Origin of the sequence: Prevotella sp. P5-64, assembly GCF_002251285.1 — a bacterium.
GTDB lineage: Bacteria > Bacteroidota > Bacteroidia > Bacteroidales > Bacteroidaceae > Prevotella.
In genome coordinates this window covers 1-111,811 of record NZ_NPJK01000004.1, presented here as the reverse complement: position 1 = coordinate 111,811, position 111,811 = coordinate 1, and the positions used below count along the sequence as shown (strand labels likewise).

Annotated in this window: 104 protein-coding genes, 1 tRNA gene and 1 pseudogene; 59 read left to right on the top strand and 47 right to left on the bottom strand. The window is 52.4% G+C overall.

Features of this window, described 5'->3' with window-relative positions; translation table 11 throughout:
- Positions 1–245: 245 nt before the first annotated feature.
- Positions 246–316, bottom strand: a tRNA-Gln gene (locus CIK87_RS00975).
- A gap of 179 nt (positions 317–495) precedes the next feature.
- On the opposite strand from CIK87_RS00975, the gene rsfS reads away from it, so the two are divergent.
- From rsfS to rsmA, 4 genes are read left to right on the top strand one after another with little or no spacing between them, the layout of a single operon-like run.
- Positions 496–855 (top strand): ribosome silencing factor, encoded by a 360-nt coding sequence (gene rsfS / locus CIK87_RS00970; RefSeq protein WP_094384699.1) that lies wholly within the window; start codon positions 496–498, stop codon positions 853–855.
- 37 nt (positions 856–892) lie between these two features.
- Entirely contained in the window at positions 893–2,962 is a 2,070-nt protein-coding gene (gene ftsH, locus CIK87_RS00965; RefSeq protein ID WP_094384697.1) for an ATP-dependent zinc metalloprotease FtsH, read from the top strand.
- A gap of 4 nt (positions 2,963–2,966) precedes the next feature.
- Entirely contained in the window at positions 2,967–3,830 is an 864-nt protein-coding gene (locus tag CIK87_RS00960; protein ID WP_094384695.1) for a phosphatidate cytidylyltransferase, read from the top strand.
- 3 nt (positions 3,831–3,833) lie between these two features.
- A complete protein-coding gene (gene rsmA, locus CIK87_RS00955; RefSeq protein ID WP_094384692.1) occupies positions 3,834–4,625 on the top strand; it encodes a 16S rRNA (adenine(1518)-N(6)/adenine(1519)-N(6))-dimethyltransferase RsmA in 792 nt (263 codons plus the stop codon).
- On the opposite strand, the gene CIK87_RS00950 is transcribed toward rsmA, so the two are convergent.
- Positions 4,626–5,033, bottom strand: coding sequence for a hypothetical protein (locus CIK87_RS00950; RefSeq protein ID WP_094384690.1), 408 nt, complete (start codon positions 5,031–5,033; stop codon positions 4,626–4,628).
- Between the two features lie 276 nt (positions 5,034–5,309).
- Between CIK87_RS00950 and CIK87_RS13850 the strand changes: the two genes are divergently transcribed.
- The 11 genes from CIK87_RS13850 (at position 5,310) to CIK87_RS14705 (ending at position 15,238) form a co-directional block, all read left to right on the top strand.
- The gene (locus CIK87_RS13850) at positions 5,310–5,702 is read left to right on the top strand and encodes a hypothetical protein (RefSeq protein WP_144008059.1); all 393 of its coding nucleotides are present in this window, start codon (positions 5,310–5,312) and stop codon (positions 5,700–5,702) included.
- A gap of 218 nt (positions 5,703–5,920) precedes the next feature.
- A complete protein-coding gene (gene glpA / locus CIK87_RS00940) occupies positions 5,921–7,459 on the top strand; it encodes an anaerobic glycerol-3-phosphate dehydrogenase subunit A (protein ID WP_371327092.1) in 1,539 nt (512 codons plus the stop codon).
- 23 nt (positions 7,460–7,482) lie between these two features.
- The gene (locus tag CIK87_RS00935; RefSeq protein ID WP_094384684.1) at positions 7,483–8,385 is read left to right on the top strand and encodes an anaerobic glycerol-3-phosphate dehydrogenase subunit B; all 903 of its coding nucleotides are present in this window, start codon (positions 7,483–7,485) and stop codon (positions 8,383–8,385) included.
- Positions 8,386–8,391: 6 nt separating this feature from the next.
- Positions 8,392–9,621: an anaerobic glycerol-3-phosphate dehydrogenase subunit GlpC gene (glpC, locus tag CIK87_RS00930; protein ID WP_094384682.1), complete on the top strand. Its 1,230-nt coding sequence runs from the start codon at positions 8,392–8,394 to the stop codon at positions 9,619–9,621.
- Between the two features lie 12 nt (positions 9,622–9,633).
- On the top strand, positions 9,634–10,983 hold the full coding sequence (locus CIK87_RS00925; protein WP_094384680.1) for a sn-glycerol-1-phosphate dehydrogenase: 1,350 nt from the start codon (positions 9,634–9,636) through the stop codon (positions 10,981–10,983).
- 35 nt (positions 10,984–11,018) lie between these two features.
- Complete coding sequence (locus CIK87_RS14460) at positions 11,019–12,350, top strand: MFS transporter (RefSeq protein WP_173823469.1); 1,332 nt, start codon at positions 11,019–11,021, stop codon at positions 12,348–12,350.
- A 3-nt stretch (positions 12,351–12,353) separates the two neighbouring features.
- Positions 12,354–13,169, top strand: a complete 816-nt coding sequence (locus CIK87_RS14455; RefSeq protein WP_173823468.1) for an HAD-IIA family hydrolase — start codon at positions 12,354–12,356, stop codon at positions 13,167–13,169.
- On the top strand, positions 13,166–14,290 hold the full coding sequence (locus CIK87_RS00915) for a hypothetical protein (protein ID WP_094384678.1): 1,125 nt from the start codon (positions 13,166–13,168) through the stop codon (positions 14,288–14,290). The genes CIK87_RS14455 and CIK87_RS00915 overlap by 4 nt, the downstream gene beginning before the upstream one ends.
- A gap of 82 nt (positions 14,291–14,372) precedes the next feature.
- Positions 14,373–14,567 (top strand): hypothetical protein, encoded by a 195-nt coding sequence (locus CIK87_RS00910; RefSeq protein WP_144008058.1) that lies wholly within the window; start codon positions 14,373–14,375, stop codon positions 14,565–14,567.
- Between the two features lie 203 nt (positions 14,568–14,770).
- Positions 14,771–14,935 (top strand): hypothetical protein, encoded by a 165-nt coding sequence (locus tag CIK87_RS14185; RefSeq protein WP_158215072.1) that lies wholly within the window; start codon positions 14,771–14,773, stop codon positions 14,933–14,935.
- A gap of 66 nt (positions 14,936–15,001) precedes the next feature.
- Entirely contained in the window at positions 15,002–15,238 is a 237-nt protein-coding gene (locus CIK87_RS14705) for a helix-turn-helix transcriptional regulator (RefSeq protein ID WP_256387337.1), read from the top strand.
- Positions 15,239–15,271: 33 nt separating this feature from the next.
- Here the strand turns inward: CIK87_RS14705 and CIK87_RS00900 are convergent, their stop codons facing one another.
- The 12 genes from CIK87_RS00900 to CIK87_RS00850 all read right to left on the bottom strand — a co-directional run bounded on the left by CIK87_RS00900 (position 15,272) and on the right by CIK87_RS00850 (position 30,864).
- A complete protein-coding gene (locus tag CIK87_RS00900) occupies positions 15,272–16,030 on the bottom strand; it encodes an arginase family protein (protein WP_094384672.1) in 759 nt (252 codons plus the stop codon).
- 241 nt (positions 16,031–16,271) lie between these two features.
- Positions 16,272–18,611, bottom strand: coding sequence for a glycoside hydrolase family 3 protein (locus tag CIK87_RS00895; RefSeq protein ID WP_094384670.1), 2,340 nt, complete (start codon positions 18,609–18,611; stop codon positions 16,272–16,274).
- A gap of 636 nt (positions 18,612–19,247) precedes the next feature.
- Entirely contained in the window at positions 19,248–19,685 is a 438-nt protein-coding gene (locus CIK87_RS00890; RefSeq protein ID WP_094384667.1) for an Hsp20/alpha crystallin family protein, read from the bottom strand.
- Between the two features lie 36 nt (positions 19,686–19,721).
- Complete coding sequence (locus CIK87_RS13845; RefSeq protein WP_144008057.1) at positions 19,722–20,012, bottom strand: hypothetical protein; 291 nt, start codon at positions 20,010–20,012, stop codon at positions 19,722–19,724.
- Between the two features lie 56 nt (positions 20,013–20,068).
- Positions 20,069–21,085, bottom strand: coding sequence for a BT_3987 domain-containing protein (locus CIK87_RS00880; protein ID WP_094384662.1), 1,017 nt, complete (start codon positions 21,083–21,085; stop codon positions 20,069–20,071).
- A gap of 25 nt (positions 21,086–21,110) precedes the next feature.
- The gene (locus CIK87_RS00875) at positions 21,111–22,262 is read right to left on the bottom strand and encodes a BT_3987 domain-containing protein (RefSeq protein WP_094384660.1); all 1,152 of its coding nucleotides are present in this window, start codon (positions 22,260–22,262) and stop codon (positions 21,111–21,113) included.
- A 26-nt stretch (positions 22,263–22,288) separates the two neighbouring features.
- Positions 22,289–23,314 carry a glycoside hydrolase family 18 gene (locus CIK87_RS00870; protein ID WP_094384658.1) on the bottom strand — a complete coding sequence of 342 codons (1,026 nt, stop codon included), beginning with the start codon at positions 23,312–23,314 and terminating at the stop codon, positions 22,289–22,291.
- Positions 23,315–23,349: 35 nt separating this feature from the next.
- On the bottom strand, positions 23,350–24,897 hold the full coding sequence (locus CIK87_RS00865) for a SusD/RagB family nutrient-binding outer membrane lipoprotein (RefSeq protein ID WP_022309684.1): 1,548 nt from the start codon (positions 24,895–24,897) through the stop codon (positions 23,350–23,352).
- A 21-nt stretch (positions 24,898–24,918) separates the two neighbouring features.
- A complete protein-coding gene (locus CIK87_RS00860; RefSeq protein WP_254046483.1) occupies positions 24,919–27,864 on the bottom strand; it encodes a SusC/RagA family TonB-linked outer membrane protein in 2,946 nt (981 codons plus the stop codon).
- 388 nt (positions 27,865–28,252) lie between these two features.
- Positions 28,253–28,513, bottom strand: a complete 261-nt coding sequence (locus CIK87_RS00855) for a hypothetical protein (protein ID WP_094384654.1) — start codon at positions 28,511–28,513, stop codon at positions 28,253–28,255.
- A gap of 79 nt (positions 28,514–28,592) precedes the next feature.
- Complete coding sequence (locus tag CIK87_RS13840) at positions 28,593–28,934, bottom strand: hypothetical protein (protein ID WP_144008056.1); 342 nt, start codon at positions 28,932–28,934, stop codon at positions 28,593–28,595.
- 148 nt (positions 28,935–29,082) lie between these two features.
- Positions 29,083–30,864: a DNA polymerase III subunit gamma/tau gene (locus CIK87_RS00850; protein ID WP_094384652.1), complete on the bottom strand. Its 1,782-nt coding sequence runs from the start codon at positions 30,862–30,864 to the stop codon at positions 29,083–29,085.
- Positions 30,865–31,010: 146 nt separating this feature from the next.
- Between CIK87_RS00850 and CIK87_RS00845 the strand changes: the two genes are divergently transcribed.
- From CIK87_RS00845 to CIK87_RS00815, 7 genes are all read left to right on the top strand, one after another.
- Positions 31,011–31,346: a septum formation initiator family protein gene (locus tag CIK87_RS00845; RefSeq protein WP_094384649.1), complete on the top strand. Its 336-nt coding sequence runs from the start codon at positions 31,011–31,013 to the stop codon at positions 31,344–31,346.
- Positions 31,327–31,758, top strand: coding sequence for a hypothetical protein (locus CIK87_RS00840; RefSeq protein WP_371327091.1), 432 nt, complete (start codon positions 31,327–31,329; stop codon positions 31,756–31,758). Before CIK87_RS00845 ends, CIK87_RS00840 begins: the two co-directional genes overlap by 20 nt.
- A 150-nt stretch (positions 31,759–31,908) precedes the next feature.
- Entirely contained in the window at positions 31,909–32,694 is a 786-nt protein-coding gene (locus CIK87_RS00835) for a DUF4369 domain-containing protein (protein WP_022309690.1), read from the top strand.
- Between the two features lie 14 nt (positions 32,695–32,708).
- Entirely contained in the window at positions 32,709–34,040 is a 1,332-nt protein-coding gene (locus CIK87_RS00830; RefSeq protein WP_094384645.1) for a dihydroorotase, read from the top strand.
- Positions 34,037–34,858, top strand: a complete 822-nt coding sequence (locus tag CIK87_RS00825; RefSeq protein WP_022309692.1) for a vitamin B12 dependent-methionine synthase activation domain-containing protein — start codon at positions 34,037–34,039, stop codon at positions 34,856–34,858. Before CIK87_RS00830 ends, CIK87_RS00825 begins: the two co-directional genes overlap by 4 nt.
- Positions 34,855–36,024, top strand: coding sequence for a metallophosphoesterase (locus tag CIK87_RS00820; RefSeq protein WP_094384642.1), 1,170 nt, complete (start codon positions 34,855–34,857; stop codon positions 36,022–36,024). Before CIK87_RS00825 ends, CIK87_RS00820 begins: the two co-directional genes overlap by 4 nt.
- Before the next feature lie 5 nt (positions 36,025–36,029).
- Positions 36,030–36,788 (top strand): 1-acyl-sn-glycerol-3-phosphate acyltransferase, encoded by a 759-nt coding sequence (locus CIK87_RS00815; protein ID WP_094384640.1) that lies wholly within the window; start codon positions 36,030–36,032, stop codon positions 36,786–36,788.
- Between the two features lie 570 nt (positions 36,789–37,358).
- On the opposite strand, the gene CIK87_RS13835 is transcribed toward CIK87_RS00815, so the two are convergent.
- Both CIK87_RS13835 and CIK87_RS00810 read right to left on the bottom strand, forming a co-directional pair.
- Positions 37,359–37,574: a hypothetical protein gene (locus tag CIK87_RS13835; protein ID WP_144008055.1), complete on the bottom strand. Its 216-nt coding sequence runs from the start codon at positions 37,572–37,574 to the stop codon at positions 37,359–37,361.
- A 369-nt stretch (positions 37,575–37,943) separates the two neighbouring features.
- Complete coding sequence (locus tag CIK87_RS00810; protein ID WP_094384638.1) at positions 37,944–38,693, bottom strand: peptidylprolyl isomerase; 750 nt, start codon at positions 38,691–38,693, stop codon at positions 37,944–37,946.
- 494 nt (positions 38,694–39,187) lie between these two features.
- Between CIK87_RS00810 and CIK87_RS00800 the strand changes: the two genes are divergently transcribed.
- The 10 genes from CIK87_RS00800 to CIK87_RS00760 all read left to right on the top strand — a co-directional run bounded on the left by CIK87_RS00800 (position 39,188) and on the right by CIK87_RS00760 (position 46,159).
- Complete coding sequence (locus CIK87_RS00800; protein WP_094384634.1) at positions 39,188–39,853, top strand: hypothetical protein; 666 nt, start codon at positions 39,188–39,190, stop codon at positions 39,851–39,853.
- 230 nt (positions 39,854–40,083) lie between these two features.
- Positions 40,084–40,587, top strand: a complete 504-nt coding sequence (locus CIK87_RS00795) for an RHS repeat domain-containing protein (protein ID WP_254046482.1) — start codon at positions 40,084–40,086, stop codon at positions 40,585–40,587.
- A gap of 37 nt (positions 40,588–40,624) precedes the next feature.
- The gene (locus tag CIK87_RS00790; RefSeq protein WP_158216167.1) at positions 40,625–41,482 is read left to right on the top strand and encodes a YbbC/YhhH family protein; all 858 of its coding nucleotides are present in this window, start codon (positions 40,625–40,627) and stop codon (positions 41,480–41,482) included.
- On the top strand, positions 41,472–41,603 hold the full coding sequence (locus CIK87_RS14700) for a hypothetical protein (RefSeq protein ID WP_256388286.1): 132 nt from the start codon (positions 41,472–41,474) through the stop codon (positions 41,601–41,603). Before CIK87_RS00790 ends, CIK87_RS14700 begins: the two co-directional genes overlap by 11 nt.
- Before the next feature lie 6 nt (positions 41,604–41,609).
- Entirely contained in the window at positions 41,610–42,377 is a 768-nt protein-coding gene (locus tag CIK87_RS00785) for a type III secretion system effector protein (RefSeq protein ID WP_256388287.1), read from the top strand.
- Positions 42,378–42,591: 214 nt separating this feature from the next.
- The gene (locus tag CIK87_RS13830) at positions 42,592–42,921 is read left to right on the top strand and encodes a hypothetical protein (protein ID WP_144008054.1); all 330 of its coding nucleotides are present in this window, start codon (positions 42,592–42,594) and stop codon (positions 42,919–42,921) included.
- 546 nt (positions 42,922–43,467) lie between these two features.
- A complete protein-coding gene (locus tag CIK87_RS13825) occupies positions 43,468–44,091 on the top strand; it encodes a hypothetical protein (protein ID WP_144008053.1) in 624 nt (207 codons plus the stop codon).
- A gap of 36 nt (positions 44,092–44,127) precedes the next feature.
- Positions 44,128–45,399, top strand: a complete 1,272-nt coding sequence (locus tag CIK87_RS00765; protein WP_094384620.1) for a hypothetical protein — start codon at positions 44,128–44,130, stop codon at positions 45,397–45,399.
- Between the two features lie 134 nt (positions 45,400–45,533).
- A complete protein-coding gene (locus CIK87_RS14180) occupies positions 45,534–45,707 on the top strand; it encodes a hypothetical protein (RefSeq protein WP_022310901.1) in 174 nt (57 codons plus the stop codon).
- A 44-nt stretch (positions 45,708–45,751) separates the two neighbouring features.
- Positions 45,752–46,159, top strand: a complete 408-nt coding sequence (locus CIK87_RS00760) for a DUF5675 family protein (RefSeq protein WP_094384618.1) — start codon at positions 45,752–45,754, stop codon at positions 46,157–46,159.
- A gap of 232 nt (positions 46,160–46,391) precedes the next feature.
- Here the strand turns inward: CIK87_RS00760 and lpxB are convergent, their stop codons facing one another.
- Positions 46,392–47,552, bottom strand: coding sequence for a lipid-A-disaccharide synthase (lpxB, locus tag CIK87_RS00755; protein ID WP_094384616.1), 1,161 nt, complete (start codon positions 47,550–47,552; stop codon positions 46,392–46,394).
- A complete protein-coding gene (gene surE, locus CIK87_RS00750; protein ID WP_173823467.1) occupies positions 47,549–48,319 on the bottom strand; it encodes a 5'/3'-nucleotidase SurE in 771 nt (256 codons plus the stop codon). The genes lpxB and surE overlap by 4 nt, the downstream gene beginning before the upstream one ends.
- 113 nt (positions 48,320–48,432) lie before the next feature.
- On the opposite strand from surE, the gene CIK87_RS00745 reads away from it, so the two are divergent.
- The 6 genes from CIK87_RS00745 (at position 48,433) to CIK87_RS00720 (ending at position 55,298) form a co-directional block, all read left to right on the top strand.
- Positions 48,433–49,200, top strand: a complete 768-nt coding sequence (locus tag CIK87_RS00745; protein WP_022310897.1) for a ParA family protein — start codon at positions 48,433–48,435, stop codon at positions 49,198–49,200.
- A 4-nt stretch (positions 49,201–49,204) separates the two neighbouring features.
- The gene (locus CIK87_RS00740) at positions 49,205–50,110 is read left to right on the top strand and encodes a ParB/RepB/Spo0J family partition protein (protein WP_022310896.1); all 906 of its coding nucleotides are present in this window, start codon (positions 49,205–49,207) and stop codon (positions 50,108–50,110) included.
- A gap of 62 nt (positions 50,111–50,172) precedes the next feature.
- On the top strand, positions 50,173–50,946 hold the full coding sequence (locus CIK87_RS00735) for a DUF5683 domain-containing protein (RefSeq protein ID WP_254046481.1): 774 nt from the start codon (positions 50,173–50,175) through the stop codon (positions 50,944–50,946).
- Between the two features lie 51 nt (positions 50,947–50,997).
- Positions 50,998–52,299: a lytic transglycosylase domain-containing protein gene (locus CIK87_RS00730; protein WP_094384611.1), complete on the top strand. Its 1,302-nt coding sequence runs from the start codon at positions 50,998–51,000 to the stop codon at positions 52,297–52,299.
- Positions 52,300–52,332: 33 nt separating this feature from the next.
- Positions 52,333–54,618 carry a bifunctional (p)ppGpp synthetase/guanosine-3',5'-bis(diphosphate) 3'-pyrophosphohydrolase gene (locus tag CIK87_RS00725; protein ID WP_094384609.1) on the top strand — a complete coding sequence of 762 codons (2,286 nt, stop codon included), beginning with the start codon at positions 52,333–52,335 and terminating at the stop codon, positions 54,616–54,618.
- 308 nt (positions 54,619–54,926) lie between these two features.
- On the top strand, positions 54,927–55,298 hold the full coding sequence (locus CIK87_RS00720; protein WP_254046480.1) for an ACT domain-containing protein: 372 nt from the start codon (positions 54,927–54,929) through the stop codon (positions 55,296–55,298).
- A 184-nt stretch (positions 55,299–55,482) separates the two neighbouring features.
- Here CIK87_RS00720 and CIK87_RS00715 read toward each other — a convergent pair whose 3' ends face one another.
- The 3 genes from CIK87_RS00715 to CIK87_RS00705 form a co-directional block, all read right to left on the bottom strand.
- Entirely contained in the window at positions 55,483–56,721 is a 1,239-nt protein-coding gene (locus CIK87_RS00715; protein WP_094384605.1) for a serpin family protein, read from the bottom strand.
- A 961-nt stretch (positions 56,722–57,682) separates the two neighbouring features.
- Positions 57,683–57,925, bottom strand: coding sequence for a hypothetical protein (locus CIK87_RS00710; protein ID WP_094384603.1), 243 nt, complete (start codon positions 57,923–57,925; stop codon positions 57,683–57,685).
- Positions 57,926–58,163: 238 nt separating this feature from the next.
- Positions 58,164–58,511 (bottom strand): MerR family transcriptional regulator, encoded by a 348-nt coding sequence (locus CIK87_RS00705; protein WP_022310239.1) that lies wholly within the window; start codon positions 58,509–58,511, stop codon positions 58,164–58,166.
- A 112-nt stretch (positions 58,512–58,623) separates the two neighbouring features.
- On the opposite strand from CIK87_RS00705, the gene alaS reads away from it, so the two are divergent.
- The 5 genes and pseudogenes from alaS (at position 58,624) to CIK87_RS00680 (ending at position 64,342) form a co-directional block, all read left to right on the top strand.
- Positions 58,624–61,245, top strand: a complete 2,622-nt coding sequence (gene alaS / locus CIK87_RS00700; protein ID WP_094384601.1) for an alanine--tRNA ligase — start codon at positions 58,624–58,626, stop codon at positions 61,243–61,245.
- A gap of 540 nt (positions 61,246–61,785) precedes the next feature.
- Entirely contained in the window at positions 61,786–62,391 is a 606-nt protein-coding gene (locus CIK87_RS00695) for a hypothetical protein (RefSeq protein WP_094384599.1), read from the top strand.
- A gap of 8 nt (positions 62,392–62,399) precedes the next feature.
- A complete protein-coding gene (locus tag CIK87_RS00690) occupies positions 62,400–63,161 on the top strand; it encodes a hypothetical protein (RefSeq protein ID WP_144008051.1) in 762 nt (253 codons plus the stop codon).
- A 163-nt stretch (positions 63,162–63,324) separates the two neighbouring features.
- A pseudogene (locus CIK87_RS14790) lies at positions 63,325–63,564 on the top strand (RHS repeat-associated core domain-containing protein); the annotation flags it as partial.
- A 169-nt stretch (positions 63,565–63,733) separates the two neighbouring features.
- Positions 63,734–64,342, top strand: a complete 609-nt coding sequence (locus CIK87_RS00680; protein ID WP_144008050.1) for a hypothetical protein — start codon at positions 63,734–63,736, stop codon at positions 64,340–64,342.
- A gap of 335 nt (positions 64,343–64,677) precedes the next feature.
- Here the strand turns inward: CIK87_RS00680 and CIK87_RS14175 are convergent, their stop codons facing one another.
- The 3 genes from CIK87_RS14175 to CIK87_RS14600 all read right to left on the bottom strand — a co-directional run bounded on the left by CIK87_RS14175 (position 64,678) and on the right by CIK87_RS14600 (position 67,935).
- Entirely contained in the window at positions 64,678–64,833 is a 156-nt protein-coding gene (locus tag CIK87_RS14175) for a hypothetical protein (protein ID WP_158216166.1), read from the bottom strand.
- Between the two features lie 395 nt (positions 64,834–65,228).
- A complete protein-coding gene (locus CIK87_RS00675; RefSeq protein WP_094384591.1) occupies positions 65,229–66,296 on the bottom strand; it encodes a Fic family protein in 1,068 nt (355 codons plus the stop codon).
- 463 nt (positions 66,297–66,759) lie between these two features.
- The gene (locus CIK87_RS14600) at positions 66,760–67,935 is read right to left on the bottom strand and encodes a helix-turn-helix domain-containing protein (protein ID WP_254046478.1); all 1,176 of its coding nucleotides are present in this window, start codon (positions 67,933–67,935) and stop codon (positions 66,760–66,762) included.
- 308 nt (positions 67,936–68,243) lie between these two features.
- Between CIK87_RS14600 and CIK87_RS00660 the strand changes: the two genes are divergently transcribed.
- Complete coding sequence (locus tag CIK87_RS00660) at positions 68,244–69,227, top strand: hypothetical protein (protein WP_144008049.1); 984 nt, start codon at positions 68,244–68,246, stop codon at positions 69,225–69,227.
- 234 nt (positions 69,228–69,461) lie between these two features.
- Here the strand turns inward: CIK87_RS00660 and CIK87_RS00655 are convergent, their stop codons facing one another.
- Complete coding sequence (locus CIK87_RS00655; RefSeq protein WP_094384587.1) at positions 69,462–71,000, bottom strand: bifunctional GNAT family N-acetyltransferase/carbon-nitrogen hydrolase family protein; 1,539 nt, start codon at positions 70,998–71,000, stop codon at positions 69,462–69,464.
- A gap of 175 nt (positions 71,001–71,175) precedes the next feature.
- Here CIK87_RS00655 and CIK87_RS00650 point away from each other — a divergent pair, with 175 nt between their 5' ends.
- Positions 71,176–72,933 carry an alpha-L-rhamnosidase C-terminal domain-containing protein gene (locus CIK87_RS00650; RefSeq protein WP_094384585.1) on the top strand — a complete coding sequence of 586 codons (1,758 nt, stop codon included), beginning with the start codon at positions 71,176–71,178 and terminating at the stop codon, positions 72,931–72,933.
- On the opposite strand, the gene CIK87_RS14785 is transcribed toward CIK87_RS00650, so the two are convergent.
- On the bottom strand, positions 72,831–73,124 hold the full coding sequence (locus tag CIK87_RS14785; protein ID WP_371327093.1) for a hypothetical protein: 294 nt from the start codon (positions 73,122–73,124) through the stop codon (positions 72,831–72,833). The two genes, CIK87_RS00650 and CIK87_RS14785, sit on opposite strands and share 103 nt — an antisense overlap.
- Before the next feature lie 22 nt (positions 73,125–73,146).
- Between CIK87_RS14785 and CIK87_RS00645 the strand changes: the two genes are divergently transcribed.
- The 6 genes from CIK87_RS00645 (at position 73,147) to mobV (ending at position 80,615) form a co-directional block, all read left to right on the top strand.
- Positions 73,147–73,443 (top strand): hypothetical protein, encoded by a 297-nt coding sequence (locus CIK87_RS00645; protein ID WP_371327090.1) that lies wholly within the window; start codon positions 73,147–73,149, stop codon positions 73,441–73,443.
- A gap of 310 nt (positions 73,444–73,753) precedes the next feature.
- Positions 73,754–75,259, top strand: a complete 1,506-nt coding sequence (locus CIK87_RS00640; RefSeq protein ID WP_094384581.1) for a 2-isopropylmalate synthase — start codon at positions 73,754–73,756, stop codon at positions 75,257–75,259.
- 38 nt (positions 75,260–75,297) lie between these two features.
- Positions 75,298–76,698, top strand: a complete 1,401-nt coding sequence (gene leuC / locus CIK87_RS00635) for a 3-isopropylmalate dehydratase large subunit (protein ID WP_094384579.1) — start codon at positions 75,298–75,300, stop codon at positions 76,696–76,698.
- Between the two features lie 276 nt (positions 76,699–76,974).
- The gene (locus CIK87_RS00630; RefSeq protein ID WP_044065638.1) at positions 76,975–78,207 is read left to right on the top strand and encodes a site-specific integrase; all 1,233 of its coding nucleotides are present in this window, start codon (positions 76,975–76,977) and stop codon (positions 78,205–78,207) included.
- Positions 78,208–78,228: 21 nt separating this feature from the next.
- Positions 78,229–78,621 (top strand): hypothetical protein, encoded by a 393-nt coding sequence (locus tag CIK87_RS00625; RefSeq protein WP_044065639.1) that lies wholly within the window; start codon positions 78,229–78,231, stop codon positions 78,619–78,621.
- Positions 78,622–79,250: 629 nt separating this feature from the next.
- On the top strand, positions 79,251–80,615 hold the full coding sequence (gene mobV / locus CIK87_RS00615) for a MobV family relaxase (protein ID WP_173823466.1): 1,365 nt from the start codon (positions 79,251–79,253) through the stop codon (positions 80,613–80,615).
- A gap of 274 nt (positions 80,616–80,889) precedes the next feature.
- On the opposite strand, the gene CIK87_RS00610 is transcribed toward mobV, so the two are convergent.
- Both CIK87_RS00610 and CIK87_RS00605 read right to left on the bottom strand, forming a co-directional pair.
- On the bottom strand, positions 80,890–82,188 hold the full coding sequence (locus tag CIK87_RS00610) for an IS1380-like element IS942 family transposase (protein WP_144007827.1): 1,299 nt from the start codon (positions 82,186–82,188) through the stop codon (positions 80,890–80,892).
- Positions 82,189–82,419: 231 nt separating this feature from the next.
- The gene (locus CIK87_RS00605) at positions 82,420–83,574 is read right to left on the bottom strand and encodes an IS110 family transposase (RefSeq protein ID WP_094384706.1); all 1,155 of its coding nucleotides are present in this window, start codon (positions 83,572–83,574) and stop codon (positions 82,420–82,422) included.
- Between the two features lie 298 nt (positions 83,575–83,872).
- Here CIK87_RS00605 and CIK87_RS00600 point away from each other — a divergent pair, with 298 nt between their 5' ends.
- From CIK87_RS00600 to CIK87_RS00565, 7 genes are all read left to right on the top strand, one after another.
- On the top strand, positions 83,873–84,700 hold the full coding sequence (locus tag CIK87_RS00600; protein ID WP_254046470.1) for a nucleoside phosphorylase: 828 nt from the start codon (positions 83,873–83,875) through the stop codon (positions 84,698–84,700).
- A gap of 27 nt (positions 84,701–84,727) precedes the next feature.
- On the top strand, positions 84,728–85,510 hold the full coding sequence (gene ant(9) / locus CIK87_RS00595; RefSeq protein WP_197065809.1) for an aminoglycoside nucleotidyltransferase ANT(9): 783 nt from the start codon (positions 84,728–84,730) through the stop codon (positions 85,508–85,510).
- Between the two features lie 77 nt (positions 85,511–85,587).
- Positions 85,588–86,127 (top strand): dihydrofolate reductase family protein, encoded by a 540-nt coding sequence (locus CIK87_RS00590; RefSeq protein WP_042519993.1) that lies wholly within the window; start codon positions 85,588–85,590, stop codon positions 86,125–86,127.
- A gap of 373 nt (positions 86,128–86,500) precedes the next feature.
- Positions 86,501–87,109, top strand: coding sequence for a 3-isopropylmalate dehydratase small subunit (gene leuD, locus CIK87_RS00580; protein ID WP_094384703.1), 609 nt, complete (start codon positions 86,501–86,503; stop codon positions 87,107–87,109).
- 13 nt (positions 87,110–87,122) lie between these two features.
- On the top strand, positions 87,123–88,184 hold the full coding sequence (leuB, locus tag CIK87_RS00575) for a 3-isopropylmalate dehydrogenase (RefSeq protein WP_094384575.1): 1,062 nt from the start codon (positions 87,123–87,125) through the stop codon (positions 88,182–88,184).
- An 88-nt stretch (positions 88,185–88,272) separates the two neighbouring features.
- Entirely contained in the window at positions 88,273–88,827 is a 555-nt protein-coding gene (locus CIK87_RS00570) for a helix-turn-helix domain-containing protein (RefSeq protein ID WP_094384573.1), read from the top strand.
- A gap of 33 nt (positions 88,828–88,860) precedes the next feature.
- Complete coding sequence (locus tag CIK87_RS00565; RefSeq protein ID WP_094384571.1) at positions 88,861–90,534, top strand: AMP-binding protein; 1,674 nt, start codon at positions 88,861–88,863, stop codon at positions 90,532–90,534.
- A 193-nt stretch (positions 90,535–90,727) separates the two neighbouring features.
- Here CIK87_RS00565 and tatC read toward each other — a convergent pair whose 3' ends face one another.
- The 13 genes from tatC to CIK87_RS00495 form a co-directional block, all read right to left on the bottom strand.
- Positions 90,728–91,534, bottom strand: coding sequence for a twin-arginine translocase subunit TatC (gene tatC / locus CIK87_RS00560; RefSeq protein ID WP_094384569.1), 807 nt, complete (start codon positions 91,532–91,534; stop codon positions 90,728–90,730).
- Positions 91,524–91,787, bottom strand: coding sequence for a twin-arginine translocase TatA/TatE family subunit (locus CIK87_RS00555; protein WP_094384567.1), 264 nt, complete (start codon positions 91,785–91,787; stop codon positions 91,524–91,526). The genes tatC and CIK87_RS00555 overlap by 11 nt, the downstream gene beginning before the upstream one ends.
- On the bottom strand, positions 91,780–92,064 hold the full coding sequence (locus tag CIK87_RS00550; RefSeq protein ID WP_094384565.1) for a CXXX repeat peptide modification system protein: 285 nt from the start codon (positions 92,062–92,064) through the stop codon (positions 91,780–91,782). The genes CIK87_RS00555 and CIK87_RS00550 overlap by 8 nt, the downstream gene beginning before the upstream one ends.
- Before the next feature lie 35 nt (positions 92,065–92,099).
- Positions 92,100–93,050, bottom strand: a complete 951-nt coding sequence (locus tag CIK87_RS00545; protein WP_094384563.1) for a CXXX repeat peptide maturase — start codon at positions 93,048–93,050, stop codon at positions 92,100–92,102.
- The gene (locus CIK87_RS00540) at positions 93,047–94,249 is read right to left on the bottom strand and encodes a radical SAM peptide maturase, CXXX-repeat target family (protein ID WP_094384561.1); all 1,203 of its coding nucleotides are present in this window, start codon (positions 94,247–94,249) and stop codon (positions 93,047–93,049) included. Before CIK87_RS00540 ends, CIK87_RS00545 begins: the two co-directional genes overlap by 4 nt.
- 4 nt (positions 94,250–94,253) lie before the next feature.
- Positions 94,254–94,487 (bottom strand): hypothetical protein, encoded by a 234-nt coding sequence (locus CIK87_RS00535; RefSeq protein WP_144008048.1) that lies wholly within the window; start codon positions 94,485–94,487, stop codon positions 94,254–94,256.
- Between the two features lie 303 nt (positions 94,488–94,790).
- Entirely contained in the window at positions 94,791–95,372 is a 582-nt protein-coding gene (locus tag CIK87_RS00530; protein ID WP_094384557.1) for a hypothetical protein, read from the bottom strand.
- 18 nt (positions 95,373–95,390) lie between these two features.
- On the bottom strand, positions 95,391–95,801 hold the full coding sequence (locus CIK87_RS00525; RefSeq protein ID WP_144008047.1) for a hypothetical protein: 411 nt from the start codon (positions 95,799–95,801) through the stop codon (positions 95,391–95,393).
- A 576-nt stretch (positions 95,802–96,377) separates the two neighbouring features.
- The gene (locus CIK87_RS00515) at positions 96,378–97,817 is read right to left on the bottom strand and encodes an ATP-dependent RecD-like DNA helicase (protein WP_094384553.1); all 1,440 of its coding nucleotides are present in this window, start codon (positions 97,815–97,817) and stop codon (positions 96,378–96,380) included.
- A gap of 361 nt (positions 97,818–98,178) precedes the next feature.
- Positions 98,179–98,709, bottom strand: a complete 531-nt coding sequence (gene rsmD, locus CIK87_RS00510) for a 16S rRNA (guanine(966)-N(2))-methyltransferase RsmD (RefSeq protein WP_094384551.1) — start codon at positions 98,707–98,709, stop codon at positions 98,179–98,181.
- The gene (locus tag CIK87_RS00505; RefSeq protein WP_158216165.1) at positions 98,706–99,497 is read right to left on the bottom strand and encodes a DUF3822 family protein; all 792 of its coding nucleotides are present in this window, start codon (positions 99,495–99,497) and stop codon (positions 98,706–98,708) included. The genes rsmD and CIK87_RS00505 overlap by 4 nt, the downstream gene beginning before the upstream one ends.
- A 4-nt stretch (positions 99,498–99,501) precedes the next feature.
- On the bottom strand, positions 99,502–99,984 hold the full coding sequence (locus CIK87_RS00500) for a hypothetical protein (protein ID WP_022311257.1): 483 nt from the start codon (positions 99,982–99,984) through the stop codon (positions 99,502–99,504).
- Between the two features lie 77 nt (positions 99,985–100,061).
- Positions 100,062–100,442 (bottom strand): desulfoferrodoxin, encoded by a 381-nt coding sequence (locus CIK87_RS00495; protein WP_094384547.1) that lies wholly within the window; start codon positions 100,440–100,442, stop codon positions 100,062–100,064.
- Positions 100,443–100,918: 476 nt separating this feature from the next.
- Between CIK87_RS00495 and CIK87_RS00490 the strand changes: the two genes are divergently transcribed.
- Positions 100,919–102,235 carry an ATP-binding protein gene (locus CIK87_RS00490; protein WP_094384545.1) on the top strand — a complete coding sequence of 439 codons (1,317 nt, stop codon included), beginning with the start codon at positions 100,919–100,921 and terminating at the stop codon, positions 102,233–102,235.
- 18 nt (positions 102,236–102,253) lie between these two features.
- Here CIK87_RS00490 and cls read toward each other — a convergent pair whose 3' ends face one another.
- The 6 genes from cls to CIK87_RS00460 all read right to left on the bottom strand — a co-directional run bounded on the left by cls (position 102,254) and on the right by CIK87_RS00460 (position 111,799).
- The gene (gene cls, locus CIK87_RS00485) at positions 102,254–103,678 is read right to left on the bottom strand and encodes a cardiolipin synthase (protein WP_094384543.1); all 1,425 of its coding nucleotides are present in this window, start codon (positions 103,676–103,678) and stop codon (positions 102,254–102,256) included.
- The gene (locus CIK87_RS00480) at positions 103,675–105,387 is read right to left on the bottom strand and encodes a hypothetical protein (RefSeq protein ID WP_144008046.1); all 1,713 of its coding nucleotides are present in this window, start codon (positions 105,385–105,387) and stop codon (positions 103,675–103,677) included. The genes cls and CIK87_RS00480 overlap by 4 nt, the downstream gene beginning before the upstream one ends.
- Before the next feature lie 6 nt (positions 105,388–105,393).
- Positions 105,394–107,373, bottom strand: coding sequence for a DNA primase (dnaG, locus tag CIK87_RS00475; protein WP_094384701.1), 1,980 nt, complete (start codon positions 107,371–107,373; stop codon positions 105,394–105,396).
- Between the two features lie 321 nt (positions 107,374–107,694).
- On the bottom strand, positions 107,695–108,195 hold the full coding sequence (locus tag CIK87_RS14595; protein ID WP_254046484.1) for a family 20 glycosylhydrolase: 501 nt from the start codon (positions 108,193–108,195) through the stop codon (positions 107,695–107,697).
- 16 nt (positions 108,196–108,211) lie between these two features.
- Positions 108,212–109,885: a family 20 glycosylhydrolase gene (locus tag CIK87_RS00470; protein ID WP_254046477.1), complete on the bottom strand. Its 1,674-nt coding sequence runs from the start codon at positions 109,883–109,885 to the stop codon at positions 108,212–108,214.
- Between the two features lie 189 nt (positions 109,886–110,074).
- Entirely contained in the window at positions 110,075–111,799 is a 1,725-nt protein-coding gene (locus CIK87_RS00460) for an acyl-CoA dehydrogenase family protein (RefSeq protein ID WP_094384539.1), read from the bottom strand.
- Positions 111,800–111,811 lie beyond the last annotated feature (12 nt).

Genomic DNA, 111,811 nt, shown 5'->3' with positions numbered 1-111,811 from the left:
CAACATCGAAGTTGTCTATAAGCACATCCGGAAGAATGGCGCGTAGTAGCTTGGTCTGTTCCATATGGCAAAGGTACGACTTTATTCCTAACATACGGTGTTACCAACCGGAAAAATCCGCAGACCCCCTATCCCGCTTCTGAACTTCAGGCTCGCCAGACCACGCCACCGATGCACTCACGCTGACCAAAAATAAGGAAATGGAGATAAAAGAAAAAGTCAAGTCTTCCGACTTGACTTCTCTGTTGGGATACCCGGACTCGAACCAGGAAAGGCAGGACCAGAATCTGCAGTGTTACCATTACACCATATCCCAATTTGTTTCGAGCAATTGCCTCTTGCTCATTTGCGATTGCAAAGGTAGTGCTTTTTTTTCATACCCCAAAACTTTTTGCGCTTTTTTTCATAAAAAATTTCATTTTAGCGGTACTTTATACCATTATTCGGAGAATTAGGGTTAACTTTGCAGTATAAATCAAATTAGAAGACAACTGAATGACAACAACAAACAAATTGGTTGAGACCATTACTGAAGGTATACAGGAAAAGAAAGGTAAAAACATCGTGATAGCCGACCTCAGCGGCATCGACGGCGCCATCGCTCAATACTTCATCATCTGTCAGGGCAATTCACCCGCACAGGTAGAGGCTATAGCCGAGTCGGTGGGCGACATGGTGCGCGAGCGCATGGGCGAGAAGCCCGTAGGCGTGGTGGGTCTTGAGACCGACCAGTGGGTGGCTATCGACTTTGTCGATGCCTTGGTACATATCTTCCTGCCCGAGGTACGCGAGTTCTACGACCTTGAGCACCTCTGGGAAGATGCACATCTTACCCGCATCCCCGACCTTGACTGATATATACACCTTATTATATATATAATATATAGCTATCATGAACAATTTCAATCCCAAAGATAAGCGACCCAACGACCAGCAACCCAAGATGCCCAAGTTCAACATGAACTGGCTCTACATATCGGTGCTTATCTTTATCGCCGTCATCGCCTTTAGCGGCGGAGGCAACCTGTTGGGCGTACAGGGCGTAAGCCAGGAGGCTACATACACCAAGTTCAAAGAATACGTAAGCAAGGGTTACGCCAGCAGGATTATCATCAACAACCAGGAGCACGAACTCAAGATGTATGTCAAGCCCCAAGCCCTCAAAGCCGTCTTCAACCAGCCGGCAGAGAAACTGGGCAAAGACCCATACGTCAAAGTCAACTATGGTTCGGTAGACAAGATAGAAGACTTCCTCTTGACAGCCCAGAAGAGCGGCAAGCTCAAGGACTATGACTACGAGAGACCCAATGAGAACACCCTGCTCAACCTGCTCTACAACTTCGGTCCCTTCCTGCTGCTCATCTTCGTATGGTTCTTCTTCATGAACCGCATGAACAGTGGCGGAGCCGGCGGCGGCGTATTCAATGTCGGCAAGAGCAAAGCCAAACTCTACGAGAAAGCCGGCGAGATGGGCGTCACATTCAAGGATGTGGCTGGTCAGGAAGGCGCCAAGCAAGAGGTGGAAGAAATCGTGGAGTTCCTGAAAAACCCAGAGAAGTTTACCGAGCTCGGAGGTAAAATCCCCAAGGGAGCGCTGCTTATCGGCCCTCCCGGAACCGGTAAGACGCTGCTGGCCAAAGCCGTGGCAGGCGAGGCCGACGTGCCCTTCTTCTCGATGAGCGGTTCCGACTTTGTCGAGATGTTTGTCGGCGTGGGAGCCAGCCGCGTGCGCGACGTATTCCGTCAGGCCAAGGAGAAGGCACCCTGCATCATCTTCATCGACGAGATCGACGCCGTAGGACGAGCCCGCAGCAAGAGCCCCGCCACCGGCGGCAACGACGAGCGAGAGAACACCCTCAACGCCCTGCTCACCGAGATGGACGGCTTCGGCACCAACTCGGGTGTCATCGTGCTTGCTGCCACCAACCGAGTAGACATGCTCGACAAGGCACTGCTCCGTGCAGGCCGTTTCGACCGTCAGATACACGTAGACCTGCCCGACCTGGCTGAGCGAAAGGCCATTTTCAATGTCCACCTGCGCCCGCTGAAGAAGGACGATACCGTAGACGTAGACTTCCTTGCCCGCCATACCCCCGGATTTTCCGGAGCCGACATCGCCAATGTCTGCAACGAGGCTGCCCTCATCGCCGCCCGGCACAACAGCACCCATGTGGGCAAGCAGGACTTCCTCAACGCCGTAGACCGCATCATCGGCGGTCTGGAGAAGAAGACCAAGGTGATGACCGCCGACGAGAAGCGCGCCATAGCCATCCACGAGGCCGGCCACGCCACCATCTCGTGGTTCTGCCAGTACGCCGACCCTCTGCTCAAGGTCACCATCGTACCCCGCGGTCAGGCCTTGGGCGCCGCATGGTATCTGCCCGAAGAGCGCGTCATCACCACCAAGGAGGAGATGCTCGACGAGATGTGCGCCCTGCTCGGAGGCCGCGCCGCAGAAGAGCTCTTCCGCGGTTCCATCTCCACTGGCGCCATGAACGACCTGGAGCGCGCCACCAAGAGTGCCTATGGCATGGTGGCTTATGCCGGTATGAGCGAAGCATTGCCCAATATCTGTTATTACAACAACCAGGAGTACCAGTTCCAGCGCCCCTACTCTGAGACCACAGCCAAGCTGATGGACGAGGAAGTGCTCAAGATGATAAACACCCAGTACGAGCGCGCCAAAAAACTGCTCAACGAGCACGCCGAGGGTCACCGCCAGCTGGCAGAGCTGCTCTTCCAGAAGGAGGTAATCTTCGCCGAAGATGTAGAGAAAATCTTCGGCAAGCGCCCATGGGTGAGCCGCTCTGAGGAAATCATCGAGGCCAACGAGGCCAATGCCCCCAAGCTCGAAGACATGCCCGAGGCTGTGAAGCAGGCCCAGGCCGAGCACGAGCGTGCCAAGGCTGAAGCCGAAGCCAAGCACAACAACAAAGAAAATCAAGATAAAGAGGAGGAGTAAGAGTATGAGTCCAAAAATGAAGAATTTTATCGTCCGCGCCATCACTGGCGCCCTGTTTGTTGCCATCATGGTCGCCGGACTTCTTGACCCCACCGCCATGATAGGGCTCTTCGCCCTCATCACAGGCCTTGCTCTGTGGGAATATACAGGTTTGGTCAACAACATTGAGAATGTCTGCATCAACCGGTTCATCTCTACCGTGGCAGGCGTCTATCTCTTTGTCGCCATCGCCGGCATCAACAGCGGCATCATCCAGACCAATGCCGTCTTTGTGCCCTATCTGCTCACGGTGGTCTATCTCTTTATCAGCGAGCTCTACACGCGCAACGCCAATGCCGTCAACGACTGGGCCTATACCATGCTCGGCCAGATGTATATCGCCCTGCCCTTGGCGTGCATCAATGTGCTGGCCTTCCGCCAGCAGCCCGACGGCACCATCTCCTTCTACTTCCTGCTGCCCCTGTCGGTCTACATCTTCCTGTGGGTCAACGACACCGGCGCCTACCTCAGCGGCTCACTCTTGGGACGCCACAAGCTCTTCCCCCGCATCAGCCCTGGCAAGTCGTGGGAAGGCTCCATCGGCGGCGGACTCTTGGTGCTCGCCGTAGCAGCCCTGCTCGGATGGTGGGAGAACAGCCACGAGTGCCTCTCCGGCCTCTCTGTCATCGAGTGGATGGGCCTCGGACTGGTAGTGGTATTCTTCGGCACCTGGGGCGACCTCGTCGAGAGTCTCTTCAAGCGCACCCTGGGCATCAAGGACAGCGGCAGCATCCTGCCGGGCCATGGTGGCATGCTCGACCGTTTTGACTCGTCGCTTATGGCCATCCCCGCATCTGTCATCTATATCTATTCACTCACCTTACTCTAAAAGATGAAGCAAGTAAAACCCAAGAAGAACTTAGGCCAGCACTTCCTGATAGACCTGGGCATAGCTCGGCGTATAGCCGACACGGTAGATGCCTGCCCCGACCTGCCCGTGCTCGAGATAGGCCCTGGCATGGGCGTGCTCACCCAGTATCTGGTAGAGAAGCCACGCCCCGTCAAGGCCATCGAGATTGACCGCGAGTCGGTGGTTTACCTCCACGACCGTTTCCCCAAGCTCCAGGACAACATTATCGGCGACGACTTCCTGCGCATGGACCTCACCACCATCTTCGACGGCCAGCCCTTTGTGCTCACGGGCAACTACCCCTACGACATATCCTCACAGATATTCTTCAAGATGCTCGACAACAAGGAGCTCATTCCCTGCTGCACCGGCATGATACAGCGCGAGGTGGCGCTGCGCATGGCGGCACAGCCCGGCAACAAGACCTACGGCATATTGTCGGTACTCATACAGGCATGGTACAATGTGGAATATCTCTTCACTGTAGATGAAGACGTGTTCAACCCACCGCCAAAGGTGAAGAGTGCGGTGATAAGAATGACGCGCAACGACGTGACCTCACTGGGCTGCGACGAGCGTCTCTTCAAGCGTCTGGTCAAGACGGTGTTCAACCAGCGCCGCAAGATGCTTCGCGTGAGCATCAAACAGATGTTCGGGGCGCAGAAGCCAGCAGACGAGTTCTTCACCCAGCCTATCATGACCCGACGCCCCGAACAGCTTGCTATCTCCGAGTTTGTCGACTTGACCAACCAGATAGCCCCCTACATGGGATAATCAATCAGTTTTTACAATTTTATACGAGACATTGCCTTTGCGGATGATATACACTCCCTTGGGCAATGTCTTTATCGTTTGCAGCGAGCCCAACCGCTTGCCGTCGATGGCATACACGGCAGTAGAGGCGGCATCGTCGGTGCCCAACTCGGGCATGGTGATGCCGTTGGCCGTATTGCCAAAGGAGAACGAGCTCACCAGCGACTCGGCATAGCTTTTCACAACTTTTTCGCCTTTCTGCAGCACCACGGTGTTGCCCTTGAAGACGATGCGGTTTATGTCTGTGCCTATCTTGTAACTCACCTCACTGTTCACACCGTCGTTGAGGCGGAAAGTGAGCATCGAGTCTTCGGCCCACATGGTACAGCTGCAGCAGAGGGCCAGCAGAGATAAAACTGTCTTTTTCATCTTGATGTTTGTTTAGGCTGCAAATATAGGCAAAATTAGCGAATAAAAGCGACTTGCCCATGATTATTTCAGATTTTGTAAAGATTTCTGGCGATTTTCTTGTTGTTTCAGAACAAAAGCAGTATCTTTGAGGCGACTAAGAGGACGGAAACCGGCAGGACGAGCGAGTTTGTCAGGTCCGTCCAGACCAAAGTTTAAAGTGTATAACATAGTTAACAACGGTCCAAGTCTGTATTACGTGTCAGCGATGAGATGTCTGCAGATGCTAATTGGACTATGATATTTGCAAGCCTCCGAGATGTGATATCTCTGAGGCTTTTTTGTTTGCCTGCAGTGCTCCGCCACCACGCCGTCGCCATCGCCCATACCGCGGAGTGCATCAACAAATTGGTTTCAGGGTTTGATTTATCGGTTGCAAGCCTTGCCATAACTATTGCAGAGCCTGCAACCGTCATTTCACGCCACAAACTGCATTTTCCGAGCATCTCTGGCTGGATGGTGGTCATTCCCTGCGAGGCGAGGGACATCACCTGCGAGATGGTGGTCATTCCCTGCGAGGCGAGGGGCATCACCTGCGAGGCGAGGATCATTCCCTGCGAGACGAGGGGCATCACCTGCGAGGCGAGGGGCATCACCGCTCCCGGCGCCCTACCCTATGGCCCGCTATAGGCTGACTGCGGGGCTGACTATCAACCCTAAATGCTGGTAAATCACATAGAATAATGACACAAAAACAAGAAAAGGCGGGTTTTTCACGCAAAGGAAGGAAATAATTATTACATTTGCGATTGACTAATGTCAATCCCGTCAAGTTACCCGCGACGCCCGCCCTCACGCCGTTCTCCCAGGCTGCGACCGGGGGCATATAACTTACCACAATGAAAGATATGAAACTTAAAGACCATTACGATGTGATTATCATTGGTGGAGGCATCACAGGCGCAGGCACTGCCCGCGACTGTAGCATGCGTGGCCTGCGCGTACTGCTCGTCGAGCGCCACGACTTCACCCACGGCGCCACCGGCCGCAACCACGGTCTGCTGCACAGTGGTGCCCGCTATGCCGTCACCGACCAGGAGAGCGCTACCGAGTGTATCGTGGAGAACAAGATACTGCGACGCATTGCGCCCCACTGCGTGGAAGAGCACGACGGACTCTTCATCACGCTGCCCGAAGACGACCTGGCTTACCAGCAGCTCTTCGTCGACAGCTGTCTGCGTGCCGGCATCCGCGCCGAGATTATCGACCCCAAGCTGGCGCTCAAGCGCGAGCCCTCTGTCAACCCCGACCTGATAGGCGCTGTGGTGGTGCCCGACGGCAGCATCGACCCCTTCCTGCTCACGATGAGCAATGTGCTCGACGCCCGTCGTCATGGTGCCGACATGCTTACCTATCACGAAGCCTCAAGCCTCATCATACGCAACGGAAGGGTCGAAGGAGTAAACCTGCGCAACACCATAACCGGTGAGCGCATGGAGGCCCACGCCACCATCACCATCAATGCCGCCGGCATCTGGGGCATGGAGATAGCGCGCATGGCTGGGGTGACGGTCAACATGTTTCCCGCCAAGGGCTCGCTGCTGGTCTTCGGCCACCGCGTCAACAATATGGTCATCAACCGCTGCCGCAAGCCTGCCAACGCCGACATACTCGTGCCGGGCGACGTCATCACCGTGATAGGCACCACCTCCGAGCGCGTGCCTATGGAGGAAGTCGAGAACATGAGGGTAACCCCCGAAGAGGTCGACGTGCTGCTCAAGGAGGGATGCAAACTGGCGCCCTCGCTGGCGTCAACGCGAATTTTGCGAGCCTATGCCGGAGTGAGGCCACTCGTGGCAAGCGACCACGACGCCACGGGTCGCAGCATAAGCCGAGGCATCGTGTGTCTGGACCACGAGGTGCGAGACGGACTGGCGGGCTTCATCACCATCACCGGCGGCAAGCTCATGACCTACCGACTCATGGCCGAGATGGCTACCGACAAGGTGTGCGAGAAGCTCAACATACAGCGTGAGTGCGAGACTGCCATCACGCCGCTGCCCAACCCCGAAATGCGCAGCGACAAGGCGTTCCGCCACCATGGAACCATGACTCCAGAGCCGCTGGTGTGCGAGTGTGAGGGCGTATCGCGCCGCGATGTAAAGCAGCTCATAGACGACCATCAGGTCACCAGCCTCTCCCAGCTGCGCCGACGCACCCGCCTGGGCATGGGCACCTGTCAGGGACAGCTCTGCGCCTATCGTGCCGAGCGCATGCTCGAAGAACTCTGCCACAAGACCAAGGCCCAGAGCCGTCAGGACGTGATGCGTTTTCTCAACGAGCGCTGGAAGGGTATGGCAGCCGTAGCCTGGGGCCCCACACTGAGCGAATGTCAGCTCATGGGCTACATCTACCAGTCTATCTTGGGTATTAGGAAAGAGAAATAACAACGACAAGCAATCAGAATAACGTGAAATTTGATACTATTATAATAGGTGGAGGTCTCAGCGGACTCACTTGCGGCATCAGCCTTGCCGAGGGTGGGCAGCATGTGGCCATCATCAGTCGCGGACAGAGCAGCATGTTCTTCAGCGACGGTTCGTTCGGTCTCCTGGGCTACGACAACGAGGGCAACGAAGTGGCGCACCCCGCCGAGGCTATGGGCCAGTTGGCCGCCACGCATCCCTACACCAAGATGGGTGCCGAGCGCACCCTCTCTCTTGCCCGTCGGGCGCAGTCACTGCTCCAGGCTGCCGGCGTAGAGATGGACGGCAGCTACGACGCCAACCACACGCGCGTCACCCAGTTTGGCACCGCCATGCCGGCATGGCTCACCATCGTGGGCCACGACAAAGACGGTGAAGCCACCTTCCCCTTCATCTACGGCAGAAGCATCCAGACCACACTGCAAAAGCGGTTTGAACTCCTCGGCGGAACCTATCTGCTGGGCGACGAGATAGTGGCTGCCAAGGCGTGGAGCGCCGATGGCACAAGGCTCATAAGCGTAACATCGAAGCACCTGAACGCCGAGCCGCTCGAAGCCGACCACTTCGTGCTGGCGGCAGGCTCGTTCTACAGCGGTGGCATCATGGCCGACTACGAGCACGTGTTCGAGCCCGTGTTCGACCTCCGTGTCGACGCACTCGCCGACCGCAGCCAGTGGGCACTCGACGATGCCTTCGACGAGCAGCCCTTCATGGAGTTTGGCGTGGTTACCGACGCCACATTCAGGGTCACCAAAGACGACAAGACCATCGACAATCTCTTTGCCATCGGCAGCATACTGAGCGGACACAACTCCATCAGCCTCGCCGACAAGGAAGGCGTGTCGATGATCACTGCCCTGCACGTGGCAGAGACCATAAAACAATAAAGAGCTATGAGTAAAGATATACAGTTATACCAGGTCAGCGAGAACGACCTGGAGAAGTGTCTGAAATGTTCCATCTGCAACGCGTACTGCCCGGTGAGCGGCGTCACGCTCAAGTTTCCCGGCCCCAAGTGGGCGGGGCCTGACGGCGAGCGCCACCGTCTGAAAGACGAGACCTGCTTTGACGAGAAGACCATGAAGATGTGCCTCAACTGCAAGCGTTGCGAGATTGTCTGTCCGCAAGGCGTCAAGGTGGGCGACATCATCCAGAGCGCCCGCATCAAGTACAGCCTGCAGGGCATAGGCATCAGAGAGTTTATGCTCGCCAATACCGACCTCGTGGGTACGCTCGCCACCCACTCCTTCGGACTCGCCAACCACGTGGTCAACATGGGACTTACCAAGTGGATGCTCCACAAGATGGTGGGCATACACCAGGGCCGCACCTTCCCTGCCTACGCCTCGCACACGTTTGAGGCGTGGTACCGCCGTGAAGCCGCCAAAGGCCAGCAGAGCTTCGACCGCAAGGTGGCTTACTTCCATGGTTGCTACGTCAACTACAACTTCCCCGAACTGGGCAAGCACCTCGTGCGGGTGCTCAACGCCATGGGCTATGGCGTATCACTCATCAAGGGAGAGCAGTGCTGCGGTCTGCCAGCCATAGCCAACGGCATGAGCGAGAAGGCACGCGCCAACGGCCGCCACAACATAGCCGCCATGGAGCGGGCACTACGCGACGCCGAGTGCATCGTCACCACCTCGTCATCGTGCACCTTCACCATGCGCAGCGAGTATGAGAGTCTGCTCAGACTCGACAACAGCAGCGTGGCAGAGAGCATCACCCTCGCCACCAAGTTTATCTACCAGCAACTCAAATCGGGCGCCGCCCAACTGCGTTTCAAGCCCGACTTCAAGCTGCGCGTGGCTTACCACTCAGCATGCCACATGGAGCGGTTGGGATGGACCATCTACAGCATCGAACTGCTCAAGATGATACCCGGCCTCGAGCTGGTCAAACTCGAAAGCCGCTGCTGTGGCATCGGTGGTACCTACGGCTTCAAGAAGGAGAATTACGATGTGTCGCAGTCTATCGGTGCCCCGCTCTTCAAGCAGATTGGCGAGGTAGACCCCGACGTAGTGGTCACCGACTGCGAGACCTGCAAGTGGCAGATAGAGATGAGCACACCCTACCGGGTAATGAACCCCATCTCAATCATCAACGACGCAATATTAGACTAAAACAAGACATATATGGAAAACAGAGTAACAATGGCATTGGACAATGCTACCACCACCAAGGCCCTGCAACTGGGATGTGGCGTGATAAGCACCGTGGGTGATGTCTTCGCCCAGCAGTTTGCCGGCCACAAGGCCATCATCGTCGCCGACAAGACCACATGGCACGTGGCTGGAGCCAAGGTAGCCGAAATCCTCGCCCGCGATGGCATCGCCACCTGCGAACCTTATATCTTCGACGAGCCCGAGATGCACGCCGAATGGAAATACATAGACCGCCTGGATGCCGTGCTGGCTCAGACCGACGCCGTGGCAATAGCCGTGGGCTCGGGCACCATCAACGACACCACCAAGCTCTGCTCGGCCCATCAGCAGCGACCCTACATGGTAGTGGCGACAGCCGCCTCGATGGACGGATATGTGGCGTCGGGCGCATCGATAACCAAGGACGGCAAGAAGCAGACCTTCGCCTGCCCCGCTCCCCAGGCTGTGGTGGCCGATGTCGACATCATAGCCGGCGCACCCGAAGCCATGACCGCCTCGGGCTACGGCGACCTCTTCGCCAAGGTTCCGGCTGGAGCCGACTGGATAGTGGCCGACGTGATAGGCAACGAGAAGATAGACCCGCTGTCGTGGAGCATCGTGCAGGACGGACTGCACAGCGCGCTCGCCGACCCCGAGGGCGCACGGCGTGGCGACAAGCACGCCATAGAGCAGCTCATAGAGGGCCTGTTGCTCGGCGGATTTGCCATGCAGGCCTACCCCAAGACCTCGAGGCCCGCCTCGGGTGCCGAACACCAAGTGAGCCACATGCTCAATATGGCCAATTTCACCATGGCCAACGGCAATATGCCTTCGCATGGTTTCCAGGTGAGCATGGGTGTGCTGGTGTCGCTCTCGCTCTATGAGTATCTGCTCGAGATGGACATCGAGCATCTTGACATCGAAGCCTGTGTCTCGGCATGGCCCTCGCTCGAAGAGCAGGAGGCCCACACGCGCGACACCTTTGCTGGCTCGGGTCTGGAGGACTTCTGCGTGGGAGAGATATGCGCCAAATATGTAAGCCGCGACCAACTGCGCCAAGAGCTGACCGACATCCGCGACAACTGGAGCACACTGCGCGAGCGGCTGCAGCAGCAGCTGGTATCGGTGGCAGAGGCCAAGCGCCGTCTGCAGATGGTGGGCGCGCCCACCGAGCCCGAAGATATCGACATCAGCCGCAGCTATCTCAAGGAAATCATCTACAAGTCGCAGTTTATACGCCGCCGCTACACCATCATGGATGTCGCCGTAAGGCTCAACCGCTATGAAGAGTGGCTCGACCGCCTCTTCTCAGAGCGCGGACTGTGGCCCATAGAACGCTAAGACCCAGACTATAACCCTATTAACTACTGACAGATATGACCAAGACATTCAAATACTGGCAATGGCGCACCATCTTCGCCACCATGATAGGCTATGCCATCTTCTACTTCGTGAGAAAGAACTTCTCGTTTGCCATCCCCGGACTCACCGCCGAATATGGCATCTCCAAGACCAGCTTCGGTATCATCATGACCCTGGTGACGGTGGTCTATGGCGCGTCGAGATTTCTCAACGGCTATCTCGCCGACCGCTTCAACGCCCGCTACCACATGGCGATAGGACTGCTGCTCTGTGCCGCAGCCAACTACGCCTTCGGCTTTGGCGCCGACCTGAGTTACCTCATCACCGGCGAGAGCTCGGGACCGCAGTTTGTCAACACCATGGTATTCATCTTCGGCCTGTTCCTGCTGCTGAACAACCTCTTCCAAGGCTCGGGCTTCCCCCCGTGCAACCGCCTGCTCACCCACTGGATTCCCGCCAATGAGCTGGCTACCAAGATGTCTATCTGGAACACCTCCCACTCGATAGGAGCCTCTATCGTGGCCATCCTCTGCGGCTACATCATGGCAACGATGGGCCAGGGCGCGTGGAAGTGGTGCTTCTGGATACCCGCCACCATTGCCCTCGTGGGCGCGATAGGCATCTATGTCTTCCTGCGCGACACGCCGTCGTCGGTAGGACTGCCCGAGCTCCACACCATCAACAAGAAGGGCAAGGAGGGAGGCACCGAGTACAAGGCGTTCCTGCGCAAGATGGTATTCCGCAACAAGTGGATATGGATATTGGCCATCGCCAACTTCATGGTCTACATCGTGCGCTTCGCTGTGCTCGATTGGGGTCCCACCTTCCTCAAGGAGGCTCGCGGCATGAGCCTTGCCAACGCCGGATGGACAGTAGCCATCTTCGAGATATTCGGCATCATCGGCATGATAGTCTCGGGCTGGCTCACCGACCACGTGTTCAAGGGCAAGGCCCATCGCACCTGCTTCTGGTTCATGGTGGGCGTGGCTGTGTTTATGACCATCTTCGTATCGCTGCCCGCCGGCACATCGATGCCCGTGATGGTGGTAGTGCTCGCCATGGCAGGTTTCTTCATCTACGGCCCGCAGGCGCTGATAGGCATCGCCGCCTCTAACCAGGCCACCAACCGCGCCGCAGCCACCGCCAACGGACTCATCGGAATGTTTGGCTATGCCAGCGGAATCGTGAGCGGCATCGGCGTGGGTATGCTCGTCGACGCATGGGGTAACTGGGACTATGTATTCTATGGTATGATAGGTATCGCCGTGCTCTGCGTGGCTGTCTTCACGCTCATGTGGAACGCCAAGGCCGACGGCTATGCCGAAGAAGAAACCGCTAAACTGTAAACTATGCAACTGGAAAAAATCAAGCATGTGGCGCTCGACATGGATGGCACCATCTATCTCGGCGACACGCTCTTTCCCTACACCCTCGACTTCCTCGACAAGCTCAAGAGGATGGGTATAAGCTACTCGTTTCTGACCAACAACCCGTCGAAGTCGATAGAGGACTATCTGAAGAAGCTCGCACGCATGGGAATACATGCTACCGAGGAAGAGATATACAACACCACCGTGGCGACCATCGACTATATCAAGGCCCACTACCCCGAGGCGCGGCGCCTCTTCCTCTTGGGCACGCCCAGCATGATTTCCCAATTTGAGGCAGCCGGCTTCACATCCTGCGAGGACACCGCCGAAGACGTGCCGGATATCGTAGTAGCTGCCTTTGACATGACCCTCACCTACAAGAGGCTGTGCAGGGCGGCATGGTGGATAAGCAGGGGGCTACCCTACATCGCCACCAACCCCGACCGGGTGTGCCCCACCAACGAGGAGACCGTGCTGGTAGACTGCGGCTCTATCTGCCGCTGCCTGGAGAGCGCCACCGGACGCAAGCCCGACATCACGCTGGGCAAGCCCGACCCCAATATGCTCATCGGAATACAGCAACAGCGCGGGCTCAAGCCCGAAGAGATACTCATGGTGGGCGACCGCATCTATACCGACATTGCTATGGCGTTCAATGCGGGCGCCATGGGCTGTCTGGTGCTCTCGGGCGAGACCACGATGGAGGTGGCGCAGGCAGCCGAACGCCAGCCCGACCTCATCGTAGACAGCATCGAGGTGCTCGGCAACATGTTACAACAAATCCACGACCGATGATGCGCAGACCTATATTGACTCTACTGCTCCTGGTGCTCTGCCTGGGCTGCGTGGCACAGGACTTCCCCAAGCGTATCTTCTCGGGGTATCAGGGCGACTTCCACGTTCAGGGCGCTGCCTATGACCGTCAGCGCCAGTGTGTGTACATGTCGTTTACCACCAAACTGATGAAATACGATCTCCAGGGCCGTCTCATCGCCAGCGTCAACGGACTCACGGGCCATCTGGGCTGCATCGGCATTAACCCCGATGACGGCAGACTCTACGGGTCGCTCGAGTACAAGCACGACGTGATAGGCACGGGCATCACGGGCAACCTGGGCGTGAAAAACGACGCCCGCACGGGCTTCTATGTGGCCATCTTCGACCTCGACAAGATAGACCGCATCGACATGAGCCCCGACGAGGTGATGACCACGGTGTATATCCCCGAAGTGGTGGCCGACTGCGAAGCCACCGTCGTCAACAACGGTCGCCAGGTGGCGCATCGCTACGGCGCATCGGGCATCGACGGCCTCACCTTTGCTCCGCAGTGGGGCAAGAGGTCTGGTCGCAACTATCTCTACCTGGGCTACGGTGTCTATGGTGACACCACGCGCACAGACAATGACTATCAGGTGTTGCTCTGCTATGATGTGCGCCAGTGGAGCAGGTATGCACGCAAGATAGACCCCACCCACATCCACGAGTCGGGTCCCGCGAAGCCGCGCGCCAAGTACTTTGTCTATACGGGCAACTCAGATTATGGCATCCAGAACCTGGAATACGACGCCTCGACGGGCTACATGTTCGCCGCGGTCTATCACGGCTACAAGAGCCAGTGGCCCCGCTATGAGATGTATGCCATCGACACGCGCGTCAAGCCTCACAAGGGTTGGCTGCGGGGTGTGGAGCCGAGAGAGAAGGCCCCTCTGCTCACCCTGGTGCATAGTGGCAAACCCTCAGCAGGCGGCGAGGTATGGGGATGGGAGCGTACGCGTGGCGCCACAGGCATGATAGCCCTCGGCAACGGCCTCTTCTATCTCTCCGAGAATGGTCTGGTGAAGACCAAGGGCAAAGGCAACTACACCAATCTGCGCCTCTATCGCTGGAGCGATGACAAAGGTTTTGTAAGACAATAGCGCGCTGCCAAGGCAGACAGCGACCACAACCAACGGCCCGACGGACAGCTCCGTCGGGCCGTTGTTGTCTATGCTGGTGGCTATGTGTAGCGATGGCGTGACCACCGGTAGCTATGACGAGGGTAGCAAGAAGCAGCAGGGAGGACGGCAAGAGAGTAAGGGTAGCAACCTCAAGCAGCCTTGCATCACGCATCACGAGTTCCACAAGGCACCTCAAGTCATTGCAAACCATACGGATAGCAAGGCTACCCATGGTCATTGCCGGCTCGTATCGTAAGGCACATGTCCACGTATCAAAAGTCACGAAAGCTCGTATCATACGACACGTGCACACGTAACATACGTCACGTGCCAGCCGAGTGGACTGCGGTGGAAGTCGAGGTGAAACCGGCAGCGGCGCAAGGGCACACTACTGCGCGAAAAGGTAACGTATAGCATGTAGCCGTAGACATTACACACAGCAGGAGAATGGAATGAATTATGAAGAGGAATACTATCAAGTCGAGAATAACTCCTTCGGCTAAGCGCAACACCTACAGCGTTGCTATCCTTTTCTGTATCAATACCCAGGGTTGGGAAATCGCAACTCCTACAGAGTTGCCGGGGGTGCGTACCATCCCACGACGGGCACCCCTTAATGCTTAGTGTCGCTGTCCGCTAATACTCTTTTGAGCATAAAGAATCAGGGCGGGAATCCTCGCATGGAATTCAGTGCTATCAGTTGCCTTGCTTCTTGAAATTCAATTCCAATATCTTTTCGACTATCGTATGCGCTTAGCTGTACTTTATCTACTCGATTCTGATATGACCATCAACGACATCGCCATAAAACTGGGCTACGACTACCAAAGCTACTTCTACACAGCCTTTAAGCGAAAATATGGCGTAAGTCCTATTGAATATAGAGCCATGCAGCATGCTCAAGATGCAAAACATGAGGATGTTTAGCGCGGACGTAAAGGAAAGGAATGTTATTCTGTTTCAGCCTTCGGTTAATATCATCTGCATCAGTTCCTCGTTGGCTCTGTTGTTTACCGACGCATCCTTTACCTCAGAAAGATAGTCGAGTGTGGCAGAACATTCGCCTGTTATGTCTACGCCGATTACCTTCTCGTGGGCATATATGATGCGCAGGACGGCTTGGAGTTGCATGAGAGTCATGTCTCCATTACTCCAATCGGTAATGGCATCTTGCTTTCTAAGCACGTCCTTGTCTATGGAAATGTAGACAGGCTCATGTATCAACTTGCCTGCCTTTGAGGGCCATGCTTGATGATGGTCGATTTCTGCTTGGCTGTAGAACATCACTTTCTTCCTTAGAGGGGCTGGCACCTGGGATATCAATTCGTCAGAAGCACCAACGATAATGATATTCCTTACAAAAGAATTCTTCTCCAATACATCCGTAACCCAACCGCCACATGAAACAACACCCTTCCATTGTGGCTGCTGCATGTCAGGATGGTGGTCAAGCACAATCAGAGAGAACGGCTCTTGTAGTCTGGAAACCCAATATTCAGTAAGATAATGATAGTCGCCCGAATCAATAAAGTGAAGCGCCTTTGCAGGATACGGAGCAAGCAGCTGGCGCAGCTCTTTCATTCCATCCTCATCACAATAGCAGTCTACGCCATTAAGTTCACGACAGTCAACATGGACAATCTCCTGACTTGAGGCAAACGACTCGTAATCGTATACATCAGAGAAATTGAGGAGTATAATAGGCAGTTTCTTTTTCATAAACGCAAGAATTTTGGCAACAGTATTGCTATTAACACAAATGACCTATAAACAGCAGTCGGTAATGGCCGCATTGTTCGTATGTCATCAAGCAAATGGAGCACAAGTCTAAACCTGTGCTCCTTATCTAATTTTTCGTAATATCCAACATGCCTGTCATTACCAGTATGACAGCACGATTCATATTCATTATAATACCATTGGCATCTGCGCCTTCGGTATTTCTCCCTTTCCCGTGAGTTTATATCTTCGTGGGTGCGGACTTGATGATGGGCTTCTTGATGGTGATGGTTGCGCTGGTGCGGATATCCTCTACCGACGCACCTATCTCCAGGGTGTATTTGCCGGCATCGGTTACCCATGCCATGCGCTTCTCGTTGAACGAGGCGAGGTCAGCCAGGGGGATTGACATTTCCACGACCTCTGTCTCTCCGGCTTTGAGCAGTCGGGTCTTGGCAAAGGCTTTCAGCTCGCGGCTGGGTTTTTCCATCGCGCCCTTGGGAGCGTTGACGTAGAGCTGCACCACCTCTTTGCCATCTACGCTACCCACATTGGTCACGGGCACGCTGACGATATAGCGGCCCTTGACAAGGCGCACCTGTGGCTTGTCATATTTGAAAGAGGTGTATGACAGACCGTAGCCGAAGGGATAAGCCACGGCCTTCTTCTGCGTATTGAAATAGCGGTAGCCCAAATAGATATCTTCCTCGTAGTTGGTGTAGCCCAGGTCTTTCTTGGCGAGCACCACCGAGTCGGGGCGCAGCAGTTCGTCCCAGTTGAACTTGTAGTGCAGGGGGAAATTCTTGGCAGATGGGTAGTCGAAGTAGTCGAGCGCAAAGGTCATCGGCAGTCTGCCCGAAGGACATACCTTGCCCGTGAGCACATCGGCCACAGCATTGCCGCCCTCTTCGCCGGGCTGCCAAGCCATGACGATGGCATCGACCTTGTCGCGCCATGACGCCACATCGATGACGCCACCCACGTTGAGCACTACTATCACAGGCTTCTTCTGCGCGTGGAAAGCCTTGCTAACCTGGTCTATCAGCGTCAGCTCAGCCTTGGTGAGCAGATAGTCGCCCTCCTTGTAGTCGCGGTCTTCGGCCTCGCCCGAGTTGCGGGCGATGGTGATGATGGCCTTGGTGCAGTCCTTGGCACGATAGCCGATGAAGGCGCTGTTGATGGCAGGCTCCTCGGGCTCACGCATACCGAAGAACCAGTTGCGGAAGGTGGGCGTATTCTGCTCGTCGAGCAGCAGATACTGGTTGTCCATATAGTGGGTGTAATAGGTATCGAGTGTAGAGTGGAGGTTTACCTTGCTGTTGTGCAGTCCCTCGACGAGGGTCACGGTGTAGGGCTTGTAGACATCAGCGGCGCCGCGTCCGTTGGCATAAAACTTATACGCGCCAAGTCCGAAGAGCGCCACCTGGTCGTCTTCCACGAGGGGCAGAGGGCGCGCCTTGGTCACCGCCTGCTTGGCAGCATCACCAGTGATGAGGGCAGGCTCGCTGTTCTTGAGCAGCACCACGCCCTCGGTGGCAGCCTCGCGTGCCAGCACGGCGTGGGCCTTGAGGTCGGGAGCGAAGGTGGCTTCGACGCCACGGTAGTGGGGTGTGCGCATGATGTATCGCAGCACACGCCGCACATTGTTGTTGATTTCAGCCATCGTCAGCGTACCTTTCTTCACGCAGTCCAGGATATCCTGCACCTGCTGCGGAGTACCGCCCATGAGCAGGTCGTTGCCGGCATGTACCTGTGCGCGGGTGTCGCGTGCCTCCACCCAGTCGGTCATCACGATGCCGTTGAAGCGCCATTCCTTGCGCAGCAGGTCGGTGAGCAACTTGTGACTGTACTGGGTGTGCAGGCCATTGATACGGTTGTATGACGACATCACAGCCCAAGGCTTAGCCTCGCGGATGGCTATCTCGAATCCGCGAAGGTAGATTTCGCGGAGGGCGCGCTGCGACACACGGGCGTCGTTGAACATGCGCATCGTCTGCTGCGAGTTGGCGGCAAAGTGCTTGATGGTGGCGCCCACGCCCACAGACTGCAGACCCTTGGTGGCTGCCGCTGCCATATAGCCAGACAGCAACGGGTCTTCAGAATAGTACTCGAAGTTGCGGCCATTGAGCGGGTTGCGATGTACATTGAGACTCGGAGCCAACAGGATGTCGCCACCGTAGGCAAGCAGTTCGTCGCCCATTGTGGCACCCACGCGCTTTACCAGGTCGGTGTTCCATGTGGCAGCCAGCAGCGTAGCCACTGGGAAGCCGGTAGAATAGTAGGCTTTGCCGTCGCCTCTCACCAGCGTGTCCATGCGCACACCCGTGGCGCCATCCATCATGATGGTGTGGGTTATGCCCAGGCGGGGTATGGCGTAGGTGGTGCCGGCTCCGTTGGCGATGATATCCATGCCTTCAGCCGACTTGACTCCCACCAGCAGATGGGCTTTCTCTTCAAGGGTCATCGCTTTGACAATCTGGTCGATGGGCGCTTTGCCCAACTGGGGCAAGGGTTTTTGGGCGGTCATCGTCAGGCTGCACGACGCCACGGCAAATAGTAGGAATATTCTTGATAATTTCATGATAATAATGATTTTCTGCAAAATTAATATAATTTCATTAGACCTCCACGCTTTTAGGGCAAAAAGTTTGAAGGTGGGCGTAAAAAAATGGATTGAGGGGCTGGTTATCGTTGGATGAATGAAAACACAAAAAGCCGTGGCGGTGGCTGTCGTGGTGTGAGTTATCTGCTGTGGTTACACTGGCATTTAGTTGGTGCGGGTAACGCCTTCGGCTAAGCGCAACACTTACAGCGTTGCTATCCTCTTTTTCAAATTTTCCCAGGGTTGAGGCGCAACGCACCTCAACCCTGGGCTGGAAAATCGCAACTCCTACAGAGTTGCTATTGCTTGCACAAACCATCTGCGAGTTACGCCTACGGCTAAGCGCAACTCCTACAGCGTTGTCGAGGTGCACGCCATCCACTATGGGCTAACCAAACATGGCCTTAATGCGAAGCCCCATCTCAGTCTTCACCAAGGGAAAGAAGCTCGAGCCAACCGCATCAAGCACAGCAGGAATAAGCTCCAGTCCCTTGAGAAGGGCTGGGGAGGGGCGGCGGCTTTAGGGAGGGGCTTTTAGATAGATACAAAAAAAAGGGCAGACTGTTTCTCATTACCGAGAGCAGCCTGCCCTATACTTTACTATTCACCTAATGCTTATTTGACTTCTATGTGCTTAACGTCTTCCTTTTCCTCTTTCTTCTCGACCTTTGGCAGAACTACCTTGAGCACACCGTCGGCAACGTTGGCCTCAATCTTGTCGGCATCTACATTGTCTGGCAGAGCGTAACTCTGACGATAGCTGGTGTAAGAGAACTCGCGGCGCAGATAGTGTTCCTTCTTGTTCTCGTCCTTCTGCTCATTCTTGTTCTCGATAGAGAGGGTAAGATAGCCGTCTTTGTCGATACTCATGTTGACTTGCTCCTTCTTCAGGCCTGGAACAGCGACTTCCATAACATACTGCTTGTTGTCTTCCTTAACGTTGACAGCCGGAGCTGTGGTTGTGGTCTGTGCCATTACGGGTGTATTGAAGAAATTGTCATCAAACCAATTGTTCAACCAATCAAAATCATTGTTTCTACGAACTAACAACATAATTATTACCTCCTAATTGTATTTTATATTCTTCTTTTATCTTGCCGGTGTGGGTCTCGTCAACCTTGCGGTTGCCTTCGGCCTTCCGGCTTTCACTGATAGTTTTGCAAGTTGCATACCAACGGCGAAGAAGTGACAATTTGTCAGTGCGACGGGGCGATTGTGGCAGCAATGTTGAAAATAATTGGCTTTTACTGCCATAATCATGACAACAGGAAGGCAATATGGCATCATGGCAAGGATGGCGGTGACGGCGGTAAAGACAATGAGAGCGACAGGCATCGCTATGGACAGGACAAAAAAAATGAAGGCCGCAACTATTCCCATAGTCGCGGCCCCCGGATTGTTGTTTTTAAACCAACGCTATATTATGAAACAACAAATTATTTGAACATATAGAGTTCTCCTACACATGTCTGGTTGTACTCTTCGCCAAAGAAGTAACCATAGTAGCAAGTGTAAGGAATGAACTTTACATACTTACATGTAATTGCTGAGTAGAAGTTGATGCAAACAACACCATCTGTATAACCAGTTTCCAAAGCTCCACCAGTCTGAGATGTCCAGTTCTGACCATCGTTACTGGTAAAGATTTCAAGGGTATAAGGACCGTAAGGTGCGTCATAACCATACTGGTAAGCAACACCAATCAGAGGCTGGGGAGTTTTGAACTCACAGTAAATTGGCTCTGGACCAGCATACATATCTGCCCATGTGCTGGTGTATGTATCCATGAGCTTTTCAGTATAGTCTTCTTCCTGGAAGGTGTAGGTCAGATCAGCTGCAGTAAGCTTGGTCTTGGTCAACAGATCGTCGCTGAAGCCCTTGAAGTTGGTTACCTTCTTGTCCAACAATGTATAATAAGCATTGTGGTCCTTACCCACAGCAACCTTAGAAGCAGACTTGACGTCAGTAATCTTGATGGCTGCAATAGCTTTGCCAGAAACGTTTCTGATGGCTTCGCTGTCAGTTACTTTGAACTTGACAGGCTCAGCAGATACATTCTTGCCAGCAGGGATGGTAACAGTATTGTTCTCAATAGCCATACAGCCAGGAGCAAGAGCACTGTTCTTGTCAGCACCATAAGCAGCGGCGCCAGCAGCGGCAGCCTCTGTATCCTCAGCCACAGTAACGACTACGTCATTCTCTACAGGAGTAGTAATACGTACATAGAACTCGTATGTATCCTCGGGTACAACAAATCCTGCAGGAGTCTGAACTACAGTTGCCTGTGTTGCATTGGCAGGTGCAGATACCTCATTGATATATACCTTGGGATCATTGCTTGTCTGCTCCTCGGGGTGAAGGAGCGAGCCCACCTCGGGCTCACCCTGACATGCCGTAAAGAGGGGCAATGCGGCTATCAGCGCAACGGCTGATTTAATTATCATTGATTTCATAATCTTCTTACGTTTTTACAGTTTATTATTTACCATCAATACGTACATCCTGAATCCAAGTGGGAACCAAATTGTCCTTAGTTGTGGCATCGTTGCCATTGCCAGACCAATCCTTGAACTTGAAGCCCTGACCCTCATTGAACTTGTAGTAGAAGATGAAGCCGGGAGTGGTGGGATCGCAAGAGTACATATTGTTCTGAATCTCCTTCTGTGAGCGTGCCTTCTTCCACAGACGAACCTCGCTGTAGTAAGAGTTACCCTTGTTATAGGTAGAGTTAGAGCTGATAGATACAGAAGAAACGCGGGTCTCCTTGCCAGGCAGGTCCATAGAGTTGTCGAGCTGACCGTTGACATAGAGATACAACTTGGCACCGGTGCATACGTAGGCGATGTGATACCATGTGTTGGCGTTGAAGAGCATCTGGCTGTTCATCTGTGTACCCTGGGTCTTGATCTGCAGACGGTTACCCTCGATAGGAGCATCACCGAAGCGTACATAAACCTCATCGGGACCAGTACTGTAGATAGCCTGGTTGTTCATTTCACCCACACGTGTACCGAGCTTATCCTTGTTGATATTCATCTCCATAGTCCACTCTGTAGTAGTATAAGTCTCGTTGAGATCCTGGCCGATATAATGTCTTACGTTGAACTGTACAACAGGCTGGATAACCACCTGGTCAAGAACGAATACCATTACGCTACCAGACTTGAGGACATTGGCGTTGCCGCTAACCTTCTCGAGACGGAAGGCGAGTGCATACTTCTTACCGCTATTCTTGAGCTCATCGTTGTAAGGATTGACGGTGAGTGTAGCGGGGTTAGATACAGAAGTACCGGGTTCAATGGTCACCTCATTGGCAGAGAGCGAGAATGTTCCCTCAGGCAGAGCTGTATAAGAAGTCTCGTTCTTGGAGTTGAACTGCTCGAGAGCCTGAGCATCGTACACCAGCTTGAAGCTGCTTGCCTCGGTAGCCTTTTCAGACAGACGTACGTTGATGTCTGTAGAGACACACTCGTTGCCGACAGTAAGTTTCTGCGAAGAATTGGCATTAGTCGCTGTCTGCAGGATGTATGCCTGATTGGTGAGCTGGTCGTATTCGGCATTCTCACAACCTGTGAGGGCTACGGCGCCGAGAAGGATGCCACCATATATGAATTTTGAAATCTTTTTCATTATTGCAGTTATTATGAAATTAAATACTACTTAATCGCGGGATTCATAATCTGGATACCCTTACGCAGAGCGGGATAAGAAGGCTGCTTGCCTGCCATATACTCATACTCCATGTGATAGGTACCGATACCACCCTTCTGGACTTTCTTGCCATTGATGATGGGCTGCCAACGTGCCATACCCTCAAGACTCATCATCTCATTGCCATTGCGGTCAGTAAATGATACGCCACCAGCAAGAGCAAAGTTCTCGAAGTTCTCGGTAACGATGTACTTCTTGGCAACCTCTTCGGGCTCGAGTACGCCATTAAAGTTCATGATAGTACCCTGGAGACGACCATCGAGGTTAGCGTCACCGGTACATTGGTAAGCCTGAACGATGAAGTAGTTGAAGCAAGGACCGAGCTCTGAGTTGATAGTCTGAGGCTCACCGTCGATGACGAGCATCTTGTCTGTACCCGACTTTGGACCAAGACGGCGGCTGAGAGCCTCTACGAATACCTTCTCGGCAGCGGGAACACCAGAGATGTTACCTCTGTGACCGTAGTTAGGCTCATAGTCATAGTCGAAACCATCGTAGCCATACTTGTCGATGGTATCACAGATGGCATTGGCATACTTCACGATAGCCTCGTCGCCTTCACCCCAGAATGTAGTGGCATCCTCGCCCTCGGGAGTGAGCTGGTCGCCTACGTTCTGTACGATGAAACATACGAGAGCACGTGTACCCTTTACAGTCTGTACATATTGGAGGTCGGCCTTGCGCTCGGGTGTGAGGTTACGCCAGTTACCCCATATTGAAACGAAGTCTACGCTGTCGGGGAGACCGCGGAGCGAGTTTTCGAGAGAAGCACCGGCACCTACCCAGTTACCAAACCATCCGAAGGCTACGGGGTGGTCGCTCTTCTTATATGCTCTCAGAGCCTCATAGTACTCTGGAGTGCGCGCAGGGTCGGTGAGATTGACGGGATTCTTTGTCTCGACATCTGTGTCACAGGCAGCAAACATAAAGGCAACTACCGACACGAGCAGCATTTTGAATATATTTTTCATTGCTTTTGTCAATTTATTAGTTGATAATATAGTGATTACTTCTGCCACCACATCTTGGTAGCATAGTCATCGGCACCACCGAGGAGCTGTACAGCCTTCTGATAGTTTACAGGGTTGTTGGTAGGCTCAGTGTAGTCGAAAGGAATACGGTTGGGCACCTCAATGCTGTAAGAAGTAGTCTGGGCTACGGGGAATACCTTAGGATAGCCTGTACGACGAATCTCGCACCATCCCTCCTGACCGTCGGGGAAGAGGGCAATCCACTTCTGGACGATAAGGCGCTCAAGTTTCTCTGCTGCAGAAGCGCTGTTGTCCCACTTGATAGTGATGGTAGACATCTTGCCATGTGAACCACCGTAACCATCGGTAGCATCCTTATAGTCGGCAGGAGTACTTGCATCGTCTTCGAGGTAAGCATCTACGTTCTTGGCACCCCACTGCTCGAAAGAGAGCTTGATGGCCTGCTTGTAGAGAGACTCTACGTCGCCACCCATACCAGACCAGTTGGCCAGCGCACCTTCGGCACGGCAGAATGTCATTTCAGCTGCTGTGAGCCATACGCCACGAGAGTCCTTCTCGATGTTGGCTGCAGAGTAGAGACCACCGGCAACAGACTTATTACCAATGTTGGCACCGGCACGACAACCGATGATGGCGCGGTCGCCCTCGGTAGTTGTAGCACTGAAGTACTTGCTGATACGTGGGTCACCATAACCGTTCATATAGCTCTCGATGTCGGCACATGCGCGGCTGTCGCCCCACTCTACAGAGGTCTTCCACTGACCGTTGGGGTTGTAGTTGATGGCGCAGTTGTCGTCGTTAGAGGTGATGACACCAGCGGCAACAGCTTCCTCACCTACCTTCTTGGCATAGTCGGGAGCCACGAAGCGCATACGGATAGCCATACGCAGTTTGAGAGAGTTGGCAAATTTCACCCACTTGGTGAAGTCGCCACCATAGACCTGGTCGGCGTCCTTGAACTGTACGAGGCTACCACCGTTGGCGGCGATCATACCGTTGATTACACCGAGGGCGTGGTCGAGGTCAGCCACGAGAGTCTTGTAGATGGTCTCCTGTGAAGAGTAGGCATTGGGATCTTCCTCAGCGCCGATTGGCAGAGGACCATACATATCGGTAAGACGCAGGAATGACTGTGCGCGCAGGATCAGAGCCCATGCGTAAGGCAGACTCTCCTTGGTAGAGAGACGGGCAATCTCATTGAAAGCCGAAACGGTCTTCTTCATACTGTCGGCGAATGGATAACGTACCCATCCTACAGGAGCATTCATCTTGGCGAAGTTGCTACCAGCGAAACCGTTGTTGGCATAAGTCATGAAGCGGCCGAGGTAGTTACCGATAAGGTCTTGGTTCATCTGATAGGTATTCTCCTGCTCGGGGAAAGCCTCAGTCTCCATCTGAACCATGAAAGAACCGGTGCTATAGTTATCGCGGTTGATTTCTTCATTGTTGAGGGCACCACCGGGACGGTTGGCGTCTTCGAAGCCATCAGTACATGAAGCTGCGAGGCCCATTACTGCCACTGATGCAACAGCGAAGGTTATTGTCTTTATAATAGTTTTCATTTTGAAAGTCATTTAATGTAATTAGAACTTCAGTTTAACATTGAAACCTAACGAACGGAGACTTGGCTGCATGAAGTAGTCGAGAGCCTGGTAGAAGGTACCGGTAGAAGCTGTTGACTCGGGATCGAAAGGAGCCTTGCAGTAAATCATCCAGAGGTTGTTGGCTGTAAGACCGAGAGAGAGGTCGAGGCCAGCAAGCCACTTCTTGGGAACATCGTAACTGATGTGGGCTTCCTGCAGACGTACGTTAGTAGCACTGTAGGTATATTCAGACCAGATGGGGTTGTCACCACCTACTACAGCATAGTACTTTTCAGCAGGTACGAGACCTGTATTGACTGGGATACCTCCATTCTCGCGGGCTGCGGCAGAAGTCTTTGACACACCGTAGTAGTCCATGATGGCCTGGGTCTGGCTCATTACGATACCACCGAGACGGGCAGTAAGGAGGAAGCCGAGGTTGATACCCTTCCAAGAGAATTCGTTAGAGAAACCGATGTTGCCCTTGGGCAATACGCTACCCAGATACTTGGGGTTAGAGAGAGTCTTGCGGATTACGTTGCCGCTGGCGTCGAGAGCGATATTGCCTTCTCTGTCACGAGCAAAGTCGGTATAGCTGTACACGTCACCCATGGTACCACCCTTCTTCAGGATTACACCCACGCCGTTAAGACCGGTTGTGCTGATGGTCACCTCTGGATCGGCGAGCAGGTCGACAATCTTGTTGCGGTTCATACTGTAGGTAAGAGAGCTGCTCCAAGAGAGCTTGCCAAACTGGTGGTTGTAACCGATAGAAAGCTCAAGACCGCGGTTGCGTACGTTACCGGTCTGTACATACTCGTGATCATAACCCTCAGATACTGTGATAGGACGGAGGAAGGTCTGCTTGCGGGTATTAGACTGATAGAATGTCATATCCAGAGTCAGAGCGTTGTTGAAGAAGCGTGCGGTAAGACCGGCTTCCCATGAGTTGGTACGCTCAGGATAGAATGTCTTGGGGAACTTATAAGTTACAGTCTCATAGGTCTGAGTGTTGGGCTTGAAGTTGTAACGCCACTGAGAAGTGATGTTGGGGCTGATAGCCGAACCTACAGATGCCCAAGAGCCACGTACCTTCAGGTAGTCGATAAACTCGGGGAGCTTCACCATCTGAGAGATGATGGCAGAAGTACCTACTGAAGGATAGAAGAACGACTCGTTCTTGGTGCCTGCAAGGGCAGAATCCCAGTCGTTACGGCCTGTCAGAGTCAGGTAAACCATGCTGCGCCATCCCAGTTCGACGTTGGCGAATACCGAGTTGATGTTATGCTTGTTGAAAGCGTAGATAGGACGGTTGTCGTTGGTCGCATTGGCATAGTCAATGGCGTTGGGGCTGAAGATATTGGAAGGAGCACGCAGACCACCCTGGAAACCATTGTTGTCATACTGTGTGCGAGAGAACGAACCACCGACGTTGGCGCCGATAGAGAACTTGTCAAAACTCTTGTTTACGTTGAACATCACGTCACCATAAACGCTCTGGTCTACAGCGTTAGAATAGGCGTAGAAACCATAGTCAGAGTGAGCGAAGAGGTTGATGGTAGAAGCATAGCGCTTGTCCTCAGACTTGCTGGTGGCACGGTCGAAGCGGATACGGCCCACTACGTCCAACCAGTCGAAAATCTGGTACTTCAAGCTGCTGTTAATCATATAGCGATGCTTCTTGGTAGTACGGTTCATGCGATTGGCAATCCAGTAGGGGTTCTGCATAGACAGAGCGTCACCGAAGTTCCAGTTCTGAACATAGATACCACGAGACTGGTCAAAGACTTCAAAGGTACGGATAGCGTCAAAGCTCTCGCCACGTGGGAAGAGGTAGAGCGCTACCAGCGGGTTGAAGTACTGACCCTGAGCCATGAGGTTCATGTCGCTCTGCTTCACATAGTTGAGGTTGAAGTCGAGAGTCAACTTGTCGTTCAGGAAGCTGGTAGAGTTGCGGAATGTGAAGTTGTAACGGTCATAGCTGTTGTTTGGCATGATACCGTTGGCATTGGTAGTACCTACCGATGCGTAAGTCTGGTTCTTGCCGTTACCTACTGTCAGAGACACGTTGTTCTGAACGTTGGTACCGGTGTTGAAGAAGTTTTCAGGGTCGAAACCTGTAAACTCAGAACCACCCTTCTCACCCCAAGAGCGTACCTCACCGGGACGGTTGGCATACTCGTTCTGGAACTCGGGCATCTTGAATACGTCTGAGAACTGGGTACTGTTGCTTACTACAACAGACACGCGGCCTTCCTTACCCTTCTTGGTAGTGATCATGATCACACCCTGAGCGGCAGCCGAACCGTAAAGAGCGGCAGCAGCAGGACCACTGAGCACGCTGATGCTCTCGATGTCCTCGGGGTTGATATCGGCGATACCTTCACCTCCAGGCTGGCTGGCATAGATACTCTCGGCCACACCGTTGTTGCGGTTGTTGATTGGCACACCGTCTACTACGTAGAGAGCAGAGTTGCTCTGGTTGATAGACTTGGGACCACGCATTACGACACGTGTGGCACCACCCATACCGGCAGAAGAGGCGTTGATGTTGACACCAGCCACCTTACCGGCGAGAGAGTTCATGAAGTTGGTGCTCTTTACAGTGGTCAGGTCTTCGTTGCCCAACTGCTGTACATTGTAGCTAAGCGCCTTCTCCGAGCGCTTGATACCCAGAGCGGTAACGACTACTTCATCGAGAGTCTTCTCGTCCTGAGCCATGTTGATGGTCATACCTGTACCTGTGGCAGCCACTTCCTTGTCGGCATAGCCCAGATAGGTTACTACCAAGGTACTTCCGGCGGGAACTTTGAAAGAGAACTTACCGTCGATGTCAGTGACTACTGCGGTTTTTGTTCCTTTTACCGTTACGGTTGCACCAATGACAGGTTCGCCATTTTCATCGAGTACCTGTCCTCCGACTGTCTTCTCATTAGCCTGCTCCACCTTGTTGAAGGGAGCTTTCTCACTGGGCGCTCCTACTACAAATGCAGAAACGCTACCAAGGCACAATGCCGATGAGAAAAAATCTTAGCAAATTAGATTGCATTCTGTCCATAGGTTTTTTGTAAGTTATAAAATTAAACAATATGAGAATTTTCACTCAATATCTATGTTAGTTGTTTCCCTGTTGGGTCGCAATTGGTTTAATACCGCCCTGAGAGTGTCCCCTCTGGCTTGGGCGCGTCGCGGACGACGCACCTGCACCATAGTATGCTTTGTTCAGTTCACAAACTCATGCTTGAGGGTCTGTTATCATCAGGTTATGTTGTTTAGGTTGTATGTATCGTCTTTATTTCGATGCAAAGATAAACCTTTTTTAGCAATTGCGCAATTATTTCTGCCATTTTTTATATGCCGGTGCCAAAAAATCAAGGTTGGCGACTATCTCGGCTGTCATTTTGCTTATTTTCCAAGGAATTAGCGTTAAAAAAAATTTCATTGCGACGCCCTCTGTCATGGGTGAAACTATCGCACGCGTGCGCGCGTATATATTATAAAAGGTATAAGCACCGGGCGTAGGCATGACGAACCCGACGGACAGAACGGGCGATGTCGCCACGGTCGCCGCGACGGTCATATTCTGCCGCGCCATCGCGGTTTTTTACGTTTCAAGGTGCGAAATGAGTATTGCATGGGCTGATTTGTACATTGCAAACCTTGAAATTCTGATATCATGCCGCGTCGTTCGCTTTTCTTGCATGGGCAGAGAGTTGTTTTGCCGTGCCGTTCGCTTTTCTTGCATGGGTAGAGGGATGTCTTGCCCAAGCAGAGGGATGTCTTGCCACGCCAACAGAGAGCAGATGATGGTGGGCGCCCTCACTCGTTGCTCGTGGATGGCGGGCGAATGGCCGGACGATGCGAAGGGAGTGATGGCAGATGGCGAAGGGAGTGATGGCGGGTGGCGAAGGAAGTGATGGTGGGTGGCGAAGGAGGTTGGGGCTTTCGGCGAGGGAGTGATGACAGGCTACGAGGGGTTGGCGACTTGCGGAGAAGGTGGCAACGGTGGGTGTCAAAGGGAGGGGCTTGGGCGCTGCAGACACGAAGAAAGGGACAAAAGCAACTGCTGGTGTTTGCTTTTGTCCCTTTGCGGCGACTGTGCTTGTCGGCTGTAGGCTGAGGGTATGGGCTACTGCGCTCCCCTTCCCTAATGCGCCGACACAGTTATGTGAGAAGGAGCTGCAGATTGTCGATGAGTTTGCCTACAGCGTGATGGTTGGCGCGCAGATGGTCGAGCATCTCGCGGCGGGTAGGCATACGCTTTACCTCCTTCGCCTCTGCCACGCGCACGCTGAGCTTGAGGTCGGGGCAACCCAACGCAATTTGCAGCGTCTTCTCTATACGCGGCTTGATTTCGATGATTTCGTTGGCCAGGAAGGTATTGTCTGCCACCGCTTCGACAAGGGGATAGTCGGTGATGACGGGGTCGATGTTCTTCATACGCTGCGCCAGCGCGACATACTTCTTGGGCATACGGTTGCACATGCCACGCCACTCCAGTCCGAGCTGTGCGTCGTCGAAGGGCTTCCCCTCGGGCTGTGCGCTGTCGGCGTCGGTCTTGAAGGCGTCGTCCTCGATCTGTGCCACTTTCTCCTCGCTTTTCAGTATCGAGCTGAACGAGAGCGACGACATGCCCAGAAGGGGATTAACCATAGGTTGCGCCGCCCGGGATGGGGTCTTGGGCGCTTCAGAAGGAGCCACAGCCTCTACTGTCTGCACCTCCTTCTGCGGGCGGCGGACAGGGGGCTCAGCCACGGCCACCTGTGCTGCCGCTTTAGGCTGAGACGCTGTGATAAGTCTGAACAGGGATTTCAATCGCTTGGGGCCAGGCCCCACGCCGGCGGCATCGTCGGGCTGGGTGATTTGTGCCACCTCTATCAGGGTGATTTCAGCCAACAGGCGCTTGTTGGAACTCTGCCTGTAGTTGACGTCACACTGGTTGAGGATGCGCAGCGCCTTGTACAGGAACGGTACAGAGCAACGCTGTGCCTGCTCTTTGTAGCGCTGTTGCTGCTGTTCGCTCACTTCGAGCAGGGCTATGGTCTCGGCATCGCGCGCCATGAGCACGTTGCGCACATGGGTGGCAAGTCCGTTGACAAATCTGCCTGCGTCGAAGCCCTTGGAGAGCACCTGGTTGAACAGCACCATGATGTCGGAGGCCTTGTTCTCGAGTGCCTGGTCGATGACCTTGAAGTAGTATTCGCTGTCGAGGATGTTGAGGTCTTCGAGCACCTTCTTGTAGGTGATGTCGCCCTGGCTGAAGCTCGCCGCCTGGTCAAAGATTGACAGCGCGTCGCGCATACCGCCGTCGGCCTTCTCGGCTATCATGTGCAGCGCCTCGGGCTCTGCCTTGATGCCTTCGCGCTCTGCCACCATCTTGAGGTGGTTTACGATGCCGGGCACGGTCATGCGGTCGAAGTCATAAATCTGGCAACGGCTGATGATGGTGGGCAGTATCTTGTGCTTCTCGGTGGTGGCGAGGATGAAGATGACGTGGGCTGGCGGTTCCTCGAGCGTCTTGAGGAAGGCGTTGAAGGCAGCCGTAGAGAGCATGTGTACCTCGTCGATGATGAAGACCTTATAGCGGCCGAGCTGGGGGGCGATGCGTGTCTGCTCCATGAGCGCCTTGATGTTTTCTACCGAGTTGTTGCTGGCGGCATCGAGCTCGAAGATGTTGTAGGAGCGCTGCTCGTTGAACGCCTGACAGCTCTCACACTCGTTGCACGCCTCTCCCTCGGCAGTGGGGTGCATGCAGTTGATGGCCTTGGCGAAGATACGCGCGCAGGTGGTCTTTCCCACTCCTCTCGGACCGCAGAAGAGGTATGCGTGAGCGAGTTTGCCGCTCTTCACCGCATTCTTGAGCGTAGTGGTAAGCGCCGACTGTCCCACCACCGAGTCGAAGCTCATCGGGCGGTACTTGCGGGCGGATACAATGTATTCTTCCATACTTATAGGGATATATTTTAATGTTGCAATGATAGCGACGCCCATCGTCTGGTCGACGAATATTGGCATCTCTATTGCAAAAGTAACTAAAAATGTCGAAAGTTTCGATGATATTTAGTATTTTTGCACGTGTAATACATATAAATATGTTTTTTCGTAAAGGTAATATAGGCAATCTGCTCGGTCATTACAAGTATCTCATCGTAATCGTACTGGGTACAATCATGGTGGGTGTGGTAGGCAACAACAGCTTCCGCAAGCGCATCCAGTATGAGCTGCAGATCGGCGACCTCAAGGACGAGATAGAGCGGTATAATGCCCAGAACGAACACGACACGAAGAAGCTGCAAGAGCTGACGCGCAATCCCAAAGCCATCGAGAAGGTAGCTCGCGAGCGTTATTTCATGAAGACCGATGACGAGGACATCTTTGTGCTCAGCGATGACCAAACGACAAATGACAATGATGAAAACAATGAATAAGTGGCAGAATGCCATCTATCTCTCAGGCGGTCTGCTCATGGTGGTGGGCGCCGGCTGTTACTGCTTCCTGCTCTGGCAGCAGGTGATGTGTTGGATATTCCTCTTCGGCGCGTGCATGTTTGCCATCATGCAGATGATGCAGACCTACGAGGGCAACGACCCGACCATCAAGCGGCTCAAGCGCATACAGAGCATTGCCGACATATTCTTCATTCTTTCGGGCATGCTCATGGTAGACACCGTGTATCATGTTCTGGTGTCGCTCTTCGACAGCAACATGAGCGCGGGGTACTACACCTATATAGAATATGTATACAACAAGTGGGTAGTGCTGCTGCTTATCGCCGCCATCCTTGAGGTTTACACTACACTTCGCCTCGACAGCGAACTCAAGAAAACAAAAAATACTTAAAAGTAGGCGCTAATCTATAAATAAGCATTAAAAAAGTTCATAACTTCGATATTAGATATTACCTTTGTGCTAACAAGCCGGGGGCTGATACTGGCGAGCAAAAGCTCGGTCGTCACCGCCGGCACAACAACACAGAACTAAAAGCTATATATGAAGAAAGTAGTATTTTACTTTATCGCCCTGTTGACGCTGACATCTTGTGCAAAGTCGTTCGACATCCAAGGCACGTCCAATATTTCCACCTTGGATGGTCGCAAACTATATTTGAAGGTATTGGTAAACAATGAGATGAAGAACCTCGACTCGTGTGACGTCGTTCACGGCAAATTCTCGTTTACCGGCACTGTAGACACCGTGCGCATGGCCACCATATTCATGGAAGACGAGAGCGTGATGCCCGTAGTGCTCGAAGCCGGCGACATCGTGGTCAAGATAGACAACACCCAGCAGGTGGTAAGCGGCACTCCGCTCAACGACAAGCTGTTCCAGTTCTTCAACAAGTTCAACCAGCTCAAGAGCCAGCAGGCCGACCTCATCCACCAGCACGACCAGGCCATCATGAACGGCAACGACATGAACGTGGTGAACCAGCAGCTCCAGGCCACCGCCCAGAAGCTGTCGCAGGAAGAAGACCAGCTGGTTACCAGCTTTGTCACCGAGAATTTTGACAACGTGCTCGGTCCCGGCGTGTTCTTCATGGCTACCATCAACAACACCTACCCCATGCTCGACCCCTGGATAGAGGACATCATGAGCAAGGCTACCGACAATTTCAAGAACGACCCATACGTCAAGGACTACTACGCCAAGGCGCTCGAGAACCAGCAGATTATGACTGGCATGAAGGATGTGCCTGCACAGGAACAGGCGCCCGCCCAGCCCGTAGAGGCTGCGCCCACACCCAACCAGATGGCCCAGCCTGGCGCAAGCAAATAAACAATGAACTCTATATGTCTACAATCATTTATGGAGGTACCATCGTCAACGAAGGCAGGAGCTTCCTCGGAAGTCTGGTCATCGACAACGACAGGATAACCGAAATTTACGAAGACAGCAGTACACCCCGTGGCCTCTATTCGGAAGAGATAGACGCCACGGGGTGTCTTGTTATGCCCGGCGTGATAGACGAGCACGTCCACATGCGCGAGCCGGGACTCACCCAGAAAGCCGACATCGAGAGCGAGACCCGAGCCGCTGCCTGGGGTGGCGTGACATCGGTGATGGACATGCCCAACACCGTGCCCCAGACCACCACCCTCGAAGCCCTCAACGACAAGTTTGAGCGCGCGGCGCACGAGAGCCATGTCAACTACAGTTTCTTCCCCGGAGCCACTGCCTCCAACCTGTCGCTCATCGGCCATGCCGACGCCCACCGCATACCCGGCATCAAGCTGTTTATGGGTGCCTCGACCGGCAACATGCTGGTAGACGGCGACAGCGCCCTCGACGCCATCTTCGCCGCCTGCGCCGAGCGCGGTCTGCCCCTGATGACCCACTGCGAAGACTCTGCCATCATCAATGTCAACATGGCACGCGCCAAAGCCCTCTACGGCGACGACCCCGACATCAAATACCACCCCACCATACGCAGCGAGGAAGCCTGCTGGCAGTCTACGCACAAGGCAGTAAGCCTGGCACGCCGCCATCACACCCGTCTGCATGTGGCCCACATCACCACAGCCCGCGAACTGGAACTCTTCGGCGCCGACGACCACATCACCGCCGAAGCCGTGGCAGCCCATCTGCTCTTCAGCGACAGCGACTATGCGCAGCGGGGCGCACTCATCAAGTGCAACCCCGCCGTGAAGACCGCCCACGACCGCGACGCCCTGCGCCGTGGCCTCACCGACGGCCGCATCTACACCCTCGGCACCGACCACGCTCCCCATCTGCTGGCCGACAAGCAAGGAGGCTGCGCCCGTGCCGCTTCGGGCATGCCCATGGTGCAGTTTTCGCTGCCCGCCATGCTGGGACTCACCGACCAGGAAGTGCTCACGGTGGAGCGCATGGTGGAACTGATGTGCCACAACCCCGCCCGACTCTTCGGCGTGCGCGACCGCGGATTTCTGCGTCGTGGCTACAAGGCCGACATCGCCATCGTGGAACCCCACCAGCGCTGGACGGTCACCGAAGACATCATACAGAGCAAGTGTAAATGGAGCCCGCTCATGGGCGACAGTTTCGACTGGCGGGTGCGTACCACCCTGTGCAACGGCCGCACCATCTACGACCGTGGACACTTCTGCACCGACAGTCGGGGCGAAGAGATAGCGTTCAGATGAAGACCGTCGTCACCTACAGTTTCAGCCAGCTCGAGCCCTACATCAACTGGGTCTACTTCTACCACGCCTGGAGCCTCAACGGCAAGCCCGAGTGCGAGCGCCAGCGCATGAAAGCCGAGGCTCTCGACACGCTCCGCCAGACCGATGACCGCTTCAAGGCCCGCGCCATCATAGGGCTATACCCTGCCTGGGGCGACGGCGACGACATCGTGCTCGACAGCGGAGAGCGCATCCCCCTGCTGCGCCAGCAACATCCCGCCAAAGGATGCGACTACACGCTGTGTCTCTCTGACTTTGTGCGGCCTGCAGGCTATGGCGAGCCCGACCATATAGGCGTCTTCGCCACCACCGTAGACAGCGGCATGGAGACCGACTGCCACGGCGACATCTACCAGCAGATGCTGAGACAGACCCTTGCAGACAGACTGGCAGAGGCTGCCGCCGAACGGCTGCACTACGAGGTGCGCACACGGCTCTGGGGCTACCAGCCCGACGAGCCCGAAGACCCCGCCCGCATGCTGGCTTGCGACTATCAGGGCATAAGGCCCGCCATAGGCTACCCCTCAATGCCCGATACCAGCCTCAACTTTGTGCTCGACCGGCTGCTGCACTTCACCGATATAGGCATACGCCTCACCGAGAGCGGCATGATGACGCCTCACGCCAGCGTGTCGGGGCTCATGATAAGCCACCCCGAGGCACGCTACTTCGACCTGGGCAAGATAGGCGACGACCAGCTCGCCGACTACGCCCACCGACGCGGCATCCCCATCACGCTGATGCGCAAGTTTTTAGAATCCAACATGATACGACAATGATAGCCCGTGTGTTCATCCCTCTGCTACTTATCATCATCCTGCCCGATGTATATCTCTGGCTGCACCGTCTGCGCCGCCCCGTCTACTCGTGGGCAGAGCGGCTGCTGTGGCTGGCACCTTCGGCGCTGATGATAGTCTTCAGCAGCATACTGGCAGTGTCGCCCAGCTTTGTGCCCGACGACATCTACTGGGCACGGCTCTACATCGCCCTGCTCGGGGTATGGGTAGTGCCCAAGCTGGTCTATGTGCTCTGCTCGGCCATAGGCCTGGCGATATGCCGCCTCGCCCACAGCCGCCGCAACTGGGGCCGCCTCGTGGGGATGGGGCTTGCGGGGTATATGGTCTACGCCTTTGTCTATGGCTATACCATAGGTTTCGCCGATATAGAGGTGAAGCACGTGACGCTGGCGGTAGACAATCTGCCGAAAGAGTTTGACGGACTGCGCGTGGCACATCTCTCCGACGCCCATGTGGGCACCTATACCGGCCGCCGCGCCCAGATACTGAGCCGTGCCGTCGACAGCACGCTTGCCCAGCACCCCGACCTCATCTGCTTCACGGGCGACATACAGAACGTGAAGCCCGCCGAGCTGGAGCCCGTGATGCCCATGCTCGCACGCCTCAAGGCTCCGCTGGGAGTCTACTCGGTACTGGGCAACCACGACTATGCCACCTATCTCGGCGGCACCGACGAGGAGCGCAGCCGCGCCGAACAGCGGCTCTGCCAGATGGAGCGCGGACTGGGGTGGCATCTGCTGCTCAACGACAACTGCGTCATAAGGCGAGGCAGCGACTCTATCTTCATCGCCGGCATGGAGAACGACGGCGAGCCGCCCTTCCCCTCGCGAGGCGATGTGGGCAAGACCATGCGCGGAATACCTGCCGGGGCGTTTACCCTGATGCTCGAGCACGACCCGTCGTCGTGGACCCGCACCATACTGCCCCACTCTACCGCCCAAGTCACCTTGAGCGGACACACCCACGGCGGACAGATCGAGCTCTTCGGGCTGCGCTTCACCCAGCTGCGACAGCGCCACGACCTGGGGCTCTACCGCGAGGGACAGCGCTGGCTCTATGTCAATGCCGGACTGGGCGGCGTGGTACCCATGCGCTATCATGTAAATCCAGAGATAACCATCATTACACTGACAACGAACAAATCATAAAACCAATGAAGTATCTGTATCGACTCTATCAGCTCATCGTCGCACTACCCATATTCCTGGTAGCCAGCATCGTCACTTCGCTCACCACCATGATAGGCTGCCGACTGGGCAACGGCCACTTCTGGGGCTACTATCCCGGCAAGTGGTGGTCGCGACTCACCACCTTTATCCTCCTTCTCCCCGTCAAGGTCGAGGGGCGCGAGCATCTGCGCAAGGACGAGTCCTATGTATTCGTAAGCAATCATCAGGGAGCGTTTGACATCTTCCTCATCTACGGTTTCCTGAACCGCAACTTCAAGTGGATGATGAAGCGCAGCCTGCGCAATGTGCCTCTGGTGGGCGCCGCGTGCCACTATGCCCATCACATCTTTGTAGACAAGCGTGGGCCCAGCAAGATACGCGAGACCTATGACCATGCGCGCGACACGTTGCGCGAAGGCATGTCGCTGGTGGTCTTTCCCGAGGGAGCCCGCTCATTTACCGGACACATGGGGGTATTCCGCCGCGGTGCCTTCATGCTCGCCGACGAGCTCCAGTTGCCCGTAGTGCCGCTTACCATCAACGGCTCGTTCGACGTGCTGCCCCGTATGCGCGACGGGCGCTTCGTCGACTGGCATCCGCTCAAGCTCACCATCCATGCCCCCATCTATCCCCAAGGCAAAGGGCTGGAGTATGAGCGCAAGACGATGGACGAGGCATACCAGACCATCATGGCCGACCTGGACAAGAAGTACCAAGGATATGTAGAGAATCCCGACCAGTAACGACTGAGCCGACAACAGCCGCCATGGCTTTTTGTGTTTATATCATCCTATATTATGTCCTGCTGCAGGTAACGCCTGCGGCTAATCGCAACTCTTACAGAGTAGCATTAATTTGTAGTGATTTGCACCCAAGGTAGAAGCGCTGCGCACCTCAACCCTGGGCTATGTAAGCGCAACTCCTACAGAGTTGCCAAGGGTGCGTACCTTTCACGATGGGCTACCCCATCATTGTATGCGCACCACACACCATGGGCAAACACCATTCCAACATTGGGTGCGTACCGTCCATCATGGTTAGCCAATAACCGCCCAAATATATTTGACCATACTCATCGGAAGATAGTACGCACCCCCGGCAACTCTGTAAGAGTTGCGCTTTCCCAGCCCAGGGTTGCGGGCGAAAGCACGCTACCCTGGGTAAGTTACCCACCAACATAGCAACGCTGTAAGTGTTGCGTTTAGCCGTAGGCGTTACTTGTAGCGTGCGTTTCCATGTTCTCTTGATATACTCGCATAAGAAGCTACAAAAAGTGATTAGCTTATTTCTTATCAATATATAACACCTCTTCTTCATTGCTCTCTTTGATGAACCACTACAAGCAACTGTTTTTTTACCGTCAACGGCGGACTTTTTGAACGGCCAACGGCCGCTTTTTTTACCATGCCGGCTGTTGTCGCCATGCAACGCATGGCGTTGGGGATGGTGGTGATGATAAGGAGGAAAACTCGTTTTCCGACTGGCGTCGCCACCGTCACCAAAAAGGCGAAGCCGACAACAGCCGCCATGGCTTTTTGTGTTTATATCATCCTATATTATGTCCTGCCCGGGTAACGCCTGCGGCTAATCGCAACTCTTACAGAGTAGCATTGATTTGTACTGATTTGCACCCAGGGTAGAGGCGCTGCGCCCCTCAACCCTGGGCTGGGAAAGCGCAACTCCTACAGAGTTGCCAAGGCTGCGTACCATCCACGATGGGATCATGACAGTCGGAGAGACCGGCTGCCGCATGACCGCCATACGCAAAGCGCCCTGCCAAGGTGAAAAAACTGCTTTTCATCCTGACAGGGCGCTTTGCGTGTAGATATACGAGGGTGACGGGCTGGCTCCCGACGGTCTTGGCCCACATAGTCAGACCGTCAGTCAGGACCGCGGCATCACTGCACAGACTGGCAGACCTCGGTCTTGATGATGGCGATGTCTTCGCAAGGACGGTCATCGGGGCTGGTGGCGGCAGACTGTATCTGCTCGACCACATCGAGACCCTCTGTCACCTCGCCAAACACGGTATACTGTCCGTCGAGATGGGGAGTGCCGCCAAGGGAGCTGTAAGCCTCGGTCTGCTCCTCGGTAAAACCTACAGGGTTGGCCTCGCAGCTGTCCTGGGCTTCCTGAATCAGACGCTCCTGAAGGTCTTGCAGTCCAGCGCGGTCGCGGTTGCGACGCATCTCCATTATCTCATCCTTGTGAGCGGCCACAAGGTCGTTGAAGGCGATGGTCACCTGGTTCTGCTGCATCTGCTTCTCCATCTGCTTGAGTTGGGCAGGCTTGTAGACCGAGCCCCAGACGATGTAGAACTGGCTGCCGCTCGACTCGCGATCAGGATTGACCTCGTCACCAAGTCGGGCAGCGCAGAGCGCACCACGTTTATGGAAGAGACGGGGATTGATTTCGGCTTTGACAGTATAGCCGGGGCCGCCCATACCGAGGCGTTTGCCGGCAGGAGCGCCTTTCGAGTCGGGGTCTCCGCCCTGAACCATGAAGTCCTTGATGACACGGTGGAACAAGAGGCCGTCGTAATAGCCCTCGGCGGCGAGCTTGAGGAAATTGTCGCGGTGGAGGGGCGTCTCGTCATACAGGCTGACTACGATGTCGCCCAGAGTGGTTGTGATTTTTACTGTTGACATTGTCTATGTTTGTTGTGTTACTATGCTTATTCAGACAACCCGTGCGCCATGCGTCGCGATGGTTGCAACGCTTTGCGTCGTGGTTGCCAATCTTCTACACAAAGGTAATACTTTTTGCTCTACCATCCACACAACTGCCCTATCTTTTAGACTATAGCAGCAGAAAATAGTGGGAAACATGGGGACCTGGGCCGAAGGGGCATGATGGAGTAGTAGAAAAGTGATGTGGCAACAGATGTGCATGTTAGCTACTGCCAGACTATTGACATTATTTTCACCCCCAGCCATCACTTTTCTGCCAATTTCCTTTGCGCGTGTGTACATTATTATATTTGCAATGTAAACATCTTAACCCCAGTCCATGCGCCGCCAGATTGTCATAATGCTGTTGGTAAGTGTGGCTATATTTTCTCAGACAATATATGTGTGCTTGTAATCTCTAATGAGTCTTATGAACGACGGTCACTTTCTGAGTACGCACAATAAATTGAACGATGAGATTAAAGACAAGAATTAATTATAAGAAGGAAAAACTCCTTAGAAAAAAAGCAATCTTAGAGGCTAAAGATGCAGCCCCTAAGGGAAATGTCTATATACTGCGTAATGCAGATACGGGCAAAAAGAAAAAGAGTTATACGCGATGGTGGGACAAAATATATTCATATCGGTGGATTATTTGTATCCTTGGTGGGGTCTACATGTATCATTTCTATAGAACGACAATTTCGTCCCAACTCTATGTTCTCGTCTTTATTACGCTTACTGTACTCTTTCTTTATGGTTTCAAGTACCTTTTCTCGAAGAGAATTATGGATGAATACGGCGATATGCTGTTAATATGGAGCATTATCTTAAATTTCATTTTTCTTCATGGCACGGGATATTTGATTGGGCTTGGTTGCAACACGGAAACATATACAGTCCCAGTAGATGGGATAGATTGTTTCAGAACTCGATATGGAGGATCGGGGCCAGAGAACTTGACCGTAAAATTTAATGGAAGTAGCTGTGTGATACCATATAGCTACGACCCTGCTAAATTCAAGGGAGACCCTAAGGATTATGATGCAACACTAAAATTGAAAAAGGTGCTTCCTGACTTTTATCTCATAGAATCCGTTAAACTAAAGAAACGGGATGGAGATGACGCAGAAGACTAACTGGAATAGATGGAACCCATGGCAATGCGCGGGATAGGGGCCATACACTAAGATGGCCATATACTTGACCACATCGGGACGCAGCAGGCTGCATCATACGATTTTCTCCCCCAGCCATCACTTTCCTGCCGATTTTCTTTGCGCGTGTGTACATTATTATTATATTTGCAATGTAAACATCTTAACCCCAGTCCATGCGCCACCAGATTGTCATAATGCTGTTGGGGCTCATGACCACTCTGAGCCACCCTGCTTTCGCCATTGCCGGAAGCAGAGAGAATGACCACGCCACCCAACCCTACAAATACATAGGCAAAGAACTTGACCGCACCCACGGCCTGGACTGGTACGACCACGGTGCCCGCCACTACGACCCCGTCACGGGAAGATGGAATGTAATGGATGCCTTGGCGGAGAAATACTACGCATGGTCACCCTGTGCGTCGTGCCTTGATAATCTGATAATTGGTTTGGATGTTGATGGTTGCGAAACTTATCTATACGTTACGCAACTTTCAGGAAATAATTCCTTATTATTGAGTACCATTTTGTATAAGGCCGGTATTTCGAAAGAAATATTAGAAAACATCAAGGAAAAGATGAAAGGTATAACATGGGGATTTGGAGATATTAAGCCATGGACTAAGGAAGAGCAAGATAAAGCTGTAAAAGATGCTGACGAACAAGAGGAATTAATAAATAAGATTGTCAAGAATGCAAATAGGGGTCATTAAATTTATATTATTTCTAATCAAAAGCTATTTGATAGAAATGACTATTGCCTGTTTTTATCTGGGTCTTGTACTGTTGCCTGATAGCTATCTTTGGGGCGTTGGTATATATTTGTTTGGGCTTTTATATGTTCCGATAAATATAGCATATATAGGCATGTTAAAGTTGGTGTTGCAAATAATTGGAGTGAAAAAAACATTTACTGGTGCTAATGTAGCTTTTGTGTATTCTACATGGCTAATAATCTTTTTGCTTCTAGGCTACTTGCCGGATATTATTAAATTCTGTTTTAATGTAGAAGGCAATGTTTCTTTGAAACGATTTGTTAGCTACTACGAAACGCAATGTGATTCTAATTATTTGCATATGTATTTGTCTTATGGTGTTCTGTCTATAATCGTTCTCTTCTGTTTGTATTATAAGAACTCGAGCCCAAAAACACCAGGAATGTACCGAAAAGACATACCATCAACAGCGACGACAAAATTCTTTGCTATAATTGTTGTGTTACTTACCTGTTTTAGGTTAGGCTACCTTTGTGGAAATGCTGTTACTGCTCAGAATAGCTCTTCTCTATATTTAGACTTTATGTATTTAGGAGAAAATATAGAGCCTATATCTGTTGACGATTTAGAAGATAGTTGCCTTGTCCGTAACTCTCATCCAAATAATGGTGTTGTTTCAACAGCCGAAATGGCCTATACCATTGCAGACTGTGTATTGTCTAACATATATGGACGATCCACTATGGATAAAGAGAAACCTTATCGCATCACATTATTGGAGGATAGATATTGGGTAATAGAAGGAACCATGAATACTTCGGAGGGCGGGACGGCGCATCTTATGATAAAAAAAGAAAACGGACAGATAGTTGAAATCTCACATGGAAAATAAGTACCTGGGCAACAACCGCATCACCGTCAGTCTTGCCGATGGCCGCATAGAGGAGGTAAACCACTATTATCCATTCGGCGGGCTGATGGGCGACAGCCGCAATGCCACCACCCAACCCTAAAAATACATAGGAAAAGAGCCCGCCCGCACCCACGGACTGGAGTGGTATGACCGGGGTGCCCGCCACTACGACCCCGTCACGGGAAGATGGAACGTAATGGATGCCTTGGCGGAGAAATACTACCCATGGTCGCCATATGTGTCGTGTGGGGACGACCCGGTAGATGCAGTTGATATTGATGGAGATAGTATTTTTTATTTCAAACCTATTATTAAACAAAGGGAAGTTATAGGCTACATACCATTTTATTGTAAAGAAACTAATAACCAATATAAATTTTATTCCAAGAATGGAAAATGCTATACTGGTAAAAACGTTTTTATGGGCCAAGTCTTAAAAGCCTTGAAACTTTTATCTTTAACTCCTACAGGGAAAAAACTTATAAACACATTATTAGGGAGAAAAAATATAATTATTAAATATGGAAAAAATGAGACAACGGGAAATGTCGTATCATGGAATAATGCTATAGAAATTGGCGGCATAAATGAGAATGGTAATATAACCCGTCCTACATATATAGCTTTAGGACACGAATTAGCGCACGCTGTGGACCAGTTATATAAAAAAACAGAATATGGGATTTGGACTAAGGGGCCTAATTCTGAGGACATACCTAACACAGAGAAATATGCCACATATATAGAAAACGAAATTAGAGCAGAAGCAAAGTTGCCTCTGAGAACTCATTATGCAATTATTGGAAATAAAGGGTATGAGCCCACGAGAATTATAGATAAGAAAACTAAAAAGAATTTGTTTTATGGTAATTAGAATTATTATTTTGCTATTGATGTTTGCAGCTAATGCATCAGCACAGAACTGGAAGGAAATCTCGAAAGCGGTCGCTATCGAGCATAAAAAACTATTAGGCGAAGCGGAAAAGTTTATAATGCATAGTAAAGTAGATTATTATAGGAAATTGCGGAATAGAACCCACTTCTATAACATTGAGAGCTTTCATGTCAACCATAATGACACTCTCATAATGATTGAACTCTACCCGTCTACTGGTTATGGCCGCGGCACCATTTGGAAATATTGCAGTAATTATCAGGATGTTTTTGCACGAGACTATGGCAACAGGTTAGTAGAATATTACTATCATAAAGGGAAAATTAGAGCTATGAGAGATTATGAGCAGATGTACTATGATTATGATTTCCGGAAAATGTGCAATGACTGGGATTTCCTGGAATATGAAAAAAAAAGGAAGAAACTCCTTTACGGGGGTGCGGAAGTATGGAGTGTCGGAATAATTACAAAAATAATCATTGACGGCACAAAATATAGGATATTTACACACGAATTGAAGTAAGAAGGCACTCATAGGCAACAGGGCTGACGACAGCCATGCGCGCCGTCCGATACGGACACGCGTTTCGGACGATACGGATGTGCGCACCGTCCGATGCGGATGCTCGTTTCGGACGATGCGCATCAACCAATGACATGGATAGCACGACTGAAGCGACTGAAGGGCACGACTGAAGCGACTGAAGGGCACGACTGAAGCGACTGAAGGGCACGACTGAAGCGAATGGTTGGCACGACTGAAGTGACTTGGTGGCATGACTGAAGGGCATGGATAGCGTGACCCGACGCGCTGACTGGCGCAACCAGTGGCATGGCGACACTACCCTACTGGCTGACAATGATGACAGAGGTGGAGACAGATGTGCAGACGGTGTCTGCAGGACCGCTATAGAGAAAAAGGTGCGGAAGGAAGAAGGTGATGATTTTTTTTGCTACCTTTGCAGTAGATTCATTCACGATAAGCCGTAGATAAATCATCAAACTTAGGTTTATGACAAGAACAAGGAAAAGTATACCTATAATAATATACCACACTGCACAATATGCCATGTATGCATATTGCATCTTCGCCTTTCTCTCGCTGGCCATCTCCGTTTGCGGAGAACTCGGCATGCCCATCAGCATGGGCCACATGGTGCTTACCGTAGAGCACTTGTTGCTGCAGCTTACCCCTATTGTCTTATGGGCAATGTTCAGTCTGGCACTACCTGCAGACACAAGACTGCTACGATACTGCAGCAAAGTGGTGACGATATGCTATATGCTCACATTCATCCTGGGGCTATGCTTCAGGTCCAATCTGGCGACAATGACGGAAGACGGACAGACACCCCAGATGGTGACCCTGCTTACCAGAATACAAGGCACAATAGGACTGCTCTCGGTCATCGCATCGCTGATGGCAGGCTGCCATCTGTACAGCAAGTATAAGGGGAACATGCACAAACTGGGCATAGCCCTTGTTATGGTGTTCCTCGTATGGCTGGCAGGCTCTAACATCATCCCGTCGGCTGTGTTCTATCTGGCAGGAAACACGCAGCAGACAGCCATCACCTGCGTAAACATCATCATTGAGGTCAGCAGCACATCGGTGTATATATACGCATACTACATGATGTGCAGGGCGATAAACGACGGAGTGCAAGACACCCCAAGAGACAAGACCATGTAAGATAAAAACAATTACCCACAACCACACGCGACAGATATGATATCCATCCATTGCACCCTCGTAGGTTTCAGACATCACGCATGGCGTGGCACACAGCTCGAAGAGCGACTGGCTCGGGCCATAGGCCAAGAGGTGGTGCTGATGCGCGACCGTGAAAACCACCGCAACCCCGAGGCCGCCATTGCCTGCATAGACAGCGAGGTGGTGGCATATGTCAACAACGACGACTGCCACCGCATAGCCGCCTATCTCGACGCCACGGAGTATGGGCTGCTCTACGGCGTGATAACTGCTGCCGACGCCCACTCCTGCCGGTGTCATGCCGAGATGGAGGTGGACAAGGAGATATACATAGAACCCCTGATGAGCGACGGGCGATATGACGAATGGGATGAAGCCTGGAGCCATATACCCATAGCCCGACTGGGCGACGACGAGCTGCGCCAGGACATGCTCCAGCGCCATGTGCTGGCACAGCTGAGCCACCACACGGCGGCGAGCGACAATCTGTGCAGAGACATAGAGCGATATATGCAAGGGATGCGCTATGACCTGAGTGGCGAGGCTTCGCAGACGCGGCGCACCATAGCCGACAGGCTGCTGGCGAGCGGTGACGAGCGGCTGGCAGAGTATGGCCGACGCATGGATGTGGCCATAACCGAGATGGGCAACAACGAGGTGTGTGCAGACATAGCCCACCACATCACCCGCAGACTGGCGCAGAGTGCGGGCGTGGCCGACGCGCTGCGACACATAGGCGGCATAGACCGCCACGAGATGGAGCAGGCGCTGAAGGCTATGCCCCACGGGCTGCACGACGAGTATCGGCTGTCGGTGGCTGACTTTGTGTCGCGCGCCTACTATCTGCAGATACCCCGCCGCATACTGCGCCGTTTTGTCAGCGGCGAGCTGCTGCTGGACCGTCTCGTCCATGCCGATGCCGCCGACGGCGCCAACGAAGAGATAAGACTTGCCGCCATCGAATATATAAGTCGCGCCAACCCATATATCACCCCGGGATGGCTGTCGAGGGCCGATGCGCTCTGGAGCGACATCATCGAGCAGTATGCCCTAAGGCTCACCCGCCTCAACGGCGCCAAGGACACGCTGTTCAACGCACGGTTTATCTGCCAGGTCATGGGCAGGCTCATAGACCTGGGCATCTATGACGATGCGGTGTCGCAAGCCGAATACGGACGACGCATGGCGCTGAACGGAAGAGACATGCGGTCGTCGATAAACCGGGCACTGATAGACGACGAGGAGACCCGCAGAGCCATCGGGATGATGGTAGAAAGATACAGATAGGCAGAGGCCACGAGGGCGATGGCCATGGCTGTCACCACTGTTACACACCTGTTATATTTCATGTACACTATATCGTTGATGGCAAAGTTGGAAGTGCTTAACTTTGCAGCGTCTAATCAAAACTAACAGGTAACATGAAACAGAACAAAAGAAAAAGAAACAAGCTGTGGACAGCGATAGCTGCGACATGGCAGAGATGGAAACGACGACACCGCACGGCAGCCCAAACCATACTGGCAGACGAAGAACTGTGGCTGCAGGCTCTGATGACAGCATCACTGATAGCACTCTACATGAAAAAACACTGAGAAACACACAGACTGAAACACAACAGACAAACTACAGGATAACAATGGAAATCAAACTTACACGAATAGCCCGACACAAGGACTACACCATAGGTCGGATGGAGATAGACAACGAGTATATCTGCGACACGCTCGAACCCACGTGGCGCGACCTGGCCCACGGCGGTCGCAAGCAGAAGGGAAAGACTGCCATACCCGAAGGGCGGTATGCCCTGGTGGTGACCAAGTCGCCTAAGTTCAAGAAGTGGCTGCCTCTGCTGCTCGGCGTGCCAGGTTTCGATGGTGTGCGCATACACTCGGGCAATACGCCAAAAGACACGCAAGGGTGCATACTCGTGGGACAGAACCGGAAGAAAGGCATGGTGCTCAACTCGCGCATAGCCATGGAAGAGATAATGAAGATACTTGACAGCCGCAAAGCCGGCGAACCGGTCTTCATCACAATCGTGTGAACGCTGCAGGAGCAGCACCACACGCCGGGTGACGACGGCAAGAGGCATGCCCCCTACAACAAAAATAATAAAACAATCTGCCAGCCACTGGAGCGCTGGCAGATTGTTTTGCGTTTATACCCAGAGGGTCGGCAGAAGGATGTCTATGACCGAGACTGCGATGGAGCCACCCGGGCAGCCCGCAAGGGCACGGAACAGCGGTGCAGCCATAGGGGCAGAGCCCGGGGGCGGGTCATCGCTGGCTGAGCTTGTCTATCATAATGCGGGCGGTATTGTCGGGAGCCACCTCGTCGCCCAACCTGCGCTGCACCTCGGCATAGCCCTCGAGCATGGGGGCGCGGTCGGCTCCGCCAGGGAGTATGCGCTCCAGATGGGATGCGATGCCTTCGAGGGTGAAGCGGTCGGCAAGCAGCTCGGGCACCACCTCGCTGTCGGCGATGAGATTGACCAGACTGATGAAGCGCACATGGATGATGTGGTTGAACGCAAAGCGGATGAGCCGTGGCAACGGCGTCTTGTAGCACACCACCTGGGGCACGCCGAAGAGTGCCGTCTCGAGGGTGGCGGTGCCGCTGGTGACGAGCGCCGACACAGCATGGGAGAGCAGCGGATAGGTCTCGTTGCGCACCATCGCCACATCGTGACCCTCGAGGAAGGGCGCATAGTAGGCATCGTCTATCGAGGGTGCTCCTGCCAGCACCATCTGGTACTGGCGGGTAAGTCCGCGCCGCTCGAGCAGCCGTTCGGTGGCAGCAATCATCATAGGCAGATTGTCCTTGATTTCCTGTCGACGGCTGCCGGCAAGCAGGGCTATGATGGGGCGGTCGTCGAGCTGGTGACGGGTACCGAAATCCTGGCGCGACTCGGTGTAGGATGCCCTGAAGTTGCGCACCTCGTCGGCAGTGGGGTTGCCCACATAGTGGATGGGATAATGATGGCGCTCCTCGAAGAACGGCACCTCGAAGGGGAGGATGGAGAAGAGCTCGGAGACATCGCGCTTGATGTTGCGGATGCGCCACTCCTTCCACGCCCATATCTTGGGCGAGATGTAGTAGAACACGGGGATGCGGGTGTGGCTGTGCAGATACTGGGCAATATTGAGATTGAAGCCCGGATAATCGACGAGGATGACCACGTCGGGCTGCCACTCCACAATGTCGCGCTTGCACATGGCCATATTGCGGAAGATGGTGGGCAGATGCAGCAGCACGGGCACGAAGCCCATGTAGGCCAGTTCGCGGTAATGGCGCACGCGGGTGCCGCCGACTGCCGTCATCAGGTCGCCGCCGAAGAAGCGGAACTGGGCGTCGGCGTCATACCTACAGAGCGACTGCATGAGATGGCTGGCATGCAGGTCGCCGCTGGCTTCGCCTACGATAAGATAGTATTTCATAGTTTCCAGTTGTTGACAGTATCTATCATCTGATAAGCAGTAACATCAATGGTGGTGGGGGTAACAGCCACATAGCCGTGGGCAAGTGCCCACTGGTCGGTGTCCTGGGCATCGGGCTCGGCATTGCGGTAATGGCCCACCATCCAGTAGTAAGGATAGCCGAGAGGATGGCGCTGGGGGGAGACCTCGTTGACCCACTCGCCGAAGGTCATGCGGCAGGCTCGGATGCCTTCAAAGGTCTTGCGGTCGGGGAAGTTGACATTGAGGCAGACGCCCTTGGGCAGTCCCTCGGCCAGCACCCGCTCTACCACGCGGCGCACATAGTGGGTGAGGTGAGTCTGCGACGACTGGGGGTTGTAATCGCAGTTGGAGAACGCCACCGAGGGGATGCCCTTGATGCAGCCCTCGACAGCCACTCCCATGGTGCCCGAATAGTGGTTGTTGACGGTGGAGTTGTCGCCATGGTTGATGCCACCGATGACAAGGTCGGGAGTGCGGCCTCCACAGAGCTCATCTACAGCCAGTTTGACACAGTCGACGGGGGTGCCGTTGGTAGACCATACCTCGACTTCGCCCATATTGTGGCGGCGCGTCAGGCGCAGGGGGACAGTGGCAGAGAAAGCGCGGGAAAAGCCCGAGCGGGCAGAGTCGGGCGCGCAGACGATAATCTCGCCCATATCGCCAATCATCTCGACAAGCGAACAAATACCTACGGCATCGAAGCCGTCATCATTGGATACCAATATCAGTGGTTTATTAATACTCATTATTTTTCGTTATTTTTTCGCTACAAAAGTACGAAAAAAGGGCCAAGAATACGACTATATCATATAAAATATGTATCTTTGCAGTCTAAATAATCGATAGAATTACATAGGAAATGGGAAAAATTATAGCTGTGGCAAACCAGAAAGGCGGTGTAGGTAAAACTACTACTACGATAAACTTGGCCGCCTCGTTGGCAACTTTAGAGAAAACCGTGCTGGTGGTAGATGCCGACCCACAGGCCAACGCTTCGAGCGGATTGGGCGTAGACATCAAGGAGGTGGACTGCTCGCTCTACGAGTGCATCATTGACCATACCGATGTCAAAGAGGCCATCTACACCACCGACATCGACGGTCTCGACATCATACCCAGCCATATCGACCTGGTAGGTGCCGAGGTGGAAATGCTCAAGATAAAGAACAACCGCGAGAAGATGATGAAAGAGCTCCTTGCACCCATGCGCGACGAGTACGACTATATACTGATAGACTGTGCGCCTTCGCTGGGACTTATCACCGTCAACTGTCTCACTGCCGCCGACTCGGTTATCATCCCCGTACAGTGCGAATACTTTGCGCTCGAGGGTATCAGCAAGCTGCTCAACACCATCAAAATCATCAAGAGCAAGCTCAACCCGAGACTGGAGATAGAAGGCTTCCTGCTCACGATGTATGACAGCCGTCTGCGTCTGGCCAACCAGATATACGACGAGGTGAAGCGCCACTTCCAGGAGCTGGTCTTCAAGACTGTCATCCAGCGCAACGTGAAGTTGAGCGAAAGCCCGAGCCACGGACTGCCCGTGATCCTCTACGACGCCGAATCGGCTGGTGCCAAGAACCATCTGAACCTGGCCAAGGAAATCATTGACAAAAACATGTAAGACTATGCCTCCACACAAGAAATTCAACATATCGGGCAAAGGCACCGCGCTGGGACGCGGACTCGATGCGCTCATCTCAACCGAAGATGTAAGGACGAGCGGGTCGTCGACCATCAACGAGATTGCCCTCAACCAGATAGAACCCAACCCTAACCAGCCACGCCACGAGTTTGACCAAGAAGCGCTCGACGAACTGGCTACAAGCATACGCGAACTGGGCATCATCCAGCCTATCACGCTGAGACAGGTGGCCGATGACAGGTATCAGATTATTGCCGGCGAGCGCCGTTGGCGTGCCTCCCAACTGGCTGGACTTGAAACCATTCCCGCCTACATCCGTACCGTCAACGACGAGAACGTGATGGAGCTGGCTCTGGTCGAGAACCTGCAGCGCCAGGACCTCAACGCCATCGAAATCGCTTTGGCCTACGAGCATCTGCTCGAAGGTAGCGGCATGACTCAGGAACGCATCAGCGAGCGCGTGGGCAAGAGCCGTACTGCCATCACCAACTATCTGCGTCTGCTCAAGCTGCCTGCTCAGGTCCAGATGTCGCTCCAGAAGAAAGAGCTTGACATGGGCCACGCCCGCGCTCTGCTGTCGCTCGAGTCGCCTACCCAGCAGATTAAGCTCTTCAAGGACATCATCAAGAACGGTTACTCGGTGCGCAAGGTCGAAGAACTGGTGAAGCGCATCAAGAACGAAGAGCAGATGGACAATGACCAGAGCAACATACAGAAGAACCCGCTCAGCGAGAAGTTGGGCACGCTGTCCAAGCAGCTTTCGGGCGTACTGGCCACCAAGGTCCAGATGACCTGCACCAGTAAGGGCAAAGGCAAGATAAGCATCCCCTTTGCCAACGAGAGCGAGCTGGAGCGTATTCTGCTGATGTTCGACAAACTCAAAGGCTAATCAACGTGAAGTCATACACTAAGTTATATCTCATAATACTGGTGGTTTGCATGGCCATGACTATGCCCCTGACAACCGCTGCCCAAAGCCGGAAGACCGACTGGGGCACCACTCCCGCGCCGCAGAAGAAGGACACGGTCAAGGTGGTAAAGGGCACAGCCGAGGCGATCAAGGACACGGTCAAGGCTACCAAGGACATAGAGGCAGCCATCTCTACCGAGGCTCTTTCCACGCCCGACACTGCGCAGACTGTGCAGGCAGAGACACCGCTGACCCTCACTCCCGACACGCTGACCCAGAAGAAGAAGAGAGACTGGAGCACGTGGCGCCCAGAGACCAAGCGCGCAATGTGGCTCGCCCTGGTGCTGCCCGGAGCCGGACAGATATACAACCGAAAGTACTGGAAGCTGCCCATCATCTACGGTGGATTTGTAGGCTGTGCCTACGCGCTGCGCTGGAATAACATGATGTACAAGGATTATTCCCAAGCCTACATGGACTTGATGGACAACGACCCCAACACCCAAAGCTACAACAAATTCCTTTATTTGGGCAACCAAATAGATAACAGCAACAAAGAATATTACCAGAAACTGTTCAAGAACCGTAAGGACAGATACCGCAAGTGGCGCGACATGAGTGTCTTCGCCATGGTTGGCGTGTATCTGATATCCGTGGTCGATGCCTACGTTGACGCATCGCTGTCAGAGTTTGACATATCGAGAGACCTGAGTATGAAGGTAAGTCCCGCAGTCATCAAGGAGCGCAGCGAATGGACAAGCTACAATCCGCTCAACTCGTCGGCAGTGGGGCTGCAGTGCTCGCTGACATTCTGAACTATCTCTGGGAAGACAAAAGACAAACAAGAAAAGATATCTTATTATATAATGAAGAGAATATATGCGATTATGACCGTTTTGGCCCTGTGTGGATGGAATACTACCCAAGCCCAAAACGTGGAAACTGAAATAACGGTAACAGACAAAGGAAAAGAAGAAGTAATCGAACTGCCGCAAGGTATGATCACAGAGGTTGACAGCCTGCTGCATCTGTATAACACCAAGACTTACATGAAGCCGGCGACAGACTGCAATGTGCCCAACGTCAATCCCATATACACCAAAGAGGAGTATATGGAGAGGCTCAAGCGCATCCCGTCGGTGATAGAAATGCCCTACAACGACATCGTCCAGAAATTCATTGACCGCTACAGCAGCCGCTTACGCCGTTCGGTAAGCTATATGCTGGGCGCACAGAATTTCTATATGCCCATTTTTGAACAGGCGTTGGAAACCTACGGACTCCCCCTCGAGCTCAAATATCTGCCCGTAATCGAGTCGGCACTTAACCCCAAAGCCGTATCGAGAGTCGGCGCCACAGGTCTGTGGCAGTTTATGCTCAAGACAGGCAAGAACTACGGACTGGAGGTCAACTCGCTGGTCGACGAGCGCCGCGACCCCGTCAAGGCATCCTACGCCGCAGCAAGGTATTTGAGCGACCTGTACAAGATATTCGGCAACTGGAACCTGGTGATTGCCGCCTACAACGCCGGACCTGAAAAAATCAACAAGGCCATTCACCGTGCCAACGGAAAAGCAGATTATTGGGAAATTTATCCCTATCTCCCCCAGGAGACGAGAGGCTATGTACCTGCTTTCATAGCCGCCAACTACATCATGACTTATTACTGCGACCACAATATCTGTCCGATGGAGACCGACCTGCCAGCCAAGACAGACACCGTGATGATAGACCGCGACGTACACTTTGAGCAGATAGCCCATGTGCTCAACATGGACGTGCGCCAGATAGAGGAGCTCAACCCCCAGTATCGCCGCGATATAGTCAACGGCACCTCCAAGCTGTCTGCGTTGAGGTTGCCATCGACCCAAATCACCCAGTTCATCGACAATCAAGACTCCATTTTCGCCTACAACGCCCAGGACCTGCTGTCCAAGCGCGAGGAGGTGAAGGTCAACGACGACGTGCCCACCTACACCAAGTCGAGCAAAAGCAAGAGCCGACGCAAAGGCAGAAGAGGCAGAGGCAGCAGACGCGTGACCATCAAGAACGGCGATACGCTGTCTGAAATCGCACATCGCAACCACACCACGGTAGCCAAGCTCAAGAGGCTCAACAAGATAAGTGGAACCAACATCAGAGCCGGCAAGAAAATCAGAGTCAAGTAAACCCTCGTATATCAACCCTACAACCCTAAGGATATGGAAAGTCAGTTGCCTAAGACCAAAGAAGAATTGGAAGAGCAGATGGTAGACGATGCCTTCCAGCACCTCAAAGATACGTATCTCGCGTCGCGCCACCGCAAGAAAATAGATATTATCAACAAGGCTTTCAACTTCGCCCGCCAAGCCCACAAGGGCGTGAAGCGACTGTCGGGCGAGCCCTATATCCTGCACCCCATCGCTGTGGCGCAGATAGCCTGCGAGGAGATGGGGCTGGGCTCGACCAGCATCAGCGCAGCCCTGCTCCACGATGTGGTCGAAGACACCGACTACACCGTCGAGGACATCGAAAACATCTTCGGTGCCAAGATAGCGCAAATCGTTGACGGACTGACCAAAATCAGTGGAGGCATCTTCGGCGACCATGCCTCGGCACAGACAGAGAACTTCAAGAAACTGCTGCTCACCATGAGCGACGACATAAGGGTCATCCTCATCAAAATCTGCGACCGACTCCACAACATGCGAACCCTCGAGTCGCAGCCTGCCAACAAGCAGTACAAGATAGCAGGCGAGACCCTGTACATCTACGCCCCCTTGGCCAACCGACTGGGTCTGAACAAAATCAAGACCGAGCTCGAGAACCTCAGTTTCAAGTTCGAGCACCCCGAGGAGTACGCCAACATCACCAACAAGCTCAACTTCACCAAGGAGGAGCGCGACAAGCTCTTCGAAGAATTCACCGCCCCCATCAGGCAAGCCCTCGATGCGGCTGGGGTGAAATACAAGATTATCGCCCGCGTCAAGAGCCCATACTCTATATGGAACAAGATGCAGACCAAGCACGTCACCTTCGAAGAAATCTATGACCTCCTTGCCGTACGTATCATCTTCACGCCCAAGGTCAGAGAAGAGGAAATCAACGAGTGTTTCAAGATTTACGTCGCCATAAGCCGCATCTACAAGTCTCACCCCGACCGCCTGCGCGATTGGCTCAACCACCCCAAAGCCAATGGCTATCAGGCTCTGCACGTCACGCTGATGAGCAAGCAGGGACGATGGATAGAGGTGCAGATACGCTCCGACCGCATGGACGAGATAGCCGAACAGGGATTTGCCGCCCACTGGAAGTACAAGGAGGGCAACGACAGCCAGGACGGAGATATCCAGGAGGACGAGGTGGAACTCAACAACTGGCTGCGCACCATCAAGGAGATACTCGACGACCCACAGCCCGACGCCATGGACTTCCTTGACGCCATCAAGCTCAACCTCTTTGCCTCAGAGATTTTCGTCTTCACCCCCAAGGGCGAAATCAAGACCATGCCCGCCGGCAGCACCGCCCTCGACTTCGCCTTCCAAATCCATACCTTCCTCGGCAGCCACTGCATCGGCGCCAAAGTCAACCACAAGCTGGTGCCGCTGAGCCACAAGCTGCAGAGTGGCGACCAGGTAGAAATCCTCTCGTCCAAGGCACAGCACGTGCAGCCCTCGTGGATTAACTTCTGCTCGTCGGCCAAAGCCAAGGCAAAGATACAGGCCATCCTGCGCCGCGAAAACCGTGAAATCCAGAAGAAGGGAGAGCAGGTTCTGACCGACTGGATGAAGAAGAACGACTTCGAGCTTACCACCTCCAATCTGGACAAGCTCTGCGAGTATCACGACATGCAGAAGCACGACGACCTGTTCCTCGCCATCGGCGAGCGCACCATCCTGCTCGGCGAGAAAGACATAGACAAGCTCAACGAGAAAGACAAGAAGAGCACCTCGACCTCCAGCTGGCGCAAGTACGTGTCGTTCCTCGGCCTCGACAAGAAAAAGAAGAAGGATGAAGACGACACTGTGGAACCCGTCACCGTCAAGGAGGGTTTCAACAAGAAGAAGCCGTGTATTATCAACGAAGAGCACATCGGCAAATACTTCTTCCGCGACTGCTGTCACCCCATTCCCGGCGACGACATCCTGGGTTACATCGACAACAAGAACCATATCGAGATACACAAGCGCAACTGCCCCGTGGCGAGCCGACTCAAGACGAGCTACGGCAACCGCATACTCGACGCCAAGTGGGATATGCACCGGCTGATGTTCTTTGATGCGACCGTAGAAATCAAGGGTATCGACCGCAAGGGTATGATATTCGATGTGGCCAAGGTCATCACCGACGAGCTCGACATCAACATCCACCGCGTCACCGTCACCGCCGACGAGGGCATCTTCGACGGTTCGATAGAGCTTCGCGTCCACGACCGTAGTGATGTCAAACTCATCATGGACCGGCTCAAGAAAGTCGACGGCATACAGGAAGTGATGCGCATCAACTGATACTGCCGCCATGCCTGCCACAAGCGCACGCACAGGATACAGCAAGGTAAGACTCCACATCGGGTCTTACCTTTTTTTGTTGTCCTCCCAGCAGACGGGCATTGCCGCCTGCACGCCAGTCATTATCGCCACAGCCGCGCAGAGCCCATTCACGCTCGCACTGACCACAGCGGGTAGCTCGTAACATAAGCCACGTGGGCTCGTGTCGTATGAAACGTGGGCTCGTGCCTTACGTTACGTGTCCTGTACCTTACGTTACGAGCCAGCAACCATCATCACAGACACGACTATCCATGACCATTATTGCAATGTCTATCATAGCAGATGCCCAGATTGCACTGAGCAGCGCTCTCGCCCTGTTCGGCAGCGAGCCGATACCAGTGGGCATCCTCGTCGTCGCTCTGGCCTCCCCCCAGCCCTTCCTGAAAACAGAAGGCAAGATAGTACTGGCCGCGACCGTCGAAATCAAGGGCATAGACCGCAAGGGTATGAACTTCGATGTGGCCAAGGTCATCACCGACGAGCTCGACATCAACATCCACCGCTTCACTGTCACCGCCGACGAGGGCATCTTCGACGGTTCGATAGAGCTTCGCGTCCACGACCGTAGTGATGTCAAACTCATCATGGACCGGCTCAAGAAAGTGGATGGCATACAGGTGGTGATGCGCATCAACTGAGACTGCCGCCACGCCAGCCACAGACACGCACACAGGATATAGCAAGGTAAGACTCGCCATCGGGTCTTACCTTTTTATGCGGCAAGCCCCCATAGGCGGAGCCGTAGGGCTGACCTATGGGGGCGAGTACTGTGCAGACGGGGCTGCGGCAGCCATGCCGTCTTATCTCATTGTCTATTACCTTTTACAGCTTTACCACCTTACCCATAAAGAGGATGGCACCCGTGGTGTTCTCGCGGACGGCGTAGATGAAGGGGTGGTCGAAGGAGAGATTGGGCATAGGAGTCATAGCGCCGTCGATGCCAACCCCTGCCGACACACCTGCTGCCTTTGTGCCATTCTCATTTACATGGATGGCCACCTTGTGGGCGATGAGGGTAATTACGGTATTATTATATTCATTAATAACTTTAGGAATAGCAGCCCAGTCAAGTGAGGGCATACCCAAAGATTCCATCGCGCGCATAATGTTCTTCCAACTGGCCTCTGCCGAGAAGCGTGGAAGCCGAATGATAGCCATGCCCTTGGTCATCTGGTTGTGCCATCCCCACCAGTCGGCTTTCTCAATAATATCGTTCAGGTATTCCGACTTCTTGGGCATCACCACCATCATGCTGTAATAGCCCTGTCCGTAAGGCATTTCCACCATCTGCAGCGAGTCGTCTTGATAGTGGTTCACCTCTTCCGTGTTGCACATGGTCATCACGTTGCGTTGGTTGCCATCAAGGCCATAGAATGGAAGGGCTTTGGATTCGGCGGCATTGAAAGGATTGGACCATTTACCGTCAAAATAGTTTGCATTTACTACAATGAATTCTGTTAGATTGTCTATACTCAAAGGGAAACTGGTGATAAGTCCTTTCGTGCTTTCCTTAGCCCATGCGTCAACCCGTTGCTGCATTGCTTTGGGATTGTTGCGAATATCCACCACGCTCAGGTTTGCCTTGTAATACTGATCCATCGTGCTCTTAAACCCAGACCGATAGGTATATTTCTTGTCCAACCAGGCGCTGTTGTTTAGGCCTATCTTTACATATTGGTCATCTTCGCCCAACTTGTTGAGCATAGCCAGATTCTCCTGGTTCAGACTCTCTATATCGTCATACCCCAAGGCTTCCACTATCTCTTTCGCCGCAACATCGTCAACGCCATTGGCCAGCATCGAGAGCACATACTGCATGCTCATGGGAGCCACGCACACGTTGTCACCCTGCTTCTCTGGGTCGGCCGAGAGCAAGGCCATCAACTTGTTGGCAAACTTGTTGCTCTGCTGTGCAAACTCGGTCTGCTGCACCTGGCTGTATGCCAGCGGTATGGGCTTCAGATCCACATCATTTCCACCGCCGTTTCCCTTGTCGTCGGTGCAACTTGCCATCGACACCAATAGCGCCGAAATGGCAAACATAGAAATCATCTTTCTCATAATCGCTTGATATCTGTCAGTTAATATTATTTCTCTAATTTGAAGTATCTCCTGTTAGTGTTATATCCAAGAATATTACCTATCACATAATAGGTATCATCGGCATCCGAACCTAATGGATGGAAACTTGGATTTCATCCGAAATTGCCCTGGTAAGCATAATCTCGTTTGTAAGTCCCTGCTTTCTCATACTCTACAAGGATACTTGCAGCCGTCTATCACGAACAGGTGCTGCTGCACGATGCCAAGAAGGCCAACAAGGGCAGAAGCAGATAGATTTTTGCTTTCTTTGTCATGATGATGTCATTTTGAGTTTAGTCCTACGTTTCAGGTGTTTGGCATCCTCCTTTGGGCAGCGTGGTCTGGTATATCGTGATGTGTTAGATAACTATGGTTATACTAATAGCGTTTGTAGGCTTTTACGGCTGTAAAGATATGAATAATAAGAGAAACCACAAAAAAAGCAGAAAAATTCATTCTGTGACGAAAAAAAAGACAAAATGCTGAAACATCATGACTTATAAGGGTAATTGGTATGCTGTGCTTTATCCCAAATCGGTCATTAAGGCTTGCATGGATTTTACTTTAGAAGAGTGGATTTGGGTTGGGTTAAGCCACAGGTCTGATACTCTGATTGCCCATAACCCACCATCTTAATCCTAACAAACCACATAGCAGCAAGTTCCCAAGCAGCGGCAACTCTGAACCGAAGGTCACCGGCGCGGAGCGGAAAGGTAATGGAGTTGCGATTCCCCAGCCCAGGGTTGCGGGCGAAGCACGCTACCCTGGGTAGCTGACACCACTATTATAGCTACTCTGTAGGAGTTGCGCTTAGCCGTAGGCGTCATGTGTGTCTCGTGCGCTTCGATATTCTCTGGATATACTCGCATAAGAAGATACAAAAAGTCCGCCGTTGGCGGTAAAAAAAGTCCGGCTTGCGCCGGTAGAAAAAGTGATTAGCTTATTTCTTGTCGATATATAACACCTCTTCTTCATTGCTCTCTTCGAAGAACCATACAAGCAGTTGTTTTTTTACCGCCAACGGCGGACTTTTTGAACGGCCAACGGCCTTTTTTACCATGCCGGCTGTTGTCGCCATGCGGCGCATGGCGTTGGGGATGGTGGTGATGACAAGGAGGAAAACTCGTTTTCCAACTGGCGTCACCGCCGTCAACAAAAAGGCGAAGCCGACAACAGCCGCCATGGCTTTTTGTATTTATATCATCCTATATATTATGTCCTGCTGCAGGTAACGCCTACGGCTAATCGCAACTCCGTTTCCTTTCCGCTCCGCGCCGGTGACCTTCGGTTCAGAGTTGCCCCCCATCTATGACCAAGGCTGGACCCTACACGGTGGTAGCGTCCAGCCCTGGCTGTATCTGTGCGCCCGTTATGGGCGGCTGTGTCATTATAATATAATAAGGTGTACCCTCTCTCGCCGCTCAGACCATTCCGCCGAGCTGGCGCTTCAGCTCCTGCAACTGCGAGCGCACGGAGATGAGCGTCTCGAGCACCTCGCTGCTGCGGTCGGCGCCCCGGCGGTTTTCGTTGAGCATCTTGCGGGCGGCGGCGAGCTTGAAGCCACGCACCTTGACCAGATTGTATATCGTCTTGAGCAACTCCATATCCTCGGCGGTATACTGGCGCACCTTGTTGAGCGCCTGGGTCTTGGGCTTGAGCTGTGGGAACTCCTTCTCCCAGTATCTCAGCGTGCTCTCGTTGACCCCCAACTGCTGGGCCACTTCCTTGATGGAGTAGTACAATTTCAGTTCCTTGTCCTTTTTAAGCATCTTACTTGTAGCTTTTTATTCCAATTTCTTGCAAAAATACTCAAAACTTGGTAACTTTGCAAGTGTTTTCATAAAATGTTGAATATTAAGCATAATAAAAAGCAAAATAAAGATGATGACAGCTAAAGAAATCCGCGACTCGTACAAAAAATTCTTCGAGTCTAAAGGACACGTTATCGTTCCGTCGGCCCCGATGGTAATCAAGGACGACCCTACGCTGATGTTTACCAATGCCGGTATGAACCAGTGGAAAGATATCATACTGGGTACCAAGGACCCCGAGCCACGCCGTCGGGCCGACACGCAGAAGTGTCTGCGCGTAAGCGGCAAGCACAACGACCTCGAGGAGGTTGGCCACGACACCTACCACCACACCATGTTTGAGATGCTGGGCAACTGGAGCTTCGGCGACTACTTCAAGGAGGGTGCCATCGACTATGCGTGGGAGTATCTCGTCGACGTGCTGCATCTCGACCCCAACGACCTCTATGTCACCGTCTTCGAGGGCTCACCCGAAGAGAATATCCCCCGCGACGAAGAGGCAGCCCGCTACTGGCTCAAGCACGTGCCCGCCGACCACATCATCAACGGCAACAAGCACGACAACTTCTGGGAGATGGGCGATACCGGCCCCTGCGGCCCCTGTAGCGAGATTCACGTAGACTCTCGCCCCCTGGACCAGCGTGGCGACGTGCCCGGCCGCGACCTTGTCAACAAGGACGACCCACAGGTCATCGAGATATGGAACATCGTGTTCATGCAGTTCAACCGCAAGGCCGACGGTTCGCTCGAGCCGCTGGCTATGAACGTCATCGATACCGGTATGGGCTTCGAGCGTCTGGTGCGCATGATGCAGGGCAAGCACTCCAACTACGATACCGACATCTTCCAGCCCATCATCAAGGAGGAAGAGCGCATCACCGGCAAGAAATACGGTGAGAGCGAAGAGACCGACGTGGCTATGCGCGTAGTGGCCGACCACCTGCGTGCCGTGGCCTTCTCTATCGCCGACGGTCAGCTGCCGTCCAATGCCAAGGCTGGCTACGTCATCCGCCGCATCCTGCGCCGTGCCATCCGCTATGCCTATACCTTCCTCGGACAGAAAGAGGCATTCATCTACCGTCTGCTGCCCGTGCTCATCCAGGAGATGGGCGACGCCTTCCCCGAGCTGCCCGCACAGCGCGAGCTCATCGCCCGCGTGATGAAGGAAGAGGAAGACTCGTTCCTCCGCACACTCGAGAAGGGTATCAACATGCTCCAGAACGCCATGGACCAGCTCAAGGCTGAGGGCAAGAACCAGCTCGACGGCGTTCAGGCATTCCGACTCTTCGATACCTATGGTTTCCCCCTCGACCTCACCCAGCTCATCTGTCGTGAACACGGTTTCACCGTCGACGAAGAGCAGTTTGACGCCGAGATGCAGAAGCAGAAAGAGCGCGCCCGCAATGCCGCTGCCGTAGAGAATGGCGACTGGGTCGACGTGGCCGAAGGCAACCAGCAGTTTGTGGGTTACGACTACACCGAATACGAATGTCACATCCTGCGCTACCGCAAGGTGACTCAGAAGAAGAACACCTTCTACGAGCTGGTGCTCGACTATACTCCCTTCTATGGTGAGATGGGTGGCCAGGTGGGCGACACCGGCGTGCTGGTAAGCGAGGACGAGACTGTAGAGGTAATCGACACCAAGCGCGAGAACAACCAGTCTATACACATCGTCAAGGCTCTCCCCAAGAATATCAACGCACAGTTTATGGCATGTGTCGACACCGACAAACGTGCCGGCAGTGCTGCCAACCATACCGCTACCCACCTGCTCGACTATGCGCTCAAGCAGGTACTGGGCGACCACGTAGAGCAGAAGGGCTCGTATGTCAGTGCCAATACGCTGCGTTTCGACTTCTCTCACTTCCAGAAGGTTACTGATGACGAACTGCGTCAGGTTGAGCGTCTTGTCAACGACATGATACGCCAGGACATCCCTCTCGACGAGCATCGCGACACCCCCATGGAGGAAGCCAAGGAACTGGGAGCCATCGCCCTCTTCGGCGAGAAGTATGGCGACCGCGTACGCGTGGTCCGTTTCGGTCCCTCATGCGAGTTCTGTGGTGGTATCCACGCCCAGAGCACCGGCCGCATCGGTATGTTCAAGATCGTCAGCGAAAGCTCGGTAGCCGCCGGCATCCGCCGTATCGAGGCACTTACTGGCAAGACTTGTGAAGAGGCTTACTACGCTCTCGAAGACAGCATGCGCCAGATTAAGGCTCTCTTCAACAACGCCAAAGACCTGCAGGGCGTCATCGCCAAATATATCGAGGAGCACGACGCCATGAAGAAGGACATCGAGGCATTCCGTGCCCAGGCTGTAGAGCGCATGGCGAAGACTCTGGTAGAGAAGGCCGAGGTGGTCAATGGCGTCAACGTCATCAAGGCGGTCATCCCCTTCGAGCCATCGGCAGCCAAGGATCTGGTGTTCAAGATCCGCGAGGCTCTGCCCGAAAATCTGCTCTGCGTCATCGGCTCTACCGCCAATGAGAAGCCTATGCTCTCTGTGATGCTGAGCGACGACATGGTGAGCAGCCATGACCTCAACGCCGGCAAGATGGTACGCGAAGCCGCCCGCCTCATCCAGGGTGGTGGTGGTGGTCAGCCCCACTACGCCCAGGCTGGTGGCAAGAACCTCGACGGTATCTCTGCCGCTGTAGACAAGGTTATCGAGTTGGCCAATCTGTAAGCAGACATCTACTGAGTACATATAACGCAAGTGGCAGCCCATTCCGGCTGCCACTTTTTTTGTTACTCCGTCTGTCAAAGCCAAATCGGTCATTAGGGCTTGCTTGGTTTTTGCTCTTGCTTGACCACATCGGGACACGGCAGGCTTCAGCATATTATTTTCTCCCCCAGCCATCACTTTCCCCCGATTTCCTTTGCGCGTGTGTACATTATTATTATATTTGCAATGTAAACATCTTAACCCCAGTCCATGCGCCACCAGATTGTCATAATGCTGTTGGGGCTCATGACCATACTGAGCCTCTCTGCTTTCGCCAATGTCGAAAGCAGAGAGAGTAATCACGCTACCCAACCCTACAAATACATTACTCTTATGGAAAAGGAAAAAGACTGGGTGCCCACTTTACCTGTCCAATAAATTAAATTCTTAATCTCAAAAGTAGATAATATGTATAGGCTTATAACTTTTATACTTTTATGCGCAAATATATGTATCGCAGATATATTTGCCGCTACTGTAAAGGAGAGTGACTTGGACAGTATGTACAACGACACGCTCATCGTAGGCAAGAAAGTGATATGCGGGCAAAAAATCTATCCACAAAGAGATGATGTCATAACTGCGTGCTTGGCACACGAAAGAAGATTATACCTTGTAGGGAAGTTGAAAGACACTCTTCTCGTCATCACCGATGCCCCTGCTCTTTTTTCTAATGATGCATTCTGCGATGTCAACTTCAAGCATTTCAAGAGCCCATACTATAAATGTATCAAGAAAAAGCAGGGGAAGACACGGTATGTACATGTAGTCAACAAAACAGACACTTTGATATTCAAGAAAAACGACAACAAGTCCAGCTACAGTTTGCAAAGAGGAATATCAAATGGTCGTTGCTTATCATGCACATTTATTTATTTTCCAAGCAACGTTTCCAAGCTGATGTATTTTTTCAGCCTGTCGTTCAAAATCGACTTTGATAAAATATCCCATGTCATTATACGCCCCCTCAAAAATGACGAACGCATTTGGTACTCAAAATACGACATTCCCATGAATAGTTCAAAAAGTCTATTCCATGAAATTGTCTTAGATAAAGATCAAAACGAAATAATAAATGAAGATATATATATGACAACTTTCAAATAGTATTCATTATGAGATACTCATTTTTATTAATCACACTATTGGTTGCTGGTATCAGCAATTTGTGGGGATTCACGCCACACCCGCCATGTGAAAAAGACACTCTCCTGTTTTCACAAGGCCCTTATTATTCATGCGATAATGCTTGGCATTATCCCAAAATAGGGGTGCGTATCTTTCCGAAATACGACTCCTTTGAATATGCTGTTCTGGCACGTTCGTTGGGATTGTACCTTGTTGGTATTGTGAAAGATACTATGGTTGTCGTCACCGACAATCGCAAATACTACTATAACAACTCGCTGCAGAATTTAACGACGAAAGAATTGAAGAAACGCTATAAAAGCAAGTTCAAGATAGACATACAAGATAGGTATGACCGAGCAGATTATGCCATACTAACCAATAAGACAGACACATTGATTTTCGACCGCTCTGGGGAAGATGAACTGTTCGACCTACTCGCTGGAAGCGTAGAGGGAAAGTTCTGTGACACGGACGATCTGCAGGCTGGTGTATATTGTGCCAATATTGCTTCGGAGTTAGGTTTTGTATGGGATGACAAATACCCAGTAAAACACATAGTTATAATGCGTGCCGGAACCGAAGGGAATACGTGGTATACTAAATATGAGATAGGACACAGACCGTTTTTAGATAAAGAAGCATTCATTCCCCTATTCTATGATACTATTTTGTTGAACCTGGATCATGACAGCAGTGGAAAATCCTTTGTCAAGCGCATTGGAATAAATTGGTGTAACTGGGAGTAGAGTCTCTATAAAGATTATGATTTCCATGACGCGGATGAGTAGCTTTGGCCTCAGCAAGCTGCATCATACTATTTTCTCCACCTGTCATCATTTTCTGCCAATTTCCTTTGCGCGTGTGTACATTATTATTATATTTGCAATGTAAACATCTTAACCCCAGTCCATGCGCCGCCAGATTGTCATAATGCTGTTGGGGCTCATGACCATACTGAGCCTCTCTGCTTTCGCCAATGTCGAAAGCAGAGAGAATGACCACGCCACCCAACCCTACAAATACATAGGCAAAGAGCTCGACCGCACCCATGGCCTCGACTGGTACGACCACGGTGCCCGCCACTACGCCCCCGTGACGGGACGATGGAACGCAGTGGATGCCTTGGCGGAGAAAGACTACGCATGGTCGCACGATGAGCGTGCATCATACGCAGATGGTTCACTCTCAGAAAAAATGGGAGGACTACCTGTTCTTATCGTGGGGCATGACGGATATACACGAGGATTTATTTATAATGATAGAGAAATAGAATTGGTTAGGAATGGAGTGCAAATCTATTAAGGGGAAGAGTAAGAATATGTCTAAAAGGGCTTTAAGAGTTTTATTGACTTTGTTTTTTGCATTTGTGATGATGCTATTGGTTGGTTGTAAACCTACTTTGGTAGGATTTAAGCGTGTTTACGGAGATGGCATAGAGCTAACTGAAATAAAACAGAACGACTCGATTATTAGTATCATAAATGACTATATAAAACGGCACCCTAAATACAATACCTTTGTCTTGAGTCGTCCCATCTTGCTGTCTTGGGATGATAGTATTGTATTGAAGGGTCTCATCTTAGGGCCAGGGTACCGTCCTCTTTATGGGCGACGAGAAAAATTGGATACACTATGGTTACATGGGAAATGTGTGATATGCTTTGACTCCATCAGCGATAGAGACCTGTACTATAAAGAAGGCTTTGTAGAGTACAAGAAAAAATACAAAAATGTACAAGATATTTATATACAAAGCAATGGATATGTCGTTGATGGTGAACTTTATAATTATATTTTCCGGTCTATCTATATAGACAGAAAGGATGATAAGTTAATAGTAAATACAAGGCCAGACACCCTGTTCTTACCAATATTTGAGAAATCAAATATTAGATTCACCTGTCCTAACCCAAGTTTCGCACCTTAGAATTATTTTTAACCCAAAGCGGTCATTAGGCCGTTTGGGGTTGAAGGTATCTTCGGCTCTCAGGGCAGCGCCTTGCCATAGTCCCAGGAGCCGTACCTTGTGTCCATTGTGCCTTGCGCTGTTCTACGACAAGGCTGTGGGTTAGCCAATCTGTAAGCAGACATCTCCTGAGTACATATAACGCAAGTGGCAGCTCATTCCGGCTGCCACTTTTTTTGTTACTCCGTCAATCAAAAGTATCTTCGGCTCTTGGGGCAACGCCTTGCCATAGTCCCAGGAGCCATACCTTGTGTCCATTGGGCCTTGCGCTGTACTACGACAAGGCTGTGGGTTGGCTAATCAGCCCAAATCCATCCATTCTCATCTGGCTTTACGTTGTCATAATCTTCTGGCTTGGCGAAAGGAATGGTCTCAGTTGACGCAGCCATAATCGCTACTGTTCCGATGTTGATGACTTGGACGGCGGGTTTCTGATAATTTTTCTTCTCCATAATTACTAAGGTTTAATTCATTATTTATTACTCAAGTGTTACATTTGCGGCACAAAAGTAGGAAGAAGAAACGAGAATGGCGTGTAGCTTTGCCGTTTTAGGTGTGGCTTTGCGTTATTTTGGGTGTAGCTCTGGCAGAAAGGCTACACCCATTTTGACCGAAAAAGCCCTTTTCGCCACGCAGAAAGGGCTGTCCGTTTATCCCAAACATATATAAAACCCATTTTACACCAGTTGGATAAAAATATACTATTTATAGAGGAAACACACCTAATGGGTAGAACAAATACCATGCCCACCATGATTTTGCGACATCACACAAGAAGCGCTTCAGTTCGTTTGAGTATTCATGCCAAGTATTTCCTTGAATCATACGTTTATACATGATTTGTGTTTTATACTGATGGGGTGATAATTAGCCTCCAAGAATTATCTTTCTCTGTACGAGCTATATAGCCTTTGTCTGTAAGGAGTCGCAATTGCTTATTTACCGCTGTAAGACTGATACCGGCAGCCTCTGCCAATTGAGGTATAGTGCTATTCGGCTGCTCATACATGCGATTCAGTATTATGCTGGTGGTTGCACTACGGAATTTTACACGTTCGCCATCAAACCACCATACATTATCTCCGCGCTCAGTCAGGAACTGTATGTCGTATGATACCTCGTCAATAAAGAGATTCGCAAAATAAGTAAGAAACTGTTGGATGTCACGCTTTGAAGCATATGCGCCAAGTGAAGGTGCTGCACCGACAGTCAGGTCTGTACGATGCAATGCCTCTAAATATTCTTTTTTCTTACGGCTACGCACTACTATCATAGGGTAATCATGGCGAGTGAGGATGTAATTGACCATCAATCGAGCAATACGTCCATTGCCATCTTCAAATGGATGAATACGAATGTAACGATAGTGGAATATTGCGGCAAGCTCTATTGGAGTGAACTTGCCCGATCTTTCTGCATCGTTGTACCAATCTACCAAATCACTCATCAAAGCAGGAGTCTCTTCAGGCGTTGCATACTCGAATTGGTCACCATAACGAGTAATGACGGAATTAGGGCGAGTTTTGTATTGCCCGGCATGAATGACGTAGCTCGTCTGAACACCTCCAGGCAGTGTGCGATATACTGTGTAATCCTCACGCAAGAGGGTCTTATGTAATGTTCGGATAAATTGCTGTGTCAAAGGAGTCTCTTTAAGTAGAGCCTCCTCCTTCATTATTTTTAGACCAACATTGCTGGCAGTCATTTCGTGTACATCACGAACATCAGCCTCGCCAACAATCTTTCCGAACATGAGCAAGATCTCTGTCTGTCCATAAGTCAGTGTATTACCCTCAATGTGGTTGCTGTTATAGTTGAAATCAATTGTGAATCGACGGCTAAGCATCTCTCTGTCTCTATCAGACAAAGGCTGCAAAGCGTTCCACTCATTCATTACATCTTCTATTTTTTTCATATATGCGCTTTTTGCAAGAAATCACATTAAAAGGTTTATGTCATCAACCTTTATCGGGTGTAAAGTTAAAAAAATTCCCTCAAACAATAGCAATATAACACATAAAAAGGTGTATTCTAATAACCTTTTTTAGCATTATTCGTTATTCTTGTGCTATTCCATCCGGCATTTTTGTGGTACTTTGTTTTTGTGATGCAATGTATCGTGCATGTGCGTATATATTATAATGGGTAATCTGACAAAACAAGATTTTCAAATTTGCTATCCATAGATAACAATACACAAATCCATATACCTTCTGCTGAATATACTATTCGTTTTATTGTTTCCTATTTCTGTTTGCCTTAACTGCCCTTAATAGATTTCCAAGACGTTCACGTGTGTCTGTATATTACTGATACACTATACTGTTTATATTCGATAGGTGGGGGGTATAGGAACCATTGGGCTGTCGGCTCTCGGCTTACTGCCGTTTCGACAGACCGTCGCGCCACGCCGTAGGGGTACATCCCTCCTTGGCTTTGAAGATGCGGTAGAGCTGGGTGCGCGCAGAGAAACCACACTCGGCAGAGATGGCGTCGTTGCTATAGTCAGGATATTCGCGCATCATATCCTTCGCCACCTGAAAACGTATTCCGCTAAGCCATACGCGGAAGGTGCTGTGCTGACACTGGTCAAAATACTGGGTGAGGTCCCTCTTAGAGATGCCCACGCTGCGCGAGAGGGTCAGCAGGTTGGCTGCGCTGTCCTTGTAGCCCATGTTGGCACACCAGTCGTCGAGCCGCTGCTGGATAAGGGTGCATCGCTCGGCAGAGAGCATAGCATGCCGGTCGTCGGCAATGGCCTCGCCCGCCACGGTCTGCTCCATAGCCACCGTCGGGGTCTGCTCCACAGCCACGGCGACAGCCTCTGGCTCAGCGTCTTTCTCCTCCTCGCTGTCCAAGAGTTCGTCGGTGGGCACATAGCTGTTGCCGAGCGAGATGAAGTTGACGATAAAGAACAGGAAGGCCAACAGCCCCAGCGGGCCTATTATATATAATAAGGTGGTGGAAAGGATGGCTGCCGGTATGGCAAGCGCAGACACGCAGACGATGAAGACGCTGGCTCGCGAGTAGCGCACGTAGGGCATTATGTCAGAGACTGCCATCGTCTCCAGCATGCGCCGGCGACGCAACATCTCGCGCTGGATGACACCCACGCAGTACACGTTGCCGATGACATAGAAGAAGAGCATGACGTAGAGCCACAGCCCGATGTGGAAGCTGCCCGCACGCCAATAGCCGATGCCGAAGACAGCCAGGATAATCAGGTAGATAGCCGAGCAAACCACCGTCATGCGGCGGCTGAACAGCTGTGTCGCCTCGACATTGTATATAGCCTTGGAAATCAGCATGAAGCACGGCGTGTAGACCAGCATGTTGACCACAGCCCCGAGGTCGTCGCCCGCGACCCTGATTTTCATCGCCATCTGCAGCAGATAGTGTGCGCCCAATACCAGTAACGCCAGAAACAGCATCCACCGCGACCGCTCAAAACGACGGTTGCGCCAGTGCACATGCAGACTGCTGAGCCCGAGATAACCAGCGCTCATCAGCATGAAGACGAAGCAGGCGAACTGAAGTAGATATAGTTTGTCCATGTTACCTATGTAGTTAATTAAGTCATTCTTTATATGTCCCAACATGCAAAATTAGAAAAAACAACCCAAACAGCCATCGCAAATGACCATTTATTTTTAATGTTTTCGGCAAACTTGGCTCTCGGGCGATACCTTGCAGCCGCGAGTTGATGACAAATACGAGTGTAATCGTAAAAATCGCTGTAAAGAAACGCCCAAAAACAAATAACAGGCTCATTTCTATCGCAATTCAGTCCAAAATGATTATCTTTACATCCAAATACAAACCATCCAACCCTGCCAATGGCAACTTTATAAGTTACAACACAATGAAACAATTACTATCCCTACTCCTTCTCATGACCCCGTGCATGATTACTGCACAGGTGAAAGTAATCCCAGGTGACACTTTGCCCTCGGAAAGAAAGCCTGTGTATCAGTATGACTCTACTGACATTTCTACCATCCACCCTGAAAAGTACATCGGGCAGAAGGTAATACTGTATCAGAACAAGGGAGTATTGCGGTATGGATGGGACAACAAAACCTATGATGCCCCATTGTTTACATATTTCGAGATAACCGGGTTCAAGGCACCACAGACTTTTCAAATGAAGAGATGTGACAATGGTGATGAATGTAGCTTTGATTTCTTCGGCAGTGGCGTCAAACCTGTTATGGCTGTTGGATATTATGAATCTATTGCCAAGGCAAGAGACAAGAGTCGATGGATAATAGAAGGCAAAGATGGAGTCTGGCAGATTATCGACACTTGGCTTGGTGAAGGAGGCATCCGACATAAACTCAAGATGGTCGGAGACACACTATCCATAAGCCTCCATACGCTATGGGGGCAAAAGAGCTATGCCCACTATGTATACATGATGGACAGATATCGCAACAACGAATGGGTCGTAGACGAGAACAACAGCTATGGGCGGGTTGATACGATAAAAGTCATCAACGGTACCCCTTATCTGGTATTCAAGGACGGCAGAAAAAAGACATATACATTTGATATGAGCAGAGCACAAGGTCGTCATTACATCAGTATTGGTGACTTGCCATTCTTTACAAAATCAGATGGCGTCAAGTATGCTCACAAATACGGCATTACCCGATGGAAACAGATTCTTAGTGGTGACGTAAAGATAGGTTTTACCAAAGAGATGGTAGCATTATCAATAGGTTATCCCAACCAATCGGCGTCAAAGACCAACGTCTACGATGACATGGACATTTGGGAGTACGGCACAGGATTGGAAACCATTGTATTCAAGAACGGCAAGGTTTGTGAGATATGGAACAAATAATGTAAGGGCAACTCATCGTTCGATGCCACGCCTTTCTGCACGCTCAACGCAGTGCTATTGGCAGCCCATACACACAACCAAGCCACCCCTCCACCGCCTACATCCCTTGCCAATGGGCGGCAGCGCATCCCTCTGGAATGGGAAACCGGCGAGAGCGGCATCGGCGGTAGCGCCCATGCAAAAGGGCACAGTCTCATGACCGTGCCCTTTTCCATTATTCTTAAAGCGGTTATCCTACTTCTCCTTCTTCATACGCAGCTCGTAGAGGTCTTTGCGACGGTCGCGCAGATTGCGCACGCTGCCATAGGTATGCAGCTCGTTGAGCAGCGTCAGGTCACAGTCGGCCACCAGTATCTGCTCCGTGCCAGGCGTAGCCATGGCTCCCTTACCGTCGGTGGGGAAGGCAAAGTCGCAGGGGGTAAACACAGCCGACTGAGCATACTGGATGTCCATGTTGTGCACACGGGGCAGGTTGCCCACACTACCCGCAATGGCGACATAACACTCGTTCTCCACGGCGCGCGCCTGGGCACACACCTTCACACGAGCATAGGCATTCTGCGTATCGGTGTTGAAGGGCACGAAGAGTATCTGCATGCCCTCGTCGGCCATGAGGCGCGAGAGTTCGGGGAACTCCACATCGTAGCAGATTAGGATGCCGATGCGGCCACAGTCGGTGTCAAAGGTCTTGACCTCGTCGCCGCGGCTCAAGCCCCAGCTCTTCTGCTCGTCGGGAGTCACATGTATCTTCTCATACATGTCATACGAACCGTCACGGCGGCAGAGGAAGCCCACATTGTAGAGACCGCCGTCGGCCTTGACAAAGGGCATACTGCCGGTGATGATGTTGATGTTGTAACTGATGGCAAGCTCGACGAAGCGGTCGCGTATCTTCTCGGTATACTGCGCCAGTCCGCGTATGGACTGCGCCTCGCCCATATCATTGAAGCGCGCCATAAGGGGTGCGTTGAAGTATTCAGGGAAGAGCACGAAGTCGCTCTTGTAGTCGCTCACCGAGTCGACGAAGAACTCCACCTGCTCGAAGAGGTCGTCCAGATCCTTGTAGGGACGCATCTGCCACTGCACCAGACCCAGTCTCACCGTAGGCCGTTTCTCCACATACGAGTCGGTGGCAGGCTGGTAGTAGATGTTGTCCCACTGGAGCAGCGTGGCACAGTGCTTGGACTCCTCGTCATTGGGCAGATAGTTGCGGATGACGCGGCGCACGTGGAAATCATTGGACAACTGGAACGTAAGCACCGGGTCGTAGATCTCGCGCGAACGTACCTTCTCTATATATTCCTTCGGGCGCATGGTGTCGGCATACTTGTAGTAGTTGGGTATGCGACCGCCAAACATAATGGCCTTCAGATTGAGCTTCTCACAGAGTTCCTTGCGGTATTCATACATGCGGCGTCCGAGTCGCAGCCCGCGATAGTCAGGATGGATAAACACCTCGATGCCGTAGAGGATGTTGCCTTGCGGGTTGTGGGTGTTGAAGGTCTCGTTGCCCGTCACCTTGGCATAGGTGTGGTCGCCCTTTACCATATTATAGTCTACGATAATCGAGAGGGCACAGCCTACAATCTTGTCGTCGACCACTATCACCACCTGACCCTCGGGGAAGATGGTAATGAGCGTCTTGATCTGCTCGTGGGTCCAGAAGACATCGTGGTCGGCATAGATGCGCTTGAACGATTTGGCCAGCTGGTCATAGTCTTCCATACGCAGGTTGCGCAGTTCCACTTTATTGATTTTGTGAGTCGTTTCCATAAAAACACTATTTACCTTGATGATATTAACGGTGCAAAAGTAGCAAAAAACCACCACATATATCGCAATTTCAATGGTTTTAACGCCCGTCGGGGTTATTTTTGGACGTTTATATTGGCTGTTAGTGGGTTTTTGCGTAACTTTGCATCCATCAACTACCACTAAGACCACCACTATGCATCGCATCGCTATCCTGCTATCCACCCTCTGCTGCGCCGTCACGCTGATGGCACAGCCCGCTCTTCCCCCCGTTTTCGCCCAGACCGACGCCGCCCGCATGCGCGCCGACGCCATCACACGTTTCTACCTCGCCCCGGTGAGGGTGATGCAGAGCCACGGCGCCACCCGCCCCGAGGTGCTCACCCGCATCACCAACGGCCAGACCGAACTGGGCCGCAACGGCATGTGCCTGCTCTCTAATGCCGAGGGCGACACCGCCTCTATCACGCTCGACTATGGGCGCGAGCTCCACGGCGGACTCCGCCTCACCCTGGGCAGCAGCAGCCGCCCCGAGCCTTCGCTCGTGCGCATACGCTTCGGCGAGTCGGTGCAGGAGTGCATGAGCGACACCCGCAACACCAAGCCCTGCGTGGGCTATTCCACCGACGACCACGCCAAGCGCGACATCGTGGTCGAGATACCGCGCGACGGACAGATGGAGATAGGCAACACGGGCTTCCGATTTGTGCGCATCGACCTGCTGCGCACCGGCGTCACCGTAGCCATCAAGGAGGCTGCCGCCATCTTCCGCTATCGCGACCTCCCCTACGTGGGTTCGTTCAGTTGCAGCGACAGCAGGCTCGACTCCATCTGGCTCACCGGAGCCTACACCGTACAGCTGTGCATGCAGGAGTTTCTCTGGGATGGCATCAAGCGCGACCGGCTGGTGTGGATAGGCGACATGCACCCCGAGGTGGCCACCATCAACGCCGTCTTCGGCTACTCCGACGTGGTGCCGAGTTCGCTCGACTTCGCCTGCAGTGAGTTTCCGCTGCCCCGCTGGCTCAACAACATTCCCGCCTATTCGCTCTGGTATCTCATCATACAGCACGACTGGTGGATGCACCATGCCGACAGAGCGCTGCTGGAGCGCCACCGCGACTATATCACCCAGCTCGTAGACCAGATAGACCTTACGGTCGACAGCGTGGGCCGCTTCCGCGCCAACGTCTTCCTCGACTGGCCGTCGAGTGCCGACAAGGCGGGCGTGCGCATAGGCGTCCAGGCACTCACGGTGTGGAGCATGGATGCCGCAGCCAAGCTCTGCCGCATCCTCGGCGACTCGGCACGAGAGGACAAGTGCCGCGCCGTGGCCCGACGCATCAGCAGCCACATCGCCACCCCCAAGAAGCTGCGCCAGGCGGCTGCGCTCATGGTGATAGCGGGCTGCATGGACGCCGGCGACATGGCTGAGCGCTATATGCACGGCATCGACGGCTTCTCCACCTTCTATGGCTACTATATGCTCGAAGCCCTGGCGATGGCGGGCCGCTACGACGACGCGTTCGACGCCATCAGCCGATACTGGGGCGGCATGCTCGACCTCGGAGCCACCACCTTCTGGGAAGACTATGACCCGGCGTGGGGCAGCAATGCCAACCGCATCGACGAGATAGGCGACCCCGCGCGCAAGAATGTACATGGCGACTTCGGAGCCTACTGCTACCCGGGCTTCCGTGGCAGCCTGTGTCATGGCTGGGCTTCGGGCCCCACCGCCTGGCTGTCGCGCCACGTGCTGGGGTTTGAGGTAGTCCAGCCGGGATGCCGCACCCTGCGCATACGTCCGCATCTGGGTCATCTCGACTGGGCCGAGGGCTCCTACCCCACCCCCTATGGCGCCGTCAAGGTAAGGCACGAGCGCACCGCCGGCGGCCACATCAAGACCACCATCCTCGCCAAGCCGCGCGGCGTCAAGGTCATCACCGACAGATAAGCCCCCACCCCGCTGCCCACCACCGCGGCAACACCCGAGACTATCTTGGCAACGCCCGAGACCATCTTGGCAAGAGCCGAGACCATCTTGGCAACGCCCGAAACCACCCTGGCAACGCCCGAGACCATCTTGGCAACGCCCGAGACCATCTTGGCAACGCCCGAGACCATCTTGGCAACGCCCGAAACCATCTTGGCAACGCCCGAAACCATCTTGGCAACGCCCGAAACCACCCAGAAGCCTGGAGAGATGACATCAGCGCCGTCTCTCCAGGCTTCTGCTTTGTCCGAGTGCGTCTACATCCTGACGGCAAAGCACGAAATAGTGGTTTCGGGCTTTGCAACGACGATTTCCTACCACGAAACCATGAAATCAAGCCACGAAACAAGATTATCCGTCATCGCGGGCATGATAGCATTGACTGCGCCGACTTTGGCGACTAAAGCGCTGTCTTTTATAATAAAACCGACCGCTGCAGCGTACGCCGGAGAGGTCACAGAAATGGTCTAAGAAGTCGCAAAAGGTAACAATTTATAATTATTTTGATAAAAAAGACGCCGAATTGTTTGCATTATTGATTTTATTCTTTAACTTTGCAATTGGTTAAACGTAATCCACTACACAGATGATGAATACTATTATTATTAGCAGCCTAATTATTCTACAGCCGACAGTTGTAGGTGAAGAGGCGTGCGTGGCAACATGATAATAATGCATCCATCGAGAGACAGAGCCTTTCCACTTACAAGTGAGAAAGGCTTTTTCATTTTCAGGACAACCCAAACCAACGGTAAAAGCAAGTATAAAAACAAGTAGAGTTATGAGCGAGAGATTATTTGTATTCGACACCACCCTGAGAGACGGCGAGCAGGTTCCCGGATGCCAGCTCAACACCGTCGAGAAGATACAGGTGGCGCGCCAGTTGGAGCAACTCGGCGTCGATGTCATTGAAGCAGGCTTCCCGGTATCAAGTCCCGGCGACTTCAACTCGGTGATAGAGATTTCAAAGGCAGTGACCTGGCCCACGATATGTGCGCTGACACGCGCCGTGGAGAAAGACATAGACGTGGCTGCCGATGCTCTGAGCTACGCCCGCCACAAGCGCATCCACACAGGTATAGGCACCAGCGACGAGCACATCCAGTACAAGTTCAACAGCAACCGCGAAGAGATACTGGAGCGTGCTGTGGCGGCGGTGAAGTATGCCAAGCGCTATGTAGAGGATGTGGAATTCTACGCCGAAGACGCCGGCCGCACCGACAATGAGTATCTCGCCCGCGTGGTCGAGGCTGTCATCAAGGCGGGAGCCACGGTGGTCAACATCCCCGACACCACCGGCTACTGTCTGCCCGAAGAGTATGGCCGCAAAATCAAGTATCTCATGGAGCACGTGGACCACATAGACCGCGCCATCATCTCTACACACTGCCACAACGACCTGGGCATGGCCACAGCCAACACCCTGAGCGGTGTGCAGAACGGCGCGCGCCAGGTCGAGGTGACCGTCAACGGCATAGGCGAACGCGCCGGCAACACCGCCCTCGAAGAGATAGCCATGATACTCAAGTGTCATCGCCAGATGGGCATCGAGACCAACATCAATACGCGCCGCATCAGCGCCACCAGCCGCATGGTGAGCAGTCTGATGAATATGCCCGTCCAGGCCAACAAGGCCATCGTGGGGCGCAACGCCTTTGCCCACTCCAGTGGCATCCACCAGGACGGAGTGCTCAAGAACGTGAGTACCTATGAGATTATAGACCCCAAGGATGTGGGCGTCGACGACACGTCGATAGTGCTCACCGCCCGCAGTGGCAGAGCTGCCCTCAAGCACCGTCTGAGCGTGCAGGGCATAGACTACGACGACCCTGGGAAGCTGGACAAGGTCTACGAGCGGTTCCTCCGTCTGGCCGACAAGAAGAAGGAGGTAACCGACGATGATGTGCTGATGCTGGCGGGTGCTGACCGCAAGGACTCCCACGCCATCAAGCTCGACTTCCTGCAGGTTACCACCGGCATGGGCGTGAGAAGCGTCGCCAGCATAGGCATCGACATCTCTGGACAGAAGTTTGAAGAAGCCTCGACCGGCAACGGCCCCGTAGACGCTGCCATCAAGGCGCTCAAGAAGATAATACTCAAGCAGATGACGCTCCGCGAGTTTACCATCCAGGCCATCAACAAGGGCAGCGACGATGTGGGCAAGGTACACATGCAGGTAGAGCACGACGGACATCTCTACTACGGCTTCGGAGCCAACACCGACATCGTCACCGCTTCGGTCGACGCCTATATAGACTGCATCAACAAGTTCAAGACCGCTGGCTGACTGTAGCCAGAGCACAACCTTTCAATACAGAGAATACAATGAACACGCTATTTGACAAGATTTGGGACAGCCACGTGGTACAGCAGATTGCCGACGGCCCCACCCAACTGTATATCGACAGACTCTACTGTCACGAGGTCACCTCGCCGCAGGCTTTCGACAGCCTCCGCCAACGGGGACTGCAGTGCTTCCGTCCCGGACAAATCTACTGCATGCCCGACCACAACATCCCCACACACGACCAGGACAAGCCGATAGCCGACCCTGTATCGCGGACTCAGGTGGAGACCCTCGAGCGCAATGCGGCTGAGTTTGGGCTGCCCTACTACGGTGTGATGCACCCCGACAATGGCATCATCCATGTGGTGGGTCCCGAGAAGGGGCTCTCGCTGCCCGGTATGACCATCGTATGTGGCGACTCCCACACCAGCACCCATGGCGCCATGGGGGCGGTGGCTTTCGGCATCGGCACGAGCGAGGTCGAGATGGTCATGGCTTCGCAGTGTGTGCTCCAGCAGAAGCCCAAGACCATGCGCATCACCATCGACGGCTGTCTGGGCAAGGGCGTCACCGCCAAGGACATGGCGCTCTATCTCATGAGCCAGCTCTCCACCTCGGGAGCTACGGGCTACTTCGTCGAATACGCCGGCGAGGCGGTGCGCAGACTGTCGATGGAGGGCAGGCTGACGCTCTGCAACCTGTCAATCGAGATGGGGGCGCGCGGCGGAATAGTCGCCCCCGACGAGGTGACGATGGCGTATGTCAAGGGGCGCGACTTCGCTCCCACGGGCGACGCCTGGGACAGGGCTGTGGCTTACTGGCAGACGCTCAAGAGCGACGACGATGCCGTCTTCGACCGCGAATACCACTTTGACGCCGCCTGCATAGAGCCGCGCATCACCTATGGCACCAACCCGGGTATGGGTATCGCCGTCACGGGCCACATCCCCACCCTGGAGAGCATCGAGAGCGAGGGCCGGGCATCGTTTGCCAAGGCACTGCGATACATGGGGTTCGCGCCGGGCGAACGGCTGCTGGGTCACAAGATAGACTATGTCTTCCTCGGAGCCTGCACCAACGGCAGGGTGGAAGACTTCCGCGCCTTCGCCTCTATCGTCAAGGGCCGCAAGCGTCACCCCGACGTGGTGGCGTGGCTGGTGCCTGGCTCGTGGCGCGTGATGAGAGAAATAGAGGCCGAGGGCATCGACGTGACGCTGCGCGAGGCGGGCTTCGAGATACGCCAGCCGGGGTGCTCGGCTTGTCTCGCCATGAACGACGACCGCGTGGGCGAAGGCAAATACGCCGTCTCGACCAGCAACCGTAACTTTGAGGGTCGGCAAGGACGCGGAGCACGCACGATACTGGCAAGTCCGCTGGTAGCGGCTGCGGCTGCCATCACCGGCACGATAGCCGACCCGCGAGAGCTGATGACCGTGTGAGTGTATATAATAAACACATAGCGGATTTGCAAATTTGAGTAAAGCGTAGCGAATTAGCTGAAATAGCGTTCGTTACGCTATATTTTTCTCTTGGCGAAAAGCCAAAGAAAACCACGATACAGCCAAACGGTGCAGAAGTTCAGTTACCACCTCATTACCCCCGTAACGGGTGCAGATTTCTTGCTAAATGGTTCTTTTTCTGCGATTTGCGTAATTCTGCATAGCTGTCGGTAACTCACTATAAACTAATTTTGTAACCAAAAAAAGGAGTGAGTTATGCGAAGTACATTCAAGGTCTTATTTTACGTGAAGAAAGGCAGCGAGAAGCCGAACGGCAACCTGCCTTTGATGTGCCGCCTCACGGTGGACGGAGAGATTAAACAGTTCAGTTGCAAGATGGACGTTCCCCTGCGGTTGTGGGACGTGAAAAACAACCGTGCTTCGGGCAAGAGCGTCGAAGCGCAGAGAATCAACCTCGCGGTGGATAAAATCCGAGTGGAGGTAAACCGCCGCTACCAAGAACTGATGCAGACGGACGGGTATGTTACCGCCGCCAAGCTCAAAGACGCCTATCTCGGTATCGGCGTCAAGCAGGAAACCTTGCTGAAGCTGTTCGAGCAGCACAACGCCGAGTTCGCCAAGAAGGTCGGGCACAGCAGGGCGCAGGGGACATTCACCCGTTATCGGACGGTCTGCAACCACATTCGGGAGTTCCTGCCCCATACCTACAAGCGTGAGGACATTCCGCTAAAGGAACTCAACCTTACATTCATCAACGACTTCGAGTATTTCCTGCGCACGGAGAAGAAATGCCGCACCAATACCGTGTGGGGCTACATGATCGTGCTGAAACACATCGTTTCCATAGCGAGGAACGACGGGCGTCTGCCGTTCAACCCCTTTGCAGGGTACATCAACTCTCCCGAAAGCGTCGATAGGGGCTACCTTACCCAAAAGGAGATACAGACGCTCATGGACGCACCGATGAAGAACACCTACCATGAACTCGTACGGGACTTGTTCGTCTTTTCCGTGTTCACGGGTTTGGCGTACTCGGACGTGAAGAACCTCACCGCCGACCGCCTGCAAACATTCTTCGACGGCAACCTGTGGATAATCACCCGACGGAAGAAAACCAACACCGAATCGAACATCCGTCTTTTGGACGTTCCCAAGCGTATCATCGAGAAATACAAGGGACTTGCAAGGGACGGTCATGTTTTCCCCGTTCCGAGCAACGGCAGTTGCAACAAGATACTCAAAGAGATAGGCAGACAATGCGGTTTCAAGGTGCGCTTGACCTATCATGTTGCCCGCCACACGAACGCCACGACCGTACTTCTGTCGCACGGCGTACCCATCGAAACCGTGAGCCGCCTGTTGGGGCACACGAACATCAAGACCACGCAGATATACGCCAAAATCACCGCCCAGAAGATAAGCCAAGACATGGAAACCTTGTCGCACAAGTTAGAGGAGATGGAGAAGAACATCTGCCGAGCCATTTAGTCACCTTAAAACAGCATACCGATGAAAGAAGAAAGGAACATCATCATGATAGATGAATACGGCAATATCTCCCTACCGACCGACATAGGCGCAACCGCCATGACCGAGTGGGAAATCTGCGAACTGTTCGGGGTTATCACCCCGACGGTTCGGGCAGGGATAAAGGCACTCTGCAAGAGCGGGGTATTGAAAGAGTACGGCATCAAACGCCTTGTCCGTCTATCGGACAGAAGCAGCATAGAGGTTTACGACCTCGAAACGATAGCCGCCCTCGCTTTCCGTGTCGAATCGTTCGGGGCGGCGAGAGTCCGCAAGCTATTATTAGACAGGATTATGAACGGGCGAAAAGAGAAAACGACGGTTATCGTGTCTGTCGTTGCCGACACCGAGCCGAGCCGCCGATGGATGGCGTAACGGTCAGTCGGTCGGGGTATCAGTCCGTAATACAGTCACACGGTCATACATTCATACGGTCATACCGTCGCACGGACAGAAAGGGGCTGTTTCCCGACCGCAGGAAAGCGGAACAGTCATTCCCGTTTACAAAGGCGAAGCAAGCACGGGGCTTTCCGTCGGCTGCAAGGTCGGGCGGCTACGCCGTTAGGGGAACAATCTCCACCCTCATGCTTCGGGTAGATTCTTCCCCTAAACCTTGCATCCGACCGCCCCGAGCAAAGAAGCCTTTGAAAACGGAAACGACCGCCCCGCCGCCCACCATCGACCGAAAGGGAAAAATAATAAGATGGGGTTCGGTATAGTCGGTAAAGTCGGCACAACGAGCGCAGACAGCCAAGTACACAAAGCGGATTCAACCGCCGAGCCGATAAGACACGGGCAGACCGCCGGCACACCGCAGGGTATTTACGGAGAAAATACCGTAGCTTATTAGGGAATTTTCCGAGCCGCAATACTCCATATCGCTGAAAATTCCCCAATAAGGCAAGGGGCAAGCCCCTCTGCACACCCCGTCGGGGACGGCTCTTTGCCGCCCCCGAAGATACAAAGAATCATTGTTTCACAAGCTAAAAAAGAAAGGAATATATATGGGTTTCGTAGTATTGCATATGGAAAAGGCGCACGGTTCCGACAGCGGAACGACCGCCCACATAGAGCGTTTCATCATACCGAAGAACGCAGACCCCACACGCACGCACCTGAACCGAAAACTCGTTGCCTACCCCGACGGGATAAAAGACCGTTCGGCGGCTATCCGGAGAAGACTGGAAGAAGCGGGGCTGACACGCAAAATCGGAAACAACCAAGTACGGGCAATCCGAATCAACGTGTCGGGAACGCACGAGGACATGGAACGCATCGAAAGGGAGGGGCGTTTGGACGAGTGGTGCGCCGACAATATGAAATACTTCGCCGACACGTTCGGAAAGGAGAACATCGTGGCGGCGCACCTGCATCGGGACGAGGAAACGCCCCACATACACGTCACGCTCGTTCCCATCGTCAAGGGAGAGCGCAAGCGCAGGAAAAGGGAGGAGCAGGCGAAGAAGCGATACCGCAAGAAGCCGACCGACACCGTGAGGCTGTGCGCCGACGATATTATGACACTCCTAAGGCTGAAATCCTACCAAGACACCTACGCCGAGGCGATGGCGAAATACGGGCTGCAAAGGGGCATAGACGGCTCGAAAGCACGGCACAAGTCCACGCAGCAGTATTACAATGAAACGAAGAAACTCGCCGACAGCCTCAAAGCGGAGGTGGTGGATTTGCAGCGTCAGAAAGAAACGGTGCAGGAGGAACTAAGACGGACGAAAAAAGAGATACAGACCGAGAAGCTGAAAGGGGCAGCCACGACCGCAGCCGCCAACATCGCCGAGAGTGTCGGTTCTCTTTTCGGCAGTAACAAGGTCAAGACGCCGGAGCGGGAGAACGCCGCCCTGCACAGAGAGGTAGCCACGCACGGGGAAGCCATCGAAGCCCTGCAAACCCGAATACAGACCATGCAGAACGACCATCACCGTGAACGGATGGAGCTGGAAGCCAAGAACTTGTCGGAACTTAGCCGTAAGGAGGCTGCGCATACGGAGGAAACCACGAGGCTCAAAAATCGGATTTTGTGGCAAAACCACATTATCGGCTGTCTCAGTTTCCTGCTGCTCAAAACAAGCGACATCTTCCGCAAGGCGGTACACGGCATTATCCGTCTGGCAAGGGATTATTACAAGCCCCGTTTCGATACGGAGCAAGTATCGGACATCAAGAGTGTCCTTAACCTCTTCGGTGATGATAAGCAGTCTCACCGTGCAGCCGGGGATTTTCTGTATATTACTGCCACGCAGAAAGGCAAACTGGATAACCGGGAGCAAATCAAAGCCAGACGGGAAGTCGATAACGTGGTAGAGGGGCGGTACGACCAACAGCAGAAGAGAGGCTTTTCGATGAGAAGATAAAAGATAGCTTCACGAAAAAATATACTCAAAATACTAAGAGTTTATTGATGTATAGCCAAATGAAAAAAGTAACTTTGCAAAAAATAGATGCAGAAAATGTGAGAAACCTCAAATCCGCAACCTATAGGGTTTAGTGGGATTTTGCTTGCAAAGCGACAAAATTCATTTTATTGTACATATTTCTTGCACAACAGAAATGTCGCAGACACAAAATCCCCTTACCCCATAAAGCGACTTGAGGTAATACGCTGGTTTAACCAGAAAAGCATGGTCTTTAACCAAAGTCTGTCTTGAACAGGTTGGCATAAGCATTGTTGTCTGAGTAAATATTCAATACATGCCTACGTGATGTCTTAATCCATTTCGCAGGAACAGAGATGAACTTGAAAACAAAGGTCTTGATTCTGCTGGTGGCACGCAATCCAAATTCATGGGTTTTCAATCTCTGCATAATAGCTTTGTAGAAGTTTCTGATGAGAGCTGTCATAAGCAGGAATACAGTATTCTGTGCCATGAACGATTTTGGCAATCGATTCCAGCCAAAGCCATTGTTCATGTCATCGAAGATGCGTTCCTTGCCACCACGAAGATTGTAGAATTCCACGATGTCTCTTGCACTCGACTTGTAATCGTTAGTCAGTATACATCTGTAGGTATATTCGCCTTCCCAAATGTCAAGGTCTCCATCTATTCGCCTTTGTCTCTGTATGACAAGACGATACGGTTTTCCTTTCCATTTCTCAACAAGGATGGAATTCAGCTCAAATTCAATACCGTTGATTTCAACAGTTTTCCATCCAGTCAAGGCAAACATGGAATCGTAGAAGGAAGAGCATCTGTTGGCACGAATATAAAAATGCCTGCAATGAGCCTCTACCATATCTACGATTTCCTCCGAGCATGAGCCGCAATCCATGCGGGCACGGGATATATATACTTCTGATGCCTCCAGTCGCTTGAAGATTCTTTCCAAAGTCTCTCTTTGGTTGAAGCGCACGTTTGTGTTGCCGTCTCTATTTTCAATACCGACAATCATGTCGTTAATGACTGCCACACCTGGACTATAGCCCAGGAACTTCTTGTAGGTTGGTTTTGCATCATGCTTCTCTGTTTCAATGAACTGATGGTCAAAGTCAAAATCATACTCTTGACCGGATTTCAATTGACCAGTAGCAAGCAGGGCTTTGATCAATAAGCAGTTCATCTTGTCTGCAGTATTGAAATCATAGGAGTTGCCAGAAGCAGATTTATAGGTGATGTTCTTACAAGTCAGTTCTTCGATAGCACGCAATATGGTGTCTGCGCTGCAAGTGCGAAGAGTTGGATGAAGAGACAAATGTTTCATCAAGTGAGTTGTAACATCCTCAATACATGAGCCGCCACAAAGATATACGCACATCAGAGAGCGTAGAATTTCGCTATATTGATAACCAAACATAGTGCATCTCAATCCCAAGGTGGAATCTATGGTTTGAGCTAAAAGAGCATCAAATTGCTCCATAATAGAAAAAATTCCTCCAAAAGGAGTGAGTTTCTCAGATTTTATTTGTATCTTTCCTCTATAAAACCTAATAGATTTCCGGGTAAGGAGTAACTAAAACAAAGGACTTTGGCCAAGTATTTCTTAAAATGGCACATAACATCCCACACCCACGTTTACGCGGATGTGGGGGATTATCATACTTTCCTCTTCGAGCTCAAGGCTCAAACAGGCTTCCATGGCCACCCGTGGGATAAGTTAATTTGCCAGCGAGGTCAGAACCATCACAAAGATAATAGCCTTTCCATGAGTGGTATATCGTTGTCACCCGTTTGAAGCGGACGATTGACGATCTTGTTTTTGGAAGTCAACGTAATCCGTCTTGTCGTGGATTACATGCCATGCGGCAACTAATAACTTTCTAGCCACAGCCACAATGACCTTCATCTTGTTTTTCTTTCTGACTTGCGTCTGGTAGTAGGAGAATCTGCTGAAAAAACAGTCCTTTGTCCTGCTTGCAGCCCATGCGCACTGAATGATGTTCTTACGCAAATAGACATTGCCGTGAGTTATGCGACGTGACTTGAACTTCCTGTTGGACTCGTCGTTTCTCGGTCTCAGCCCACTCCAAGCTGCAAGGTGGTTGGCCGTTTCGAACTTGCTCATGTCCCTTCCGATCTCTGCGATCAATGATGTGGCCGTACGCTCCCTTACTCCTGGTATGGTCTGCAACCGTCTCAACTCGTCAGGATATTTCTCCTGACATATCTCCAACATTCTCTCAAGGCACTCCTGCTTGTGTTCCTCGGCCAGGTCAAGCTCCTCACGCAACTGCCTGAGCACGTCTATCTCCGCTTGTGATACGACACCGGTCAGCGAGGCCAGTATTGTTTCCCTGCCGTGATGTTTGATGATGCGACCGTGGATTTCCTCAATCAGAATCTCCGGGTCTGTCACACCCTCGGATATTTTCCGCACCACGTCCTTGTAGCTCTTACAGTCCACGTTGGACACATAATTGCCCAGTCGGATATTGCATCGCTGCATCACGGCATCAAGTTTGGACAACTTGCGGACGATTTCCTCGTCAAGGTCGAAGATACGTCTGTCGTACTGGCGGAGCTGCTGTATATCCTCAGGTGGCACGAAACTGCTACTGATAAGATTTTTCATCGTGCACTCGGCAATCCATTGTGCGTCAGCAACATCGCTTTTGTGTCCGGGCAGCTGTTTGATGAAATAAGGGTTGACGAGCTGCAGGTGAAAATGGGGCGCAAGTATGCGCCAAATGGGAATCCAGTAGACGCTCGTACTCTCCATGGACACTTTCTCCACATGATGGGCGAGCAACAAATCACGCATCTGATGCAGTTGAAATGTTAAAACTCCGAAAACTTTCTCGATTAATTCGCCATTCTCGCTCAAAACACAAAGATATACACTATCTTTGTGAACGTCAAGGCCGCATACTGATCTCATAAGCCTAACTTTTAGAGGGTTAAACATTAAGACCTCAAAGATAATAAATAATTGTGACTTAGAGCACGCAAAATAGGATTGAGCGTATGTCGGCCTTGATTTTCCATGTTGTCGGCTTTTCGGGGAGGAAATCTATTAGGTTTTTTATCTCAACTGGCTTATAACTCGGGAATTTTATCTAAATTTGCCATGTCATATTAGAGTTTTGCTTGTCTTCTTTTCGCAACACTAAGGTAAGTGAAAATTCTGACATGGCAAAATCCTGGGCAACTTTTTGTTGCTCAGGCACTTATAAATAATGTTAAACTATAGTGTTGCGGAATTAAGGAGAAAGAAAATTTTTATTGGAGATGATAGTATGGCATTAGTAAAGCACGATTATCCTATTTTGGAATACGATACCGCATCAAAAGCAATCTTTCAGCCGGGAAATGGGAAAAAGCACTTCCCTAAAAAAGCCGTATTTGCATTTTTGGGGGATGAAGTGGAAAAGTATGCACATGCCCACAGTGGAATACAGATAGATGAATTTGAGAGTGCAACAAAATTATATCCCATCTATGAATGCTTTCATAATCAGGAAAGGATATGTTTATGTCCGGCTCCGGTTGGGAGTGCTGCTGCTGTCCAGATTTTAGAGTATTTAATAGCAGGAGGTGTGACAGAAATTATTTCTGTCGGTTCCTGCGGTGTATTGGAAGATATTCCGGAGAACAGATTCTTAATACCCGTTTCTGCATTGAGAGATGAGGGAACTTCTTACCATTATCTTCCGCCATCCAGAGACATAAAGATTTCAACAGCAGGAATAAGTGCAATCAAATTTGCTTTAAATCAAAAGAAAATCCCATATTTGGAAGTCAAGACATGGACAACAGACGGTTTTTATCGAGAAACACTGGAAATGGTGCAATACCGCAAAGAGGAAGGCTGTCAAGTAGTGGAAATGGAATGTTCTGCACTGGCTGCATGTGCAGAATTTAGAGAAGTAATATGGGCTATGTTGCTTTTTACAGCCGACACGCTCTCGAATCCTCATAAATACCAAGAACGGAAGTGGGGAAAAGCAAGTGTATCCACCGCCTTGGAACTGGCATTTGACGCTGTTGTATTAATCAAAGAATAAAGGAAACAAATCTATATGGAAAATACAATGAACAATCGGAATGAAATCCCACAACAAGTGAAGCAAGTCGTTTCCATAGCAGAAACCCTATTGCAGGGGCAGATATTGGGAATGTATTTATATGGCTCTGCGACAATGAATAAATTGCGTCCGGACAGTGACATAGATATATTGATAATAACCAGACAAGAATTGAATCTGTCAACGAAAAAGGAGTTGACCAAGCAATTATTGGAAATTTCCGGCTTCGTAGGTTGCGCCGAAAAAAGACCATTGGAGATAACTGTCATCCATCAAAAAGACATTATTCCGTGGCAGTTTCCGCCCAAATGCGAGTATATGTATGGGGAGTGGCTTCGGAAAGAGATGGAAGCCGGAATGATTCCGCAGGCGTGTTTCGACCCTGATATAGCGATTCTATTATGGCAGGCGAGAAAAAGTAGTATGACGCTGAAGGGCGCAGATTGCAAACAACTTATTCTCCCGATTCCGTTCCGCGAAATACAAAAGGCTATTCAATTTTCTCTACCCGGTTTGATTTCCAATGTTAAGGGAGATGAAAGAAATGTGCTATTGACGCTATCCCGCATGTGGTTTACATTAGAAACCGAAGACGTGACAACGAAAGATGTTGCTGCGGAGTGGGTGATTCCCCAATTGCCGGAAACCTTTTCTTCCCTGTTGAAAACGGCAAAGGAAGCCTATTTGGGAAACCTGTCTGACGAATGGGAAACAATGGAAAATGAAACGCTCGCGCTTACCGGGTTTATGAAAGGTCGGATTGAAGAATTGCTTAAAGCCAAAGGGTAAAGCAAGCAAAAGCAAGAATATCCCTACAATAAATAAACCGTTTGAAATGGTGCTGCCTCTTTTACAATAATACACCTATGAGAAAAGTAATCCTTTATATTGCCGTCAGTCTGGATGGCTATATCGCTGACAGCGAAGGTTCCGTTGAATGGATAAGCGGACAAGATAAAAACGTGGAGATGGAAGACACCTTTACTCCATTCTTCAGTGGTGTGGACACGGTCATTATGGGAAAGAGAACCTACGACCAAATTGTGACCGAACTTTCTCCCGACCAATGGCCCTACGGGGAAGCGATGACCTATGTATTGACTCATCACAGTGAAGAAGAGGGCACAGAAAATATCCGTTTCAGGAATATGGATGTATGCCAACTGGTAGAGGAGTTGAAACAGGAATCGGGTAAAGATGTGTGGATTTGCGGAGGTGCAGAAGTGGCGCAACAACTCATCGCAAACAATCAAATAGACATTTATCATCTGGCGATTATACCGGTTCTTCTCGGTAACGGCACAAGGCTGTTTGGTGCTACCGATAAGAAAATTGACTTGGAAATGATTCGTACCAAGAAATACAACGGCATAATAGAGGTGGTATATAGTCGCAGGAAGATTTGATGTTTACTGTTTTAAAATCTTCTCCCTTTAGAATACACGATTAAAGATTACGACCATATTTCCGATTTACTGCTCGTAAATTATTGATTAATAATCAGTTGTAAATACTAACATTATAAATTAGAGACTATATAAACAAGAAAAACATTCATACACATTTTCTATTTTTGAGAAAATTCGTATCTTTGCACATAAGAGAGTTATTTGACAGCATAGCAACGCAAAACGCTGAAATTCGCACAGTTGCTAAATCGTTACCTCTATTTCTCAAATAATTCGCTAAAAGTTTATTCTTCAATCGGTTAAGTCAAACCGATAAAAATCTAAAATATAATAAGGTGTAAAGACCATAATGAATAAAGACGACAAGGAGATGAAACAGAAATTCAATGTCATTACCAGCACGTGCGTACCCATCGAACTCGAAAATATAGATACCGACCAGATTGTGCCGGCGCGCTATCTGAAAGCCACCACGCGCGAGGGCTTCGGCGACCTGCTCTTCCGCGACTGGCGCTACCACGAGGACGGCACCGAGGTCAAGGACTTTGTGCTCAACGACCCCAAGTACAAGGGCGAGATACTCGTGGCGGGCAAGAACTTCGGTTCGGGCTCGAGCCGGGAGCACGCAGCGTGGGCCATAGCCGACTACGGGTTCAGGGTGGTCATCAGCAGCTTCTTTGCCGATATCCACAAGAACAACGAACTCAACAACTTTGTGCTGCCGGTCGTCGTGAGCGACGGCTTCCTCAGCCACCTCTTCGCCGCGATACGCTCCGACGCCGACACGATGGTAAGAGTGGACGTGGTAAACCAGTCGGTGACCAACCTCGCCACCGGCGAGCAGGAGCACTTTGAACTCAACGGCTACAAGAAGTTCTGCCTGATGAACGGGCTCGACGATATAGACTTCCTCGTGGCCAACCGCGACAAGGTGGCTGCCTACGAGGCCAGCAGAAAGCAACAGAACAAGGACAACTAAAATCACAAGCGATATGAAACTCAACATAGCAGTATTGGCGGGCGACGGCATAGGGCCCGAGATTATGGAACAGGGAGTGGCAGTGGTCAAGGCCGTGGCAGAGAGGTTTGCCCACGACGTCAGCTTCACCCCCGCGCTCTGCGGAGCCGCCGCCATAGAGCGGGTGGGCAACCCCTTCCCCGAAGAAACCTTCACCACGTGCATGAACGCCGACGCGGTGCTCTTCGCCGCCGTGGGCGACCCCAAGTTCGACAAAGACCCCACCGCACGGGTACGCCCGGAGCAGGGGCTGCTCGCCATGCGCAAGCGGCTGGGGCTCTTTGCCAACATACGGCCCGTGCAGACTTTCACAGGGCTCATCCACAAGTCGCCCCTGAAAGACGAGATAGTGAGCGGGGCAGACTTCGTGTGCATACGAGAGCTCACGGGCGGCATGTACTTCGGCGAGAAATATCAGGACGACAACAAGGCTTACGACACCAATTACTACACGCGCGAGGAGGTGGAGCGCATACTCAGGGTGGCCTACGACTACGCCATGAAGCGCCGCCGCCATCTCACCGTAGTAGACAAGGCCAACGTGCTGGCGTCGAGCCGACTCTGGCGACAGGTCGCCAAGGAGATGGAGGGCCTCTACCCCGAGGTCAAGACCGACTACATGTTTGTAGACAACGCCTCGATGCGCATGCTCGTAGAGCCCACCTTCTTCGACGTGATGGTCACCGAGAATACCTTTGGCGACATACTCACCGACGAGGGCAGCTGCATATCGGGAAGCATGGGGCTGCTGCCGTCGGCGTCGACCGGGATCCACACGCCGGTATTCGAGCCGGTACACGGGTCATGGCCCCAGGCGGCGGGGAAAGACATAGCCAACCCCGTGGCACAGATACTGTCGGCAGCGATGATGATGGAGCACTTCGGACTGGCTGCCGAGGGCGCACTGATACGCCGCGCCGTCGACGCCGCCCTCGATGCCCACGTGCGCACGCCCGACATTCAGGTCGAGGGTGGCCAGCACTACGGTACCCGCGAGGTGGGCGCATGGATAGCGGGCTATATCGCCACCCACTGACCTCGCGCCAACTCCCGCGACCATCACCCCCACCCCATCGCTCACCCCCACCATCAACAAGCATATCAACCAAAGCAACAAGACAAATATGGACGAAGCAATCAAGCAAATCAGTGAACGCCTGAAAGGGCTGAGAGACGTGCTCGACATCACGGTAGAGGAAATGGCCAACACCTGCGGCATCACGACTGTCGAATATCTCGCCATGGAGAACGCCGAGAGCGAGCTGCATGTGAGCAATCTGCAGAAGATAGCCTTGAAGTATGATATACCACTCGACGTGCTCATGTTTGGTGAAGAACCGCACATGAGTTCATACTTCCTCACCCGCAAAGGCAAAGGACTGAGCGTAGAGAGACGCAAAGCCTACCAGTACGAGTCATTGGCAAGTGGGTTCAGAGGCAGAAAGGCCGACCCATTCATCGTCACCGTGGAGCCAAAGCCCGCCGACACACCCATCGAGACCAACACCCACGCCGGGCAGGAGTTCAACATGGTGCTCGAGGGCGACATGGAGCTCACCATCGGCAAGAAGACGCTCACGCTGCACGAGGGCGACAGCATCATCTTCGACTCGACACAGCCCCACGGCATGCGCACGCTGGGCGAGAGCAAGGTAAGATTTCTCGCCATCATCTTTTAAGTTTTCACCCAGGATAACAACAACGCTACGATTATGATAGAAAGATTCTTAGCACAGACCACATTCACTTCAGAGGAAGACTTTAAGGAGCACTTGAAGTTCAAGGCCAAAGAGGACTTCAACTTTGCTTACGACGTAATGGACGCATGGGCCGAAGAGGCTCCCGACAAGCTGGCGCTGCTCTGGACCAGCGAGCGGGGTGAAGAGAAACGATTTACCTTTGCCCAGCTCAAGGAGCAGACCGACCAGGCAGCGTGTTATCTGCAGAGCCTGGGCATAGGAAGGGGCGACATGGTGATGCTGATACTCAAGCGCCACTACCAGTGGTGGCTCGCCATGCTGGCGCTGAGCAAGATAGGAGCCGTGGCCATACCCGCCACCCACATGCTTACCGCCCACGACATCGTGTATCGCAACAACCGGGCAAGCATCAAGGCCATCGTCTGCGTGAACGATGACTACGTGACCGCGCAGGTACATGCCTCGCTCGCCGAGAGCCCCACGGTCGAGGTGCTCGTCGCCGTAAACTCTGACACCGAACTGGGCAAAGCCGTGCCCACAGACTTCCACTGCTGGAACGAAGAGTGGGACAAAGCGCCTGCCTTTGTGCGCCCAGAGCATGTCAACACCAACGACGACACGCTGCTCATCTACTTTACCAGCGGCACCAGCGGCGAGCCCAAGATGGTGGCCCACGACCACCTTTACGCCTTGGGCCACCTGGCCACAGGTGTGTTCTGGCACAACCTCAACGCAGACAGCATACACCTCACCGTGGCAGATACAGGCTGGGGCAAGGCCGTGTGGGGCAAGCTCTACGGCCAGTGGTTTGCCGGCGCCACGGTCTTCGTCTACGACCACGAGAAGTTCACTGCCGAGAAAATCATGAGGCAGATAGAGAAATACCGTATCACCTCGTTCTGCGCGCCGCCCACCATCTACCGCTTCATGATACAGGAAGACTTCACGCGCTACGACCTCTCCTCGCTCAAGTACTGTACCACCGCGGGCGAGGCGCTCGAACCTGCAGTGTTCCAGAAGTTCTATGAGCTCACCGGCATACGCATGATGGAGGGTTTCGGGCAGACCGAGACCACCATGACCCTCGGCACCTTCCCCTGGAACACACCCAAGCCTGGCAGCATGGGCAAGCCCAACCCGCAATACGACATCCGTCTGCTCAAGGCCGACGGCTCGGAATGTGAGGACGGAGAGAAGGGAGAAATCTGTATCAAGGTGGGCGATCACAAGCCCTATGGACTCTTCAAGTGCTACTATCGCGACGAGGAGATGACCCACCAGGTGTGGCACGACGGACTCTACCACACCGGCGACATGGCATGGCGCGACGATAACGGCTACTACTGGTTTGAAGGCCGCATAGACGATGTCATCAAGTCGAGTGGCTACCGCATTGGGCCCTTCGAGGTAGAGAGCGCACTGATGACCCACGAGGCTGTGGTGGAGTGTGCCATCACCGGAGTGCCCGACGAGGTGAGAGGCATGGTGGTCAAGGCCACCGTGGTGCTGGCGCGCGACTGGAAGGACAAGGCGGGCGACGCCCTCGTCAAGGAACTGCAGCAGCACGTGAAGCGCGAGACCGCGCCATACAAGTACCCGCGCATCATCGAGTTTGTAGACGAGCTGCCCAAGACCATCTCAGGCAAGATAAGAAGAGTGGAAATCAGAGAGAAGGACCGCAAGTAGGCAGCAGCCGTGCCCGCGCCCGTGGCGCTAACCCTCTATCTGGCCGTCGCGCCAGTTGACGAGGAAGAGACGCTCACGGGCTCGGGTAAAGGCGCATTGGTAGATATACCGTCTATCCCCTAAGAATGTGTAACACCCTCAATGGTATCAATAGGAAAACTTGAGCCACACATGTACATGGGGTGTACAACTGTCATTGATTATGCTTGCTGCGTGTATGGTTAACAACAGCTACGATACCAATACTCAGTTCGTAGAGGCCATACATTGGCAGCATAACAAGACAGCAGGTAAATAGGTCGGGCGGAGTGATGATGGCAGCTACTATAGCAATGGCTATGAGCGCATGCCTGCGATAGCGTCTCATGAAACCAGCTGTCAGCACGCCCAGTTTGGCTAAAAAGAATGAGATGACCGGTATTTGAAACACCAGACCCATCAACAGCGTAAGCGTTACAAAGGTGGAGATATACGAGGAAAGATTAATCTGATTGATGACCTCGGCTGCCACCTGATATGTTCCCAGGAACCGCAAGGCAAATGGGAAAAGTATAAAATAGCTCATCAGAACACCCACGCCAAAGAGAACAAAAACAGCCACCGTGACGGCAGCCGAATAGCGTTTTTCGTTCTCATACAAAGCCGGCGCAACAAAACGGTAGAGTTCGACCATGACATAGGGCGAGGCCAACAGCAAGGCTATATATAAAGAGGTGGACATATGCACAACAAACTGACTTGCCAATTCAGTATTGATAAGGGTAATGTGGAATGGCGCAAAATGGAAGTCCATCCCCATTCTACCTGCCAGTTCTTCTATCCACTGATATGTCGTAAAGTCGTTGCTACTGGGTGCAAGCAACAGCCGAAAGGTGGTATCCTTAACGCAGAAAATGGCTATGGTCAGCACAGCAACAACAGCGATGACACGGAAGAGCATCCTGCGCAACACCTCAAGGTGCTCTCCGAATGTCATCATCTCATTATTCTTATTGCTCATGTTCTGGCTTGGCAATATCGGCTGTATTGGCCTCGTTCTGGGCCGACTGTTCATTGTAGGTCTGCTGTTCCTTATCGTCCGCGGAACGTGAAGCCTCGTCCGAGACATCCTTCATACCTTCTTTGAATGACCTTATTCCCTGGCCCAGCCCACGCATCAACTCCGGAAGTTTCTTGCCGCCAAAGAGTAGTAAAGCCAAAGCTGCTATGAGCAACAACTCGGATGTTCCAATAAATAATAGCTGACTACACATCGTCGTTTCCTCCAACTAAAAATATCTCACATGTATCAAAATTAATCTCCCAATGACCGCCTTCGATGCCTTCCCATTCATACTTGGAAGCCATACGGTCCCACCAAGTCTGGAAACGTGAACCGGTTTCTCCGAGGTCCTTCACAAGTTTCTCATAGAGTTCGTCGTTGTCGGCCGTTACTATCTTAGCCAGTTCGTTAAGTCCATTGCGACGCTCATAGAGATGCAGTATCTCTTCTTTCTCTTCGGGCGTGACATTACCTATTAGCTTCTTCATTGTCATAATCTATTTGTTTTCTTTAGTTATTTCTATTACAACTCTTTTCTCACATCAAACGGGTCGAGATAGTCTATCTTCTTTATCGTTTCCTTGTCTGGCAAGAATTCTCCATGTCGGCGTATATTGTCCAAAAGTTTCTTACTGGCATTGCGCTCTATATGGGCTATAACACACTGCTCATGGCTCGGCGTGTTAACCTCAAGTGTGATCTTATGGTTGAGCCATATACAGCGACGACATTGATAGGCATCGCAACGACGGCACAGGGGCGCATGGTCCAGCTGATAGAGTTGCCGGTTAAGAATGTTAAGACCTGTTGACAAATCACCAACGGCGCTTCCATCCTCGTCATAATAGAACGCTGGGCAGATATAGAACCGTCCATCAGGAGCCAAGGTCACAGAGGTTTCGCCTGCACCACAATTGTTCATTTGATCAAGCATCATACGGTCTGTAAGCACATTAAACTGGACGGTAGAACCTCCTACATAGATATCCTCAACGGTTTTCGACAGCATACTGAGCACGTCGGTATAGGTATTGAAGTCGGTATCGGTAAAAGTGTCGACATCAGTTATTACCAGATTAAGGCGCGACAACTTGGGCAACAGTGCTGCTATATCTCCCGCCTCTGCAAAGAGCGACTGATGGGTCGTACGAATGACGTAAGAAGTATCATCACGTTTATAAGCGTTAAACTGACTTGCCTCATTGATGCTGTCAAAAACAACCACATCTGCGTCTTCTGCCAAAGTGGCAGGTTTGATACAAACATGGTCTATAGTGTCTATAACCTCATCATACTCCTTTGGCAAAGTATAAGATGGATAGACCAACTGGACATTCAGATTTTGCTTCATGGCATAGAGAACAGCCATACGCAAAGTGTCAATGGGCATCAGCTTCGGAGAAGTCCGCCTGTTGGCATAGTGGCAGAACGAAACCGACGTATCATCGAGCAGAATTATAAAGTATTGAATCATAGTGTTTCGCCCTCCTTCTCCAATTTACGGTATAGCTTATTCCAATAATAATTATTAGCCCTCACCCTTGCTTTGTGCATCTTGCATATAGCAGTAGCCCGCTGATAGATAGTGGGAGTATCGGCAGCATCATAGTTCTCGCCCTGGCACCATGCGCAGCCTTCTGCAACTTCGCAGTCTATACATTGCTGAGTAGATTGAGTGCATCTATCAAGGGTTAGGAAAGGACGCAGGCGATTTCTGTTTATTCCGTCATGAATATTACCTATTATCCAAGCCTTCTTGTTGCGTAGAGAATATTGGGCGAAGCGTGTACAGGGATAAAAGTTGCCCAGGGCATCAATAGCCAGCATTTTGCCAGCGCCACACCAGTTACCGTTTTGCAGTTCACAGTCCATGGGCTTTCCCAAATGCTCACTGAAGAAAGAGCAGGCATAGTCCCTATAATACTTGCCATCAATGATGGCATCAGCCAACGACATTAGTTGCTGCTCGAAAACCTCGTCATCGCCCTCATTCCATACATCCTCAAATACGCAGTTGATATTTACCTCATGTATGCCAAGACTATAAAGATGAAGCACGCTGTCCTTGATATAAGGCAGATCGGCACTACTGATGGTTACCTTAGTACCCGCATGGGGAAACTGTGAGAGCCACAGGGGGATGTTTTTCACCACGTCGTCATACGACCCTTTTTCTTCCTCAGGCGTGGGCATTACTCCCCGCTCCATATCCTTGGTTTTCCAGATACGGTTAAGGTCATGCTTCTGCTTGGTGCCATCTATGGTAATGCCAATAGACAGGTGGTCGCGGTTCTTCTTTATAAACTGCTGCACCTTATCCGTGCCATAATTGATACCATTGGTAGAGAACGAAAATCTATAGGAATTGAACCAATGGTGGTTTCTGGCAAACATCTCCTTCTTCAGATAGTCGCAAATATGGTCTATCAGGTCAATCTCCAAGAAAGGCTCGCCACCTATAAAATCCCATACCACACTCTCCTCGGGCATGTCGGCCTCGTGGTCCAGTATGTAATCAATAGCAGCCTTTGCTACCTCCCATGACATTCGCTCCTTAGAGTTCTTGCCAACAAGGTAGCAGTACTTACAAGCTAACTGGCAATCCTTAGTAACGATGAATGTGATGGTTTTCGCCATGCCAGATTGCCAGGCGTTATTGCTCTTGTAAATCATATCTTTATTTAGAACAAAGACATGGTACCACTGCAACTCCCACCACACATACTGTCACACCCTCCTTTACATGAACTGGTACAGTAATAAGAACATTGTCCTCGGCAACTTGACGAACAAGTACCTTGGCAACCGAAAGAACAATTACCAGAGCATGAAAGGCTACAGGTTTGTTTACAGGACCCATCACATGCTTCTTTGCAACCGACAATACATTCTCCTGTACAATTACTGCCACAACCATTAGCACACGCACGTGTGCATGCTCCCGAACACTTTGTAGTACAGGCTTCGCTGCATCCACGTTTACACCCTCCTTCACAGTTGTTTTCGCATAGTGCCGAACAGCTATTTACACAAAGCCCAGTACATGCGGCATTACAACTCCCTGGTGTTACTTTGTCCAACATACCCATTGCGTTAATGCTTTGTGGAAGGACAATACAACCAAGAATAGGCAAAACTATTTTCGCTGCATTCTTAAGGAATGAGCGCCTGTTTTGAATATTATTTTTATCCATAAATCTATAGTAACAATTACTTAATAAACATTAACTGTTATGAAACCATCTTTGGATATTTTCCAATCAACAGAGATAGCATATGCCGACCCATCATCAAAGAAGAAATTTACACACGATATTTTGCTGGCACTTGAATATCGTACTCTAGTTTCTACAAATTCACTTTTTCGCACCGAAGGTCTTTGCTTGTACGAATCCAGTTTTTGCTTAGCACATGGATATCCATATTTTTTAAGACAACTTTTCATAGTTGGGTGTTCATCTGTAATAAAATACTCAAATGTGCAATATCCCGTTATCCATCCACCTTCTTTCTTCAATGTATTCCATTCCTTATAGCTGAGTTTTTTTAATCCCAATTCCGTTGGTTTAAAACGATAATAAAAATCATAAGGCTCTTTTGCGAAAACATAAACCCAACCGTTACTCACTTCCCAACCTCTTGGATCAGAAATAAGTAAACCATAATAATGCCAATTGCTCCATATGTCCCCAACGAAGAAAGCGTCTGATTTTTGCGCAAAAAGAGCTCCAGGATTTGAACATAATAATAAAGAAATGGCGGTAATTATCTTAAAAGTTTTTATAGCCAATTTCATAGTTTTATACTTTATTTGTTATAATTGTATAGGAAATGTATTGTTGTCAATTAAAATATCAATATATTCGCCAAAATCGTCACCAGGCACAAGTTCTGAAAAAGCTACATACAATATATCAGCTAGAGGGTTTCCACCTCCGCCTCCATTTTTATTTAACACCTGCAACTTGTTAGATCTGCTTAATGCTTCAATACATAACTTTTCAAGTTGGTTAATCTTTTGAGATGAACCTTCTGCTAAAATAGCAAAATATAATAATGGAGGGTTCTCTTCTAAATGCTCTTTCTCTCTCTTTTCTGCATCTTGGGTTTTGCCAATATAAACTTGTGGATGCCAGCCCTTTGTTTTTGTTATTGCCTCTTCTAATTGCTGTACAATAACTTTGGCTGCCTCTTGAGCCTCCATTTTCTTTGCATCTTTATTCATACTCATTGATGTTTAGAGAATAATCCGGCTCCTAAAATTATAATTTATTATTAGGTTATTACACATACTAAAAAAGCGCGGAGCCACTTCTGTCACTCGTTCCACGCTATAAAGGCTCTCGCATTGCCCGACAAGTCGAAACGAGCAACGCTGAAAGCCCCACGCCGATGCAAGTATATAAATCACCCACAACATCAACGAATGTTAAAGCATTCGAAGACAATTGAGGTATGTATACTATACACCTCATGAGACGTTCTGGTTGCTTTGTTTATGACTTGTCTTGGAATTTGCGAGATTCTTATAGCGTCAAAACCAAAGCGTACAAAAACGCCTTTTACAATATGTGTGTCTTACCCACCCTCTGCCCACGTGGGCTTTCAGCATGGATATGACACGGCAAAGATAGGCCTTTTACAATTATTTACCAAGAAAAAAACAATATTTTTTACCACCACCACTATTTTTTTGTTTTACAAGCAATGAATAACAGCGCAGAACAGTGGCAAGATAAGAAGAGTGGAAATCAGAGAGAAGGACCGCAAATAGGCTGCAGCCGTGCCCACGCCCGTGGCGCTAACCCTCTATCTGCCCCTCGCGCCAGTTGACGAGGAAGAGGCGCTCACGGGCTCGGGTGAAGGCGGTATAGAGCCAGTGGATATAATCGGGAGTAAGCATGTCGTCGGTCATATATCCCTGGTCGATGTAGACATGAGCCCACTGTCCGCCCTGGGCCTTGTGGCAGGTCACGGCGTAGGCAAACTTGATTTGCAGAGCGGTGAAGTAAGGGTCCTGGCGCATGGCGGCCATGCGGTCGGCCTTGCGGGGCAGGTCGGCATAGTCGTCGAGCACGCGCTGATAGAGCTGGTCGCTCTGCTCGCGGGTGAGCGCAGGCGCATCGGTAGAGAGGCTGTCGAGGACTACGGTAGACTGGTACTCATAGTTGTCGTAGTCGGGGAAATGGAGCCACACGTCGGCGAAGTTGAGACCGTGCATCTCGCGCTGACGACGCACCTTGACCACGCGACAGCAGTCGCCATTGGCAATGAAGGCAAATGGCGGACGGTCTTCGCCCTGGACAGAGGCAGGCGGGAGATAATGGTTCTTGACTATCATGAGCCTGTCGCCCGAGGAGAGCAGGTCGTCGCCACGGTCGAGGATGGTGGAGCGTATGCCGAGATTGTAGATACGCGCCGTCTTGTTGGAGCGGGTCACGACGATGGTGTCGTCGACGCCCACGTGGTGGTAGCTCTGGCTGAGCGCCTCGATGAGTTCGTTGCCAGGCACCACGCTGACATCGGCAAAACCCTGCAGACGTATGCGCGGCAACTGGGTCATGGCGTCGTGGGTAATCATGGTGCGTATCATGGTGGCGTTGTAGAGTATTCCGCTCTCTCCAGCCTGTCTTACCACCTCGTCGAGGTCGGCTTGGAAGACCGAGAGTCCATAGCCCTGGAGCACCTCGGCAGCGAGCGCCGGAGACTCTTCCTCGCCCACAGGCGGGAGCTGGGGGGTGTCGCCGATGAGCATGAGCCGGCAGTTGCGCCCGCCATAGACATAGGTGATAAGGTCGTCGAGCAGACAGCCCGTGCCAAAGACGCTCTCGCCCAAGCCCTCGTTGGCTATCATCGAAGCCTCATCGACCACGAAGAGGGTATCGGCATGGAGATTGTCGTTGAGATTGAAGACGCCGCCCCCCGCTGCCACGGAGCGCTCGCGGTATATCTTGCGGTGGATGGTGAAGGCTGCCATGCCGCTGTAGTGAGACAGCACCTTGGCGGCTCGCCCGGTGGGTGCCAGGAGCACCATCTTCTGCCGGAGACTGGCGAGCGTGCGCACCAGGGCAGCGGTGAGGGTGGTCTTGCCCGTACCCGCCGAACCGCGCATCACCATCACGGCATGGTCGTGACGGAAAGCGAGAAAGCGGGCTATCTCTGTGACAGCCCGATGCTGGTCGGCGGTGGGGCTGAAGCCCATCTGCTGCTCCACGCGTGAGATAAATTCGTCGATAGTCATAGTGATGACAAAAGTAATCATTTTAGGCGAGACGCCGACCAAGGGATGCAAGTTTTTTGGTCAGGGCGGCAAAACTCGCAGCCACTCCCGGCGCCGTGGAGAGGGTCGTGGCTGGCTCGTGACATAAGGCACGTGGGCTCGTGACATAAGAAACGAGCCCACGTATCAATTGGCACGAGCCCTCGTTTCTTCCGTTACGAGCCGACAGCGATGGTCACGACGCCGCCGAGCCATTGGTCTACAGCCACTTGGAACAACGGCCAAAGCAGCGTGAAAAACAGCGGCGGCAGCCAAGCAAAAAGGAGCACTACCCGTGATGGTGGTGCTCCTTGTATATAGGATGGTGTGAGGTCTGAAGGGACTATCTGAAGATGGAGAAGTTGACGCTGCCGTAGACTCTATGCTCCAGATAGCGCGGATGGCACACAAAATTGTTGGCCTTGCCATGCTCAACGACGAGGATGCCGTCGGGCTTGAGCAGATTGTGCTCGAAGATGAGGTCGGGGATGGTGTCGATGTTGTCAAGGGCATAGGGCGGGTCGGCAAAGATGAAGTCGAACTGCTGGCAGCAACTCTTGATAAACCTGAACACATCGCCGCGGATGAGCACGTTGGCATCGGTGCCCAGCTTGGTCATGCACTGGCGGATGAAGTTGGCATGGTCGCGGTCGGCCTCGACGCTGACCACCTGGGAGCAGCCTCGCGACAGCATCTCGAGCGATATGCTGCCCGTGCCGGCAAAGAGGTCGAGCGCCATGGCGCCGTCGAGGTCTATATATCCATTGAGCACATTGAAGATATTCTCCTTGGCAAAGTCTGTAGTGGGTCGCGCCTTGAACGAACGTGGTATATCGAAGTGGCGTCCCTTATATATTCCTGTGATAATTCTCATCTTCCTCGCATATAAAGTGTAACTACATCGAGCGCAATGCCCTTGATTTCGGTGATAGGTGCACGGTTGAACTCTGCCGAGGGGCTCATGGTGTAAGCCTTGCGCAGATAACGGTGCAGAGAGGTCATCATCTCGTCGCTATCGACAGGGGCGCCCGCGATGTAGAGCTCGTCCTTGTCGGCATCCATCTGCAACTGCTGCCACACGTAGAGCATATAGTATACGCTGTCCTGCGCGCGGGTGGCAGAGTAGGTGTTGCAGAAGCGGAAACGGTGCTTGTCGAAGGCGAAAATGCTCACACAGTCATCATGGAAGTAGGCATAAAGGCGGCGGCAGAGATGGGTCTCGGCGCGACGGTGCATATAGCTCCACACAGGTTGCTCGACAGGCATGTAGATGACGTCGGCATAATGGTCGTCGATGACCGCCTTGAGGTCGCGGTTGATGGCCATGATGGCGACGGCATTGAGCTGGGGCAGCACGCTGCAGATTACCTCCGTATTGGCTTGGGCGGCAAAGCTGTAGCGATAGAGGGTCTCGGCCTTGGCCTCGTCGAACTCCTCTACAGGTACAATCATGGTGGGTGCCGACAGCATTACCTGCGCTCTGCCCGTAGGGTGAGAGAGCAGTTGGGACTGGCGGAACGCCTCGCGCAGGTTAGCTGCTATCGAGATGCCGCTCCTAACGGTATAGGTCTCGTAAGCCACGCCCTTGACTGCCGTCTTGTCGGCTATGGCAAAGGCGAGCGACGTGTCGCTGATGCGGAGTGTCATCCGCGGTTGCTTCATTGTTTCATTCCCAGTTTCCAGCATTGTTGTCAGGTGTTGTGAGGTCTCCTATTTTCAGTCCGGCAAATTTGCCGTTGTCATTGGCTTCGCGCGTGAGGCGCTCTATCTCTTGTGGATCGAGCCCCTGGAGGTAGTCGTCGTAGGTGGCTCCACACTCCATGAGGCTGACGGCTGCTCCCGAGGCACCGGTGGCCACCGCCGTGCGTATCTCAAACTTACGGCCGCCGCTGTGGGGGATGACGGCGGCAGTGGGCGTGAGCAGCCGGGCGCCGACAAGCGAGTCGACAGATGGTGCGTAGGTGCCGTGGACGGTATGATAGGCTTCCTGGGCTGCGCGTATCTGGAGCAGGCAGCCTATCACGGCCTGCTCACGCTGGTGGCGTTGGGCGTCGAAACGCATCGGCGCACTGATACTGAGCCAGCATAGCACCACAAGCAGCGCCACGCATCCGCCCAAAAGCAAGTTGCTGCCTCTCTTGATATTCATACGAATGCAAAGTTAGACAAAAAACTCCGATTAAGGGGTGTGTGGCGCCAATAAATGATATGTGCAAGGCACAAAACTTACATTTTTGCTGCCCAGAGGCCATGCAGATTGCAGTATTCGCGGGCTCCGGTAACGTGGGCAGTGGTCTGGAAGAGGGCGACGGGACGATCGGTCGGCGTGAGTTCGCGTCGCAATACGCCCTCGTCGGTGAGCAGCTCTATCCACTGGATGTAGTGCTCGGGGGTCATGGGATGCTCGACGCTGCCCACGGTGACGCGGTAACCGCCGTCGACGCGCTCGATTACGGGCACATGCTTCTCCTGGGCGGCATCGGTGGTGTTGGCTTCGAGCAGCTGCATGGGCTGTCCGCAGCACACGAGCGTGCCGGCGCCGGCATGCAATACTTCTACAATGTTGCCGCAAATGGGGCAACGGGCTACTTGTCTGATTGTCATCATATCTTATCCTTTCTTTAGAATGGTGAATAACAAGGCTAAGTTACGGCTATTTCGGATAGAATGGCACTTATGCCGCTTAACTTTAACGATTATTATACTTTCAAGAGCCATCTCCGCGCGTCCAAAGCAAACCACGGCGGTCGCAAAGGCCATCAAAACCATCGCCAAGGGCATGAAAAATCGCCCTTAGGTGCCTATTTTTGCAAAAAACACGGTTTCTAAGGTGCCTATTTTTACAAAAAATTCCATTTCTATGATGCCTATTTTTGCAAAAAAGTATGATTTTAAGGTGCCTATTTCTGCAAAAGTTCGTATCTTTGCATAAGATAGGCGGCACCTCAGCCATTAAGCGAGCTTATGGCGTTCGGCTTGCACTATCTTTGCAAAAGATTGGCGCAGAGACAACCATTTGTACCATACTGACAGTCAAGGTCTGCGCGCAAACAGTCATCACGAAAACAAAAAAAGACGAGAAGATGAAATACTTGGAAAGAGCCATCGACGGAGAACTGAAGAAATGGGGCGAAAGCGAAAATCACAAGCCGCTACTGCTGCGCGGCGTGCGCCAAGTGGGCAAGACTTCTGCCGTGCGCCATCTGGGCGAGCGGTTCAAGCATTATGTGGAGATAGACCTGAACGATAGGCAGGATTTGCATACCCTCTTTGAAAAGGGATATAGTCCGCAGCAAATCTGCCAGCAACTGTCTGTGATACTGGACACTCCCATCGAAGAGGGCAACACGCTGCTGTTTTTCGATGAAATACAAGCGTGTCCTGCCGCTATCAACAGGCTGAGATACTTCTATGAGAAGATGCCTCTGCTCCATGTCATCGCCGCCGGTTCGCTGTTGGAGTTTGCGCTGAGAGACCTGCCATCATTCGGAGTAGGACGAATACGCTCGCTGTTTATGTATTCGTTCAGTTTCCAGGAGTTCTTATGGGCGCTCGACAAACGCACGCTCGCCGACATGGTGGTCCAGGCTACGCCGGAAGACCCATTACCCGAGCTCATCCATGCCAAGGCGCTGGAATACCTTAGGGTATTTCTCGTCATCGGTGGCATGCCCGAGTGTGTGGCCCGTTATGTGGAGACTGGAAGCATGCTGAAATGTCAGCAGATATTGAGCGAACTGATGATTTCGTATCAGGATGATTTCAAGAAATATCACGAGAAGATTCCCGTCAACATGCTGAGAGACGTACTGCGGTCGGTAGCCCTGCAGGGACAAGGCAAATTTGTATATACACAAGTGGGCAGCGACTATCGCACCCCCGTAGTGAAGGAAGCGTTGGACATGCTCTGCATGGCGGGACTCATCTATACAGTGGTACACACCGACAGCAACGGTGTGCCGCTGTATGCTGAAGCCAAAGAAAAATACAAAAGATATATCTTTATGGATACGGGGTTGCTGCAACGGACTCTCGAACTCGACTTGACGGACATACTCGTCTCAGACGACATCAAACTCGTAAACCGAGGGGCTCTGGCAGAGGTATTTGTAGGCGACGAACTGGTGAAGAGCCGCCCGCCATACCTGAATGACAATCTCTATTGCTGGCACAGGGAGAAAAAGAACTCCAATGCAGAGGTGGACTACGTAGTCTCACGCAAAGGAAGAATATATCCGATAGAAGTAAAAGCCGGAGTACGTGGCACGATGCAGAGCATGCGCATCTTCATGGATGCCAAGCAACTGGACAAAGGCATCCGTACATCCCTGGAGAACTTCGGCGAATTTGACGACATCCTCATCTATCCGCTTTACGCTATAGGCAACATCTGCCGGTGATTACCGCAACGACGGGGTCTACATCAGTGGCGAGAACATACGCACTACGCCGTCGGCGAGGCGCTGATGGATGGTGTGGTGCTGGAAAAGGTAGTTCTCGTCCAGGGGACTGCAATGGGCGAGGTCGCCAAGGAACAGATGCTTCATGCGGAGCGCCATCTCGGTGTCGTAGATGAAAAGATTGGACTCGCAATTGTTCTCAAAACTACGGAAATCGATATTGGTGGAGCCACAGGAGCAGACCATATCGTCGATGATGAGCAACTTGGAATGGTTGATGCCAGGCTGGTAGAGGTAGAACTTGACTCCGGCATCGTGGGCACGGTCAATGTAGGAGCGGGCGGCGTGCTCGACAAACCAGCGGTCGGCATGCTCGGGCAGCATCACGCAGACATCGACGCCGGCGAGGGCCTTGGTGGTGAGCGCCATAAGCACGGGCTGGGGCGGGATGAAATAGGGCGTCTCAATGTAGACATACTTGCGCGCCTCGTAGATGAGGCTGACATAGCCCTGCATCAGTCCGTTCCAGGGAAGAAGCGGACTGCTCAGCACGACCTGTGCCAGACAGTCGTTGGGCTCGACAGTGGGGGCTGGATAGTACTTGTCGTCGCGCAGAATGGAATGGTCTACGAGATACCAGTCATCGATAAAGGAGCGCTGGAGTGAAGAAACGACGGCACCACAAACGCGGAGGTGGGTATCGCACCAGTCGCGGCCACGACCGCCCTTGGCATAGCGCAGCGCGAGGTTCATGCCGCCGATATAGCCCACCTTGCCGTCGACGACGCATATCTTGCGGTGGTTGCGGTAGTTGACCTTGCCGGTAAAGGCAGGGAAACGCACGGGCATGAAAGACACAACATCGACACCGGCACCACGCAAACGCTCGAAGAAACGGTTGCTGGTCTCCCAACTGCCCACATCGTCGTAGATGACGCGCACTTCGACACCCTCGCGGGCCTTGTCGATGAGGGCATCGGCAACGAGACGGCCCAGGGCATCGTCGGTGAAGATATAGGTAATGAGATGGATATGGCTCTGGGCCTGACCGATGTCGTGAAGGAGGTTGAGAAAGAAATCGGAGCCCTCGGAGAGTATCTCAATGCGATTGTTCTTGAAGGGAAACGCCAGGGTAAGGCGGGCAAAGAAGTTGATGACGCGCTCATGGCGGGCTGGGATGACGAGGTCGTCCTGGGCGGTAAATCCCTCATAGATGCGCTCGGCGATGAGCATATGGGTGCGGTCGCTGAGGAGTCGCTTCTTGTGGAGGTTCTTGCCGAAAAAGAAGAAAAGCACCAATCCCAGAATGGGCACGAAGATGATGGTCATCACCCAGAACATTGCCTTGAAGGGCTGCAGCTCTTCGAGCAACACCTTGACCAGCGCCATTATCACCAGAACAATGTCGATGGCAAGCAACGTCCACAGGATAATCGATGTCATAGTTTCTCTTTTTCTTTCTGTATCTCGGCGAGTCGCTCGATGGCAAAGTCGCTGTTGGGATTGCCGTCGAGCATGGTGCGCAACAACTGCTCGGCCTCGTCGACGCGGTGGGCGTTGAGCAGAAACTCAACCTTGCGGCGCTGGAGGAAGTAATAGAAGTTGAGACAGTTGCTGTTGAGGCTGCCCATGTCCATCGAGCGCTTCAGATTGGCAAACGAGGAGTCGATGAAGCGCAAGGCATCACAGTTGCCCATGCTCACCATACAGTTGACATACTGCATGGTGTATATCAGGTTGTTGATGGAAAGGGTCTGGAAGAGATAGAAATGGGCTATCTCGAAACGGCGCAGATGATAATAGCAACTGCCAAGGAGATAGCACACCTCATAATAGCTGCGACGCTCGTCGGCGCCCATCTGGTCGTAGCGGGCGGCGTAACGCTCATAGGCTGCACCGAGCGGGGAGAGGGCATCAAAGAAGCGGCGTTCGAGATAACGCTGGCGCCCCAGGTAGATATACTGGGCCAGGTCGGGCTGCTCGCAATGGGCAAGCACCCGCTGGGTAGCGGTGAGCTGGCTCTCGCCGCCAGACTTGAACTTCTCGCGGGCTTCGTGCCACTGGTAGTTGATGGCGTCGGTCTGCTGCTTCGTGGGTACAAGCTCATAGCCGGCCACAAACGTATGGCAGTCGCCTGGTTTGGGTAGCAGGACGGGGCTTGCTACCGGCGGGACGAACACAGGCATCAGCGTGAGGGTCACGCGGTAATAGAGTACCGACGGGGTAGTCATCTCGGAATCCAGATGGATGCCAAGATTGTGACTGACGCCATCGCCACTGTCGTCATGATAGGTAAGTTCGACGCCAACCCAACTGTGGATGAACTTGCCATCGGCAATAAGCAACGCGGAGAGGGGGAAGTTGGCAATATCGTCGTCCTCGCCCATGTGGATGTGGGTTTCGTCGTTGGTCCAGGCGGAAAGCGAGTCGATATGGCTGTCGGTGATGCCAAACATGGTGGCAAGGAGCGCACGAGGGGTGATGACGGGATGGGCGGCAGCCTCGTGGTGACTGAAGACGGCAGGCTGGCGGTCTATCTCGAGTTCGTGGAGCAGTTCCAACTCTCCACCCCACTCGACTGTGGCAACTTCATAATCGGCGCAATCGACACTGCGAGCCTTCTGGGTCTCGCTCTCGATTTCGGCCACGACCAACCGCCTCATCTCAAACATCTGCGCCATGACCTTCGTCAGCAATTCATGGGCGTTGACCTCATTGAGAAGAAGACTACAGATGATGTGGATAGCGGCACCGTGGTGTTCCTGATTGACGGAATAGACCACCTTGAACGGGTTCTTGGTGGAGGAATACTTGTTGCATACCGCGCGGACGACGTTGATGTCTTCCAACGACACGAGATGGATGTAATATAATGAGAGTTGGGTGAAAGGGTCATTGTCGGTAAGTTCGATACTGAAGTGGGCACCCTGGTAGTCGAAATGACAGACATTGGACTCGCCCTCCTTGGTCCAGGCGTAGGTGCAAATCATCTTGCGCAGGGTGTCGCTGACCACCTCGAGATTGGTCTGGGCATTGATGTTCTCGAGCTTGAACATCTCCAACTTGGAACCAATGTATTTCTGATAATAGTATCTCACTACGGCACCAACGATAGAAGCCAAGAGAATAAAGACAAGAAAACCGTAACTCATAGGCGTTTATCTGATGACGTTATTGCCTAATTTCTGTGCATAGGCATTGCGCACTTTCTGTATGTCAGCATACTCCTTGAGCAGGCTGGTCATACGGGCTGGGTCGCTGACCGCCGCATTGATTTCGTCGCCAAGCTGCTTCAGGCGACGCTCGGTATAGTCCATGCGGAAGTCGAGCAGCAGATGGACGGTATCGACGCGGAGCCGCTCTTCGGCCTCGAGCTGCAGAGCCTTGACCTCGTCAGCGGTGAGCTTTTTCTTGGGCTCTTCGTTCTTGATGAGCTGCAGCTGGTCGACACTCAGCTCGGCAGCCACCTTGCAGATGTCAATGTCGGAGTGGTGGACAAAGTATTGGAGGGAGTCGAAGCCCTCGTCGGCGCTATGCCGGAAGGCGTCGTCGAGGATGCGGGCGTAGAGGGGATTGGACAGCGCGAGATGGTCGGCCTGCAAATCATAGTAGATGTACTGCGCCACGGTGAGGTCGATGGTGGCATCGCCGGCGGCAGGGATATTGCGGAAAGCCACCTTGCTGCCATCGCGCACAATCATCTGGGCAAGCATACGCTCTACCTTCTCCTGCGGAGAGACCGACGACGCGGGGGCAGCCATCACATTGGTGGGGGTGACCACCTGAGGCGCTTCCTGCTCACGGCGGGCTTCAGAGTTTTTGCTCTCCTTCTGCTCGCGGATGAAGCGGTTCATGGTGTTGATAAGGGTAGCCTCAGCCACACCGGTGCGCGCCACGCAGCTCTGCACGTAGGTGTCGCGGAGTATGGGGTTGGTCACGAGCGAGATGCTCTTCACGATAGAGTTGATGGCTTCGGTGCGCTTAATGGGGTCGGTGACATCCTTGAGCAGCAGGTTGGTCTTGAACTGGATGAAGTCTGTCTCGTGCTGCTCGATATACTGCTTGAGCTCTTCAGCCGTATGCTTGCGGGCGAAGCTGTCGGGGTCTTCGCCGTCGGGCAGCAGCAGCACCTTGAGGTTCATACCCTCGGAGAGCAGCATGTCGGTGCCCTTGAGGGCGGCATGGAGTCCGGCTTCGTCGTCATCATAGATGAGAGTGATATTGGAGGTGAGACGGTGCAGCATGTGTATCTGGGCAAAGCTGAGGGCGGTGCCCGAACCGGCGACCACGTTCTCGATGCCGGCCTGGTACATGGAGATGACGTCGGCCTGACCCTCGACGAGATAGACGCGGTCGAGCTTGGCGATGGCCTTCTTGGCCTGGTAGATGCCGTAGAGCAGACTGGCTTTGTGGTAAACCTCGGAGTCGGGCGAGTTGACATACTTCTTCTCAACGCCCTTGGTACGCTGGTCGAGCACACGGGCGGTAAAGCCGACGACCTTGCCGCTGAGTCCAATCCACGGGAAAACGACTCTGCCGGCGTATCGGTCGATGAGGTCGCCACGGTCGGTCTTGTAGCAGATGCCGGTCTTGAGGAGAAACTCTGCCTGATAGCCTTCGCTCTTGGCACGACGGGCGAGCGCAAAGCGGTCTTGCAGGTCGTAGCCCAGACGGAACTTGGCGATGATGTCGTCACGGAAACCACGGCTGCGGAAGTAAGCCAGACCATAGGCAGTGCCCTCGCCATCAGTCTGGAGCTGGCTCTCGAAGTATTTGGCGACCCACTCGTTGACGATGAACATCGACTCACGCTCGCTCTGCTGCTTGCGTTCCTCGTCGGTCATCTCGCGTTCCTGTATCTTGATGTGATACTTGGCTGCAAGCCAGCGCAGAGCTTCGGGATAGGTCATCTGTTCATGCTCCATGATAAAGGTCACGGAGTTGCCGCCCTTGCCGCAGCCAAAGCAGTGGCAAGTGCCACGGGCAGGAGAAACGAAGAAGGAGGGAGTGCGCTCATTGTGGAAGGGACAGAGACCCTTGTAGTTGGCCCCACTCTTGTGGAGGGTAACAAATTCGGAAACTACATCAACGATATTGCACGCATCTTTAATCTTCTCTACGGTCTGTCTGTCTATCAGTGAGCTGCTCATGGGTCATACTTGTCTATCTGATGCAAATATACTCTTTTTTTGCGACATCGGACAACTTTCCATCAATAATGTGAGAAAAAAGTGCAATGACGGCCGCCGTCCCAGCCATGACCGCAGGCAGGCAGGGGCATATATATATAATAAGGTATAGGGGATATGATAATTATGCTGTCTGTAAACAGGCAGTCTTGGCTTATGGCTATGGCTCTTATAACCCAAACAAAGGCAACCACAAAGGGCTGATACCTCGCGAGGAGTATCAGCCCTTTGCTGTTTAGAGTGAAGAGATTTATCCTGACAGTAATGCCATTAGTATTCGAGTGAGTAAGTAACGCCACGCCTCATCATATCCTTTGCGGTAGGTTTCAGACGCACGAGGAAGTTGCCATAAGAAGGCTTGTTGCGTGTCCATCCTGCCTCGGCGAGAGCAATCGCGCGCGGATAAGCCTGATAGTAGATACGTTCGGGCGAAGTGATGCACTCACTCCACAGCGTTCCAGCAACACCAAAGAGGTTGTTGTCCTCGAAGCTCTGGTCTCTGCCCCACGACGGGTCAATAGAGTAAGTAGCCTCGAGCGATGTAACGGGCATACCCCAGTTTACCTCTGGCATATCGCCTTTGGCCATGGGATAGTCGAAGTAGCAGTGCTCGCCCGGGCAAAGCATTATGCGTGCGTTGTTATTCACAGCGGCTTCAAGGGCCTTGTCGGTGAGTCCGTCTCGCCAGGCAAAGGTGACACATCTAGGCTGAATCTTCTTGAAGTCGGTCTCGTACCAGAACATGGGAGTCTTGTTGTAGGTATCGCGCAGAAGCCCGATGATACGGTCAAACAGGTAGCCCTGCAGTTTCCAGTTTTTCCGAACGGTCGATGGTGGTAATGCCGAGCTGTCTCTTCAGAGCCTGACACTTGGGGCAGTCGGTCCAGCAGTCGAGGGCGGGGTTGCCAGCCTCGTCGCCGCCGAGATGGATATACTTGGAGGGGAAGATGTTGGCTATTTCCTGGAATACATTGCCCAGAAACTCATAGGTGAAGGCATTGCCGGGGCACAGCAGCTCGTTGGACACACCGCAAGTGGTGCGGATAGGAACCTGACGCTGATGGCAAGTAAGTTCGGGGAACACGCTGATGGCAGCCACCTCATGGCCAGGCATCTCGATTTCGGGTATAATCTCCACATGATACTTGGCAGCATACTCCACCAAGTCGCGCAACTGCTCCTGGGTGTAATAGCCCTTGTAGGGCATCAGCAAGTCGTCCTGTCCCCAGCGCATGGAAGCCTGCTCGGTGAGCTGGGGATATTTTTTAATCTCGATGCGCCAAGCCTGGTCGTCGACCAAATGCAGGTGGATGGCATTGAGCTTATAGCGGGCCATCTCGGGGACAAACGCCTTGAGCTCGTCTATAGGTATGAACGTACGGGCAGGGTCTACCATCAACTCGCGTACGTGAGTACGGGGCGTATCTTTGATGGTAAGTTGCGGGATGGCGTCAACACATTCCTTGTTGCCCGAGCCGCGCAGAACCTGGTCGAGAGTCATCAGTCCCCAGAACACACCGCGGGGAGTCTTACCCTTGATGCACACGCCCTTAGAGTCGACGACCATGGTGTAAGCCTCGTCATCGGCAAGTGTAGGGTCGATACCGAGCACGAGCCGTACACCGCGCTGACGGCTGTTCACTATATTGCCAATACGGTTGCTGAGCATCTCGCGAGCCCGCTCTTTCTCATTGTCCAGAGCATTTGCATTGTCATCAGCAGCTGTCACCACGATGTGCCATGCTGTATGCACATTGAAGGTCTTCGCCCCCTTCTTGACACTCAGCTCCTGCGGCATGGGGATGAGACACTGCCGAGGGTCACTTACCTCGCTGGCAAGCCTCGGCTCGGCATAGAAACGGCTCCAGCCAGCCGCCTTCATATAAGCCTTCTCGCTGCCCTTGGGCACCACAAGACTCACGCTGCCCGGCGCGATGCCGTAGAAAGAAGACACCGAAGCCTTGGGCGGCGTCATTGAGTTTACCCTCACCGTCGTCAGTCCCGACAGACGCGCGAAAGCATACTCTCCTATCACTGGCGCACCCTCGATGGTCAGTTCCGTCAAGCTCTTGCATCCCGAGAAGGCGGCAGCGCCAATGGTATCTACCGAAGCGGGAATGGTGACAGCCTGCAGTTTGTCGCAGGCGAAGAAAGCCTGGGTTCCGATGGTTTTCAACGCCTTGGGCAGGATGATATTTTGAAGTTGGTGGCGCGAGTGGAAAGCGTTCTTGGGAATCTCGGTGCTTTGGGCATCGCCAAGGTCGATTGTACGCACTTGGAAACACAGGTCGCGCATCTGGCGATAGTCTCCCTTTGGCTCGGCCGATAGTCTGCCGGTGAATTTCAGGCTTATAGCCATCGACTTCTGTTCCGGCTTCAAGTCGCTCATCGTCTTGACCGTCTGCGCCGACAGTGCCGCCGACACCATTGCTGCGGCTGACATCAATAAGATTCGTTTCATTTGTTATTGGGTTTGATTAGTAGCATCCGTTGATTAACCTACTGCAATATTAATAAAAGATATTGACATATGCAAAGGTTTCGGGAGGGTTTCTCTGCTGCTATATATATAATAAGGTGTATAGAAAGGGCGAGGGCGCCACTCCCATGACAGGAGTGACGCCCTCTATACTTAATATGTATAACCCGATTACTCTGCTGTTTCGGTCTCGACAGCGCGGAAGGCTGCGAGGTCCTCTGCTTTGAAGTTCTGGATGTAAGCAGCCTTGCCCTGTACGTTCTCTTCGGCCATGCGCACATATACGTGGGCACTCTTCTTGAAGAGTTCGGGAGCGCGGCTGGCGTCCTCGATGATAAGGAGTGACATGATGATTTCTGCAGTCATGTCGTAGAGACGACGACCGAGGAAGTCGTGAACCTCCTGGTTCTGTGCGTCCTTCACGGCATTGATGGCAGCCTCATACTGCTCTACCATCTTGGCTACACGAGCCTGCAGAGGCTTCATGCAGTCGCATACCTCAGCCTCGAGCATCTCCTTCATGATGGCGAGGTAGGTGCCGTTGGTGATATAGCGGATAGCAGCCACAACCTGCAGCTGGGTGGTACCCTCATAGATAGAGAAGATACGGGCGTCGCGGAACAGGCGCTGGCACTTGTACTCCATGATGAAGCCCGAACCACCGTGGATGCTGATGGCATCGTAGGCGTTCTGGTTGGCATACTCGGAGTTCATACCCTTGGCAACGGGAGTGAACGCGTCGGCCAGACGGGTGTACTTCTTCATCTCTGCACGCTCCTCGGCGGTGAGCTTGCGCTCACGGGCGATGTCTTCGAGAGCCTTGTAGATGTCTACATAGCGTGCTGTCTGATAGAGCAGCGAACGACCGGCATCGAGCTTGGCCTTCATGCGTGACAGCATGTCATATACGGCGGGGAAGTTGACAATCTTTTGACCGAACTGGGCACGCTCCTTGGCGTAGGCGAGACCCTCGTTGTAAGCCTCCTGCTCTACACCTACCGACTGGGCGGCGATACCGAGACGGGCACCGTTCATCAGCGCCATCACATACTTGATAAGACCCATACGGGTGCTGCCGCAGAGCTCAGCCTTGGCATTCTTGTACACGAGCTCACAGGTAGGTGAACCGTGGATACCCAGCTTGTGCTCGATATGACGTACGGTGACACCACCATTGCGCTTGTCGTAGATGAACATAGACAGACCACGACCGTCCTTGGTTCCCTCTTCCGAGCGGGCCAGCACGAGGTGGATATCAGAGTCACCATTGGTGATGAAACGCTTCACACCGTTCAGGCGCCATGTGCCGTCCTCGTCCTGAGTGGCCTTGAGCATCACGCGCTGGAGGTCTGAACCGGCATCGGGCTCGGTGAGGTCCATAGACATGGTCTCGCCGGCAGCGATACGGGGAATATACTTCTGGCGCTGCTCCTCTGAACCGAACTCATAGAGAGTGTCGATACAGCTCTGGAGGCTCCATACGTTCTGGAAGCCGGCATCGGCAGCAGAGATAACCTCTGACAACATAGAGAACACCACGTTAGGGATGTTCAGACCGTTGTAGCGACGAGGCATAGAGATGCCCCAGAGTCCGGCCTTGCGTGTAGCGTCGAGGTTCTCGAAGGTCTTGCTGGCATACACCATGCGACCGTCAACGAGGTGTGGACCCTCAAGGTCTACATCCTCAGAGTTAGGCTCGATAATGTTAGCAGCCACATCACCGGTGATATCCAGGATGCGCTTGTAGTTCTCGATGGCGTCCTCGTAGTTGACGGGGGCGTCAGCAAACTGGTCTTTGTCTGCATAGTCGCGCTCCTTGAGCTCAACGATGCGCTTCATCAGAGGATGGTTCAGGTGGAACGCGATCTCTGGATGGTCTGTATAATAATTAGCCATAGTCTTATATTA

Bases quoted from the DNA above. Each gene is read 5' to 3' on its own strand.
- CIK87_RS00865 (WP_022309684.1), bottom strand. From the start codon at position 24,897: ATGAAAACTATTATAAAGACAATAACCTTCGCTGTTGCATCAGTGGCA.
- CIK87_RS00655 (WP_094384587.1), bottom strand. From the start codon at position 71,000: ATGGAAACGACTCACAAAATCAATAAAGTGGAACTGCGCAACCTGCGT.
- CIK87_RS00480 (WP_144008046.1), bottom strand. From the start codon at position 105,387: ATGAGTTACGGTTTTCTTGTCTTTATTCTCTTGGCTTCTATCGTTGGT.
- CIK87_RS00910 (WP_144008058.1), top strand. From the start codon at position 14,373: ATGTGTAGCGATGGCGTGACCACCGGTAGCTATGACGAGGGTAGCAAG.
- CIK87_RS13850 (WP_144008059.1), top strand. From the start codon at position 5,310: ATGATATTTGCAAGCCTCCGAGATGTGATATCTCTGAGGCTTTTTTGT.
- CIK87_RS00890 (WP_094384667.1), bottom strand. From the start codon at position 19,685: ATGTTGTTAGTTCGTAGAAACAATGATTTTGATTGGTTGAACAATTGG.
- CIK87_RS00810 (WP_094384638.1), bottom strand. From the start codon at position 38,693: ATGTCAACAGTAAAAATCACAACCACTCTGGGCGACATCGTAGTCAGC.
- leuC (WP_094384579.1), top strand. From the start codon at position 75,298: ATGAACACGCTATTTGACAAGATTTGGGACAGCCACGTGGTACAGCAG.
- CIK87_RS00835 (WP_022309690.1), top strand. From the start codon at position 31,909: ATGAAGAAAGTAGTATTTTACTTTATCGCCCTGTTGACGCTGACATCT.
- CIK87_RS00900 (WP_094384672.1), bottom strand. From the start codon at position 16,030: ATGAAAAAGAAACTGCCTATTATACTCCTCAATTTCTCTGATGTATAC.
- CIK87_RS00925 (WP_094384680.1), top strand. From the start codon at position 9,634: ATGGAAAACAGAGTAACAATGGCATTGGACAATGCTACCACCACCAAG.
- CIK87_RS00515 (WP_094384553.1), bottom strand. From the start codon at position 97,817: ATGACTATCGACGAATTTATCTCACGCGTGGAGCAGCAGATGGGCTTC.
- CIK87_RS00820 (WP_094384642.1), top strand. From the start codon at position 34,855: ATGATAGCCCGTGTGTTCATCCCTCTGCTACTTATCATCATCCTGCCC.
- CIK87_RS00525 (WP_144008047.1), bottom strand. From the start codon at position 95,801: ATGAATAAAGATGCAAAGAAAATGGAGGCTCAAGAGGCAGCCAAAGTT.
- CIK87_RS00880 (WP_094384662.1), bottom strand. From the start codon at position 21,085: ATGAAATCAATGATAATTAAATCAGCCGTTGCGCTGATAGCCGCATTG.
- CIK87_RS00555 (WP_094384567.1), bottom strand. From the start codon at position 91,787: ATGTGTAGTCAGCTATTATTTATTGGAACATCCGAGTTGTTGCTCATA.
- CIK87_RS00505 (WP_158216165.1), bottom strand. From the start codon at position 99,497: ATGAAGCAACCGCGGATGACACTCCGCATCAGCGACACGTCGCTCGCC.
- lpxB (WP_094384616.1), bottom strand. From the start codon at position 47,552: ATGAAATACTATCTTATCGTAGGCGAAGCCAGCGGCGACCTGCATGCC.
- CIK87_RS14700 (WP_256388286.1), top strand. From the start codon at position 41,472: ATGGAAAATAAGTACCTGGGCAACAACCGCATCACCGTCAGTCTTGCC.
- CIK87_RS00730 (WP_094384611.1), top strand. From the start codon at position 50,998: ATGAAGAGAATATATGCGATTATGACCGTTTTGGCCCTGTGTGGATGG.
- CIK87_RS00695 (WP_094384599.1), top strand. From the start codon at position 61,786: ATGTACAACGACACGCTCATCGTAGGCAAGAAAGTGATATGCGGGCAA.
- CIK87_RS00795 (WP_254046482.1), top strand. From the start codon at position 40,084: ATGACCACTCTGAGCCACCCTGCTTTCGCCATTGCCGGAAGCAGAGAG.
- CIK87_RS14785 (WP_371327093.1), bottom strand. From the start codon at position 73,124: ATGGTTTCGGGCGTTGCCAAGATGGTCTCGGGCGTTGCCAAGATGGTC.
- CIK87_RS00675 (WP_094384591.1), bottom strand. From the start codon at position 66,296: ATGAAAAAAATAGAAGATGTAATGAATGAGTGGAACGCTTTGCAGCCT.
- mobV (WP_173823466.1), top strand. From the start codon at position 79,251: ATGGGTTTCGTAGTATTGCATATGGAAAAGGCGCACGGTTCCGACAGC.
- leuD (WP_094384703.1), top strand. From the start codon at position 86,501: ATGAAACAGAAATTCAATGTCATTACCAGCACGTGCGTACCCATCGAA.
- CIK87_RS00895 (WP_094384670.1), bottom strand. From the start codon at position 18,611: ATGAAATTATCAAGAATATTCCTACTATTTGCCGTGGCGTCGTGCAGC.
- CIK87_RS00540 (WP_094384561.1), bottom strand. From the start codon at position 94,249: ATGATTTACAAGAGCAATAACGCCTGGCAATCTGGCATGGCGAAAACC.
- CIK87_RS00740 (WP_022310896.1), top strand. From the start codon at position 49,205: ATGCCTCCACACAAGAAATTCAACATATCGGGCAAAGGCACCGCGCTG.
- CIK87_RS00630 (WP_044065638.1), top strand. From the start codon at position 76,975: ATGCGAAGTACATTCAAGGTCTTATTTTACGTGAAGAAAGGCAGCGAG.
- CIK87_RS00870 (WP_094384658.1), bottom strand. From the start codon at position 23,314: ATGAAAAATATATTCAAAATGCTGCTCGTGTCGGTAGTTGCCTTTATG.
- CIK87_RS00500 (WP_022311257.1), bottom strand. From the start codon at position 99,984: ATGAATATCAAGAGAGGCAGCAACTTGCTTTTGGGCGGATGCGTGGCG.
- CIK87_RS00545 (WP_094384563.1), bottom strand. From the start codon at position 93,050: ATGATTCAATACTTTATAATTCTGCTCGATGATACGTCGGTTTCGTTC.
- glpC (WP_094384682.1), top strand. From the start codon at position 8,392: ATGAGTAAAGATATACAGTTATACCAGGTCAGCGAGAACGACCTGGAG.
- tatC (WP_094384569.1), bottom strand. From the start codon at position 91,534: ATGAGCAATAAGAATAATGAGATGATGACATTCGGAGAGCACCTTGAG.
- CIK87_RS00705 (WP_022310239.1), bottom strand. From the start codon at position 58,511: ATGCTTAAAAAGGACAAGGAACTGAAATTGTACTACTCCATCAAGGAA.
- CIK87_RS00765 (WP_094384620.1), top strand. From the start codon at position 44,128: ATGATATCCATCCATTGCACCCTCGTAGGTTTCAGACATCACGCATGG.
- CIK87_RS00790 (WP_158216167.1), top strand. From the start codon at position 40,625: ATGACTATTGCCTGTTTTTATCTGGGTCTTGTACTGTTGCCTGATAGC.
- rsmA (WP_094384692.1), top strand. From the start codon at position 3,834: ATGAAGCAAGTAAAACCCAAGAAGAACTTAGGCCAGCACTTCCTGATA.
- CIK87_RS00625 (WP_044065639.1), top strand. From the start codon at position 78,229: ATGAAAGAAGAAAGGAACATCATCATGATAGATGAATACGGCAATATC.
- alaS (WP_094384601.1), top strand. From the start codon at position 58,624: ATGATGACAGCTAAAGAAATCCGCGACTCGTACAAAAAATTCTTCGAG.
- rsmD (WP_094384551.1), bottom strand. From the start codon at position 98,709: ATGAGAATTATCACAGGAATATATAAGGGACGCCACTTCGATATACCA.
- CIK87_RS13845 (WP_144008057.1), bottom strand. From the start codon at position 20,012: ATGGGAATAGTTGCGGCCTTCATTTTTTTTGTCCTGTCCATAGCGATG.
- CIK87_RS13825 (WP_144008053.1), top strand. From the start codon at position 43,468: ATGTATGCATATTGCATCTTCGCCTTTCTCTCGCTGGCCATCTCCGTT.
- CIK87_RS00660 (WP_144008049.1), top strand. From the start codon at position 68,244: ATGAAACAATTACTATCCCTACTCCTTCTCATGACCCCGTGCATGATT.
- CIK87_RS00915 (WP_094384678.1), top strand. From the start codon at position 13,166: ATGATGCGCAGACCTATATTGACTCTACTGCTCCTGGTGCTCTGCCTG.
- CIK87_RS00760 (WP_094384618.1), top strand. From the start codon at position 45,752: ATGGAAATCAAACTTACACGAATAGCCCGACACAAGGACTACACCATA.
- CIK87_RS00605 (WP_094384706.1), bottom strand. From the start codon at position 83,574: ATGAGATCAGTATGCGGCCTTGACGTTCACAAAGATAGTGTATATCTT.
- CIK87_RS00470 (WP_254046477.1), bottom strand. From the start codon at position 109,885: ATGAAACGAATCTTATTGATGTCAGCCGCAGCAATGGTGTCGGCGGCA.
- CIK87_RS14185 (WP_158215072.1), top strand. From the start codon at position 14,771: ATGAAGAGGAATACTATCAAGTCGAGAATAACTCCTTCGGCTAAGCGC.
- CIK87_RS00875 (WP_094384660.1), bottom strand. From the start codon at position 22,262: ATGAAAAAGATTTCAAAATTCATATATGGTGGCATCCTTCTCGGCGCC.
- CIK87_RS00960 (WP_094384695.1), top strand. From the start codon at position 2,967: ATGAGTCCAAAAATGAAGAATTTTATCGTCCGCGCCATCACTGGCGCC.
- CIK87_RS00845 (WP_094384649.1), top strand. From the start codon at position 31,011: ATGTTTTTTCGTAAAGGTAATATAGGCAATCTGCTCGGTCATTACAAG.
- CIK87_RS00715 (WP_094384605.1), bottom strand. From the start codon at position 56,721: ATGAGAAAGATGATTTCTATGTTTGCCATTTCGGCGCTATTGGTGTCG.
- CIK87_RS00850 (WP_094384652.1), bottom strand. From the start codon at position 30,864: ATGGAAGAATACATTGTATCCGCCCGCAAGTACCGCCCGATGAGCTTC.
- CIK87_RS00600 (WP_254046470.1), top strand. From the start codon at position 83,873: ATGTTAAACTATAGTGTTGCGGAATTAAGGAGAAAGAAAATTTTTATT.
- CIK87_RS00855 (WP_094384654.1), bottom strand. From the start codon at position 28,513: ATGGCGCGGCAGAATATGACCGTCGCGGCGACCGTGGCGACATCGCCC.
- cls (WP_094384543.1), bottom strand. From the start codon at position 103,678: ATGACATCGATTATCCTGTGGACGTTGCTTGCCATCGACATTGTTCTG.
- leuB (WP_094384575.1), top strand. From the start codon at position 87,123: ATGAAACTCAACATAGCAGTATTGGCGGGCGACGGCATAGGGCCCGAG.
- CIK87_RS14460 (WP_173823469.1), top strand. From the start codon at position 11,019: ATGACCAAGACATTCAAATACTGGCAATGGCGCACCATCTTCGCCACC.
- CIK87_RS00840 (WP_371327091.1), top strand. From the start codon at position 31,327: ATGATGAAAACAATGAATAAGTGGCAGAATGCCATCTATCTCTCAGGC.
- CIK87_RS00745 (WP_022310897.1), top strand. From the start codon at position 48,433: ATGGGAAAAATTATAGCTGTGGCAAACCAGAAAGGCGGTGTAGGTAAA.
- CIK87_RS00735 (WP_254046481.1), top strand. From the start codon at position 50,173: ATGCCCCTGACAACCGCTGCCCAAAGCCGGAAGACCGACTGGGGCACC.
- rsfS (WP_094384699.1), top strand. From the start codon at position 496: ATGACAACAACAAACAAATTGGTTGAGACCATTACTGAAGGTATACAG.
- CIK87_RS00720 (WP_254046480.1), top strand. From the start codon at position 54,927: ATGTCTATCATAGCAGATGCCCAGATTGCACTGAGCAGCGCTCTCGCC.
- CIK87_RS00590 (WP_042519993.1), top strand. From the start codon at position 85,588: ATGAGAAAAGTAATCCTTTATATTGCCGTCAGTCTGGATGGCTATATC.
- CIK87_RS00490 (WP_094384545.1), top strand. From the start codon at position 100,919: ATGAAATACTTGGAAAGAGCCATCGACGGAGAACTGAAGAAATGGGGC.
- CIK87_RS00830 (WP_094384645.1), top strand. From the start codon at position 32,709: ATGTCTACAATCATTTATGGAGGTACCATCGTCAACGAAGGCAGGAGC.
- CIK87_RS00565 (WP_094384571.1), top strand. From the start codon at position 88,861: ATGATAGAAAGATTCTTAGCACAGACCACATTCACTTCAGAGGAAGAC.
- CIK87_RS00725 (WP_094384609.1), top strand. From the start codon at position 52,333: ATGGAAAGTCAGTTGCCTAAGACCAAAGAAGAATTGGAAGAGCAGATG.
- CIK87_RS14600 (WP_254046478.1), bottom strand. From the start codon at position 67,935: ATGGACAAACTATATCTACTTCAGTTCGCCTGCTTCGTCTTCATGCTG.
- ftsH (WP_094384697.1), top strand. From the start codon at position 893: ATGAACAATTTCAATCCCAAAGATAAGCGACCCAACGACCAGCAACCC.
- CIK87_RS00530 (WP_094384557.1), bottom strand. From the start codon at position 95,372: ATGAAATTGGCTATAAAAACTTTTAAGATAATTACCGCCATTTCTTTA.
- CIK87_RS00825 (WP_022309692.1), top strand. From the start codon at position 34,037: ATGAAGACCGTCGTCACCTACAGTTTCAGCCAGCTCGAGCCCTACATC.
- CIK87_RS00640 (WP_094384581.1), top strand. From the start codon at position 73,754: ATGAGCGAGAGATTATTTGTATTCGACACCACCCTGAGAGACGGCGAG.
- CIK87_RS13835 (WP_144008055.1), bottom strand. From the start codon at position 37,574: ATGGCGGCTGTTGTCGGCTTCGCCTTTTTGGTGACGGTGGCGACGCCA.
- CIK87_RS00690 (WP_144008051.1), top strand. From the start codon at position 62,400: ATGAGATACTCATTTTTATTAATCACACTATTGGTTGCTGGTATCAGC.
- CIK87_RS14180 (WP_022310901.1), top strand. From the start codon at position 45,534: ATGAAACAGAACAAAAGAAAAAGAAACAAGCTGTGGACAGCGATAGCT.
- surE (WP_173823467.1), bottom strand. From the start codon at position 48,319: ATGAGTATTAATAAACCACTGATATTGGTATCCAATGATGACGGCTTC.
- CIK87_RS14175 (WP_158216166.1), bottom strand. From the start codon at position 64,833: ATGGAGAAGAAAAATTATCAGAAACCCGCCGTCCAAGTCATCAACATC.
- CIK87_RS00495 (WP_094384547.1), bottom strand. From the start codon at position 100,442: ATGATGACAATCAGACAAGTAGCCCGTTGCCCCATTTGCGGCAACATT.
- CIK87_RS00680 (WP_144008050.1), top strand. From the start codon at position 63,734: ATGTCTAAAAGGGCTTTAAGAGTTTTATTGACTTTGTTTTTTGCATTT.
- CIK87_RS00815 (WP_094384640.1), top strand. From the start codon at position 36,030: ATGAAGTATCTGTATCGACTCTATCAGCTCATCGTCGCACTACCCATA.
- CIK87_RS00710 (WP_094384603.1), bottom strand. From the start codon at position 57,925: ATGGCGGCTGTTGTCGGCTTCGCCTTTTTGTTGACGGCGGTGACGCCA.
- CIK87_RS00460 (WP_094384539.1), bottom strand. From the start codon at position 111,799: ATGGCTAATTATTATACAGACCATCCAGAGATCGCGTTCCACCTGAAC.
- CIK87_RS14455 (WP_173823468.1), top strand. From the start codon at position 12,354: ATGCAACTGGAAAAAATCAAGCATGTGGCGCTCGACATGGATGGCACC.
- CIK87_RS00550 (WP_094384565.1), bottom strand. From the start codon at position 92,064: ATGAAGAAGCTAATAGGTAATGTCACGCCCGAAGAGAAAGAAGAGATA.
- CIK87_RS00800 (WP_094384634.1), top strand. From the start codon at position 39,188: ATGAGATTAAAGACAAGAATTAATTATAAGAAGGAAAAACTCCTTAGA.
- CIK87_RS00950 (WP_094384690.1), bottom strand. From the start codon at position 5,033: ATGAAAAAGACAGTTTTATCTCTGCTGGCCCTCTGCTGCAGCTGTACC.
- CIK87_RS00570 (WP_094384573.1), top strand. From the start codon at position 88,273: ATGGACGAAGCAATCAAGCAAATCAGTGAACGCCTGAAAGGGCTGAGA.
- CIK87_RS00650 (WP_094384585.1), top strand. From the start codon at position 71,176: ATGCATCGCATCGCTATCCTGCTATCCACCCTCTGCTGCGCCGTCACG.
- CIK87_RS13830 (WP_144008054.1), top strand. From the start codon at position 42,592: ATGATTGAACTCTACCCGTCTACTGGTTATGGCCGCGGCACCATTTGG.
- glpA (WP_371327092.1), top strand. From the start codon at position 5,921: ATGAAACTTAAAGACCATTACGATGTGATTATCATTGGTGGAGGCATC.